At 64.9% G+C, this 112,606-nt stretch carries 104 protein-coding genes and 2 rRNA genes (1 of these 106 cut by a window edge); 57 read left to right on the plus strand and 49 right to left on the minus strand.

Annotated elements, in window-relative coordinates; translation table 11 throughout:
- Nucleotides 1-97, plus strand: a 5S ribosomal RNA gene (gene rrf, locus AC5P9W_RS10990); the annotation flags it as partial.
- 132 nt (nt 98-229) lie between these two features.
- Nucleotides 230-344, plus strand: a 5S ribosomal RNA gene (gene rrf, locus AC5P9W_RS10995).
- 237 nt (nt 345-581) lie between these two features.
- On the opposite strand, the gene AC5P9W_RS11000 is transcribed toward rrf (AC5P9W_RS10995), so the two are convergent.
- Both AC5P9W_RS11000 and AC5P9W_RS11005 read right to left on the minus strand, forming a co-directional pair.
- A complete protein-coding gene (locus AC5P9W_RS11000; protein ID WP_495219200.1) occupies nt 582-2,318 on the minus strand; it encodes a M28 family metallopeptidase in 1,737 nt (578 codons plus the stop codon).
- An 86-nt stretch (nt 2,319-2,404) separates the two neighbouring features.
- The gene (locus AC5P9W_RS11005; protein WP_111098425.1) at nt 2,405-3,067 is read right to left on the minus strand and encodes a DUF4097 family beta strand repeat-containing protein; all 663 of its coding nucleotides are present in this window, start codon (nt 3,065-3,067) and stop codon (nt 2,405-2,407) included.
- A gap of 95 nt (nt 3,068-3,162) precedes the next feature.
- On the opposite strand from AC5P9W_RS11005, the gene AC5P9W_RS11010 reads away from it, so the two are divergent.
- The 3 genes from AC5P9W_RS11010 to AC5P9W_RS11020 all read left to right on the plus strand — a co-directional run bounded on the left by AC5P9W_RS11010 (nt 3,163) and on the right by AC5P9W_RS11020 (nt 6,513).
- A complete protein-coding gene (locus tag AC5P9W_RS11010; protein ID WP_111098424.1) occupies nt 3,163-4,464 on the plus strand; it encodes a murein hydrolase activator EnvC family protein in 1,302 nt (433 codons plus the stop codon).
- A gap of 107 nt (nt 4,465-4,571) precedes the next feature.
- Entirely contained in the window at nt 4,572-6,020 is a 1,449-nt protein-coding gene (locus AC5P9W_RS11015; protein WP_457894716.1) for a S41 family peptidase, read from the plus strand.
- Between the two features lie 82 nt (nt 6,021-6,102).
- Complete coding sequence (locus AC5P9W_RS11020) at nt 6,103-6,513, plus strand: hypothetical protein (RefSeq protein WP_005414993.1); 411 nt, start codon at nt 6,103-6,105, stop codon at nt 6,511-6,513.
- 117 nt (nt 6,514-6,630) lie between these two features.
- Here the strand turns inward: AC5P9W_RS11020 and AC5P9W_RS11025 are convergent, their stop codons facing one another.
- Complete coding sequence (locus AC5P9W_RS11025) at nt 6,631-7,323, minus strand: rhomboid family intramembrane serine protease (RefSeq protein ID WP_019662230.1); 693 nt, start codon at nt 7,321-7,323, stop codon at nt 6,631-6,633.
- A gap of 229 nt (nt 7,324-7,552) precedes the next feature.
- On the opposite strand from AC5P9W_RS11025, the gene AC5P9W_RS11030 reads away from it, so the two are divergent.
- Nucleotides 7,553-8,980: an outer membrane protein transport protein gene (locus AC5P9W_RS11030; protein WP_021202924.1), complete on the plus strand. Its 1,428-nt coding sequence runs from the start codon at nt 7,553-7,555 to the stop codon at nt 8,978-8,980.
- Between the two features lie 134 nt (nt 8,981-9,114).
- Nucleotides 9,115-9,714: a nicotinamide riboside transporter PnuC gene (pnuC, locus tag AC5P9W_RS11035; protein WP_019662228.1), complete on the plus strand. Its 600-nt coding sequence runs from the start codon at nt 9,115-9,117 to the stop codon at nt 9,712-9,714.
- 115 nt (nt 9,715-9,829) lie between these two features.
- Here pnuC and putA read toward each other — a convergent pair whose 3' ends face one another.
- Nucleotides 9,830-13,048, minus strand: coding sequence for a bifunctional proline dehydrogenase/L-glutamate gamma-semialdehyde dehydrogenase PutA (putA, locus tag AC5P9W_RS11040; RefSeq protein WP_111102235.1), 3,219 nt, complete (start codon nt 13,046-13,048; stop codon nt 9,830-9,832).
- Nucleotides 13,049-13,322: 274 nt separating this feature from the next.
- Here putA and AC5P9W_RS11045 point away from each other — a divergent pair, with 274 nt between their 5' ends.
- Genes AC5P9W_RS11045 through AC5P9W_RS11070 form a run of 6 tightly spaced genes read left to right on the plus strand, consistent with a single transcriptional unit; the run spans nt 13,323 to nt 18,137 of the window.
- Nucleotides 13,323-13,799, plus strand: a complete 477-nt coding sequence (locus AC5P9W_RS11045; RefSeq protein ID WP_004153894.1) for a DUF2244 domain-containing protein — start codon at nt 13,323-13,325, stop codon at nt 13,797-13,799.
- 11 nt (nt 13,800-13,810) lie between these two features.
- Nucleotides 13,811-14,767 (plus strand): cytochrome c oxidase subunit II, encoded by a 957-nt coding sequence (gene coxB / locus AC5P9W_RS11050; protein WP_206621592.1) that lies wholly within the window; start codon nt 13,811-13,813, stop codon nt 14,765-14,767.
- A 59-nt stretch (nt 14,768-14,826) separates the two neighbouring features.
- Nucleotides 14,827-16,434 carry a cytochrome c oxidase subunit I gene (gene ctaD, locus AC5P9W_RS11055; protein ID WP_111102237.1) on the plus strand — a complete coding sequence of 536 codons (1,608 nt, stop codon included), beginning with the start codon at nt 14,827-14,829 and terminating at the stop codon, nt 16,432-16,434.
- A gap of 8 nt (nt 16,435-16,442) precedes the next feature.
- On the plus strand, nt 16,443-16,661 hold the full coding sequence (locus AC5P9W_RS11060) for a hypothetical protein (RefSeq protein ID WP_031269936.1): 219 nt from the start codon (nt 16,443-16,445) through the stop codon (nt 16,659-16,661).
- Nucleotides 16,658-17,248, plus strand: coding sequence for a cytochrome c oxidase assembly protein (locus AC5P9W_RS11065; protein ID WP_019662223.1), 591 nt, complete (start codon nt 16,658-16,660; stop codon nt 17,246-17,248). The genes AC5P9W_RS11060 and AC5P9W_RS11065 overlap by 4 nt, the downstream gene beginning before the upstream one ends.
- A gap of 13 nt (nt 17,249-17,261) precedes the next feature.
- Nucleotides 17,262-18,137 carry a cytochrome c oxidase subunit 3 gene (locus AC5P9W_RS11070; protein WP_005407793.1) on the plus strand — a complete coding sequence of 292 codons (876 nt, stop codon included), beginning with the start codon at nt 17,262-17,264 and terminating at the stop codon, nt 18,135-18,137.
- A 20-nt stretch (nt 18,138-18,157) separates the two neighbouring features.
- On the opposite strand, the gene AC5P9W_RS11075 is transcribed toward AC5P9W_RS11070, so the two are convergent.
- A complete protein-coding gene (locus AC5P9W_RS11075; RefSeq protein WP_021202930.1) occupies nt 18,158-18,376 on the minus strand; it encodes a twin transmembrane helix small protein in 219 nt (72 codons plus the stop codon).
- A 57-nt stretch (nt 18,377-18,433) separates the two neighbouring features.
- On the opposite strand from AC5P9W_RS11075, the gene AC5P9W_RS11080 reads away from it, so the two are divergent.
- The 5 genes from AC5P9W_RS11080 (at nt 18,434) to AC5P9W_RS11100 (ending at nt 22,846) form a co-directional block, all read left to right on the plus strand.
- A complete protein-coding gene (locus AC5P9W_RS11080) occupies nt 18,434-19,147 on the plus strand; it encodes an SURF1 family protein (RefSeq protein ID WP_111102239.1) in 714 nt (237 codons plus the stop codon).
- Nucleotides 19,148-19,255: 108 nt separating this feature from the next.
- On the plus strand, nt 19,256-19,825 hold the full coding sequence (locus tag AC5P9W_RS11085; RefSeq protein ID WP_031269939.1) for a redox-active disulfide-containing membrane protein: 570 nt from the start codon (nt 19,256-19,258) through the stop codon (nt 19,823-19,825).
- Between the two features lie 10 nt (nt 19,826-19,835).
- A complete protein-coding gene (locus AC5P9W_RS11090) occupies nt 19,836-20,999 on the plus strand; it encodes a COX15/CtaA family protein (protein ID WP_021202932.1) in 1,164 nt (387 codons plus the stop codon).
- 4 nt (nt 21,000-21,003) lie between these two features.
- Nucleotides 21,004-21,897, plus strand: a complete 894-nt coding sequence (gene cyoE, locus AC5P9W_RS11095; RefSeq protein ID WP_111098419.1) for a heme o synthase — start codon at nt 21,004-21,006, stop codon at nt 21,895-21,897.
- Nucleotides 21,898-22,039: 142 nt separating this feature from the next.
- Nucleotides 22,040-22,846 (plus strand): calcium-binding protein, encoded by an 807-nt coding sequence (locus AC5P9W_RS11100; protein WP_111098418.1) that lies wholly within the window; start codon nt 22,040-22,042, stop codon nt 22,844-22,846.
- A gap of 116 nt (nt 22,847-22,962) precedes the next feature.
- Here the strand turns inward: AC5P9W_RS11100 and AC5P9W_RS11105 are convergent, their stop codons facing one another.
- From AC5P9W_RS11105 to rpsU, 6 genes are all read right to left on the minus strand, one after another.
- Nucleotides 22,963-23,934, minus strand: a complete 972-nt coding sequence (locus AC5P9W_RS11105) for a bile acid:sodium symporter family protein (RefSeq protein WP_021202935.1) — start codon at nt 23,932-23,934, stop codon at nt 22,963-22,965.
- A 28-nt stretch (nt 23,935-23,962) separates the two neighbouring features.
- Nucleotides 23,963-24,463 (minus strand): protein tyrosine phosphatase family protein, encoded by a 501-nt coding sequence (locus tag AC5P9W_RS11110; protein ID WP_180832998.1) that lies wholly within the window; start codon nt 24,461-24,463, stop codon nt 23,963-23,965.
- A gap of 27 nt (nt 24,464-24,490) precedes the next feature.
- Entirely contained in the window at nt 24,491-26,230 is a 1,740-nt protein-coding gene (dnaG, locus tag AC5P9W_RS11115) for a DNA primase (protein ID WP_021202937.1), read from the minus strand.
- A gap of 61 nt (nt 26,231-26,291) precedes the next feature.
- The gene (locus tag AC5P9W_RS11120) at nt 26,292-27,212 is read right to left on the minus strand and encodes a YihY/virulence factor BrkB family protein (protein ID WP_019662215.1); all 921 of its coding nucleotides are present in this window, start codon (nt 27,210-27,212) and stop codon (nt 26,292-26,294) included.
- 105 nt (nt 27,213-27,317) lie between these two features.
- Nucleotides 27,318-27,761, minus strand: coding sequence for a GatB/YqeY domain-containing protein (locus AC5P9W_RS11125; RefSeq protein WP_021202938.1), 444 nt, complete (start codon nt 27,759-27,761; stop codon nt 27,318-27,320).
- Nucleotides 27,762-27,894: 133 nt separating this feature from the next.
- Nucleotides 27,895-28,110, minus strand: a complete 216-nt coding sequence (gene rpsU, locus AC5P9W_RS11130; protein ID WP_002808376.1) for a 30S ribosomal protein S21 — start codon at nt 28,108-28,110, stop codon at nt 27,895-27,897.
- A gap of 166 nt (nt 28,111-28,276) precedes the next feature.
- Between rpsU and tsaD the strand changes: the two genes are divergently transcribed.
- Nucleotides 28,277-29,302 carry a tRNA (adenosine(37)-N6)-threonylcarbamoyltransferase complex transferase subunit TsaD gene (gene tsaD / locus AC5P9W_RS11135; protein ID WP_206621593.1) on the plus strand — a complete coding sequence of 342 codons (1,026 nt, stop codon included), beginning with the start codon at nt 28,277-28,279 and terminating at the stop codon, nt 29,300-29,302.
- Between the two features lie 33 nt (nt 29,303-29,335).
- Here the strand turns inward: tsaD and AC5P9W_RS11140 are convergent, their stop codons facing one another.
- Nucleotides 29,336-30,001, minus strand: a complete 666-nt coding sequence (locus AC5P9W_RS11140) for a hypothetical protein (protein WP_495219207.1) — start codon at nt 29,999-30,001, stop codon at nt 29,336-29,338.
- Between the two features lie 357 nt (nt 30,002-30,358).
- Here AC5P9W_RS11140 and folB point away from each other — a divergent pair, with 357 nt between their 5' ends.
- From folB to AC5P9W_RS11160, 4 genes are all read left to right on the plus strand, one after another.
- Nucleotides 30,359-30,712 (plus strand): dihydroneopterin aldolase, encoded by a 354-nt coding sequence (gene folB / locus AC5P9W_RS11145; RefSeq protein WP_005407807.1) that lies wholly within the window; start codon nt 30,359-30,361, stop codon nt 30,710-30,712.
- A gap of 91 nt (nt 30,713-30,803) precedes the next feature.
- The gene (locus tag AC5P9W_RS11150; protein ID WP_495219209.1) at nt 30,804-32,075 is read left to right on the plus strand and encodes a mechanosensitive ion channel family protein; all 1,272 of its coding nucleotides are present in this window, start codon (nt 30,804-30,806) and stop codon (nt 32,073-32,075) included.
- A gap of 128 nt (nt 32,076-32,203) precedes the next feature.
- Nucleotides 32,204-34,378, plus strand: coding sequence for a glycoside hydrolase family 3 N-terminal domain-containing protein (locus AC5P9W_RS11155; RefSeq protein ID WP_111098415.1), 2,175 nt, complete (start codon nt 32,204-32,206; stop codon nt 34,376-34,378).
- A gap of 128 nt (nt 34,379-34,506) precedes the next feature.
- Nucleotides 34,507-35,064: a hypothetical protein gene (locus tag AC5P9W_RS11160; RefSeq protein ID WP_180832996.1), complete on the plus strand. Its 558-nt coding sequence runs from the start codon at nt 34,507-34,509 to the stop codon at nt 35,062-35,064.
- 115 nt (nt 35,065-35,179) lie between these two features.
- Here AC5P9W_RS11160 and AC5P9W_RS11165 read toward each other — a convergent pair whose 3' ends face one another.
- On the minus strand, nt 35,180-36,349 hold the full coding sequence (locus AC5P9W_RS11165; protein ID WP_180832995.1) for a PQQ-dependent sugar dehydrogenase: 1,170 nt from the start codon (nt 36,347-36,349) through the stop codon (nt 35,180-35,182).
- 168 nt (nt 36,350-36,517) lie between these two features.
- On the opposite strand from AC5P9W_RS11165, the gene yiaA reads away from it, so the two are divergent.
- Nucleotides 36,518-36,970 (plus strand): inner membrane protein YiaA, encoded by a 453-nt coding sequence (gene yiaA / locus AC5P9W_RS11170; protein WP_495219212.1) that lies wholly within the window; start codon nt 36,518-36,520, stop codon nt 36,968-36,970.
- A gap of 107 nt (nt 36,971-37,077) precedes the next feature.
- Here the strand turns inward: yiaA and AC5P9W_RS11175 are convergent, their stop codons facing one another.
- The 6 genes from AC5P9W_RS11175 to AC5P9W_RS11200 all read right to left on the minus strand — a co-directional run bounded on the left by AC5P9W_RS11175 (nt 37,078) and on the right by AC5P9W_RS11200 (nt 43,324).
- A complete protein-coding gene (locus AC5P9W_RS11175) occupies nt 37,078-37,401 on the minus strand; it encodes a hypothetical protein (protein WP_069139911.1) in 324 nt (107 codons plus the stop codon).
- 110 nt (nt 37,402-37,511) lie between these two features.
- On the minus strand, nt 37,512-38,813 hold the full coding sequence (locus tag AC5P9W_RS11180; RefSeq protein WP_495219214.1) for an APC family permease: 1,302 nt from the start codon (nt 38,811-38,813) through the stop codon (nt 37,512-37,514).
- On the minus strand, nt 38,810-39,571 hold the full coding sequence (locus tag AC5P9W_RS11185) for a L,D-transpeptidase family protein (protein ID WP_495219216.1): 762 nt from the start codon (nt 39,569-39,571) through the stop codon (nt 38,810-38,812). The genes AC5P9W_RS11180 and AC5P9W_RS11185 overlap by 4 nt, the downstream gene beginning before the upstream one ends.
- 15 nt (nt 39,572-39,586) lie before the next feature.
- On the minus strand, nt 39,587-40,435 hold the full coding sequence (locus tag AC5P9W_RS11190) for a MurR/RpiR family transcriptional regulator (protein ID WP_111102249.1): 849 nt from the start codon (nt 40,433-40,435) through the stop codon (nt 39,587-39,589).
- 358 nt (nt 40,436-40,793) lie between these two features.
- On the minus strand, nt 40,794-41,888 hold the full coding sequence (locus tag AC5P9W_RS11195; protein ID WP_005415027.1) for a dipeptide epimerase: 1,095 nt from the start codon (nt 41,886-41,888) through the stop codon (nt 40,794-40,796).
- The gene (locus tag AC5P9W_RS11200; RefSeq protein WP_478436167.1) at nt 41,885-43,324 is read right to left on the minus strand and encodes an SH3 domain-containing protein; all 1,440 of its coding nucleotides are present in this window, start codon (nt 43,322-43,324) and stop codon (nt 41,885-41,887) included. The genes AC5P9W_RS11195 and AC5P9W_RS11200 overlap by 4 nt, the downstream gene beginning before the upstream one ends.
- 132 nt (nt 43,325-43,456) lie before the next feature.
- On the opposite strand from AC5P9W_RS11200, the gene AC5P9W_RS11205 reads away from it, so the two are divergent.
- The 9 genes from AC5P9W_RS11205 (at nt 43,457) to hglS (ending at nt 54,367) form a co-directional block, all read left to right on the plus strand.
- Complete coding sequence (locus tag AC5P9W_RS11205) at nt 43,457-44,926, plus strand: transglutaminase-like domain-containing protein (RefSeq protein ID WP_495219219.1); 1,470 nt, start codon at nt 43,457-43,459, stop codon at nt 44,924-44,926.
- 51 nt (nt 44,927-44,977) lie between these two features.
- A complete protein-coding gene (locus AC5P9W_RS11210; RefSeq protein ID WP_021202951.1) occupies nt 44,978-48,001 on the plus strand; it encodes a TonB-dependent receptor in 3,024 nt (1,007 codons plus the stop codon).
- Nucleotides 48,002-48,056: 55 nt separating this feature from the next.
- Entirely contained in the window at nt 48,057-49,610 is a 1,554-nt protein-coding gene (locus tag AC5P9W_RS11215) for a serine hydrolase domain-containing protein (protein ID WP_197575890.1), read from the plus strand.
- Nucleotides 49,543-50,256 (plus strand): M15 family metallopeptidase, encoded by a 714-nt coding sequence (locus AC5P9W_RS11220; protein ID WP_495219222.1) that lies wholly within the window; start codon nt 49,543-49,545, stop codon nt 50,254-50,256. The genes AC5P9W_RS11215 and AC5P9W_RS11220 overlap by 68 nt, the downstream gene beginning before the upstream one ends.
- A gap of 210 nt (nt 50,257-50,466) precedes the next feature.
- Nucleotides 50,467-50,838: a hypothetical protein gene (locus AC5P9W_RS11225; RefSeq protein ID WP_049413267.1), complete on the plus strand. Its 372-nt coding sequence runs from the start codon at nt 50,467-50,469 to the stop codon at nt 50,836-50,838.
- Between the two features lie 232 nt (nt 50,839-51,070).
- Nucleotides 51,071-51,487, plus strand: coding sequence for an EF-hand domain-containing protein (locus tag AC5P9W_RS11230; protein ID WP_019662197.1), 417 nt, complete (start codon nt 51,071-51,073; stop codon nt 51,485-51,487).
- 84 nt (nt 51,488-51,571) lie between these two features.
- Complete coding sequence (locus AC5P9W_RS11235; protein ID WP_021202954.1) at nt 51,572-52,321, plus strand: HAD family hydrolase; 750 nt, start codon at nt 51,572-51,574, stop codon at nt 52,319-52,321.
- A 31-nt stretch (nt 52,322-52,352) separates the two neighbouring features.
- The gene (locus tag AC5P9W_RS11240) at nt 52,353-52,841 is read left to right on the plus strand and encodes a hypothetical protein (protein WP_459389753.1); all 489 of its coding nucleotides are present in this window, start codon (nt 52,353-52,355) and stop codon (nt 52,839-52,841) included.
- A gap of 164 nt (nt 52,842-53,005) precedes the next feature.
- Complete coding sequence (gene hglS, locus AC5P9W_RS11245) at nt 53,006-54,367, plus strand: 2-oxoadipate dioxygenase/decarboxylase HglS (RefSeq protein WP_483017505.1); 1,362 nt, start codon at nt 53,006-53,008, stop codon at nt 54,365-54,367.
- 136 nt (nt 54,368-54,503) lie between these two features.
- On the opposite strand, the gene scpC is transcribed toward hglS, so the two are convergent.
- Nucleotides 54,504-56,018 (minus strand): succinyl-CoA:acetate CoA-transferase ScpC, encoded by a 1,515-nt coding sequence (gene scpC, locus AC5P9W_RS11250; protein WP_206621601.1) that lies wholly within the window; start codon nt 56,016-56,018, stop codon nt 54,504-54,506.
- A 385-nt stretch (nt 56,019-56,403) separates the two neighbouring features.
- Here scpC and glnE point away from each other — a divergent pair, with 385 nt between their 5' ends.
- On the plus strand, nt 56,404-59,199 hold the full coding sequence (glnE, locus tag AC5P9W_RS11255) for a bifunctional [glutamate--ammonia ligase]-adenylyl-L-tyrosine phosphorylase/[glutamate--ammonia-ligase] adenylyltransferase (protein ID WP_495219224.1): 2,796 nt from the start codon (nt 56,404-56,406) through the stop codon (nt 59,197-59,199).
- Nucleotides 59,200-59,373: 174 nt separating this feature from the next.
- Here the strand turns inward: glnE and AC5P9W_RS11260 are convergent, their stop codons facing one another.
- The 6 genes from AC5P9W_RS11260 to AC5P9W_RS11285 all read right to left on the minus strand — a co-directional run bounded on the left by AC5P9W_RS11260 (nt 59,374) and on the right by AC5P9W_RS11285 (nt 63,397).
- Nucleotides 59,374-59,934, minus strand: a complete 561-nt coding sequence (locus AC5P9W_RS11260) for a queuosine precursor transporter (protein WP_019662191.1) — start codon at nt 59,932-59,934, stop codon at nt 59,374-59,376.
- 75 nt (nt 59,935-60,009) lie between these two features.
- On the minus strand, nt 60,010-60,522 hold the full coding sequence (locus AC5P9W_RS11265; protein WP_111098404.1) for a hypothetical protein: 513 nt from the start codon (nt 60,520-60,522) through the stop codon (nt 60,010-60,012).
- A gap of 33 nt (nt 60,523-60,555) precedes the next feature.
- A complete protein-coding gene (locus AC5P9W_RS11270; RefSeq protein ID WP_031269949.1) occupies nt 60,556-61,059 on the minus strand; it encodes a hypothetical protein in 504 nt (167 codons plus the stop codon).
- A gap of 19 nt (nt 61,060-61,078) precedes the next feature.
- Complete coding sequence (locus tag AC5P9W_RS11275; RefSeq protein WP_111102259.1) at nt 61,079-61,930, minus strand: DUF2145 domain-containing protein; 852 nt, start codon at nt 61,928-61,930, stop codon at nt 61,079-61,081.
- A 48-nt stretch (nt 61,931-61,978) separates the two neighbouring features.
- A complete protein-coding gene (locus tag AC5P9W_RS11280) occupies nt 61,979-62,209 on the minus strand; it encodes a hypothetical protein (protein ID WP_005415044.1) in 231 nt (76 codons plus the stop codon).
- 198 nt (nt 62,210-62,407) lie between these two features.
- Nucleotides 62,408-63,397, minus strand: a complete 990-nt coding sequence (locus AC5P9W_RS11285) for a mitochondrial fission ELM1 family protein (RefSeq protein ID WP_180832618.1) — start codon at nt 63,395-63,397, stop codon at nt 62,408-62,410.
- A gap of 126 nt (nt 63,398-63,523) precedes the next feature.
- Between AC5P9W_RS11285 and AC5P9W_RS11290 the strand changes: the two genes are divergently transcribed.
- Both AC5P9W_RS11290 and AC5P9W_RS11295 read left to right on the plus strand, forming a co-directional pair.
- Complete coding sequence (locus AC5P9W_RS11290; protein WP_005415046.1) at nt 63,524-64,114, plus strand: malonic semialdehyde reductase; 591 nt, start codon at nt 63,524-63,526, stop codon at nt 64,112-64,114.
- 86 nt (nt 64,115-64,200) lie between these two features.
- Nucleotides 64,201-64,908: a YceI family protein gene (locus tag AC5P9W_RS11295; protein WP_005415047.1), complete on the plus strand. Its 708-nt coding sequence runs from the start codon at nt 64,201-64,203 to the stop codon at nt 64,906-64,908.
- A 261-nt stretch (nt 64,909-65,169) separates the two neighbouring features.
- Here AC5P9W_RS11295 and AC5P9W_RS11300 read toward each other — a convergent pair whose 3' ends face one another.
- The 3 genes from AC5P9W_RS11300 to AC5P9W_RS11310 all read right to left on the minus strand — a co-directional run bounded on the left by AC5P9W_RS11300 (nt 65,170) and on the right by AC5P9W_RS11310 (nt 67,232).
- Nucleotides 65,170-65,571, minus strand: a complete 402-nt coding sequence (locus AC5P9W_RS11300; protein WP_164144161.1) for a hypothetical protein — start codon at nt 65,569-65,571, stop codon at nt 65,170-65,172.
- A 242-nt stretch (nt 65,572-65,813) separates the two neighbouring features.
- Nucleotides 65,814-66,611: a siderophore-interacting protein gene (locus tag AC5P9W_RS11305; RefSeq protein ID WP_180832617.1), complete on the minus strand. Its 798-nt coding sequence runs from the start codon at nt 66,609-66,611 to the stop codon at nt 65,814-65,816.
- Nucleotides 66,612-66,671: 60 nt separating this feature from the next.
- Complete coding sequence (locus tag AC5P9W_RS11310) at nt 66,672-67,232, minus strand: helix-turn-helix transcriptional regulator (RefSeq protein ID WP_197575688.1); 561 nt, start codon at nt 67,230-67,232, stop codon at nt 66,672-66,674.
- 566 nt (nt 67,233-67,798) lie between these two features.
- Between AC5P9W_RS11310 and aceE the strand changes: the two genes are divergently transcribed.
- The 4 genes from aceE to AC5P9W_RS11330 all read left to right on the plus strand — a co-directional run bounded on the left by aceE (nt 67,799) and on the right by AC5P9W_RS11330 (nt 73,335).
- The gene (gene aceE, locus AC5P9W_RS11315) at nt 67,799-70,486 is read left to right on the plus strand and encodes a pyruvate dehydrogenase (acetyl-transferring), homodimeric type (protein WP_197575689.1); all 2,688 of its coding nucleotides are present in this window, start codon (nt 67,799-67,801) and stop codon (nt 70,484-70,486) included.
- Between the two features lie 74 nt (nt 70,487-70,560).
- Complete coding sequence (locus tag AC5P9W_RS11320; RefSeq protein WP_138970215.1) at nt 70,561-71,952, plus strand: AAA family ATPase; 1,392 nt, start codon at nt 70,561-70,563, stop codon at nt 71,950-71,952.
- 499 nt (nt 71,953-72,451) lie between these two features.
- Nucleotides 72,452-72,883, plus strand: a complete 432-nt coding sequence (locus AC5P9W_RS11325) for a hypothetical protein (RefSeq protein WP_021202968.1) — start codon at nt 72,452-72,454, stop codon at nt 72,881-72,883.
- 14 nt (nt 72,884-72,897) lie between these two features.
- Nucleotides 72,898-73,335, plus strand: coding sequence for a very short patch repair endonuclease (locus tag AC5P9W_RS11330; RefSeq protein WP_021202969.1), 438 nt, complete (start codon nt 72,898-72,900; stop codon nt 73,333-73,335).
- 2 nt (nt 73,336-73,337) lie between these two features.
- Here the strand turns inward: AC5P9W_RS11330 and AC5P9W_RS11335 are convergent, their stop codons facing one another.
- From AC5P9W_RS11335 to AC5P9W_RS11375, 9 genes are all read right to left on the minus strand, one after another.
- Nucleotides 73,338-74,849 carry a DNA cytosine methyltransferase gene (locus AC5P9W_RS11335; protein WP_495219229.1) on the minus strand — a complete coding sequence of 504 codons (1,512 nt, stop codon included), beginning with the start codon at nt 74,847-74,849 and terminating at the stop codon, nt 73,338-73,340.
- 88 nt (nt 74,850-74,937) lie between these two features.
- Nucleotides 74,938-75,711 carry a DUF6339 family protein gene (locus AC5P9W_RS11340; protein WP_021202971.1) on the minus strand — a complete coding sequence of 258 codons (774 nt, stop codon included), beginning with the start codon at nt 75,709-75,711 and terminating at the stop codon, nt 74,938-74,940.
- A complete protein-coding gene (locus tag AC5P9W_RS11345) occupies nt 75,708-76,622 on the minus strand; it encodes a hypothetical protein (RefSeq protein WP_138970217.1) in 915 nt (304 codons plus the stop codon). Before AC5P9W_RS11345 ends, AC5P9W_RS11340 begins: the two co-directional genes overlap by 4 nt.
- A complete protein-coding gene (locus AC5P9W_RS11350; RefSeq protein WP_180832614.1) occupies nt 76,619-78,463 on the minus strand; it encodes a hypothetical protein in 1,845 nt (614 codons plus the stop codon). The genes AC5P9W_RS11345 and AC5P9W_RS11350 overlap by 4 nt, the downstream gene beginning before the upstream one ends.
- Entirely contained in the window at nt 78,460-79,497 is a 1,038-nt protein-coding gene (locus tag AC5P9W_RS11355) for a PD-(D/E)XK motif protein (RefSeq protein ID WP_080241936.1), read from the minus strand. Before AC5P9W_RS11355 ends, AC5P9W_RS11350 begins: the two co-directional genes overlap by 4 nt.
- Entirely contained in the window at nt 79,457-82,048 is a 2,592-nt protein-coding gene (locus AC5P9W_RS11360) for a Z1 domain-containing protein (protein ID WP_495219232.1), read from the minus strand. The genes AC5P9W_RS11355 and AC5P9W_RS11360 overlap by 41 nt, the downstream gene beginning before the upstream one ends.
- Nucleotides 82,049-82,803: 755 nt before the next feature.
- Entirely contained in the window at nt 82,804-83,166 is a 363-nt protein-coding gene (locus tag AC5P9W_RS11365; RefSeq protein ID WP_021202977.1) for a hypothetical protein, read from the minus strand.
- 100 nt (nt 83,167-83,266) lie between these two features.
- Nucleotides 83,267-83,635 carry a hypothetical protein gene (locus tag AC5P9W_RS11370; protein ID WP_021202978.1) on the minus strand — a complete coding sequence of 123 codons (369 nt, stop codon included), beginning with the start codon at nt 83,633-83,635 and terminating at the stop codon, nt 83,267-83,269.
- A 484-nt stretch (nt 83,636-84,119) separates the two neighbouring features.
- Nucleotides 84,120-84,335: a hypothetical protein gene (locus AC5P9W_RS11375; RefSeq protein WP_180832612.1), complete on the minus strand. Its 216-nt coding sequence runs from the start codon at nt 84,333-84,335 to the stop codon at nt 84,120-84,122.
- Nucleotides 84,336-84,533: 198 nt separating this feature from the next.
- Between AC5P9W_RS11375 and AC5P9W_RS11380 the strand changes: the two genes are divergently transcribed.
- The 4 genes from AC5P9W_RS11380 to AC5P9W_RS11395 all read left to right on the plus strand — a co-directional run bounded on the left by AC5P9W_RS11380 (nt 84,534) and on the right by AC5P9W_RS11395 (nt 90,291).
- Nucleotides 84,534-85,175: an imm11 family protein gene (locus tag AC5P9W_RS11380; protein ID WP_180832610.1), complete on the plus strand. Its 642-nt coding sequence runs from the start codon at nt 84,534-84,536 to the stop codon at nt 85,173-85,175.
- A 409-nt stretch (nt 85,176-85,584) separates the two neighbouring features.
- Nucleotides 85,585-86,223, plus strand: coding sequence for a DUF1629 domain-containing protein (locus AC5P9W_RS11385; RefSeq protein WP_180832607.1), 639 nt, complete (start codon nt 85,585-85,587; stop codon nt 86,221-86,223).
- 37 nt (nt 86,224-86,260) lie between these two features.
- On the plus strand, nt 86,261-89,608 hold the full coding sequence (locus AC5P9W_RS11390) for an XVIPCD domain-containing protein (RefSeq protein ID WP_180832606.1): 3,348 nt from the start codon (nt 86,261-86,263) through the stop codon (nt 89,606-89,608).
- Nucleotides 89,609-89,652: 44 nt separating this feature from the next.
- On the plus strand, nt 89,653-90,291 hold the full coding sequence (locus AC5P9W_RS11395; protein WP_180832604.1) for a hypothetical protein: 639 nt from the start codon (nt 89,653-89,655) through the stop codon (nt 90,289-90,291).
- Nucleotides 90,292-90,507: 216 nt separating this feature from the next.
- Here AC5P9W_RS11395 and AC5P9W_RS11400 read toward each other — a convergent pair whose 3' ends face one another.
- The 3 genes from AC5P9W_RS11400 to AC5P9W_RS11410 form a co-directional block, all read right to left on the minus strand.
- The gene (locus tag AC5P9W_RS11400; protein ID WP_197575691.1) at nt 90,508-91,377 is read right to left on the minus strand and encodes a hypothetical protein; all 870 of its coding nucleotides are present in this window, start codon (nt 91,375-91,377) and stop codon (nt 90,508-90,510) included.
- Nucleotides 91,378-91,575: 198 nt separating this feature from the next.
- Complete coding sequence (locus AC5P9W_RS11405) at nt 91,576-95,400, minus strand: XVIPCD domain-containing protein (protein ID WP_495219235.1); 3,825 nt, start codon at nt 95,398-95,400, stop codon at nt 91,576-91,578.
- A 10-nt stretch (nt 95,401-95,410) separates the two neighbouring features.
- Nucleotides 95,411-95,911, minus strand: coding sequence for a hypothetical protein (locus AC5P9W_RS11410; protein WP_049412203.1), 501 nt, complete (start codon nt 95,909-95,911; stop codon nt 95,411-95,413).
- Nucleotides 95,912-96,460: 549 nt separating this feature from the next.
- On the opposite strand from AC5P9W_RS11410, the gene AC5P9W_RS11415 reads away from it, so the two are divergent.
- The 6 genes from AC5P9W_RS11415 to AC5P9W_RS11440 all read left to right on the plus strand — a co-directional run bounded on the left by AC5P9W_RS11415 (nt 96,461) and on the right by AC5P9W_RS11440 (nt 102,188).
- Nucleotides 96,461-97,387 carry an XVIPCD domain-containing protein gene (locus AC5P9W_RS11415; RefSeq protein WP_197575693.1) on the plus strand — a complete coding sequence of 309 codons (927 nt, stop codon included), beginning with the start codon at nt 96,461-96,463 and terminating at the stop codon, nt 97,385-97,387.
- Entirely contained in the window at nt 97,384-98,019 is a 636-nt protein-coding gene (locus AC5P9W_RS11420) for a hypothetical protein (RefSeq protein ID WP_329859082.1), read from the plus strand. The genes AC5P9W_RS11415 and AC5P9W_RS11420 overlap by 4 nt, the downstream gene beginning before the upstream one ends.
- Nucleotides 98,020-98,022: 3 nt before the next feature.
- Nucleotides 98,023-99,033, plus strand: coding sequence for an XVIPCD domain-containing protein (locus tag AC5P9W_RS11425; RefSeq protein ID WP_197575694.1), 1,011 nt, complete (start codon nt 98,023-98,025; stop codon nt 99,031-99,033).
- A gap of 185 nt (nt 99,034-99,218) precedes the next feature.
- Complete coding sequence (locus AC5P9W_RS11430) at nt 99,219-100,364, plus strand: YncE family protein (RefSeq protein ID WP_197575695.1); 1,146 nt, start codon at nt 99,219-99,221, stop codon at nt 100,362-100,364.
- 143 nt (nt 100,365-100,507) lie between these two features.
- Nucleotides 100,508-101,083 (plus strand): hypothetical protein, encoded by a 576-nt coding sequence (locus tag AC5P9W_RS11435; RefSeq protein ID WP_019660872.1) that lies wholly within the window; start codon nt 100,508-100,510, stop codon nt 101,081-101,083.
- Nucleotides 101,084-101,123: 40 nt separating this feature from the next.
- Nucleotides 101,124-102,188, plus strand: a complete 1,065-nt coding sequence (locus tag AC5P9W_RS11440) for an XVIPCD domain-containing protein (RefSeq protein WP_031270804.1) — start codon at nt 101,124-101,126, stop codon at nt 102,186-102,188.
- A 63-nt stretch (nt 102,189-102,251) separates the two neighbouring features.
- On the opposite strand, the gene AC5P9W_RS11445 is transcribed toward AC5P9W_RS11440, so the two are convergent.
- Together AC5P9W_RS11445 and AC5P9W_RS11450 are read right to left on the minus strand one after the other, a co-directional pair.
- Nucleotides 102,252-102,668 carry an XVIPCD domain-containing protein gene (locus AC5P9W_RS11445; protein WP_019660874.1) on the minus strand — a complete coding sequence of 139 codons (417 nt, stop codon included), beginning with the start codon at nt 102,666-102,668 and terminating at the stop codon, nt 102,252-102,254.
- 75 nt (nt 102,669-102,743) lie between these two features.
- Nucleotides 102,744-103,223: a nuclear transport factor 2 family protein gene (locus AC5P9W_RS11450; protein WP_197575696.1), complete on the minus strand. Its 480-nt coding sequence runs from the start codon at nt 103,221-103,223 to the stop codon at nt 102,744-102,746.
- A 226-nt stretch (nt 103,224-103,449) separates the two neighbouring features.
- Here AC5P9W_RS11450 and AC5P9W_RS11455 point away from each other — a divergent pair, with 226 nt between their 5' ends.
- On the plus strand, nt 103,450-104,262 hold the full coding sequence (locus AC5P9W_RS11455; RefSeq protein ID WP_495219238.1) for an alpha/beta fold hydrolase: 813 nt from the start codon (nt 103,450-103,452) through the stop codon (nt 104,260-104,262).
- 9 nt (nt 104,263-104,271) lie between these two features.
- A complete protein-coding gene (locus AC5P9W_RS11460; protein ID WP_021204450.1) occupies nt 104,272-104,445 on the plus strand; it encodes a hypothetical protein in 174 nt (57 codons plus the stop codon).
- A gap of 91 nt (nt 104,446-104,536) precedes the next feature.
- Here the strand turns inward: AC5P9W_RS11460 and AC5P9W_RS11465 are convergent, their stop codons facing one another.
- Nucleotides 104,537-105,217, minus strand: a complete 681-nt coding sequence (locus AC5P9W_RS11465) for a hypothetical protein (RefSeq protein WP_495219240.1) — start codon at nt 105,215-105,217, stop codon at nt 104,537-104,539.
- Between the two features lie 133 nt (nt 105,218-105,350).
- Here AC5P9W_RS11465 and AC5P9W_RS11470 point away from each other — a divergent pair, with 133 nt between their 5' ends.
- Entirely contained in the window at nt 105,351-106,010 is a 660-nt protein-coding gene (locus AC5P9W_RS11470) for a hypothetical protein (protein WP_181451832.1), read from the plus strand.
- A gap of 70 nt (nt 106,011-106,080) precedes the next feature.
- On the plus strand, nt 106,081-107,049 hold the full coding sequence (locus tag AC5P9W_RS11475) for a polysaccharide deacetylase family protein (RefSeq protein ID WP_197575698.1): 969 nt from the start codon (nt 106,081-106,083) through the stop codon (nt 107,047-107,049).
- 3 nt (nt 107,050-107,052) lie between these two features.
- Here the strand turns inward: AC5P9W_RS11475 and AC5P9W_RS11480 are convergent, their stop codons facing one another.
- The 3 genes from AC5P9W_RS11480 to AC5P9W_RS11490 form a co-directional block, all read right to left on the minus strand.
- Nucleotides 107,053-107,895, minus strand: coding sequence for an MnmC family methyltransferase (locus tag AC5P9W_RS11480; protein WP_197575699.1), 843 nt, complete (start codon nt 107,893-107,895; stop codon nt 107,053-107,055).
- Nucleotides 107,896-108,081: 186 nt separating this feature from the next.
- Nucleotides 108,082-108,756, minus strand: coding sequence for a hypothetical protein (locus AC5P9W_RS11485; protein WP_134731146.1), 675 nt, complete (start codon nt 108,754-108,756; stop codon nt 108,082-108,084).
- A 127-nt stretch (nt 108,757-108,883) separates the two neighbouring features.
- A complete protein-coding gene (locus AC5P9W_RS11490) occupies nt 108,884-109,300 on the minus strand; it encodes a hypothetical protein (RefSeq protein ID WP_197575700.1) in 417 nt (138 codons plus the stop codon).
- Nucleotides 109,301-109,390: 90 nt separating this feature from the next.
- Between AC5P9W_RS11490 and AC5P9W_RS11495 the strand changes: the two genes are divergently transcribed.
- Complete coding sequence (locus tag AC5P9W_RS11495) at nt 109,391-109,675, plus strand: hypothetical protein (protein WP_134731144.1); 285 nt, start codon at nt 109,391-109,393, stop codon at nt 109,673-109,675.
- Nucleotides 109,676-109,762: 87 nt separating this feature from the next.
- Here AC5P9W_RS11495 and dmeF read toward each other — a convergent pair whose 3' ends face one another.
- Entirely contained in the window at nt 109,763-110,737 is a 975-nt protein-coding gene (gene dmeF, locus AC5P9W_RS11500) for a CDF family Co(II)/Ni(II) efflux transporter DmeF (RefSeq protein ID WP_197575942.1), read from the minus strand.
- Between the two features lie 48 nt (nt 110,738-110,785).
- On the opposite strand from dmeF, the gene AC5P9W_RS11505 reads away from it, so the two are divergent.
- A complete protein-coding gene (locus AC5P9W_RS11505) occupies nt 110,786-111,070 on the plus strand; it encodes a metal-sensing transcriptional repressor (protein WP_021204443.1) in 285 nt (94 codons plus the stop codon).
- Between the two features lie 95 nt (nt 111,071-111,165).
- On the opposite strand, the gene AC5P9W_RS11510 is transcribed toward AC5P9W_RS11505, so the two are convergent.
- Nucleotides 111,166-111,540, minus strand: coding sequence for a MerC family mercury resistance protein (locus AC5P9W_RS11510; RefSeq protein ID WP_197575943.1), 375 nt, complete (start codon nt 111,538-111,540; stop codon nt 111,166-111,168).
- Between the two features lie 69 nt (nt 111,541-111,609).
- Here AC5P9W_RS11510 and AC5P9W_RS11515 point away from each other — a divergent pair, with 69 nt between their 5' ends.
- Nucleotides 111,610-112,606, plus strand: partial view of a GTP-binding protein gene (locus AC5P9W_RS11515; RefSeq protein ID WP_495219241.1) — the 5' portion only. The gene runs 329 nt beyond the window's last position; 997 of the gene's 1,326 nt are visible here — the first part of the coding sequence; the start codon lies at nt 111,610-111,612; the stop codon falls past the right edge of the window.

A 112,606-nucleotide genomic window follows, 5' to 3' on the forward strand; every position in this document is an offset into this window, starting at 1 on the left:
GTGGAACCACCCGATCCCATCCCGAACTCGGAAGTGAAACGCAGCTGCGCCGATGGTAGTGTGGCTCAAGCCATGCGAGAGTAGGTCATCGCCAGGGTTTACACCCAAAACCCCGCTGCTCACGCAGCGGGGTTTTTCTTTATAAGTGAAGGCACTGCGTTTTCCGGGTTCCTTCCGCCCCAAGGGCAAGATCGCGAGCTGGCGCTGCAAGCGCTGCTGCAACCGTCTCCCTGGTGAAATTAGCGCTGTGGCACCACCCGATCCCATCCCGAACTCGGAAGTGAAACGCAGCTGCGCCGATGGTAGTGTGGCTCAAGCCATGCGAGAGTAGGTCATCGCCAGGGTTTACACCCAAAACCCCGCTGCTTACGCAGCGGGGTTTTTCTTTGTGCGTAGCAAACGCCGGTAGTGCCGGCCGCTGGCCGGCAACCCGATGGCGTTACATCGCCCGGTAGATTCATGCCATGCGTGGGTGAGATGGTCCCCACGGAAGGCGGTGCCAACCGAGGTTGGCACCCACCAATGGCAGAGCGTACAAAAAAGCGGCGCCCCGTGGGGCGCCGCTTTGACCTCAACGATGTTCAGTCGAGCATGGCTCGACCCTGCTTTGCAGCGGCCGCAGCCTTGTCCTTCATCATCGCGTCGCGGGCAGCCTTGAACGGGTTGCCTTCGTACCAGTTCGGCCAACGATCGCCACCGGCCAGTTCCTTGCCCACGCCGTACATCAACTGAAGGTCTTCGACGGTACCGTCCAGCTTCCAGGTGGCCGCGTCGAACTCGTCCTTCGGGCCGTGGTAACGGTTGGCGCCGTAGTCGGCTGCGGCCTTGCGGCCAGCGTCAACGCCGCCCTCGCGCAGGTCCTCGCCGCCATCGGCGTACAGGGCCGGCACGCCGGCTTTGGCGAAGTTGAAGTGGTCCGAGCGGAAGTAGAAGCCGCTCTGCACCGACGTCTCACCATGCAGCGTGCGGTCCTGGGCAGCGGCCAGCGGCTTGAGGATGTCCTCCAGCTCCGAACTGCCGAAGCCGGTGACGGTCACGTCCTTGGCACGGCCGGCCACTGACATCGCGTCGATGTTGATCACGCCAGCAATCTTGTCCAGCGGGAAAGTCGGATGGGCAACGTAGTACTTCGAACCCAGCAGGCCGGATTCTTCCAGGGTCACCGCCAGGAACACCACCGAGCGCTCCGGCTTCGGATCCTGGTGCGCCATGGCTTCGGCCACTTCGAGAATACCGGCGACGCCGGTCGCATTATCGACGGCGCCGTTGTAGATGTTGTCGCCGGTCTCGCCCTCATGCTTGCCCAGGTGATCCCAGTGCGCCATGTACAGCACCGCCTCGTCAGCGCGCTTGCTACCCGGCAGCACACCCACCACGTTGCGCGACTGCTTCTGTGCGATCTGGCTCTTCAGGTCGACCGCAGCGGTGGCCTTCAGCGGCACCGGCTTGAAACCGCGCTTGCTGGCATCCTTGTAGGCCTGCGCCAGGTCCAGGCCGGCTCCGGCAAACAGCGCCTTGGCCGCGTCGGCACTCAGCCAGCCCTGCACCGGAATACGGGCTTCCGGGTCATCCTTGGCCGGCAGGTCGTACTGCGGGCCAGCCCAGGAATTCTTCACCACGTCCCAGCCGTAGGACGCGCCGGCGGTGTCGTGCACGATCAGCGCGGCAGCGGCCCCCTTGCGGGCAGCCTCCTCGAACTTGTACGTCCAGCGGCCGTAGTAGGTCATGCGCTTGCCGTCGAACAGCTTCTCGTCGTCGACATGGAAGCCCGGATCGTTGACGAACATCACGACGGTCTTGCCCTTCCAGTCCTGGCCGGCGTAGTCGTTCCACTTCTGCTCCGGCGCATCGACGCCATAGCCGACGAACACCAGATCGCTGGCATCGACCTTCACCTCGGCCTGGCCGGTACGGGTGCCGACCACCATGTCGGTGCCGAACTTCAGTTCGGTGGTCTTGCCACCCTGGGTGATCTTCAGCACGGTCGATTCGTCGGCCGTGGTCTCGGTCATCGGTACATCCTGGAACCAGCTGTCGCCGTTGCCGGGCTGCAGGCCGATGCGCTGCATCTGGTCGCGGATGTAGTTGACCGTCAGTTCTTCGCCCTTGCTGCCCGGCGCGCGGCCTTCGAACTCATCCGAAGCCAGGGTCTTGACCATCTCGGCGAAGTCGCCGGCATTGATCTCCGGGGAGAACGCATGCGCAGCCGGCTTGGCAGCTGTGGTGTCGGTGGCCGGCGCGGGCGCCGGAGTGTCTTCGCCTTTGCAGGCACTGAGCGCGGCCGCAGCGGCCAGGCACAGGAGGAGTTTGCGGGGCATCGTCGATTCCTGGGTAACAAAGGGCGGCCGCGCGTCGTGCACGACCGGTGTCAGCGAGTATCACCGAACCCGAAGGCGCGGTGCGCTCAGTCCGCCGGAGCGGTTTCGGTGTCGAACGGGATCGGCTCGGCGCCGGTGACCGGGCCGATGCGCGCAGTGCGATGCACGTACAGCACCACCTCGCGTTCGAACTGCAGTGGACCCTTGACCACGGCATTCGGGCCGATGATCACACGCGGCTTGCGGCTGGCGGTCAGCGAGACACTGAAGTTCGGCTTGCGCACATGCACGCCGCCGTTGACCTGCGAACCGATACCGACGGTGATGTCACCGTTGACGGTCTCCACGTCCTTGCCGACGCGGCTTTCGACCAGGCCGATGCCACCATTGACGGTCTCGACACCGCCTTCGACCTGGCTGCCGCGATCGGTGAAGATGCTGCCGTTGACGGTGCTGACGCCGCCGCTGGCGATCACTTCGCGGCCCAGGCGTACGCCGCCGTTGACCGTTTCGATCTTGCCGGTGCGCGCGCCGTCGGCGACCTTGACCCCGCCGTTGACGGTGTCGATGCTGCCGGTCTCGACGCCTTCGCCGACGCGGATGCCGCCGTTGACGGTGTCCAGCTTGCCGTAGCGCTGGCCGGGTTCGGCGCTGATGCTGCCGTTGACCTTGCTGATGTTCTCCTGCGCACAGACCGGCCCGGTGGCCAGCAGTACGCCCAACAGCAACGGAATGGAAAGAACTTTCATGGCGACCTCGATGGATGTGCGGCTGGCAGGCCGCGTGCGGAGATGTCACCATTCCCCGGTAGCCCCCGCAACTGCCTGAAGTCACTGGAAAGCCCTTGCGCGACAACGTCTTCCCATCACGCCGACATCACATCGCCGCTGCCCGCGGCGGTCGCTGCCTGCTGCTGGGGCTGGCGTTTGCGCTGGCCCTGCCGCTGCCCAGCGGTGCGCAGACCACCCGCGAGACCGAGCGCAAGCTGCAGAAACTGCGCAGTGAGCTGAAGGGCGTGGCGCAGGAGCGACGGCAGATCGAGGGCCAGCGCGGGCAGGCGTCGCAGCAGCTGCGCGAGGCCGACGAGAAGGTGGCACGCACCGGCCGCGCGCTCGCGCAGACCGAAGCCGCGCTGCGCGAGCAGGCCCAGGCCCTGGCCGAAGCCGAGCAGCGCCGCAGTATCCTGCAGGGCAACCTCGCCCAGCAGCACCGCGAACTGGCCGGGCTGCTGCGTGCGGCCTATCAGCTGGGCAACCACGCACCGCTGAAACTACTGCTGTCGCAGGATACCGTGGCCGATGCGAATCGTGCCCTGGCCTACCATCGCTACCTGCAGCGCGAGCGTGCGCAGCGCATCACCACGCTGACAGCCGACCTGAAAGAGCTGGAAGCGCTGCAGGCGCAGATCGCCGAGCGCAAGCAGAAGCTGCAGGGGGCGCAGCAGGACCAGAAGCGGCAGGCAGCCGCGCTGGAAGCGGACCGCCGCGATCGCGCCAAGACCGTGGCCTCGCTGGACGAACGCTTCAAGGACCAGCGCGAGAAGGAACAGGCGCTGGGCCAGGACGCCAAGGCGCTGGAAACATTGCTGGCCAACCTGCGAGCGGCCGCTGCCCGTGCGGAGGCCGAGCGCCGCGCGGCTGCACGCCGTGCGGCAGCGGAGAAGGCCGCCGCCGAACGTGCTGCACGCCAAGCCGCCGCACAGGGCCGGCCGCCACCGCCACCGACCAAGGTGACGCCTGCGGTCGCATCGGCACCGGCGCCGAAGGTGGGCGGCCTGGGCTGGCCGTTGTCCGGCAACCTGCTGGCCCGCTATGGCGGCAAGCTGCCCGATGGCCGCACCAGCAGTGGCGTGCTGATCGGCGCACCGGCTGGCAGCACGGTCACCGCCGTGGCCGATGGCACCGTGGTGTTCTCCGACTGGATGACCGGCTACGGCATGATCCTGATCGTCGACCACGGCAACGGCTACATGAGCCTGTACGCGCACAACGACACCCTGCTGAAGGATGCCGGTGCGCGGGTCAGCCGCGGTGATGCAGTGGCCAAGGTCGGCAATTCGGGTGGCCAAGGTGTCACCGCGCTGTACTTCGAGCTGCGTCGTGGCGGGCAGCCGGTCAACCCGGACAGCTGGCTGCAGCGGCGCTGAACCCGGCTCGTTACGCACGGGCCGGATTCAACGGGAATTTAGCTGTGCTTCGCGCATAATCGGTGCATGTGCCTTGGGCACCATGCCACCGTCGACAGGAGTGATCCATGCGCGCAGCCCGTACCGCCACCCTCTTGCTGGCCCTGTTGCCAGCGCTGTCCTGGGCGCAGCAGACCGCGCCCGCCCCCAGCCCGGAAACCAGCGGGCAGGCAGCGAACAGCGAGGAGGCGGTGACCTCGAAGGTGCCGTTGGAGGACATCCGCCGTTTCGTGGCCGTGTACAACGCGGTGCGCGCCGCCTATGTCGACCCGGTCGATGACAAGAAGCTGATGCAGTCAGCCGTGCGTGGCCTGCTGCTCGACCTTGATCCGCACAGCACCTACTTCAACAAGGAAGACGCGCAGGCTTTCGACGAGCAGGCCAACGGTGCCTACGAGGGCATCGGCGTGGAGCTGCAGCAGCAGCCGGACAACGCCAGCATGAAGGTGATCGCGCCGATCGACGACACACCGGCAGCCAAGGCCGGCATCCTTGCCGGCGATCTGATCATCGCCATCGACGGCAAGCCGATCAGCGCCATCGATGCGAGTGAACCGCTGCGCGGCCCAGCCGGCAGCAAGGTGGTGCTGACCATCGTGCGCGAAGGCAAGCCGAAGCCGTTCGATGTCAGCCTCACCCGCCAGACCATCCGCGTGACCAGCGTGCGCAGCCGCCTGCTGGAACCCGGCTATGGCTACATCCGCCTGAGCACCTTCCAGGCCGATACCGGCTCGGACTTTCAGAAGCACGTGCAGCAGCTGCAGAAGCAGTCCGGTGGCCAGCTCAAGGGCCTGGTGCTGGATCTGCGCAGCAATCCGGGTGGCCTGCTGACGGCCGCCGTGCAGGTAGCCGACGATCTGCTCGACAAGGGCAACATCGTCAGCACCCGTGGCCGCATCAGCATCAGCGATGCCCGATTCGACGCGACCCCAGGCGACCTGCTGAAGGGTGCACCGGTGGTGGTACTGGCCGATGCCGGTTCGGCCAGTGCCTCGGAAGTGCTCGCCGGCGCGCTGCGCGACAACAAGCGCGCCCGAGTGGTTGGCAGCCGCACCTTTGGCAAGGGCTCGGTGCAGACCGTGTTGCCGCTGGACAACGGTGATTCGGTGAAGCTGACCACCGCGCGCTATTACACGCCCAGCGGCAAGTCGATCCAGGCCACCGGCATCGTACCGGATGTTGAGTTGAAGCCCGCCGCTACGTCGGCGGAGGATGCCCTGCCGGCCAGCCTGAGCGATTACAGCGAAGCCACCCTGCCAGGCCATCTGCGCGGCGACGACGAAGGCACCGAGGGCTACCACGCCGGTGCGGTGCTGCCGGGCGACGGCCCGATCAACGACGCGCTGGCCGAGCTGAAGAACCCCGGTTCGGTGGCTGCACGGTTGAAGGCCGAGGCCGAGAAGGCGGATGCCGCCAAGACCGCGAAGGCCGCTGCGGCGAAGCCGGAAGCGAAGGTCGAACCTAAGCTGGAAGCAAAGCCGGAAGCAAAGCCCGCACCGGCCCCGGCGAAGCCGTGAGGTAGCGCCGGGCCATGCCCGGCGGACGCCCCGTTCATCCGGAAGGCGGCGCAGCCGAGGTGTCGCCCGATAGAATCGATCCATGGATGATTCGAACCTCGCGACCACGATCAGCCAACTGCTTGGTCGCGATCCGCTGCCGATTGACCGTGCCACTGGCTTGCTGGAATCCTTGGCGAGTCGCCATGGAATTGATCCGTGCCTCGTCTATTGGTGGACCGGCAAAGCGTCGGCTGATCAGACGATCCTATACGACGGCAGCGATGAAGGCCTTTCCTGCTTGGCGAAACTGCTGGCGGAAGTGAACGGCGAAATCTGCTTGGTAGCGTCAGATGAGCGCGCATTGCCGTGGCCGATCTGGACTCTGCAGGCAAGTGAACTGATTCCTTTGCTCGGCGAGTTGCCGTTCTTTGAGTACTTCGTGGTGCTGGATGACGGCGCTACGCTGCTGTTCGATACCCACCACAACACGTTGGTGGTCAGTCGCGAGTGACGCATTCAGCATCATCGCGGACGGAGCAGATCCATATCGATGAAGGAGTCGAGCACGCTCGACGCTACGAACCGGCCGGTGAGCGTGGAGCCAGCCAGCGGCCGGCACTACCCGGCGTCAGAAGCCGTGGCGCTTGCGCAGGCGGCGGGCGATGGCCGCCCGCACGTAGACCCCGTACACCACGCCGAACACGAAGCCGCCGATGTGCGCCCACCAGGCCACCATGCCGAAGCTGGGGCCGATGTGGGCGAACACCACCTGCAGTGCCGCCCAGACGCCGATCAACAGATAGGCCGGCGCGCGCACGAACTCCAGGAACAGGCCGAGCGGGATCACCACGCCCAGCCGCGCGCCAGGGAACAGGGCCAGATACGCACCGATCAGGGCCGACACCGCGCCGCTGGCGCCGATGATGATCTGGTCCGGGCTGCCCATGGTGTAGATCGCGACCAGGTTCGACACTGCGCCGCCGACCAGGAACAGCAGCAGCAGCCGCCACGGCCCCAGCACCCGCTCGGCGGGCAGGCCGAAGATCAGCAGGAACACCAGGTTGCCCAGCAGATGTGACCAGTCGGCGTGCAGGAACAGGGCGGTGAACAGGCGCAGCACGCTGCCGTCCTGCAGGGTCGCCCACCAGTCCAGCGGGTGGGTCAGTCCGGTGGACAGGGCGCCCCAGTCCAGCCAGAGGCTGCCGCGGGCATCGTCCGGCCGCGAGATCGACCACAGGAACGCCAACCACAGTGCCGCAAACAGCACGGGCGTGGCCCAGCGCAGGGCCGCCTTCTTGCGGGACGGGAGGGAGACGAACATGGCACTAGCCTAGCGTGCGGGCGCTTGCGGCGGGGATTGTCCTGTTCAGCTTTCGAGACGAGAAAACCGACCGCACCGTTATTGTTTCATTAACGGCTCTGGGTAATACTCGCATACGGCGTCGTATGTCGGGAGGGGAATCCGGCGCGCTCCGATGGGTCCCAGGACCTGTCGGGCGCAGGCGCACTCAGAGCACCATCACCGCTTACCGGAGAGAGAGAGAACTACGATGCAAACCGCTTCCACCATTGCCCGACTGACCCTGCTGGCCGTCGGCGTTGCCGGTGCGCTGGCCGCCGCCGATGCCAATGCTGCCGCCTTCCAGCTGAAGGAAAACAGCGCCAAGGGCCTGGGCCGCGCGTTCGCCGGCTCCACCTCGACCGAAGGTGACGCCTCGGTCATCGCCACCAACCCGGCCTCCATGCGCCTGCTCGACGGCACCCTGGTCCAGGGCGACGTCAGCGCCATCAGCTTCGGCGCCAAGTTCCGCGGCCAGGGCCAGTACGGCAACGGCGCGCCGATTTCCGGTGGCAACGGCGGCGACGCCGGCATGATCGCCCCGGTTCCGGCCGCGTACTTCCACGTGCCGTTCGGCGAGAACGACAACATGCACTTCGGTGCATCGCTGACCGTGCCGTTCGGCTTCAAGACCGAATACGACCGCGACTGGGTCGGCCGCTACAATGGCGTCAAGACCGAGCTGCAGGCGATCGACCTGGGCGTGGCGTTCTCCTATGACGTCAACCCGTACCTGTCGTTCGGTGCTTCGGTGTTCGCTGAGCGCCTGAACGTCGACCTGACCAGCGCTGTCGACACCGGCACCGCGATCAACGCCACCGCCCAGCGCACCGCGGCGGCGCGTGTGCTGGCTGCAGGCGGCACCCCGGCCCAGGCTGCGGCGGCGTCGCAGGCGGCTGCACGCCAGGCCGCCCAGCTCGGCTTCTCGCCGGGCACCGCCGATGGCTACCTGCGCATCAAGGGCGACGAAGTGTCGGTCGGCTACACCCTGGGCATGACGGTTACCCCGGTGGAAGGCACCAACATCGCCTTCAGCTACCGCTCGAAGGTCGAGCACAAGATCACCGACGGCAAGGCCGACTTCACCATCCCGCAGAACGCTGCCGCCTTCCTGGCCACTGCCGCCCCGGGTACCTTCATCGACAGCAACGGCCGCGCCACCATCACCCTGCCGGCCAGCGCCACCATGGGCTTCACCCATCGCGTGAACGACCAGTGGCAGATCATGGCCGAGGTCACGCGCACGGCGTGGAGCAAGTTCGACCAGGTCACCGTCGACTATGACTCCAACCAGCCGGACAGCGTGCTGCCGTTCCACTACCGCGACACCACCTTCGCGTCGATCGGTACCGATTTCCGCGTGAACGACAAGCTGACCCTGCGTGGCGGCCTGGCCTACGACCAGACCCCGACCACCGACGCCCACCGTGACGTGCGCGTGCCGGACACCACCCGCAAGTGGCTGTCGCTGGGCCTGACCTATGCCGCTTCGGACAAGATGGAATACAGCGTGGGTTACACCCACCTGTTCACCAAGGATCCGAACATCACCTCGACCTCGGCCACTGCCAACACCGTGACCGGCAAGTACAAGGTGAGCGGCGACGTGCTGGCGGCGTCGATGCAGTACAAGTTCTGATTCGGGCGATTGCCTGAAGCAGTACGAGGAGAGCCCCGCGCAAGCGGGGCTTTCTTTTTGCGGAGGGTATCCACGCATGGCATGGATCTATTGGTCCGACGACGCAGGGCGCGGATCTACGCGACAATGGTGCGATGAACCTGTCCGACCCGAGCTTCCAGCTGGAGCTGGCCGCCAACATCGCCGTCGCCGGCTCGATCCTGTTGGCCGGCCGCAACAACGTGCACACCTGGTGGCTGGGCATCGTCGGCTGTGCATTGTTTGCTGCCGTGTTCGAACGCTCGCACCTGTACGCGGACATGGTGCTGCAGTTCTTCTTCATCGCCATCAGCGTGCTGGGCTGGTGGCAGTGGCTGCGCGGCGATCATGGTGCGCCGTTGCCGATTACTTCATTGCGGCCGCGTGCCTGGGCCTGGCTGGCGCCGCTGGCGGTAGTGGCCACCTTCGGCTACGGCTGGATGCTGACCCGACTGACCAATGCCTATGCGCCGTACATCGATTCGGCGGTACTGGTGTTGAGCGTGATCGCGCAGATCCTGATGATGCGGCGCAAGCTGGAGTCGTGGTGGGTCTGGCTGCTGGTAAACACCGTTGCAGTGCCGCTGTACTACAGCCGTGGCCTGCACCTGACCTCGATCCTGTACATCGGTTTCTGGGTCAATGCACTTGTTGCTCTCGGGCACTGGCGCAATCTGATGCGGGCCGAGGCCACGACGGCACCTGAATTCCTGTAGAGCCGAGCCCACGCTCGGCTGCGCCAGGAAAGCCGAGCGTGGGCTCGGCTCTACAGGCAAAGTACAAAAAACCCCGCTTTCGCGGGGTTTCTCGTTTGCCGCATCAACCGGGCGATCAGTCGCCCAGGGTCAGCAGCGAAGCGTTGCCGCCGGCGGCGGTGGTGTTCACCGTCACCGTCTTTTCGGTGGCAAAGCGCAGCAGGTAGTGCGGGCCGCCGGCCTTCGGGCCGGTGCCGGACAGGCCCTGGCCGCCGAACGGCTGCACGCCGACCACTGCACCGATCTGGTTGCGGTTGACGTACACGTTGCCGACATGGACGCCATTGCTGATGCGGTCAACGGTTTCGTCGATGCGCGAATGCACGCCCAGGGTCAGGCCGTAGCCAGTAGCGTTGATCTGGTCGATCACCGCGTCGAGCTGGTCGCCCTTCCAGCGGATCACGTGCAGGACCGGACCGAAGACTTCCTTCTGCAGCTGGCCCAGGTCCTTCAGTTCGTATGCGCGCGGCGCGAAGAAGGTGCCGTGCGCCGTTTCGGCGGACAGCTCGGCGGCGGCGATCAGGCGCGCTTCGCGGTCCATGCGCTCAGCGTGTTCCTGCAGGATCTTCAGCGCGTCGGCGTCGATCACCGGGCCGACGTCGGTAGACAGCAGGCCCGGGTTGCCGACCTTCAGTTCCTTCATCGCACCGGCCAGCATGGTCATCACCTTGTCGGCGATGTCGTCCTGCACGAACAGCACGCGCGCGGCCGAGCAACGCTGGCCGGCGGAGGTGAAGGCCGAACCGATCGCGTCCTTGACCAGCTGTTCCGGCAGCGCCGAGGAATCGGCGATGAAGGCGTTCTGGCCACCGGTCTCGGCGATCAGCACGCCGATGGCGGCGTCACGCGCGGCCATCGCACGGTTGATCGCACGGGCGGTCTCGGTGGAGCCGGTGAAGGCCACGCCGGCCACGCGCGGGTCGGCGGTCAGCGCTGCACCCACGGTGGCGCCGTCGCCCGGCAGGAACTGCACCACCTCGGCCGGCACGCCGGCATCGTGCAGCAGCTTCACCGCGTAGTAGCCGATCAGGTTGGTCTGCTCGGCCGGCTTGGCGATGACGCTGTTGCCGGCGGCCAGTGCGGCGGCGACCTGGCCCAGGAAGATCGCCAGCGGGAAGTTCCACGGGCTGATGCAGACGAACACGCCGCGGCCGTGCAGCTGCAGCTCGTTGGATTCACCGGTCGGGCTGGGCAGCTTCTCGGCGTGGCTGAACTGCTCGCGCGCCTGCTTGGCGTAGTAGCGCAGGAAATCCACGGCTTCGCGCACTTCGGCGATGCTGTCGGGCAGGCTCTTGCCGGCTTCCTTCACGCACAGCGCCATGAACTCCGGCATGCGCGCTTCCAGCTGGTCGGCGGCGTGCTCGAGGATGGCGGCGCGGCTGGCGGCCGGGGTGCGGTTCCAGGCCGGTTGTGCGGCCACGGCGTTGGCCAGGGCCTTCTGCACGGTGGCGGCATCGGCGGCCAGCCACTGGCCGACCACTTCGCGGGTGTCGGCCGGGTTGGTCACCGGCAGCGCGGCGCCGGCCGGGTTGGCACCCGGTACCAGCGGCGAGGCCTGCCACGGCTTCACGGCGGCGTTGAGCTGCTCGGCCAGGGCGCGCAGTTCGTTGTCGTTGGCGAGGTTGGCGCCCATGGAGTTCTTCCTGTCGTGGTTCTGGCTGCGCAGCAGGTCAACCGGCAGCGGGATCTTGGGATGCGGAATCGATTCGAACGAGGCGACCATCTCGACCGGATCGCGGATCAGGTCGGCGATCGGCACGCGCTCGTCGGTGATGCGGTTGACGAAGCTGGAGTTGGCACCGTTTTCCAGCAGGCGGCGCACCAGGTACGGCAGCAGGTCTTCGTGCGAACCGACCGGGGCGTACACGCGGCAGGGCAGGTTCAAGCGATCGGCCGGCACCACTTCGGCGTACAGGTCGTCGCCCATGCCGTGCAGCTTCTGGTGCTCGTACACGCCGCCGTTGGCGATGCTGCGCACGGCCGCGATGGTGTGCGCGTTGTGCGTGGCGAACATCGGGTAGATCGCATCCGCATGGGTGAACAGCCGCTTGGCGCAGGCCAGGTAGGACACATCGGTGTTCTGCTTACGGGTGAACACCGGGTAGCCCGGGTAGCCTTCGATCTGCGCGCGCTTGATCTCGGCATCCCAGTAGGCGCCCTTGACCAGGCGCACCTGCAGGCGGCGGCCGGCGCGGCGTGCCATGTCGGCCAGGTGGTCGATCGTGTACGGCGTGCGCTTCTGGTAGGCCTGCACGACCACGCCGAAGCCATCCCAGCCGGCCAGCGAGGCGTCGGAGAACACCTGCTCGATGATGTCCAGCGACAGTTCCAGGCGATCGGACTCTTCGGCGTCGACGGTGCAGCCGATGCCATAGCTCTTGGCCAGCTGCGCCAGTTCCAGCACGCCCGGCACCAGGTCTTTCAGCACGCGCTCGCGCTTGGCGTGCTCGTAGCGCGGGTACAGCGCCGACAGCTTGATCGAGATGCCCGGCGCGTTGTTGACGTCGCCATCCGGACGGCCGCCGCGTGCCTTGTGATCGCCCCCGATGGCGTGGATCGCACGACGGTAGTCTTCCAGGTAGCGCAGCGCGTCCTTCATGGTCAGCGCGCCTTCGCCCAGCATGTCGAACGAGTAGCGGTAGCTGGCGTTGTCGCCCTTGTGCGAGCGCGCCAGCGCTTCGCTGATGGTGCGGCCCATGACGAACTGGTGGCCCATGATCTTCATGGCCTGGCGCACGGCCAGGCGCACCACCGGCTCACCGACGCGGCCGACCAGGCGCTTGAATGCGCTGGGCGCATCGGCGCGCGTGGCGTCGTTCATCTGCACCAGCTTGCCGGTCAGCATCAGGCCCCAGGTGGAGGCATTGACCAGCACCGAGTCGCTGCCGCCCAGGTGCTTTTCCCAGTCGGCATCGGCCAGCTTGTCGCGGATCAGCTTGTCGGCGGTGTCCTGGTCCGGAATACGCAGCAGCGCTTCGGCCACGCACATCAGCAGCACGCCTTCCTCGCTGCCCAGGTCGTACTGGCGCATGAAGGCTTCGATCGCGCCCTGGTCCTTGGCACGCACGCGCACGCGGCCGACCAGGTCGGCGGCCAGCGCCTGCACCCTGGCCTGTTCCTCGGCGGGCAGGCGCGCCTGCGCCAGCAGCTCGCGGACGTGGCTGGCCTCGTCCTTCAACCAGGCATCGGTGATGGCCTGGCGGAACGGGTTGGGGGGCGCCGGCAGTTCCGGCGACAGCAGCGCGCCCGGACGCGGGGCGTCGTGGGCGGCAGGGGAGGAGGAAGGTGCGTTCATGCCGGTCCGGCCAGTGGAAAACTTGGCGATTTTAATCATTTTTGCGGCCTTCGGAAGTGCCACGCAGACACCTTCATGAAGGGCTGATAGCCACTAACGGTGGTGGATTCGGCGTGTTCAGCAAACCCGGCGATATTTGTGCTGAATTCGTCATCCGTGCCGCCGACCGCATGCTGTGTTGCAGCATCGGAAAAAGTGTGAATGCACCCTTGCTACCGGCGAGAGGGCGGGGCTACCATCGAGACGTTTCCCGCGGCAGGAACGCGGTTGCGACATGATCGAGGTGCTTCCAGCTCCGGATGGGTCAGGTACGCAGCTGCGGCTGCGTCCCCCACGGGCGCTCGATGCCCGGCAGTTCGTCCTGTTGTTCACCGTGTTGTCGGGTGCGATGTGGCTGGTGTCCGCCCTCGGGTGGTTGGCCGGCAATGCGTTCGCCCCCCTGTTCGCGCTGCTGTACAGCCTGGTGCTGGCGGCGGCGCTGCGTGCCTTGTGGCGCAGCGGTGAACGGCAGGAGGAGATCCGGGTAGTGCCGGCGTACGTGGAGGTCATCCCCGTACCCGGTGGATCGCCGGTGTTCCGGGCCCACCCCCATTGGGTGCGCCTGCTCACCGACGATGAGAGGGTCCGGCTGGCGTCCAGCGGCCGGCAGGTGGAGGTGGGGAGTTTCCTCGCGCCGGCCGAACGTCAGACGCTTGCAGAGACACTTGAAAGCTTGCTCGCCGCCAGCGATGGCGGCAACCGACGACGCTAAGGGTCTAGGCAATGAAGCAAAGCAGCAGGTGGGGCACGAAGTGCGTGAACGCGGTTGCCGCAGTGCTGGCGACCGGGGGACTGATGCCGGCGTTGGCCTGGGCCCAGGCGGCCGATCCGAAGCCGTGGCAGCTGAACATGGGCAAGGGGGTGACCCAGACCTCGCGCCTGGCCTGGGAATCGAACAACCTTTCGTTGATCATCTGCACGGTGATCGGCGTCATCGTGTTCGGCGCGATGGCCTACGCCATCTTCAAGTTCCGCAAATCCAAGGGCGCGGTCGCCGCCACCTTCAGCCATAACACCAAGGCCGAGATCATCTGGACGGTGATCCCGGTGATCATCCTGATCGTGATGGCCTGGCCGGCCACCGCCAACCTGATCAAGATGTACGACACCCGCGATGCCGAGATGACGGTGAAGGTCACCGGCTACCAGTGGATGTGGAAATACGAATACCTCGGCGAGAACGTCACCTTCACCAGCCGCCTGGACCGCGAGTCCGACCGCGTGCGGCAGAGTGGCATCGTGCCGACCCGCGAAAGCCATCCGCACTACCTGCTGGATGTCGACAACCGCCTGGTGCTGCCGGTCGATACCAAGGTGCGCTTCGTCATTACTTCCGATGATGTGATCCACGCCTGGTGGGTGCCGGCGCTGGGCTGGAAGCAGGACGCCATCCCCGGCTTCATCAACGAAGCCTGGACCCGCATCGAGCAGCCCGGTGTCTACCGCGGCCAGTGCGCCGAGCTGTGCGGCAAGGACCACGGCTTCATGCCGATCGTGGTCGAGGCGGTGTCCAAGGAGGACTTCAGGAAGTGGCTGGCGCAGCGCAAGCCGGCGCCGCCCGCCGAGCCCGCCACGCCTGCGGCACCTGCCGAACCGACTGCACCGGCGGGCGAGGCACCGGCTGCGCCTGCTGCTGCCGAAGCGGGCAGCGCGCCTGCCAGCGCGGCCAGCGGAGCGTGATGTAAAGCCCGCGGCCGCTCGCGGCCGTGGTGACAACCGATTCTGAGAGGTGTTTTGCAATGGCGCACTCGGCAGTTGGGCACGACGATCACCATCACCACCAGAGCTTCTTCGAGCGTTGGTTCTTCTCGACCAACCACAAGGACATCGGCACGCTGTACCTCGGTTTCAGCTTCATCATGTTCATCATCGGCGCGGCGATGAGCGTGGTGATCCGCGCCGAGCTGGCGCAGCCGGGCCTGCAGTTCGTCAAGCCCGAGTTCTTCAACCAGATGACCACCGTGCATGCGCTGGTGATGATCTTCGGTGGCGTGATGCCGGCCTTCGTCGGCCTGGCCAACTGGATGATCCCGCTGCAGATCGGCGCGCCGGACATGGCGCTGCCGCGCATGAACAACTGGTCGTTCTGGTTGCTGCCGGTGGCTTTCAGCCTGCTGCTGCTGACCCTGTTCCTACCCGGTGGTGCCCCGGCGGGTGGCTGGACGCTGTATCCGCCGCTGTCGCTGCAGGGCGGCTACAACGTGGCCTTCAGCGTGTTCGCCATCCACGTGGCCGGCATCAGTTCGATCATGGGTGCGATCAACATCATCGCCACTGTGCTGAACATGCGCGCGCCGGGCATCGACCTGCTGAAGATGCCGATCTTCTGCTGGGCCTGGCTGATCACCGCCTTCCTGCTGATCGCGGTGATGCCGGTGCTGGCCGGTGCGGTGACCATGCTGCTGACCGACAAGTTCTTCGGCACCAGCTTCTTCAATGCCGCCGGTGGCGGTGACCCGGTGATGTACCAGCACATCTTCTGGTTCTTCGGCCATCCCGAGGTCTACATCATGATCCTGCCCGCCTTCGGCGTGGTCAGCGAGATCATCCCGACCTTCAGCCGCAAGCCGCTCTTCGGCTACCAGGCGATGGTGTACGCCACCGCCGCGATCGCGTTCCTGTCGTTCATCGTCTGGGCCCACCACATGTTCACCGTGGGCATGCCGCTGGGCGGCGAGATCTACTTCATGTTCGCCACCATGCTGATCTCGATCCCGACCGGCGTGAAGGTGTTCAACTGGGTCAGCACCATGTGGCGTGGCTCGCTGACGTTCGAGGCACCGATGCTGTGGTCGGTGGCCTTCGTCATCCTGTTCACCATCGGTGGCTTCTCCGGCCTGATGCTGGCGATCGTCGCCGCCGACTTCCAGTACCACGACACCTACTTCGTGGTCGCCCACTTCCACTACGTGCTGGTGACCGGTGCGGTGTTCGCGCTGATCGCCGCGGTGTACTACTGGTGGCCGAAGTGGACCGGGCGGATGTACAGCGAGAAGTGGGCCAAGGTGCACTTCTGGTGGTCGATCGTATTCGTCAACCTGTTGTTCTTCCCGCAGCATTTCCTCGGCCTGGCCGGCATGCCGCGCCGCATTCCCGACTACAGCGTGGCGTTTGCCGACTGGAACCTGATCAGCTCGATCGGTGCGTTCGGCATGTTCGTCACCCCGTTCATGATGGCCGCGATCCTGCTGTCGTCGCTGCGCAGCGGTGAGAAGGCCGAAGCACGCAGCTGGGAAGGTGCACGCGGGCTGGAGTGGACGCTGCCGTCGCCGGCACCGGCGCACACCTTCACCACGCCGCCGACCATCCGCCCGGGGGATCTGGCGCATGACGACATCACGCATTGAGGTGGGGCATGCATAACGAGAGCCCACTGCAGACCTGTAGAGCCGAGTCATGCTCGGCTGGCGTGGAGCAGCCGAGCATGGCTCGGCTCTACAACAGCCCGGGCGACGCCCCGGAAAACGGCATCGAACAGCAGCGCCAGCGCGCCAGGCGCACGGCGATGTGGGTCGGCGCCATCGCGGTGCTGGTCTACGTCGGCTTCATCCTCAGCGGGGTGATCGGCCGATGAGCGAGGCGCCAGCCAGCACACCGTCTCGCAGTGCCGGGCTGCCGCGCCTGATCGGCGTGGCGGTGGCGGTGTTCCTGCTGACCTTCTCGCTGGTGCCGCTGTACCGCATTGCCTGCGAAAAGGTATTCGGCGTGCGCCTGGAACGCGGCCCGGGTGGTGAAGCCAGTACGGGTGCTGCAGCTGGCAAGCGCACCGTGCGGGTGGAGTTCGATGGCGGCGTCAATTCGCGCCTGCCGTGGTCGTTCCATCCCGAGCAGCTGACCATGGATGTGGTGCCCGGCGAACTCAACGAGGCGCTGTACTTCGCCCGCAACGACAGCCAGCAGGCGGTGGTCGGCAGTGCGGTGCCTTCGGTGGCGCCGGCGCGTGCCTCGGGCTTCTTCAGCAAGACCGAATGTTTCTGTTTCACCGCGCAGACGCTGCAGGCCGGCGAGAAGCGCGACATGCCGGTGCGTTTCATCGTCGATCCGGACCTGCCGCCGGAGATCAAGACGATCACCTTGTCCTACACCTTCTACCGCAACGACGCGCTGTCCGATCGGCTGGCCCCGGCCGCCACCTCGGACGGCGCGCACGCCGCACCCTGACCCGGATACCGACATGGCCCAGACACCGACCGACGCCAACGTGTACTTCGTCCCGGCCCAGAGCAAATGGCCGTTCGTGGGCTCCATCGCGATGATGGTGACCATGGTGGGCGTGGCCAGCTGGCTCAACGATGCCAGCTGGGGGCGCTGGACGTTCTACATCGGTATCGCGATGCTGGTGCTGACGTTGTTCTGGTGGTTCAGCGACGTGGTGCGCGAATCGCAGGCGGGCAACTACAACCACCAGGTCGATGGCTCGTTCCGGATGGGGATGATCTGGTTCATCTTCTCCGAAGTGATGTTCTTCGGCGCCTTCTTTGGCGCGCTGTTCTACACCCGCAACCTGGGCCTGTCGTGGCTGAGCGGCGAAGGCCGCGGGGTGATGACCAACGAGCTGCTCTGGCAGGGTTATTCCGCCGGCTGGCCGACCAACGGGCCGGCGGCGATCGGTGGCGCGTTCCAGACCATCCCGGCCTGGGGCCTGCCGCTGATCAACACGCTGATCCTGCTGACCTCCGGCGTGACCTTGACCATCGCCCACCACGCGCTGAAGGCCGGCAACCGCCGCCAGCTGCTGATCTGGCTGGGCCTGACCGTGGTGCTTGGCCTGGGCTTCCTGACCCTGCAGGCGGAGGAGTACATCCACGCTTACAAAGAACTGAACCTGACGCTCGGCTCGGGCATCTACGGTTCAACCTTTTTCATGCTGACCGGCTTCCACGGCGCGCACGTGCTGCTGGGCACGATCATGCTGATCGTGATGTGGCTGCGTTCGGCCAAGGGACACTTCACCCGCGACAACCATTTCGGTTTCGAAGCCGCCGCGTGGTACTGGCACTTCGTCGACGTGGTGTGGCTGATGCTGTTCCTGTTCGTCTACGTGCTTTGACCGCGCACGCATCGGTGGCCTCAGCCGCCGACGCCGTGCGGCTTGATCCAGCCCATGTAGATGCTCACGATCACCAGCAGGATCAACGCGACCGACACCCCGATGCGGCGTGTCAGTGCGTTGACCGTGCGCTTGGTCTGGCCGCGGTCGACCAGCAGGTAATACAGGCCGGCGCCCAGATTCCAGACGATGACGATCAGAAACGCGATTACCAGCAGGGTCTTCAGCGAATCACTCATGCGCGGCTCGAGGGCAGGGTGGATGTGCCTATCTGACCGCGTTTGCGCGGACTTGTCATGATGCGCCAGCACACGCGCGTGCTCGGATGGCTGCTGGCCGTGCTGGCAATGGCCGGTTTCACCGCATTGGGGCTGTGGCAGCTGCAGCGCATGCATGCCAAACAGGCAATGTTGGATGCACAGGGTCCAGCCGCAGCGCAGGTACTGTCGTTGGCGCAGGCGCTGGCAGCGCCCGGTGCGTTGCATGGCGTGGCCGACCACGGTCGCTTCCTGCCCGGCGTAGTGCTGCTGGACAACCAGACCCGGCACGGCCGTGCCGGCGTGAAGATCTACCGCCCGTTCCGCAGTGACGAGGGCAGTGTGTTGCTGGTCGATCTGGGATGGCGCGCGCTGCCGCCGGATCGCACGCTTCCGGAGGTGCCGTCGCCGCCTTCGCCGGTGGCCGTACGTGGGTTGCTGGCGCCGCCGCCGTCAGCAGGACTGGCACTGGGCCCGGCGTTCTCCACCACCGATGAAGCGGGCCGCTGGCTGGCCAGCCGGTTGCCGGCCGAAGGCCTGGCCCGCGCGCTGGGGGTACAGTCACTTCCCGATCGTGTACTGCGCCTGGACCCGGCGCTGCCCTTCGGCGACGAACGTGATCTGGACCTGCTGCCGAACACGCTGCCGCCGCAGCGCCACCTGGGCTACGCCGTGCAGTGGTTCGGCCTGGCCCTGACCGTGCTGGTGGTCGTGCTGGTACTGGAGTGGCGCAGGCGACGTGCTGCCCGGTAGTGCCGGCCGCTGGCCGGCAACCCCCGCATTCCTGGATGCCGGCCAGCGGCCGGCACTACCGCGGCGTCACACCCGCATCCCTCACCCAACCATGAGAAAATGCCCCGCATGAACACTGCTACGTCCCCGCAGGCGCGCGGTTCCGGCCGCCGGACCCTGGTGCTGCTGTTTGCCGTGTTCTTCGGGGCGATGGCGCTGGCCGCCGTGCTGCGCTTCTCTGGCTGGCAGCCCACCGGGCACCGCAATGCCGGCCAGCTGCTGAAGCCGCCGGTGGACCTGCGCCAGCAGGCGCCCACCCTGGCCAACGGCCAGCCGTACCCTTGGAACCCCGAAGCCCGTACCTGGCGCCTGCTGGTGGCACCGTCCGGCGCCTGCGACGCGCCGTGCGTCACTTTGTCGCAGGGACTGGGCAAGGTGTGGCAGCTGTTCGGCCATAACGCCGATAATGTCGAGATCCTGTGGCTGGGAACGCCACCGGCGTCGATCGCCTCGCTGCCCGCGCTGCGGCCGCTGGCTCCGTCGCCAGCCCTGCGCGCGGCGCTGCCCGGCGTCGATGATCCGGCTGGACTGCCGGTCTACGTGATCGATCCGAACGGCTTCGTGATCATGCGCCATGCCCCCGGTAGTGATCTGGGCGGCCTGCGCAAGGACATGGCCACGTTGCTGAAACTGAAGTGAGTCCCGTTTGATGAGCCTTTCCGCGCGTCCGGCGCTGCACCGCAATTTCCACCGCCTGGCGTGGTTCGCCATGATCATGACGGCGAGCACGATCATGTTCGGCGCGTTCGTACGCCTGTCCGATGCCGGCCTGAGCTGTCCGGACTGGCCGACCTGCTATGGCCAGGCCACCTGGCCGCAGCACGTGGAAGAGACCATCGGCCACCCGGCGGCGGAGATCCGCCCGCTGGAGACCCACAAGGCCTGGCGTGAGCAGGTGCACCGGTTCCTGGCCGGCGCACTGGGCATCGAGATCCTGACCCTGGCGCTGCTGGCCACGCGCAAGCGGCGATTCGGAAGCACGGCGGTGGTGACCGCCTGCGTGCTGGTGGCCGCCGGCATACCGCTGTACATGATGGGCTGGCATGGCACCGCCAGTACCTTGGCTCTGATCGGCGAGGCGATCCTGCTGATCGCCGCGCTGCGCTGGAGCAACATCGACCTGGCGCGCGCTGCACTGCTGACCCTTGCCGTGGTGATCTTCCAGGCCTTGCTGGGCATGTGGACGGTGACCCTGCTGCTCAAACCCATCGTGGTGATGGGCCATCTGCTGGGCGGCATGCTGATGTTCGCGCTGCTGGTGTGGATGGCCTGGCGCGCAACGCACATGCCGATCACCCTGGCCGAAGCACCGAAGCTGAAGTGGTTGCTGCGCATCGGCGTGGCGGTGCTGGTCACCCAGATCGCACTGGGCGGCTGGGTCAGTGCCAACTACGCGGCGCTGGCCTGCGGCGGCGGCAGCGCCTCGCTGGACAACTTCCCGCGCTGTGCCAACCAGTGGTGGCCGCAGCACAACTTCGTCGAAGGCTTCACCCTGTGGCGTGGCATCGGCGTGGACTACGAAGGCGGCGTGCTCGATGGCGCCTCGCGTATCGCCATCCAGATGGCCCATCGCCTGTTCGCCGTGGTGGTGGCCGTCTACCTGCTGTGGCTGGGCGTGCGCCTGTTCCGTTTGCCGAGCATGCGCGGCTGGGCCAGCGCGCTGATCGCGCTGCTGGTGCTGCAGGTCACCCTCGGCATCCTCAATGTGAAGCTGGCGCTGCCGCTGGAAGTGGCGGTGGCCCACAACGGCGTGGCCGTTGCCCTGTTGTTCGTGCTGGTCAGCCTGCTGGCCCGCCTGCGCGCCCCGGACTGACTCCATGTTTTCCAATTACCGCCAGTACTGGGACCTGACAAAGCCCAAGGTCGTTGCCCTGATCGTCTTCACCGCCCTGGTCGGCATGGTCCTGGCAATCCCGGGCGTGCCCACCTGGGAGCAGGTGCGCGCCGGCGTGCTCGGTTTCCTCGGCATCTGGCTGGCGGCCTCGGCCGCAGCCGCCATCAACCAGCTGCTGGACGCGCACATCGATGCGCAGATGGCGCGCACCTCGTGGCGTCCGCTGGTGGTGGGCAAGGTCAAGCCATGGCAGGTGCTGGTGTTTGCCGGCGTGCTGATCGTGCTGTCGATGACCATCCTGGTGCTGTGGGTGAACCTGATCACCGCCGTGCTGACCTTCGCCTCGCTGATCGGCTACGCGGTGATCTACACCGTGTACCTCAAGCGTGCGACCTCGCAGAACATCGTCATCGGTGGCCTGGCCGGCGCGATGCCGCCGATGCTGGGCTGGGCGGCGGTGACCGGCATGCAGGGCTCGTCGGACTGGGCGTACTCGTCGCTGCTGGTGCTGATCATCTTCATCTGGACCCCGCCGCACTTCTGGGCGCTGGCGATCTTCCGCCGCGAGGACTACGCCAAGGCGGAGATCCCGATGCTGCCGGTGACCCATGGCGTGGTGCATACCCGCAAGCAGATCATGGCGTATTCGGTGGTGCTGGCGCTGGTGTGCCTGTTGCCATACCTGGTGGGCATGAGCGGTGCGTTCTACCTGGGCGGCGCGATCGTGCTCAACGCGGTGTTCCTCTGGTACGCCTGGCGCATGCTCAACCCGCCGGATGAGCTGTTCTCGATGAAGATGTTCTATTACTCCATCGTCTACCTGATGGCGCTGTTCGCCTTCCTGCTGGTGGACCACTGGATCCTGCCCTGGTTGTAAAGCGCCACCTGTAGAGCCGAGCCCATGCTCGGCTGAGGGGTGGTTGGAAGAGCAGCCGAGCGTGGGCTCGGCTCTACACTTGATCTCTTCCAGCGGCGTCGCCATTACTGTTCCTGACCGCAAAGGAAAGGAAGGCGCAGGGATGCATTCGATCTTCCGTTGGACCGCTGCGCTGCTGCTGGCGCTGGGTGTGGCCCTCACCGCGCATGCCGATGACACCGCCGCGCAGATCCGCCAGCATGCCGGTGAGCACCGCCTGCTGGTACTGGGCGAATTCCACGGCACCCGCGAGACCCCATTGCTGGTACGCCAGCTGGTGGACGACTACAGCCGCAACGGCCCGGTCCTGCTGGCGCTGGAACTGCCACGCGCCGAGAACCCTGTGCTGCGCGGCTATCTGGAATCCGATGGCGGGGCCACGGCGCGCCGGCACCTGCGCGGCCGCGCGTTCTGGACCGTGCGCGATGACCAGCATGATGGTCGCCGCAGCCGTGACATGCTGGCGATGATCGAAGGCCTGCGTGTGCTGAAGGCGCAGGGGCGCGTGATAGAAGTGGTTGGCTATGACGTCAATGCCAGCAGTGGCGGCAACCAGGCGCGCGATGACTTCATGGCAGCCGAGTTGCGACGGCTCTATCGAGGGTTGCCAGACAATGCACGCATGCTGGTGCTGACCGGCAATGTCCACGCCATGCTGCGGCGGCCGGAAGGTATGCCGCCGGAAATGCAGAGGCGGCCGATGGCCTCCCAGCTGCGGGACCTGGATATCTACAGCGTGCGGTTGGGTGCGCAACGTGGTCAGACGTGGGGATGCGCGGGCGGTTGCATGGCGCGGCCACTTCGAGAGCAGGTTGCCACGGGGCCGCGGGTCGCTGCAGGGGCGGAACGGCCGTACGACCTGTGGGTATGGATGCCGGAACTGAGCGTCGGGACGCTGGTGGATCCGTAGCGTCAGGCAAGCCATCCACGCATGGCGTGGATCTACTCCGGATCACAGGTGTCAGCCGAGCGCGGGCTCGGCTCTACAGTAGATCCACGCCATGCGTGGATGTTCTCCCCATCGGGTCAGGGCTTGCGTCGCGCGTAGCGCTGCGCGATCACGCCGCAGACGATCAGCTGGATCTGGTGGTAGATCATCACCGGTAGCACGATCGCGCCGAGGCTGCCGCCGGCGAACAGCACCTTGGCGATTGGCACGCCGGTGGCCAGGCTCTTCTTCGAGCCGCAGAACACGATGGCGATCTCGTCCTCGCGGTTGAAACGCAGGCGACGCGCGATGAAGGTGATCAGCGGCATGGCGATGCCGAGCAGCACGGCAGCCACCACGGCCACGGCCAGCAACGAAAACAGCGGCGTCTTGCTCCACAACCCTTCGGTCACCGCTTCGCCGAACGCCGAATACACCACCAGCAGGATCGTGCCCTGGTCGGTGTAGCGCAGCAGCGCGCGCTGCTTCTCCACCCAGCCGGCAATCCACGGCCGCAGCAGGTGGCCGGCCACGAACGGCACCAGCAGCTGCAGCATGATGCCGCCGATCGCGTGCAGCGGGTCGTGCACGCCGCCGGAGGTGCCCGCCAGCGCGGTCAGCAGCAGCGGGGTCAGGAATACGCCGAGGATGCTCGACAACGAGGCGCTGCACACCGCTGCGGGCACGTTGCCATGCGCCATCGAGGTGAACGCGATGGACGACTGCACGGTGGAGGGCAGGGTGCACAGGAACAGCACGCCCAGGTACAGCTCCGGCGTCAGCAGCCAGCCCGACAGTGGCTTGAACATCAGCCCCAGCAGCGGGAACAGGAGGAAGGTGCAGGCCAGGATGGTCAGGTGCAGCCGCCAGTGCAGCATGCCGCCAATGATCGACTCGCGCGGCAGGCGTGCGCCATGCAGGAAGAACAACGCCGCGATGGCGACCGTGGTGACATCGTCCAGGACGATGGCGGCGGCGCCCTTCATCGGCAGCAGGGAGGCCAGGCCGACGGTGCACAGCAGGGCGAGGGTGAAGTTGTCCGGTCGCAGGCGCGACCACCAGCGGGTCATGGTGGGCAGAGTCCTTGGTGCGGAGGGTTCAGGGCGAGGTGACCGGCGTGGCCAGGCGTTGGCGGGTGGCGGCTTCCAGCGAGGTCAGGCCAGCACGCTGGCCCAGCTGCAGGGCCTGTTCGGGGCTGGCATGTTCGTAGCGTGCGTTGACCAGGCCGAGCACGGCGCCGGCGCGGTTGCCGGACGCACAGTGCAGCAGCACAGGCCCCTGGCTCTGCCGCAGGGCCTGGTGCACGGCGCGCACGTTGGCGGCATCGAGCCCGTCGGCACCGGCCACCGGAATGCGCACGTAGCGCAGGCCCAATGATTCGGCGAGGCGGGTTTCGTCGAAACCCCGGTCCTCGCCGGGCTGGCGCAGGTCGATCACGGTGCGCACCCCCTGCGCGGCAAGTTCGCCCAGTTGTGCGGCGGAGGGCTGGCCGCCGGCATACAGGCCCGGGCGGACTTCATTGAGCGGGCCATCTGCGGCCAGGGCCGCCAGTGGCGGGCAGAGCGACAACAACAGCAGGCAGGTCAGGCGCAGCAGCATGGTCCTCTCCGTGAAAACGTTCTGCCGCTACAGGCGCAGTCCGGCGCGCGCCTTCAGCAGCTCGCGCAGTTCGTACTTGTCAGTATCATCCAGGCCCTGCTGGCGCTGCTTTGCCAACAACTCCTCCAGGCGTTGCACCAGCAGCTGTTTCTCCAACTGGGCCACAGCATCGTGCAGTTCCTGGGTCCAGCTGGCCTCGGTGCCGGGCAGCGTCTGAGCGGCCAGCGTATGCAGCGACGCCTGTTCCTCGCGGCCGTCGAAGTGTTCCAGCAGGGCGCCGGTGCTGATGTCCGGGCGCTGTTCGACCAGCCCCAGCAGTTCCAGCAGCAGTTCCACACCGGGCAGGCGAAGGCCCTGGAAGTGGTGCTGGCCGCCCAGGGTCAGCGCCAGTGAGGGCTGCTGCAGCAGCACAGCGATCGCGCCTCGCACCAGGCTGCGCCTGGCCACCGGCTGGATCGCCCGCTGTGGCTGGCGTTGCGGCATCGGTGCGCGCACAGACGGTGCGTTGCCGCCGAGCCCGGTCAGCTGCGCCAGCTGCTGCTTCATCAGGTCGCCGAAGGCACCGTCGGGAATCTGCGCCAGCATCGGCTTTGCGCGTTCGGCCAGGCGCGCCTTGCCGTCCAGCGTGCCCAGGTTGATCTCGCGGGTCAGTTCATCGAAGAAGAACTGCGACAGCGGCGTGGCCTGCTTCAGGCGCTCGTTGAAGGCCTCGGCGCCTTCCTTGCGCACGATGGTGTCGGGGTCTTCGCCATCGGGCAGGAACAGGAAGAAGGCCTGGCGGCCATCCTTCATGCGCGGCAGCACCGACTCCAGCGCCTTCCAGCCGGCGCGGCGGCCGGCGGCATCGCCGTCGAAGCAGAAGAACACGTCCGGTGCGTTGCGGAACAGCAGCTCGGCGTGGTCCGGCGTGGTCGCCGTACCCAGCGTGGCCACCGCCTGGGTGACCCCGAACTGGAACAGCGAGACCACGTCCATGTAGCCCTCGACCACGATCAACCGCTCGATCTTCTGGTTGGCCTGGCGCACCTGCCACAGGCCGTACAGTTCGCGGCCCTTGTGGAAGAGCGCGGTTTCGGGCGAGTTGAGGTACTTGGGGCCGTCGTCCTTCTCGAACACGCGCCCGCCGAAGGCGATCACCCGGCCACGACGGTCGAAGATCGGGAACATCACCCGGTCGCGGAACTTGTCGTAGACGTGGCCGCGATCGTTCTTGGAGAACAGGCCGGCGCGGTCGAGCAGCTTCATGCGGCGCTCGTCCTTGCCCAGCGCATCGCGCAGGCCGCTGTAGCCATCCGGTGCGTAGCCGATCTGGAAGCGCGCGCGGTTCGCTTCGTCCACGCCACGGCTTTCCAGATACGCGCGTGCCTTCTCGCTGCCTTCCAGATTCTTCTGGAAGAACTTGGTGGCGGCGTCCAGCGCCGAGTACAGCTCGCGGCTGTCGTCCTGCTGCTGGGGGCTGCGCGGGTTTTCGTTGCGCGGTACTTCCATGCCGGCACGCTTGGCCAGCTCATCCACCGCGTCGAGGAACTCGAGGCGGTCGTAGTTCATCAGGAAGCTGATCGCGGTGCCGTGCGCGCCGCAGCCGAAGCAGTGATAGAACTGCTTGGTGGGCGAGACCGTGAACGACGCCGAGCGCTCGTCATGGAACGGGCAGCGTGCGGCGTATTCCTTGCCTTGGCGCTTCAACGGCACGCGGCTGCCCACCACCTCGACGATGTCGGTGCGGGCGAGCAGGTCGTCGATGAAAGCGTCGGGGATACGGGCCATGGGCAACAGGGCAGGGCGCGGTGCAGGACCACGCGACGGAACCGGGGGCGGTCGGCCTAGTTTACCCCCTGTCGGGCACCTGGCTGGCGGTTGCCGGATCGATGCCGGCTGCGGCCAGGTGATGGCGCGCGCGCAGGCGCTCATCGATCACCGCCGTCATCAGGGCGCCAACGAAGAACACGACGGTGGCGTAGTAGATCCAGACCAGCGAGATCACCAGCGCACCCATCGAGCCGTAGGCACTGCCGGGGGCCACGGTGGCGATGTAGACGCCGATGCCGTAGCGGCCCAGTGCGAACAACGCCGAGGTGATGGCACCGCCGATGAAGGCCTGGCGCCAAGCCACGCGGCGGTCGGGCAGGTAGTGGTACATGAAAGCGAACCCCACCGCGTACAGCAGCAGGCTGGTGACGTAACCCAGCGCGGGGAGGATCGAGGGCAGTTGCGCGAAGGCCACCTGCAGTACCGTGGTGGCAGTCATCGACAGGATCAGCAGGAAGCCCAGGGCCAGCACCACGCCGAACGAGAACACGCGCTTGCGCAGCCAGGCCTTGAGGCCCTCCAGGCGCTCGCCGCTGGTGCGGAAGATGAGGTTCAGTGCGTTCTGCAGCTGCGCGAACACGGCGGTGGCGCCCACGAACAGCAGCAGCGTGCTCCACAGCCCTGCCAACGAGCCGACGTCGGGCTGGTTGTCGGCGTTCTTCAGGACGGTCTCGGCCACGATCGCAGCACTGCTGCCGGCCACCGAGCTGATCTGGTCGACCAGCGCCTGCTGTGCCGGCGGGTACAGCGAAGCGGTCAACCACAGCAGCAGCACCAGCAGCGGTGCCATCGACAGCAGGGCGTAGAACGAGACGGAGGCTGCCTGGGTCAGCACGTCGACGTCGATGAAGCGCTTGGCCACCGCCATCGGAAAGCTGTCCTGCAGGCGCTTGAGATACTTGTGCAGGGACACGGGAACGTTGAGCTCGGGTTCAACCATGTGTGCGGTTGTAGCAGGCGACCGACGAAGGTGCGGTGAAACGGGTACATCAATTGGGGTCAGAGCCCTTTCGCGTTGCGAAAGGGATCCGACCCCGTTGCCGGATTACGCCAGCTGCTGCTTGACCAGCTTGGACACCAGGCCCATGTCGGCCTGGCCAGCGAGCTTGGGCTTCAGGGCGCCCATCAGCTTGCCCATGTCGGCCGGGCCGGAGGCGCCGGTCTCGGTGATGGCGGCCTGGATGGCGGCCACGATCTCGGCTTCGCCCATCTTGGCCGGCAGGTAGGCTTCGATGACCACGATCTCGGCGCGCTCGATCTCGGCGAGGTCTTCGCGGTTGGCGGCTTCGTACTGGCTGACCGAGTCCTTGCGCTGCTTGACCATCTTGTCGAGCACGGCGATCACGGCGGTGTCGTCCAGCTCGATGCGCTCGTCCACTTCGCGCTGCTTGATGGCGGCATTGATCAGGCGGATCACGCCCAGCTTGTGCTTCTCGCCCGCCTTCATGGCGGCCTTCATGTCTTCGGTGAGCTGCTGCTTCATGCTCATGAGGAACCTCGTGGTGGTAGGTGGGGCGGGGCGGATGCCCGAACCCGGAAACGCAAAAAGCCGGCGACGCTCGCGCGTGCCGGCTTCGGCTCCATCGCAACGGGCAGGCCCGCCGCAATGAAGATGCGTCCGATCAGTACAGGCGCTGACGCTTGGTGACGTCGCGCGACGAGCGGCGCAGCTGACGCTTCACAGCAGCGGCGGCCTTGCGCTTGCGCTCCTGGGTCGGCTTTTCGTAGAACTCGCGCTTGCGGGTTTCGGCCAGCACACCGGCCTTTTCGCAAGTGCGCTTGAAGCGGCGAAGAGCAAACTCGAAGGGCTCGTTCTCGCGGACTTTGACGCTGGGCATGGAATCTCCGGGACACAGTAGAACCGGGTCACGCCCGGCGAGCCGCACATTATAGCGGCGAATCGACAAACTGCAAGCGGCCAACCCTGAATACGGGCCGGCGGTTCGAAAGCAGTGAGATCTGCGCGCTCCCCGAGGGGACGGCAGGGGCGTCATAATAGCAGGCATGCGAGTCCTTGGCATCGAATCTTCCTGTGATGAGACCGGCGTGGCGGTGTATGACACCGACCTGGCCGGCAGCGCAGCCCTGCGCGCCCATGCGGTCTACAGCCAGATCGCCCTGCACGCCGAATACGGTGGCGTGGTGCCCGAGCTGGCCAGCCGCGACCACGTCCGCAAGCTGCTGCCGCTGGTGCGCCAGACCCTGGCCGACGCCGGTCTGGGTGTAGGCGATATCGATGGCGTCGCCTATACGGCCGGTCCCGGCCTGGTCGGCGCGCTGCTGGTGGGTGCGGGCGTGGCCCGATCACTGGCCTGGGCGCTGGAGGTCCCGGCCGTCGGCGTACACCATATGGAAGGGCACCTGCTGGCACCGCTGATGGAAGACGACCCGCCGCAGGCCCCGTTCGTTGCGCTGCTGGTGTCCGGTGGCCATACCCAGCTGGTGGCGGTGGATGCGATCGGCCAGTACCGGCTGCTGGGCGAAACCCTGGACGATGCGGCTGGCGAGGCCTTCGACAAGACCGCCAAGCTGATGGGCCTGCCGTACCCGGGCGGCCCGCAGCTGGCCAGGCTGGCCGAGCAGGGCACGCCGGGCGCGTACCGCTTCGCGCGGCCGATGACCGACCGCCCGGGGCTGGATTTCAGCTTCTCCGGCCTGAAGACCCAGGTCCTGATGGCCTGGCGAGACAGCGACCAGAGCGAGCAGACCCGCGCCCATATTGCCCGGGGCTTTGAGGACGCGGTGGTCGAGACCCTGTCGATCAAGTGCGAGCGCGCGCTGGAAGCGGCCGGGACGAACGTGATCGTGGTTGCCGGCGGTGTAGGTGCCAACAAGCGCCTGCGCGCCCGCCTGCAGCAGATGGCCGAGCGCCTCGGCGGCCGCGCCTGCTTCCCGCGGCCTGCACTGTGCACCGACAACGGCGCGATGATCGCCTTCGCTGGCGCGCTGCGGCTGCAGGCTGGCCAGCACAGCCCGCCGAAGGTGGATGTGACCCCGCGCTGGGACATGGCGACCCTGCCGGCGGTGTGAACCGATAGCGTCGGGCCATGCCCGGCGGATGCATTACCGATGCACTGCCAACGGCGACGCCGCCAGCACGGTTGTCGCCCGCTCATGGCGCTGCAGCCAGCCCAGGGTGTGTGGGCAGCGGGCATGGATCAGCCGCCCGATCGCGGCCAGGTCGGCACCGAGGTCGCGCTCGAGGATGGGCTCGTGATGGGCGATGCGGTTGCGCAGGTGGGGGATGCGGCCAATATCCGCGTGGATGGCTTTCCGGATGACACTGGGGTGGGCGCAAGGCGCATGGCGCAGGACTCCGCTGAGTGCCGGTATCCACAGCGTGGAATCGAAGCGACATGTGAATAGCTGCTGCCAGAACACCATAGGCAGGTTGGCGACGATTTCAGGTGTATCGCTTGCGCGACTGGCAAGTTGTTCCAGTGCCGTGCGTGGAGAAGTACTGGACGAAGTTGGCAGCCTGCGTCTGAAGGCATCATTCCAGGGCCAACGTGGACCGTGCTGCCGAACAAGAACCATTGCCGCGGCGTTGCGGGTGACCACCTCGCACAGATGGACCGGCATCATCAGTGCACTGCACAGCCGCATGTTCCAGAGGTAGAGGGATTCGGCCGTGACGTCGGGGCCGCAGGTCGATGCGATTCTCTCGTAAGTAGACAGACGCTCCGCTGACAACGCGCGCCGCAGTACATCGTATGGAGCCATCGTCATGTGCGGTGGTGAAGGAGGGATCGATGTTCGCGAGAGTGGGCGGCGGCGACCATCAGGGAACGTCCTTGTCCGCGCGGCTGATTTTCTGCGTTTTGCCTCGGACGAATACCTGACCTGTCCTGTCGGATTTGGCCTTGACCGGCGATCTGGTCCTTGCCTAATCTGCGTGCCTGCGCCACCGGGACTCGCGGCTGGATTCCAGCTCCCCCTGGGGACAAACGGTAGTACCAAAGGGCCCCGCTAGCAGGGCCCTTTGTTTTTTCCGGGCCGCCCCACGCCGGTGGCCCACCGCCCGTTCCGGGCAGGCTCACCGCCGTGCCGTTACCATGGCCGCCTGTATTCGTGCCGGTAAGCGCAATGGACAAGGTTTTCATCGAAGGGCTGACGATCGACGCCCTGATCGGTATCTACGATTGGGAACGACGGATCCGCCAGGACCTGGTGTTCGACCTGGAAATGGGTTTCGACAACCGTCGCCCCGCAGCCACCGATGACATCGCCCACACCCTGAACTACAAGGCGGTGAGCAAGCGCCTGGAACAGTTCGTGCGCGAGTCGGAGTTCGGCCTGGTCGAGACGCTGGCCGAGCGCTGCGCGCAGATCGTGCTGGACGAATTCGACGTGAAGTGGCTGCGCCTAAAGCTGAGCAAGCCGGGCGCAGTGCGCGGCGCGCGTGCGGTGGGCGTGATCATCGAACGCACGCGGGACTGACCCGGTCGTGCCGGCCGTTGGCCGACAACCCCGGTAGTGCCGGCCGCTGGCCAGCAACCTTGGCAACAACGAAACAGACAGGAGACAACTGATGGTGGATGCGGTGGTGGCGGTACAGTGGCTGGAACGGCTGCAGAACACACTGGAACCCTATCCCGGCGCCTACCTGGCGTTGATGATCTCGGCGCTGCTGATCGCGGCCGGCCTGGCCAACTGGGTGACCAAGCGCATCCTGCTGCGTGGCCTGCGGCGCCTGCTCAGCCGCCTCCCCGGCGCTGACACCGGCCGCGGCAGCCACCTGATGCGGGTGATCTCGCGCTTGTCCAACGTGGTGCCCAGCCAGGTGATCGCCTCGGGCATCCGCATCGTGCCGGACCTGCCGCCGGGCCTGGTCAGCTTCATCATCGGCGCCTGCCAGGCGTGGGCGATCCTGACCGTGGTGCTGGCCATCTCGCATGCGCTGGATGCGGCCAACGATTTGTACGAGCGCCGCCCCGATGCACGCAACAAGCCGATCAAGGGCTACCTGCAGGTCGCCAAGATCGTCCTCTTCGTGATCGCCGGCCTGTCGATCGTTGCCACCCTGGCGGGCGTCGACCTGCGCTATCTGGTCACCGGCCTGGGCGCGGCCACGGCGGTGCTGATGCTGATCTTCCAGGACACCATCCTGTCGCTGGTGGCCAGCGTGCAGATCAGCGGCGATGGCCGGGTGCGCATCGGCGACTGGATCGAGATGCCCAGCCAGAACGCCGACGGCGACGTCATCGACATCGCGCTGCACACCATCACCGTACAGAACTTCGACAAGACCATCACCACCATCCCGACCAAGAAGCTGGTGACCGAGTCGTTCAAGAACTGGCGCGGCATGCAGGAAGCCGGTGGCCGCCGGATCAAGCGCGCGCTGTACCTGGACCAGCACAGCGTCGGCTTCCTGGACGAGGGCGACCTGGCCTTCCTCGGCCAGTTCGCGCTGCTGCGCGACTACCTGCAGGAGAAGGAACAGGAACTGGGGCAGTGGAACGGGCGCCTGCGCGAGCAGGGCATGGCCGAGGTCAACAGCCGCCGGGTGACCAACCTGGGCACGTTCCGCGCGTATGTGGAGCGCTACCTGCGCAGCCATCCGGGCATCCATACCGACATGACCCTGCTGGTGCGGCAGCTGCAGCCGACCACCGAGGGCCTGCCGCTGGAGCTGTACTGCTTCACCCGCAGCACCGCCTGGGGCGAGTACGAGGCCGTGCAGTCGGACATCTTCGACCACCTGCTGGCGATCCTGCCAGCCTTCGGGCTGCGCGTGTTCCAGGCGTCCAGCGACGCCATGTTGATGGCCGGGCAGCGCCAGTTGGCCGGCTCGGAGTAAGCTGCGGTGGCCCCGGCGGAGCCATACGGACCCCGCTGGTGGCTGAAACTGAATGAAGAAACCTCTCGCCAAATGGCTCGGGATCGCTAGAATGCCGGGCTTGTAAACGTTTTCATCAAGGACTGCCGGTGGCCTCCGAACGCATCGAATCCCTCATTGCCCAGATGACCGTCGAGGAAAAGGTCGGCCAGCTGGGTGTCTTCGCGGACATGGTCCGCCCGTTCGCCCCGGACGTGAACCCGGAAGCCAACGTGCGCAATGCCGACCAGGTGCTGCAGCAGGTGCGCGAGGGCAAGGTCGGCTCGCTGTTCAATGGCGTGGGCGCCGAGCTGGGCCGTCGCATCCAGCAGGTCGCCACCGAGGAGAGCCGCCTGGGCATCCCGGTGATCCTGGCCGCCGACGTCATCCACGGCATGCGCACCGTGTTCCCGATTCCGCTGGGCGAGGCCGCCAGCTTCGAGCCGGACCTGGCCGAGCGCACCGCGCGCGCCACCGCCATCGAGGCCACGGCCGCTGGCCTGCACTGGACCTACGCCCCGGCCGTGGATATCGCCCGTGACCAGCGCTGGGGCCGTGGCGCCGAAGGGGCCGGTGAGGACGTGGTGCTGGGCTGTGCGTTCGCCGCCGCCCGCGTGCGCGGCTTCCAGGGCAGCGACCTGCGCGCCGCCGATTCGCTGCTGGCCACGCCGAAGCACTTCGCCGCCTACGGCGCGGTGATGGCCGGCATGGAATACAACATGGTGGACATCTCGCCGCAGACCCTGCGCGACGTGCACCTGCCACCGTTCAAGGCCGCCTTCGACGCCGGCGCGATCACCGTGATGTCCTCGTTCAATGACATCAACGGTGTGCCGGCCAGTGCCAACGCTGAACTGCTGACCGACATCCTGCGCGGCGAATGGAAGTTCCCGGGCGTGGTGATCTCCGACTACACCGCCGACATGGAGCTGGTCGCCCACGGCTATGCCGCCGACGATCGCGATGCCACCGCCAAGGCGTTCACCGCCGGCCTGGACCTGAGCATGCAGAGCGGCTTCTACGCCGAGCACCTGCCGGGCCTGGTCGAGAGCGGCGAGGTGCCCATGGCGGTGCTGGATGAGGGCGTGCGGCGCATCCTGTGGCTGAAGGAAACCATCGGCCTGTTCGACGACCCGTACCGTTCGCTTGACCCGGCACGCGAAGCCGATACCTCGTACCTCGACGCGCATGACGAACTGTCGCGCGACGCCGCGCGGCGTTCGATCGTGCTGCTGAACAACCGCGACAACGTGCTGCCGTTGCAGAAGACCGGGCAGAAGATCGCGCTGATCGGCCCGTTCGTGCAGGACCGCGAGAACATCGAAGGCTGCTGGACGCTGTTCGGCGACAAGCAGCGTTACGTGGACCTGGAGACCGGCGTGCGTGCCGCCATCGGCGACGAAGCGATGCTGGAAATCGTGCCGGGCTGCGAACTGGAAGCGGCCATTCCGGGCGGTACCGAAGCGGCGGTGGCTGCCGCGCTGCGCGCCGATGTGGTGGTGTTGGCGCTGGGCGAACCGCAGCGCTACAGCGGCGAAGCACAGTCGCGCGTGGAGATCACCCTGCCGCCGGCACAGCAGGCGCTGGCCGAGGCCGTGGCGATGACCGGCAAGCCGCTGGTGGTGCTGCTGCGCAATGGTCGCGCGCTGGCGCTGCAGGGCGCGGTGCGCAATGCACAGGCTGTGGCGGTGACCTGGTACCTGGGCACGCAGACCGGCCATGCCGTGGCCGATGTGCTGTTCGGCGACTACAGCCCGTCCGGCCGCCTGCCGGTCAGCTTCCCGCAGGTGTCCGGCCAGCAGCCGTACTTCTACAACCACCCGCGCACCGGTCGCCCGGAACTGCCAACGATGTCGGAGTTCAAGGCCCGCTGGCGCGAGATTCCGAACGAACCGCTGTACCCGTTCGGCCATGGCATCGGCTACACCACCTTCGCCTACGGCGTGCCGCAGCTGAGCACTGCACAGCTCGGCTGGGACGACACCCTGACCATCACCACCACGCTGACCAACACCGGCAGCGTTGCTGGCGAGGAAGTCGTGCAGCTGTACATCCACGACCGTGTGGCCAGCCGCGTGCGTCCGGTGCGCGAACTGAAGGACTTCCGCAAGGTGGCACTGCAGCCGGGCGAGTCGACCGACGTGGTGTTCACCCTGACCCGCGAGCAGCTGGCGTTTACCGGCCGCGACGGCGTGCTGCGTGCCGAGCCGGGCCTGTTCGACCTGTGGGTGTGCGCGTCCTCGGCGGCTGGCGAAGCGGTGCAGTTCGAACTGCTGAAGGCCTGATCAGAAAAAGGGGACGGAGGGGATTAAGTCGTTAGTGGCACAAACGACTTGATCCCCTCCGTCCCCTTTTTGTTGCCGTCACTGTGGCGGCGCTACCATCGGGCCTCCTGTTTCGATGGAGTGCGCGCATGCGCCGGATGGCCTACCTGATTCCCGCCCTGATGCTGGCCGCCTGTTCGCAGCCGGCGGCACCGCCGGCCGAGCCTGCGGCGGATGCGCCGCCGCCGATGGAGGCCAGCGCGGCAGCGACGCCTGCCGCTGAACCGACAGCGCCGGCTGCTGGACCCGCCGACTTAGCACCGCCCGCACCGGCAGCCGAGGCGCCCGCCGAGGATGCGCGTGCGCGCATCGAGTCGCTGCTTGGCGATGCCGCGCAGTTCGAGAAGGTCTTCAATGCGTTCAAGACCGCCGTGGTTGGCGGGGATCGCGCTGCGGTGGTCGAGGAAGTGCGATTCCCGTTGAACATCAGCGGCGGAAAGAAGATCTCCGGCCCCGGAGAGTTCCAGCGCAACTACGAGAAGATCATCACCCCGGAGGTGGTCAAGGCGGTGTCCGAGCAGGACTTCGGCAAGGTGTTCGTCAACCAGCAGGGCGTGATGATCGGCAGCGGCCAGGTGTGGTTGAACGGGCAGTGCCTGGACCAGGCCTGCACGAAGACCGAGGTGAAGGTCATCACCATCCAATGAACGCAGACGGCCCCGCGTGCGGGGCCGTTTGGCAGGGTAGTGCCGGCCGCTGGCCGGCACCCGCCGGATGCCGGAAGGATCCAGGTGCCGGCCAGCGGCCGGCACTACCGGGGCATCAGGTCTTCGGTGTGAGCTTCAGCAGGCGCGCCTTGCTGCCGTCTTCCAGCAGCCACAGGGCGCCATCCGGGCCCTGTTCCACTTCGCGGATGCGCTCGCCCATGTTGAAGCGTTCGGCTTCGCGCGCGCTGTCACCATCAAAGGCCACGCGCACCAGCGAGGTCGACGACAGCCCACCGATGAAGCCGCTGCCCTTCCACTGCGGGAACAGGTTGCCGCTGTAGATCACGAAGCCGGCCGGCGAGATCACCGGCGTCCAGGTCACCTTCGGCGCGGCGAATTCCGGGCGCGTGTCGTGGTCGGGAATCGGCCGGCCGTCGTAATGGTCACCATTGGAAACGATCGGGTAGCCGTAGTTGGCGCCGCGCACGATCAGGTTCAGTTCGTCGCCGCCGGCCGGGCCCATCTCGTGTGCCCACAGCTTGCCGTTCGCGTCGAAGGCCATGCCCAGAATGTTGCGGTGGCCCAGCGACCACACCTGCGCGGCAACGCCGCCCTGTGAGGCGAACGGGTTGTCGGCGGGCAGGCTGCCATCGTCGTTGAGACGGATGATCTTGCCGAGGTTGCCGCCCATGTCCTGGGCCGGATCGAACTTTTGCCGCTCGCTGGAGCTGATCCACAGCTTGCCGTCGGGGCCGAACGCGAGGCGATGCCCGTAGTGGCCCTCGCCGCTGACCTTGGGGCTCTGCCGCCAGATCACCTTCAGGTCCTTCAGCTGGCCACCGCCGTTGGCATCCAGTGGCAGCGTGGCCCGGGCCACGGCAGCACCGCGGGTGTCCAGCGTGCCTTCCTCGGCGTAGCTGAGGTAGATCACGTGATTACTCGCGAATTGCGGGTGCAGGATCACGTCACCGAAGCCGCCCTGGCCGCCGTAAGCGACCTTCGGAACGCCGGTGATCTCATGCTTCTGGCCGCTGGCCGGATCCAGGTGCTGCAGCTTGCCGCGCTTTTCGGTGACCAGCAGGCTGCCGTCGGGCAGGAAGGTCATCGCCCAGGGCTGGTCGAACCGGCTGATTTCGGTGGCAGTGAACGGGCGCTGGTCGGCAGTGGTGGAGGCTGCGGGCGCTGCGGTCTGGGCGCCGTTGGCGGCCGGGTCGGCGGCATTGCAGGCGGAGGTGGCAAGGATCGGCACCAGGCCGAGGGCGAGCAGCAGGGGCGTGCGGGTCATGGGTATCTCCAGTGCGGGGATGCGGATGGCCGGGCTGTCCCTTGTATACCACTGGCGCCGTGAGCGTCGTGGCCCGAAGGTCCTGCGACCCCTGTGCGAGCGCGGCGGGATCGTCTAGGGTGGGTACGCCCGGGCAAAGCGTGCCCGTCTGCCTGCCAAGGACCTGCAATGAACACTGCCATGCCCCACAAGCCCTCCACCGCCTTCATCGCCGCCTCATGGGTGGCCCTGCTGCTGGGTGCGGCGGCCTACCTGATCGGTCTGTTCAACGCCACGATGGCGCTCAACGAAAAGGGCTACTACCTGACCCTGCTGCTGTTCGGCCTGTTCGCGGCGGTGTCGCTGCAGAAGAGCGTGCGCGACCGCGTCGAAGGCATTGCGGTGAGTGGCCTGTACTACGCGCTGTGCTGGTTCGCGTTGCTGTCGGCGCTGATGCTGCTGCTGGTTGGCCTGTGGAATGCCACGCTGGCACCGAGCGAGAAGGGCTTCTACGGCATGGCGTATGCACTGTCGCTGTTCGGCGCGGTGGCCGTGCAGAAGAACACCCGCGACCTGATCGCCGCCGGTGGTGGCGGGAGCAAGCACGGCGCGATCGTGCCGTCGCTGCCGGAACAGGAGTGATCGATCCGGTGTAGAGCCGAGCCATGCTCGGCTCAGTCGAGCATGGCTCGACGTTACAGACGTGGTGCGAGAGCCGAGCGTAGGCCCGGCTCTACAGAAGCATGGCGCTATCGCTTCAACAGCGGGTCCGCCAGGTGCGCTTCGTCCCAGCCACGGCGCACGGCATTGCGTGCCTGCGCCCATTCCAGCCGGCTGCGGCCACGTTCATTGGCCCAGCGCGATTCCAGCTCGGCTTCGACCTGCTCGTAGGCGCGGATCATGTCCTGCGCACGCGCGGCGTGGCCGATGCGGTAGGCAGGCTCGTAGTCCTCGAAGAACAACTGGTCGTCGTAGTACGGCTCGGCCGTGTAGCGTTCGCGCCAGTAGTTGCTGACCGCGTCGCGCGGCGTGCTGTCGTCCGGTACGCGGCCGGGAATCTGGTACTCGGTCATGGAAGGCTCCGTTGTGGAGGAAGCCTGATCGTGCCTGCTTGGCGGTTAACGGCCCGGTCCGGCAGCGTGATAACCAGATCAATCCGCCGGGCATGGCCCGGCGCTACCGGTCATCCGGCGTCGGAATCCTTGCGCGGCAGCTTGTAGATCACCGCGCCGATGGCGAACGCCACCAGCGCAGCAGCGATGTTCTGCCAGCTGGCACTGGCGAACAGGGCCAGGCACAGCAGCAGCGCCAGCACCGGAATCAACGGCCCACCGGGCAGCTTCAACGCGCCCGGGCGGTCGGCGTAGCGCTTGGCCAGTACCAGTACCGCAGCGGCCGTTCCGATGTAGGCGAACAGGCGCGTGGTCATCGACAGCAGGGCCAGCTGCACGAACGAACCGGACAGGGCCAGGCCCAGCGCGATCAGGCCTTGGCACAGGATCGACGCGGCCGGCGTGTGGAAGCGCGGATGCACCCGCGCCAGGATCTTCGGCCCATAGCCATCGCGGGCCAGTGCGAACAGGAAGCGCGGGCCCATCATCATCGTGTTGCTGTTGGTGCCGAGGATGGAGATGGTGGCGCCGACCGTCAGGATCAGCGCCAGTGCTTCGCCGCCGAAGCCGGCAGCGGCATCGGCCAGCGGCGTGGCCGAGCTGGCCAGGCCGGCCAGCGTGCCCTGTGCCACCACCTGCACCGCGCCGTAGATGACGGTGACGGTGATGATCATGGTGATCAGCGCGAACGGAATATCGCGACGCGGATTGCGGTACTCGCCGGCGGCGGCCGGGATGTTCTCGAAGCCGGCATAGGCGTACAGCAGCAGCAAGGCGGCCTCGCCCATGCGCTGCAGGTCATGCGGGTCCGGATGCTGGCCGGAGAAGGCCAGCTGTGGGTCGATGTAGAACGCACCGATGGCCACGAACAGCAGCAGCGGCAGCATCTTGCCGATCACCAGCACCACGCCGGTACGCGCGGCCGAGCGCACGCCGATGATGTTGACGCCGGTCAGGAAGCCCAGCGACACCACGATCACCGCGATGCGCCCCATGCCGGCACCGGCCCACGGCCAGAAACGCGCGACGGCATCGGCCAGCGCGTTGCTGAGTGCGGCCGCCGAGCTGATGCGGGTCAGCCAGATCATCCAGCCGATCTCGAAACCGGCGAAGCGCCCGAACGCCTCGCGTGCATACAGGTAGCTGCCGCCGGGTTCATCGAAGTAGCTGGCGGCCTGCGCGTAGCACAGCACCAGCAAGGCCACGACGATGCCGGCGGCGACCACGCCCCACAGGCTGAAGGGGCCGAGCAGGGCGACGGTGGCGGCCGGCAGCAGGTAGATGCCGCTGCCGATCACATCGTTGATCGACAGGCCGACGATCTGCCAGCGGCTGACCGCGCGTTGCAGCTGCGGTTCGTCCTGTGCGCTCAATGGCCGTCTCCATTCAATGAAGGCAGCTCCCATTGCGCCTGCAGTCGCCTGTACTCGGCGCGCGGCAGCAGCACGAAACGCGGCGCGTCCTGCGGCCGCAGCCAGTCCAGCAGTGCCTGCATGCGTTCCTGCGGCATGGCCGTGCAGCCGGCGGTGGCCTCGCCGGGCTGGCGCCACAGATGGGCGAAGATGCAGCTGCCCTTGCCGGGCTGGTTGTCCGGGTTGTGGGCGATCACGAAGCCCTCCCGGTAGCGCACGTCGCCCTTGTTGTGCAGATCCAGCCGCATCGGCTCGGTGGAGCCCTTGACCGCTGCATTGCCGACCTTCTTTTCATCAACGATGCGGTTGTAGAACGGTGAACCGGGTACGTCCATGCAGTAGCTGCTGTCCAGCATCGGCTGGTAGGGCATGGCGGTACCCGGGCGGGTGACGGCATAGCCGAACGCACTGCCGAGCGCGAACACGCCCGCAGGGCTGCGGCCATCGCCTTCCTGCTTCTGCGGGCCGTCGGCCTGCGCCGGGTGCAGGCCCAGGCCCCAGGCACTGCCAGTGCGGCCGAGCGCCACCGGGAACGCCTGTCCATGCGCGTGCCAGCCCTTGCCATCGCGCACATAGGCCTGCAGCTGGCCCTCGGTGCTGTCCCAGCCATCGCTGGTAACCACGATCAGCTGGCGCGCACCATCCAGCGGCGCGGCGTGGACGGACACCGCCGTAGCAAGCAGCAGTGCAGCGGTAGCGAGACGGACCAGTGATTTCATCAACAGGTGCTCCGGTCAGGAATCCAGCAGGTGGTCGATCCGCTCCAGGTTCACCGCAAGCTGCTGCTGGCGGTCCGGATTGGTGTGGCAGAGCAGCACGAACAGGAAATCGAGCAGGGCGTGCATGGCGCTACGGTACAGCAGCTGCGCGACCTGCGGCGTGCGATCGTGCGCGCACACCACCAGCGCTGCGTCAGCATGCGCGCGCAGCGGGTTGGCGGTATGGCGGGTGATGGAAATCATCTTGCCACCCATGTCCTGGAACTGGCGCGACAGCTGCGATAGCTGCGGCAGGTTGCCGAATTCGGAGAACACCAGCAGCGCATCGCCCGGGCGCGCGGCCGACAGGTTGGCCAGCATCAGGATCGGGTCGGTATGGGGTACCACCAGCAGCCCGAGCAGCGACAGCCGCATGGCGAACTCGCGCGCGAACAGGCCGTCGTCACCCAGGCCGTACACGAACAGCTTGGGCGCACCGTCGAGCAGCTGCACGATGCGCTCGATCTCCGCGCGTGGATTGGCCTGGCGTGTTTCCTCCTCGGCCTGCGCCTTGCTGCGGCGCAGCGCCTCGCCCAGGCGCAGGTAGTCATCGCCGCTTTCGGGTTCGTCGGGCGCCTGCTGCGGATCGGCACCGGCGCGGGCGACGTCCTGGCCGATGGAGTACTTCAGGTCCGGGTAGCCCTTGAAGCCGAGCTTCTGGCTGAACTTCACCACGCTGGACTGGCTGATGCCGAGCGCACTGGCCAGCTGCTGTGACGAGTAGTCGCGCAGCAGGTGGGCGTTGTCGAGGATGAAGTCGGCGATGCGGCGCTCGATGGCCGACATCTGCCCGCGCTCGGTGCGGATCTTCAGCAGGGGCGGCATGCGGGGTGTCCGGGCATGTGTGGGCACGTTGCGGCTGGCAGCGTAGAGCGTGTCATGGAATGGGTCGAGCGGGTTCCAGCCTCGAAGAGGTTACGGAGCGCAGTTGTTGCTTTTGACGTTGAGTCCGCCTTCAAGCGAGCCGGGCACCGCAGGTCCGCCGAGGGCGAAGAGGCGCGGGTGTCTGAGCGTAGCGAGTTCCCGCGCCGTCCCTCGACGGGCCGAGGAGCGCAGGGAACCGGTGCGTAGCACCGGCTAGCGGCCGGCGGAGCGTTTCTTTTGGTTACTTTTCTTTTCGCGAAAAGAAAAGTAACGCGCGACCCAACGTCAGTGGCACGCAACGTCAGCCGCAAGGCAGAAATCACCCCAGCATCTCCAGCCCACGCACTTCGGTGATGCCCAACCCCGGCACGTCGCTGATGCTGATCTCCGATTCGTTGAAATGCACGCCGCCGCTGACCGGGTCGAACTGGCCCAGCGAGGGACCGTCGAGGTCAACCTTGGTGATCACATCACTCTTGGCCACGGCCAGGTGCACGGCTGCGGCCACGCTGATGCTCGACTCGATCATGCAGCCGATCATGCACGGCACGCCGTAGATGCCGGCGATGTCGGCGATGCGGATAGCGTTGGACAGGCCGCCGGTCTTCATCAGCTTGATGTTGATGATGTCGGCTGCGCGCTGCTGGATCAGGTCCATCACCTGGCTGGGGCTGAACACGCTTTCGTCGGCCATCACCGGCGTGTTGACGCGGTCGGTGACGTACTTCAGGCCACTGATGTCCGCGGCCTTCACCGGCTGCTCCAGCAGCTCCAGTACCACGCCGGCTTCCTCCAGCGTGCGCATCGCATGCACCGCCTGCTTGGCGGTCCAGCCCTGGTTGGCATCCAGGCGCAGCAGGGCGCGGCCTTCCACGGCGGCATGGATCGCCTTGACCCGTTCGATGTCCAGCCCGATGTCCTTGCCGACCTTGATCTTCAACGACTCGAAGCCGCGTTCGATCGCCGACAACGAATCGGCCACCATCTTGTCGATGTAGTCCACGCTGATGGTGATGTCAGTGGTGATCACCGGGTCGCCGCCGCCGAGCATCTGGTACAACGGCGCACCGTGCAGCTGCGCCCACAGGTCGTACAGCGCGATCTCCACCGCGGCCTTGGCGCTGGTGTTGCGCTCCATCGCGGTCTGCACCAGCGTGCACAGGTGGTTGAGGTTGACCACGTCCTGGCCGATCAGGCGCGGGGCGATGAAGTGGCGGATCGCTTCGATGATCGAGCCGTGCGTATCGCCGGTGATCACGGCGGTGGCCGGGGCTTCACCATAGCCGGTGTTGCCGCTGTCGGTGCGGATCAGCACCACCACGTCTTCCACGGTTTCCACCGTGCGCAGCGCGGTCTTGAACGGTGTCTTCAACGGCACGCGCAGCATGCCCAGTTCGATGGCGGTGATCTTCATTCGGGAGTCTTGGCCCGCAGGCGCTGGATGTTGGTGATGCGGTCGATGTAGCGGACGGTGTCGCTGGCCATCATCGGCTCCAGCGGCGTGACCGAAACACCATTGAGATGGGCCTGCACGCGCGTGCCGTCGGCACCGAACCAGCTGCCGCCCGCCGTATCGTGGATCACCCAGGTGCGGCCGTCGACGTGGCCGATGGCCATCATTACGTGGCCGGGGATGTAGACCAGATCGCCGACCTTCAGGTCGGTGACGGCACGGTCGCGCAGTGCCTTGCCGACCTTGTCGGTGAACGGCAGGCGATCCAGTGCCGGGCTGACCGCCTGTGCACTGGTATTGCGCGGCAGCAGCACGCCGAAGCTGCGGTAGATCTCGGAAACGAAACCGCTGCAGTCGCGCGTGTCGTAGTCGTGGCCCCAACCGTAGCGCTCGCCGAGGAACTTGAAGGCCTGCTGCAGCAGCAGGCGCGGGGTCATTGGCAGGTAGTCGGCGGCGGTGTCCTGCGAGCGCGGCAGCAGCGCTGGTACCAGCTTCAGGCGGCCATCGGCTTCGCGCACCGGCAACTGCACCACCCACGAGGCGTGGGCCTGCTGGCCGTTCACCGGTTCGGCGGCGGGCCAGTCGGCCAGCACCGGCAGGCGTATACCCATGTCCAGCTGCAGGCGCGACACGCGCGGCTCCTCCGGGGTATAGGCGGTCTGTGCGGTGGCGCCGGTGACGATCCGGTACGGTCCCTTCGCGCCATAACCTAGCACCGTGGCCTTGTCGCCGCCGGCGATGGCGTCGGCTTCGATCCACGCGCTGTAGCGCTCGCTGTGCACGAACAGCCAATGGCCATCGGTACTGCGATGGACCACGGCCACCTTGTCGCCGGGGAACAGTGCCGATTCCTGGAAGCGGTCGATGTCGGTGTCACCGGCAGTGCTGAAGACCCGCTCGCGGGTGGGGAAGGTACGCAGTGCCGCGCGCTTCACCACCAGCCCGTAGGCCGGTGCCACCTGGACGGGAATCGCATCGAGTCCGAGGTTGGCTTCGATCGCGCTGCGCAGCGCGTGTGCGATCGCCTGGCCCTTGTCGTTGTAGAGGGCGCGGGTGGGCCAGCTCGACAGCGCGGTGATGCTGGCGCGAACCGTCGCCGCATCAAGCTGGGCGGGCAGTGCGGCGATGTCCTGGATGTGGCTGTCCTGCGCCCGCATCCGCGCGTTCTGTGCTTCGATCTGCGCGCGATCCAGAATCGGCGCATCGGCGTTGTCCAGGCGCGCGGCCCAGTACTGCGGGGTCAGATAGGCCTCGTGCAGGCCGATCACATAGGGCAGCGGTGCGCCGGGATCGGGTGCCGGCGCGGTCTGTGCAAAGGCGGGCGCCGCCAGCAGGCACAGGGCCAGGGTCAAGCGGCGCGGCCAATGCCGGTGCCGTTCGCGGGAAGCCAGGATCATGCGGTGCACACCCTCCTCGAATGCTTGTTGGAATATTTATTCCTTTCGGCATGGAAAGCAAGAATAAATTATTGACCGGCATCCCGGCCCGTGTTACACAGCCATTACCACCCGCGCTGGGGAAGTGTCGCTGTGGATCCTGCCGTTCGCAAACCGCGTCTGCCTGCCGCCGGCCTGTGTGCCGTGCTGCTGCTGTGGGTGTCGGCCACGCAGGCGACGGATGGGCATAGCAGCCAGCAGCGGGCGCGCCACACGCAGGTGATCGACCTGATCGACAGCGGTCGCTTCAGCGATGCCGAAGCGCTGCTGGCAACGGCAGGCGATACCACCGAGGGGACCTTCCAGCGCGAGCGCATGCGCCGCATCCGCCTGGATTTTTCCCTCGACGAGGCCGCGGCCAAGGCGGCCGTGCGCCGCTGGATTCCCGATCTGACCGACGAGGAACTTGCGCGCTGGGACCAACTCGGCCTGATCGAGCATCTCGATATCGATGGCGAGCGTTGGTACTTCAAGCGCGCACCCTCGAACCTGTTCCTGCTCAGCGACGAAGCACGCGCGCGCCGCCGCACGGATGCACCGATGCCGCCTCCGGGCCCCAACGAAGTGCTCAACGCCCACCACGCAGGCGTGGTTGCCGCGGCCGAACAGAGTGGCCAGGCGTCGGTACTGCCGCAGCGCTACGAATTCACCCAGTCGCTCACGGTAAAGGCCGACGCCGTCCCGGCCGGCGAAACTGTACGGGCCTGGATTCCGTACCCGCGCGAAATCCCCGGGCAGCAGGAACAGGTGCAGTGGCTGGGCAGCACCCCGGGCAAGGCGTGGGTGGCACCGGCCAGTACCCTGCAGCGCACCGCCTACCTGGAAGCCAAGGCAGTGGCTGGGCAGCCGACGCGCTTCGAGATCCGCTACGCGGTCACGATCCTCGCCCGGCATACCGCGATCGACCCGGCCAAGGTACAGCTGACTCCGACCGACCCGGCACTGAAGCCCTATCTGGCCGAGCAGCTGCCGCATGTGCGTTTCACTCCCGCGCTGAAGCTGTTCTCCGACCAGGTACTGCAGGGCGAGACACGTCCGTATGAAGTGCTGCGCAAGCTGTTTGCTGCCGTGGATCGCATTCCCTGGGCCGGTGCGCGCGAATACTCCACGCTCAGCAACATCAGCGATTACGCGCTGCATGCCGGCCATGCCGACTGCGGCCAACAGACCCTGCTGCTGATCGCGCTGCTGCGCATGAACGGCATTCCCGCGCGCTGGCAGTCGGGCATGGTGTTCTCCGGCGATGGCAGCGGCTACAACAACCTGCATGACTGGGGGCAGGTCTACCTGGCGCCGTATGGCTGGCTGCCGATGGACGTGACCACCGGCGCGCTTGCCAGCGATGTGCCTGCACTGCGCGATTTCTACCTGGGTGGCCTCGACGGCTACCGCATCGCCTTCAACGACGATTTCGGCCAGCCCTTCGTGCCGGCCAAGCAGCACTTCCGCTCGGAAACGGTCGACTCGCAGCGCGGCGAGGCCGAGTGGGCAGGCGGCAACCTGTACTTCGACCAATGGAGCTACGACTTCCAGTGGCGGGTACTGCCAGCCAGGCAACGCTAGCGCGACACACCGCATTCCACACCATTCAATTCTTGCAGGAGAGAGCAGGGGATGAAGGCTTACAGCATCAAGCGGGCGGCGTTGTGCGTCGCCCTTGGGGCGTGTCTGGGCGTAGTGCTGCCCGGCATCGCGATGGCACAGAACGTGAGCGGCGCAGTTGCCGGCCGTGCAACCGCGGGCGACCAGGTGACCGTGGTCAGCAACAGTACGGGTCTGACCCGTACCGTCACCGTCGGCGCCGACGGCAGCTACCGCCTCGGCCAGCTGCCGGTAGGTGACTACCAGTTGCAGCTCAGCCGCGATGGCCAGAAGCTGGGCGATCAGATTGGTGTCAGTGTGGCAGTAGGCGGTACCACCACGGTCAACCTGGCCAGTGGCGGCGGCGTCACCAATCTCGATGCACTGCAGGTGGTCGGCACCCGCGTGGTCAACCGCGTGGATGTCTACTCCACCGAGACATCCTTCAACATCAACCGCCAGGAGATCTCGCGGCTGCCGGTGGCGCAGGACCTGTCTGCGGTCGCGCTGATGGCGCCGGGCGTGGTCGGCGGCAACTCGTCATTCGGCGGCCTGTCATTCGCTGGTTCATCGGTGGCCGAGAATGCGGTCTTCATCAATGGCCTGAATGTCACCGACATGTATACCCGTCGCGGCTTCAGCACCGCGCCGTTCGCCTTCTTCAAGGAGTTCCAGGTCAAGACCGGTGGCTACTCGGTCGAGTTCGGCCGCTCCACCGGTGGCGTGATCAATGCGGTGACCCGTTCGGGCAGCAACGAATTCGAGGGCGGTGTTGAAGTCACCGCCGAGCCCAGTGCGTGGCGCGCCAGTGGCGGCGATCATTTCCACCGCGACGGCACCCCGCATTCCTACGGCAGCCGCGACAACAACTCCTTCCTGAAGACCAACGTGTGGGGCTCCGGCCCGATCGTCAAGGACAAGCTGTTCCTGTTCGCGATGTACGAAGACCGCAGCGACAAGGGACACAACACCTCGTCCGATGGCAGTACCTGGTTCAAGAACGATTCCGGCAACGGCTTCTGGGGCACCAAGCTGGACTGGAACATCAACGACAACCACAGCCTGGCGCTGCTGGCGTTCTCGGATGAGGGCGATGTCACCAATGCGTCGTACGGTTACAACTGGAACGCCGACCAGCTCGGCGCCTGGGGCGGCGATTCGGTCACCGAGACCGGCGGCCGCAACTGGTCGGCCACCTACACCGGCCACTTCGGACAGAACTTCACCGCGCGCGCCATGGTCGGCCAGAACAACCAGCGTGCGTTCACCAATTCATCGCTGGATCAGGCCTGCAGCCCCGTGTTCACCGACAGTACCTACGGCCCGCGCCTGGGCAAGCTGCAGGGCCTGCGCGCAGGCTGCCACCCCACGGGCACGGCAGTGGCCGAGCGTGACGATACCCGTGACGTGGCGCGACTGGACTTCGAATGGCAGCTGGGTGACCACCTGCTGCGCTTCGGTGTCGACCGTGAGCTGATGACCACAAAGCAGTCCACCCGCTACCCCGGCCCGACCGAACTGAGCTACACCGCCTACGTGGCGCGCCCCGGCGATGAAGTCTGGGACGGTGCCAATGCCTACGTACCGGCTGGCGTTACCGAAATGCTGCGTGCGCGCAACCGCAAGTCGGGCGGCACGTTCGAGACCGAAGCCAATGCGCTGTACGTGGAAGACATCTGGAACATCACCCCGAACCTGATGCTGAACCTGGGCGTGCGCTGGGACCGTTTCGAGAACCGTACCGCCGCCGGCAAGGCGTTCATCAAGATGGATGACCTGATCGCACCTCGCGTCGGCTTCTCGTGGGACATGCGCGGTGATGGCAGCACCAAGCTGTTCGGCAACGCCGGCCGCTACTACCTGCCTGTCACCAACAACATCAACGTGAATTTCGCAGGTGGCCTGACCGACGAGTACAGCTACTACGTGCTCAATGGCTGGGAGCGGAAAACCTCGCCGACCGGCTCACCGTACATGGCACCGGTCGTCGGCCAGCAGATCGGGCCGACCGACACCCGCATGAACACCGGCGGTGCCGACCTGCGCCAGAGTGTGGATCGCGACCTCAAGGCGGTCTACCAGGACGAGTACATCCTGGGCTTCCAGAACATGATCAACCAGGCATGGTCGTGGGGCGTCAACGCCACCTATCGACGCATGACCCGTGCGCTGGACGACATCCGCATCAATTACACCCCATGCGGCCCGACCCCCAGCACGCTGTGGCCGATCGCCAACCCGGGCGAGAGCCTGACGATCTGGGGCGACAAGAGCATCGGCTGCGCCACCGAAGGCTGGATCACCATTGACACCGCCAACAGCGGCTATCGGAAGGGCGGCAGCGGCGAGGTGATCGGTTACTCCAAGCCCAAGCGCACCTACAAGGCACTGGAGTTCCAGATCGACCGTGCCTGGGACGAGAAGTGGATGTTCAACGCGTCCTACCTGTGGTCGAAGAGCGAGGGCAATTTCGAAGGCCCGGTGAATTCCGATACCAACTACGGCGACACCGGCATGGTCCAGTTCTGGGACCATCCGGCCACCAACGAGCGCTATGGCGTGCTGTTCAACGACTTCCGCCACCAGTTCAAGCTGCGTGCCGCTTACGCGCTGAACAAGCAATGGTCGTTCGGTACCACGCTGCAGGTGCAGTCCGGTGGCCCGATCACTGCCTACGGCGTGATGTGGCCAAACGATTCCATCGCCGGTGGCAGTACTTCCAGCGAGGGTAGCGGCGGTGGTACCGGCTGGCTGTGCGTGGCCAACTGTTCCGGCCCGTACAACCAGCGGCAGTTCGAGTACAGCCCACGCGGTGCGTTCGGTCGCCTGCCGTGGACCTGGACCATGGGCGCCAACGTGACCTGGCGTTTGCCGGTGGAGGGCATCGATCTCAGTGCACGGCTGTCTGTGTACAACCTGTTCAACAACCAGAAGACCATCAACGTGCACCAGCGCTATGAAGCGCAGCCCGGCCAGTACCGCGAAGCGACGTTCGCCACCGGGACGCGCTGGCAGGCCCCTCGCTATACACAGCTGGTGGTGACCTGGAACTTCTGAGGCCACGATCCGCGCCGCCCACCGTGACGGCGCGGGCAATGGAGGGGCTGCGCGCATGTACCACCTGCTGATCGTCGCGGCGGCACTGGCCGCACCGTCCGCTTCGCCGACCGATATCGCCTCCCTCGATGCCGACGTCGCCGCCGTGGTCCAGCACGAGCACCTGCCCGGGCTGGCCATGGCGGTGGTCGACAACGGGCAGGTGGTCTATCGCCACGCCGAAGGCGCGCGTGGCGACGGCGGCCGCATCGACCAGGACACGCTGTTCAAGATCGCCTCCAACAGCAAGGCGATGACCGCCGCGCTGCTGGCGCGGCTGGTGCAGCAGGGCAAGCTGCGCTGGGAGGATCCGGTGCAGCAATATCTGCCGGGCTTCCGCATGCACGATGCGTGGGTGGGCGAGCAGATGCAGGTGCGCGACCTGCTGATCCACAACAGCGGCCTGGGCCTGGGCGCCGGTGACCTGATGCTGTGGCCGGAACCGAACGCGTTCACCCGTGCGGACATCATCGCGGGGCTGGCGCACCTGAAACCGGTCAGCAGCTTCCGCAGCCGCTACGCCTACGACAACCTGATGTACGTGGTGGCCGGGGAAGTGGCGGCGGCAACGGGTGGCAAGCCGTACGACCAGCTGATGCGGGAGCAGGTGTTCGAACCACTGGGCATGACCCGCTGCCAGGTGGGGGCGTGGTCGGTGAAGCGCGTGGGCAACGTGGCGCAGCCGCATGCCTGGCGCGGTGATCGCAACGCGGTAGTGAACGCGGATGGAGCGATCAGCCCGGACCTGCCGTCGATGGCGGCCGGCGGCATCCGTTGTTCGCTGCGCGACATGACGCGCTGGATGCAGGTGCTGCTCGATCCCGCCCTGGCACCTGGCTGGTTGGACGCTGAGCAGCGCCGTACGCTGTGGACCCTGCACATGCCGATGGCGCTGGGTGAACGCCAGCGGCGTTGGGACAACGCGCATTTCTATGGCTACGGCTATGGCTGGCGGGTGTCGGACATGGATGGGCAGTGGAAGGTGGCGCACACCGGCACCCTGTCGGGCATGTACTCGTCGCTGGCGCTGTTGCCTGACCGCAAGGTGGGCGTGGTGATGCTGATCAACGGTGAAGGCGAGGATGCGCGCACCGCATTGATGCAGGCCGCACTGAAACGCTTCACCGCCCCCAATGATGCGCGCCCGGCGATGGAATACCTGGCCGAACTGAAGGCGGACCAGGCCGCTCGTGCGGCAACCGGGCACCAGCGGCCGCCGATGTCGGATGCGCGGCAGGCGTCGGCTTCCGATCTGCCGCGTTGGCAGGGACGCTACAGCGATCCCTGGCTGGGGCCCGCATCGCTGTGCCCAGGCAAGGACGGCCTGCGCTTCAGCGTGGACAAGTCGCCCCGCCTGCAGGGGGCCGTGCTGCAGCTGCAGGGGCGCTGGCTGCTGCGCTGGGATACGCTGGGTGACGATGCACAGGCGTGGCTGCGGCCGGGCGAGGGCCCGGCACCGACACTGGACCTGCGCGCCATCGATCCGGACATCGACTTCAGCTATGACTTCCAGGACCTGCATTTCACTCGTACTGGCGATTGCCCTGGCGGCGACCACCGGCGCCGCTGAGCCACCGCGCGTTTCACCGGCCACCGACGCGGCCAGCGCCGGACTGGTGGAGATCCGCACTTTGTCGCCGCGCATCGAGCTCGATATCCGCTATGCGGGTGCCAACAACTTCACCGGTGCGCGCGTGCCCGGCTACGAGGCGCCATCGTGCTATCTGCTGGCGCCGGTGGCAAAGGCACTGGCACAGGTGGAAAAGGACCTGCGCGCCGATGGCTTCGGCCTGCGCCTCTACGACTGCTACCGGCCGGTGCGTTCAGTGCAGGCGTTCATGGCCTGGGTGAACGATCCGCGCGAGCGCTCGCGCAAGGCGCAGCAGTACCCGGATCTGGACAAGCCACGCCTGCTGGCTGACGGCTACATCGCCGAGCGCTCCGGCCACAGCCGCGGTGCCACGGTGGATCTGGGCCTGCTGGATTGCCGCAGCGGTGCATGTGCGCCGTTGGACATGGGCACTGACTTCGACTTCTTCGGGCCACGTGCGCATACGCAGACGAGCGGGCTGAGTGAGACGCAGCAGGCGAACCGGCGGCAACTGGTGCAGGCAATGGCACGGCGTGGTTTCGTGAACTATCCGCAGGAGTGGTGGCACTACACGTTCCAGCCGGAACCGGATCCCGGTACCGCGTACGACGTTCCGGTACGGTAGGGGTAACGGCAGGGCACCGCCCAGTCTCTGACAGTTTCCCGCGCGGTCCGTTGTAGGGCCGAGCCCATGCTCGGCTGCTCTTTGTTCAATCGTCGAGATATTCGATTTGGATGGAGATTCATCCACGCATGGCGTGGATCTACTATGGCTGCCGGATTGGGTCCGGGGCAGATCCCTTACACTGGCCGCCTCTTCATCCCTGCCCACCCGATGAACCTTCCCCTGCACTTCGGCCTGCTCGGCACCCTGGAAGCGGGCGCCATTGCCCTGCTGGTCGGCCTGCTCGTGTACCTCCTGTGGTCGCAGCTGTGCCGCCTGCTGCGGTGGTCGATGGGGCATGCGATCGGCTGGTCCTGCGTCATCGCCGTGATCATCGCCGCCGGCATCGATGCATGGAAGCTGTTCTACATGGGCATCGTGCGGCTGGAATCGCCGCTGTACGCGCGCATCTTCCTGGCCACCATCCACGATCCCAACGAGCTCGGCAGCCGTGTGGTGCTGGAAATCGCCGGTGCGCTCGCCGGTGTTGCTCTTGCATGGGTGTTGTTCAGTTCGCGGTCATCGGAAAAAACCGTCGACTGACGCAGGTTTTTCGTTGCCTGCCGGTTAAATGCAGAGGCGCTGAATGCGCATCTTATGAGCCACTCACTTCACCCTAACCACCGCGCTAAAGCATGCGTGGAGGCCAGTGGTTAATCGCGCGTGTGGGCGCCGGTCGCGGCGCAAAATCGATTCAGAAACGCGGTGGCAGGGTAGGTGCCGTGCGGAATCAACACGCCGCGCAACACCACCCAATCGGTAGGAGACACCCCTGATGACTATTCGCAACCGCAAGCCCCTGATCGCCCTGATCGTCGCCGCCGGCAGCGTGCTGGCCATCCCGGCGATGGCCCAGTCGGCCAAGCAGCAGGCCGCGCAGGCACAGAACGAGGCCGCCCAGGCGCAGCAGGCAGCGGCACAGGCGGGCCAGGCGGCTGACCAGGCAACCAATGCGGCCGCAGCGGCCTCGGCCCAGGCCAACGGCGGTGGCCAGACCTGGGCCAGCATCGATACCGATGGCAACGGCACCATCAGCAAGACCGAGGCGCAGGTGAACGCCGGCCTGGCTCAGGTGTTCGACCAGGCCGATACCAACAAGGACGGTGAGCTGAGCGCCGATGAGTACAAGGCCTATGTGGCCGCCCAGCAGGCCGGCGCCGGCGGCGCAGCGCAGGGTGCGCAGGGCAGGTAAGACCTGTATCGGGGCGTATGGGAACCCGGGCGGCTTCGGCCGCCCGGGTTTTTTTCGTCACCACGGCCCCTGTATCCTTGCGCGATGAACACCTCCACGCCTGCGCCGTCGCGCGCCATCGGCCTGGTCGGTTTTGACGGTGACGATACGCTGTGGAAGAGCGAGGACTACTACCGCAAGGCCGAGCAGGATTACCTTGACCTGCTGTCGCGCTACGTCGACGTGCATGACACCCAGACCGCGCGCCACCTGCTGGAAGTGCAGCAGCGCCACCTGGGCACCTTCGGCTACGGCGTCAAGAGCATGACCCTGTCGATGATCGAAGCGGCCATCGACATCACCGGCCAGCGCATCGAGGCCAAGGACATCCAGCGCATCCTGGAGATCGGCCACGACACCCTGCGCCACCCGGTCGAGCTGATCGACGGTGTGCGCGAAGCGGTGGCGGCCATCGCCGAGCACTACCCGGTGGTGCTGATCACCAAGGGCGACCTGTTCCACCAGGAAGCGAAGATCAAGGTCGCCAACCTGGCCGAGCTCTTCCCGCGCATCGAGATCGTTTCCGAGAAGGACCCGGAGACCTACGCCCGCGTGCTGGCCGAATTCGACCTGCCGATGCAGCGCTTCGTGATGGTCGGCAACTCGCTGCGCTCGGACATCGAGCCGGTGGTGACGCTGGGTGGCTGGGGCGTGCATACCCCGTACGCAGTGACCTGGGCCCACGAGACCCAGCATGGCGTGGCCGACGACGAACCGCGCATGGTCACTGCCGATACCGCCCACGACTGGCCGGCCGCACTGGCGGCGATCGAGGCCAAGGCCGCTGCGGCCTGACAGGGCCGGTCGGCTGCGGCAGAATCGGGGCATGAACCACCGACTGCGCGCGCTGATGTTGTTCCTGCTGCTGGCGCCGGCCACCGTGCTGGCCCAGCAGACCGCCGAGCGTTCGGCCACCTATGAAGTGGACACCGGCGACAGCTGGGTCGACGCCCAGCTGCAGGACATCAACCACTACGCCGAACGCTACCCCGACGCCTTCCTCGACGAAGTGTCGCGCTATGCCGACGTGCCGCGCGGCTACATCAGCGCGCTGTTCACCACCCACGGCTGGCAGGCAGGAGACATTTATTTCGCCTGCTTCTGGGCCAAGGCCAGTGGCCAGACCTGCCGCGACAGCGTGCGTGCCTTCAGCCAGGACCCGGAGGGCGGCTGGGAGGCGGTGGTCAAGCGCATGCCCACCACGCCGGACAATCTGCACTACCGGGCTGTGCGCCATGCCATCGTGGCCAGCTACCAGCACTGGGACCGGCCGATCACCCTGGATGCCACGCTGAAGCGCCAGCTCAAGCGGTAGTGCCGGCCGCTGGCCGGCACCTGCACCATTCCAGGCATCCGGAGGTTGCCGGCCAGCGGCCGGCACTACCGGTTTCCTTATGTTGCTCTGCGTATCGCCGCCGCCGGGCGCTCCGGCGACAATACGGGTCCGAGCTGTTCCCCGTTCCCGTAATCGAGTGACTGATGAGCGCCTCTTTCGTTTCGCCTGATGTGATCCGCCGCCTGTTCGCGCAGGCCATGTCCCGCATGTACCGCACCGAAGTGCCGCTGTACGGCACGCTGGTGGAACTGGTGGAGCGGATCAACGCGCAGGTGCTTGCCCAGGACCCGGCGCTGGCCGCGCAGCTGCAGCGCAACGACGAGCGTGCGCGGCTGGATGAAGAGCGTCATGGCGCGATCCGCGTCGGCACCGCGCAGGAGCTGGCGACGCTGCGCCGCCTGTTCGCGGTGATGGGCATGTACCCCGTCGGCTACTACGACCTGTCGGTGGCCGGCGTGCCGGTGCACTCCACCGCGTTCCGCCCACTCACCGGCGCGGCGCTGGCACAGAATCCGTTCCGCGTGTTCACCTCGCTGCTGCGCCTGGAACTGATCGAAGATGAAGCGCTGCGTGCCGAGTCGGCGAAGATCCTGTCACGCCGCCGCATCTTTACCGACGGCGCACTGGCACTGATCGAGCAGGCCGAGCGTGACGGCGGCCTGTCGCAGGCCGATGCCGAGCGCTTCGTCGATGAAGCACTGGAAACCTTCCGCTGGCATGGTGACGCCACGGTCGACCTGCCGACCTACCGCGCGCTGCACAACGCGCACCGGCTGGTGGCCGACGTGGTCAGCTTCCGTGGCCCGCACATCAACCACCTGACCCCGCGCACGCTGGACATCGACGCGGCGCAGGCGGCAATGATCGAGCACGGCATGGCGGCCAAGGCGGTCATCGAAGGTCCGCCGCGCCGTGCCTGCCCGATCCTGCTGCGCCAGACCAGCTTCAAGGCCCTGGAAGAAGCCGTTCATTTCCCGGATGCCGAAGGTGGTGACGCCGGCACGCATACCGCGCGCTTCGGCGAGATCGAACAACGCGGCCTGGCGCTGACCCCGAAGGGCCGCGCGCTGTACGACCAACTGTTGTCGCAGGCCCGCGACGCCGGTGGCGAAGGCAGCACCGGCGGCGACTACGGCCAGCGCCTGCAGGCGGTGTTCGCCAGCTTCCCGGATGACCATGACACGCTGCGCCAGGAAGGCCTGGGGTATTACCGCTACCAGCTGACCGACGCCGGCCGCGCCGCGCCGGAGCGCGTGGCCGATCTGCCCGCTGAAGTGCTGGTGGCCGCCGGCCTGGCCACGGCTGACCCGATCGTCTACGAGGATTTCCTGCCGGTCAGCGCCGCAGGCATTTTCCAGTCGAACCTGGGTGGCGAAGAACAGCGCGCCTATGCCGCGCATGCCAACCGCGAGGCCTTCGAGCAGGCATTGGGCGTGGCGGTGAACGACGAGTTCGAGATCTACGAGCGGCTGCAGGCCGAGTCGCTGGCGGCGCTGCGCGGGTAAACCGCTTGCCGTGGAGCCGAGCGTGGGCTCGGCTCTACAGGGATTCTGCGGAGCGGCCCCTTTGTAGAGCCGGGCGCTGGCCGGCTGTTGGGGAAGCCGGCCAGCGGCCGGCTCTACCCGACGTCCGTAGCGGGCCTCAGCCCTTCATCGTTCCGGTATCCAGCCAGCGCTGGTGCCACGACAGCGCTTCCGGCAGCAGATGCGGGGTGTGCTTGCCGTAGCTCTCGCGGCTGGCACGGTCGAAGTAATCCTGCAGCTGCGGGCGGAAGTCCGGGTGCGCGCAGTTGTCGATCAGCACCTGCGCGCGCTTGCGCGGGGTCAGCCCGCGCAGGTCGGCCAGGCCCTGTTCGGTGACGATCACCGACACATCGTGCTCGGTGTGATCGACATGGCTGGCCATCGGCACGATCGCCGAGATGGTGCCGTTCTTGGCGGTGGACGGGCTCAGGAACGCTGACAGGAAACCATTGCGGGCAAAGTCACCCGAACCGCCGATGCCGTTCATGATGCGCGTGCCCATCACGTGCGTCGAATTGACGTTGCCGTAGATGTCCACCTCGATCATGCCGTTCATGCCGATGCAGCCCAGGCGGCGCACCAGTTCCGGATGGTTGGAGATTTCCTGCGTGCGCATGATGATGCGCTCGCGGTAGAAATCGATGTTCTCCTTGAACGTCTCATTCGCCTGCGGGCTCAGCGCGAAGCCGGTGCACGAGGCGTAGCTCAGCACGCCGTCGCGCAGCAGGTCGAGCATGCCGTCCTGGATCACTTCGGTGAACGCGGCCAGGTCGCGGAAACCGCTCTTGGCCAGGCCAGCCAGCACGGCGTTGGGGATGTTGCCCACGCCCGACTGCAGCGGCAGCAGGTTCGCCGGCAGGCGGCCCTTCTTCACCTCGTGCTTGAGGAACTCGATCAGGTGCGAAGCGATCTGTTCGCTGGTTGCATCGATCGGGCTGAACGGGCTGTTGCGGTCCGGGCCGTTGGTGCGCACCACGGCCACGATCTTGTCCGGGTCGCAGCGCAGCGCGGTGTCGCCGATGCGGTCGTTGGCGTTCACCAGCGGAATCGGCTTGCGGTGCGGCGGCAGCGCGGTGCCGTAGTAGATGTCGTGCATGCCGTCAACGCCGGCCGGCTGCCATTCGTTGACCTCGACGATCACCTTCCTGGCCAGGTCCAGCCAGGTCTTGTTGTTGCCGACCGAAGTGGAGGGCACCAGCGAACCGTCCTCGCGGATGGCCGAGACTTCGATCACGGCGGTGTCGATCTCGCCATAGAAACCGAACCACACGTGCTGGGCGACGTGGCTGAGGTGGATGTCGATGTAATCCAGCTTGCCCTCGTTGATGCGGTTGCGCGCGTCCGGGTCGCTCTGGAACGGCATGCGCATGGCGATGCCATCGGCCTTGGCCAGCGCGCCATCGAGTTCCGGCGCGGTCGACGCGCCGGTCATCAGCTTGATCTGGAAGGGATTGCCCTGGGCGTGCACCGCTTCGATGCGGCGGGCCAGTTCCACGGGAACGGCCTTGGGATACCCGGAGCCGGTAAAGCCGCTCATGGCCACGGTTTCACCGGGCTGGATCAGCGCGGCTGCGGCCTCGGCGGAGACCACGCGGTCACGGAGACGCGCGTTGGCGATGCGATCAACAGACATGACGACAGTGTTTCTGGGGGGAATCCCGATTATCGGCCATCCTCATCCGTACGGGGGGTTCTACCTTCGTGGAATGGCTTTTCCCCCAAGGGGCTCACCCATACCCATCGGTTCTGTTTTGCAGTGCAGCGTGCAAAGTGCTTTCGCAGCCCGCACGATGGCCCTGCATCCCGACGTGGGGGAGGGAGCAGAGCCCGCTGGCAGTTCGCTGCAAGCGGGCTTTTTTATTGCCTGTCGCCCAGTATGAATGCGCGGCCTCCATTATCGGTAGTGCCGGCCGCTGGCCGGCAACTGCAGCAACCTTCGGCAGGATCATGGGATCTGCCGGCCAGCGGCCGGCACTACCGGGTCCGTCGCGTCCCGACCGGGTCGATACAATCCGCCCATGACCCTCGCCCCCGCTGACCTGCCCGCCTCCCTGCAGCCCCTTGTCGACCGCGCCCTGGCGCGCCTGGCCCAGGTCCTGCCCGAGCCCGTTCCTGCCGAACTGCTGCCGCTGCTGACCCGACTGGCGGTGGCCAGCGACTTCGCGCTGGACACCCTGGTGCGGCAACCGGCGCTGCTGGCGCAGCTGGCTACCCCCGGCTGCCCGCCGATCCCACCACCGGTGCTCGATCCGCTGCAGCCCAGCGACTGGCCGGCGCAGATCCGGCGCTGGCGTACTGCCATGTCGACGCGGCTGATCTGGCGCGACCTGGCTGGGCTGGACGACGTGGCGCAGACGCTGGCTGGCGCCACCACCCTGGCCGAGGACTGCCTGCGGCTGGCGCTGGACGCGCTGCAGCAGGAATTCGCCCAACGCCACGGTGTGGTCCGCGATGGCGAAGGCGCCGCGCAGCAGCTGGTGGTGTTCGGCCTCGGCAAGCTGGGCGGCGGCGAGCTCAACTTCAGTTCCGATATCGATCTGGTCTACGCCTATCCGCACGGCGGCGAATCCGATGGCCCGCGCGCGCTGGCCGCCGAAGAGTATTTCGCCCGCCTCGGCCAGCGCCTGGCCAAGCTGCTGGACGAAACCACCGTCGATGGCTTCAGCCACCGTGTCGACCTGCGCCTGCGTCCGTTCGGCAGCGCCGGCCGCGTCGCGCTGTCCTTCGCGGCGATGGACCAGTATTTCCAGCGCGAGGGCCGCGACTGGGAACGCTACGCGTGGCTGAAGGCGCGCGCGGTGGCCGGCGACATCGCCGCCGGTGAAGCGTGGCTGCAGACCCTGCGCCCGTTCGTGTACCGCCGCTACCTCGATTTCACCGCGCTCGATGGCCTGCGCGAAATGAAGGCCGCGATCACCGCCGAGGTCGCGCGCCGCGAGTTGCACGAGGACATCAAGCGTGGCGCCGGTGGCATCCGCGAAATCGAATTCCTGTGCCAGGCACTGCAGCTGATCCGCGGTGGCCGTGAACCGGCACTGCGCGAGCGTCGCCTGCTGGTGGCGCTGGATGCACTGGTCGCTGCCGGACAGATCGCGCCCGAGGATGGCGCCGCACTGCGTGAGGCCTACCTGTTCCTGCGCCGGCTGGAGAACCGCCTGCAGATGCTGCGCGATGCGCAGACCCACGTGCTGCCCAGCGACGCGCTGGACCGCGCGCGCATCGCCGTCGGCCTCGGCTACCCGGACTGGGACGTGCTGCGCGCGGCATTGGCCGAACAGCAGCAGCGGGTCAGTACTGAATTCGCCGCGCTGCTGGCGCCGCGCAAGGGCCAGGCTGCGCCCGACGCGCTGGCCAACTACTGGCGCAGCCTGCCCGAGGGCAGCAACGCGCCGTTGCTGGCGGAAGCCGGTTTCCTCGATGCCAATGGCGCCGATCAGTCGCTGCGCGATTTCGCCCAGGGCACCGGCGTGAAGTCCCTGTCCGACGCCGCGCGTGCACGGCTGGATCGCGTACTGCCGGCGCTGCTGCATGCGGCCACGCGCTCGCCGCAACCCGATGCCGCGCTCAAGCGCGTGCTTGGCCTGCTGCAGGCGGTGCTGCGCCGGACCAGCTATCTCGCGCTGCTGGACGAACAACCGAGCGCGTTGGCGCGGCTGGTGGATGTGCTGGCGCGCAGCGCGCTGCTGGCCGAGCGGCTGGCCGCGTACCCGCTGCTGCTGGACGAACTGCTGGACGTGCGCGTGTCCGGACCGATGCCCGATGCGTCCGGCATGCTGGCCGAGTGCCAGCAGGTGCTGGCGGTGGAAGACCCCGAATCCGCACTGCGCTGGCTCAACGAGACGCGGCTGGCGCTCAGCTTCCGCATGGCGATGGCCACGCTGGATGGCCGCCAGGGTGCGGTGGACAGCACGCGGCAACTGGCCGAGCTGGCGCAGGCGGTGGTCACCACCGTGCTGGCGATGGCCGAGGCGGACATGCGCGCCGCGCACGGCGGGATTCCCGGTGGACGTTTCGCGATCATCGGCTACGGCAGCCTCGGCGGGCTTGAGCTGGGCTTCGGTTCCGACCTGGACCTGGTGTTCCTGCACGACAACCCGGCTGGCGTGGAGGCCAGCGATGGCGCACGTCCGCTGGAACCGGGGCGCTGGTATGCACGGCTGGCACAGAAGGTGATGGCGCTGCTTGGTGCGGTCACCGCCGCCGGGCGCCTGTACGACATCGACGTGCGCCTGCGCCCGGACGGTGGCAAGGGTTCACTGGTGTCTTCGTTGGCCAGCTACACCGAATACCAGCGCGAACGCGCGTGGACCTGGGAACACCAGGCCCTGGTGCGCGCACGCGGTGTGGCCGGTGATGCCAGCCTGCTGGCCGATTTCGAACAGGTGCGTGCACAGACACTGGGTCGTGAGCGCGATCCGGCCACGCTGTATGCCGATGTGCTGAAGATGCGCGGCCGCATGCGCACTGAACTGGACCGCAGCGATGCCGCGCGGCTGGACCTGAAACAGGGTGCCGGTGGCGTGGTGGACCTGGAGTTCCTGCTGCAGACCGGCGTGCTGGCGCGTAGTGCGCAGCATGCGGCGTTGCTGCAGCCACGCGACACGCCGTCGCTGATCGATGCGCTGGCGATTGCCGGTTTCCTGCCGGAAGACACTGCGCAAGCACTGCATGGCGCGCATGCCACGCTGCTCGACGTGGGCCTGGCCTGCACGCTGGACCGTCGCCCGCGACTGGCACCGACCACGCCCGCGATTGAAGACGCGTGTGCGGCGATTACGGCGGCGTGCAGAGCGGCGGCGTTGCCGTTCGGGTGATGGGTGCACCCATTAGAACAATTGCCCGGGGATGATCCGCTGTTGGTAGGTGCCGACCGTTGGTCGGCACAATCTGTCAGCGGTGATGAACTCTGATGGAGCGTGCCGACCAACGGTCGGCACCTACCGTGCTCATGTGCCATCCAAGGTTGGCACCTACCAGAGCATGTGCGTTCAGCTGGTGGCGCGCAGCGGCGCCATCTTCCACAGCAGCGCGCGGAACGGGGCCAGCAGGCACACGCCGATCGCCAGCTTCACTGCCAGGTCGCCGGCGGCCCAGCTCACCCACGGCAGCGCGGAGCCGGCAAACGCGATCGACCAGAAAATGGTGGTGTCCACCGTCGCGCTGCAGGTGGTGGCCACCATCGGTGCGCGCCACCAGCTGCCACGGCGCAGGCGGTCGAACACGGTGATGTCCAGCAGCTGGGCCACGATGAACGCCGAGCAGGAGGCAATGGCGATGCGCGGGGTGGCCACCCAGATCGACAACAACACCGCCACCGCGAAGCCGATCCACGCCACGCGGCGCGCCGGGCCCGGGCCGAAGCGGCGGTTGATCAGGTTGCTGACCAGGAACGCGACCGGATAACTGAAGGCACCCCAGGTCAGCCAATCGTTGATCGGGTACTGCACCAGCACGTTGGACAGCAGCACCACCGCGCCCATCGCCAGTACCGCCAGCACCAGGGCGCGCGGGGTCAGCGGGGCAAACAGAGGGGCAGGACGCACGGACATGGCGAGCCAGAGGGAGAAAGGGGATCACCCATTATCCGCCCCGGCCGTGGCAAAACCAAAAACGGTCGTTCAGCTTTACAGCGCTTCACTCATCACGTCACCGGCGGCGTAGGCGGTGGGGACGTAAGCCAGGGCCTGGCCCTGCGCGCTCTTCACGGTCCAGCCGGCACCTGCCTCGGTGGGCTCGAAATGCACCCGCTGGCCGACCACGAAGGCCGCCGTCTGGTCTTCATGTACGCGCGCCGGCCAGCGCAGGGTGGCGGTCTGATCGGCCTTGTCGGGCACCTGCAGCTGTACCTGGCGCTCGCCCTCCGGCGTGGTCTCCACCTTCTTCACCTCCATCGGCGGCAGCGGCACTGCCTTGGTGCGCGTGGCCCGGCCGTTGCGTTCGCTGGCCTTGAACGGCGCCTTGGACAGTTCGGACAGGCCCGCCGATGCAGCGAGCGGCACCGAGACCACGATCAGCGAGGTGATCAGCACGCTGGCCTCGCTGCTGTTCAACTGCGGCGCGGCGCCGGCATGGACGGTGGGCACCAGCAGCACGGAGAGCAGCAATGCAGAAGCGGGAACGCGCAGGCAACGGAACATGGAGACCTCCTGGTCAGGGGGGGAGACGGCGGCTCAGCGCCGGGTATCGAAGATATCGCGCGGGCCGGTGGCCTCGGGCAGGTACTCCAGCGGGCGGCCCTGGTTGTCCTTCAGCTGCCAGCCCTGGTCGTTGCCGGTTGGCTCGAAATTCACGGTCTGGCCCACGGTGAACTGCACGGCCGGGTCGCCGACGCCGCGCGGATACTGCATCGATGCGGTGTTCTGCGGATCGTTGGCATCACGCAGCAGCACTTCGCGGCGGCCATCCACGGTAGTGGAGATGGCACTCACCTCCATCTGCGGCAGCTTGATCTGCTGCGGGCGGGCCAGCGGCTGGCCGGCGTCGGCGGCATCCTGCGCTTCCTTGGCCGCTGCAGCGCGGGCCGAGGCCACCATCTGCGTGGACATTTCCAGGCTTGGTCCCTGCGGACCCGGGTCGTGGATGATCACGATGCGGCGTTCGGCGTGGGCGGCCGTGGACCAGGCCAGGCCGGTGACGATCACCATCGACAACACAGAGGTAAGCAGCGGACGCATGTCGTTCTCCTTGCGGGATTCAGGGCGTGGCGGCAGTGGCACCGGCCACCGGCACATGGGGGATCACCAGTTCCTGCTGCAGCTGGCTGCGCTGGTGCAGGAAGTCGAACACCGATTCCACCGTCACCACCGAATAGTTGCCGGAGATGCGTTCGCCGGCTGGATGGTCGGTGGTGGTGGCGTTGGCTACGAACAGGCGCGCACCCACGCGCTTGCCGAGGCCGATATGCAGCACGCTGGGCTGGTACTTCTGCTGGCGCAGCCACTGCTGTGCCTGTTCGCGCTTGACGATGGCCGGCGCGCCTTCGGCCTGCGCCATCGCCGCCGCCAGCACCTCCAGCACCCACTGGTTGGAGTTCTGGTAGTCGGTGGCGAACGGGTAGGCGACCACGTTGTACCTGGTTTCGTGCAGCGCCTTGGGCTGGATCGAGGGTGGCACCAGCATCGCGCGCAGCGCTGCACGCAAGGGGGCCGACGGCACGCCGATGCGCAGGTCGGTATGGCCGCCGCTCTCGCCGACGAAGTTGCCGAGGCCCTCGTGGTACAGCTGCGAGCTGTCGGTCTTGCAGCGGTTGAGCAGGTGCATCGCGCGCCAGCGGCCGTCGTCCTCGCGCAGCAGGAAGGCCAGGTGGCTGTGGCGCAGGCCGTAGCGGCTCAGGTCCTGGCCACCGCGCGCGGCCACCACCACGTCCACATCGGGCAGCGCGTCCAGGCGTTCGGCGGTGGTCCAGGCCACGTCCAGCATCGCCGCCTGCGACGCCACGCTCGGGTAGCGCTCGCGGCAGGCGGTGCTGTCGGCCCAGGCCGGTGCGGTCGCCAGTAGGCTGGCGATCAGCAGCGCGGCACGGGGCAGGCGGGCAAAACGATCCATGTCGGTACCTTCAGCGGCGGGCAGGCCCGCGCGCCGATCATACGCTGCTCAGCGCAGCGGGCGATCCACGCCCTTGCGCTGGAGTTCCCTGTCGCAGGCATCGCTGATCGGGGCGATCGGCAGCGGCGGGCGCTCGCCCGTCTTCGGATCGCGCAGCGCCGGCTGCTCGCGGTACGCGTCCAGCTGCTGCTGGCACTGATAGGAGATCGGGTCCAGCTCGGTGGGCGCGGTGGAGCAGGCAGCGAGCAGGGCCAGCGGCAGCAGGAGCAGGGTGCGCATGAAGACGTTCAGCGTGATGGGGGAAGCTGGACTCTAACCGCACAGTCGGATCGAAATGTTCAGAAAATGCCGGGCGATCGGGTAACGGCGGGCCATGCCACGTCGCGGGGCTTGGGCCGCTGCGCGGTAGAGTCGACTATCGCGCGCAGCGCGGGGTTTTCAGCGGTATCGCCAACAGCAGTCGACTAACAGTCGACTCTACAACTCCTTCGCTGTTTTCCCGGGCTCTTGCGAAAAGCCAAGCCGCGCTTTCACTTCCGCGGCCACCCGCGCAGTCTCGCGCAGTGGCTCGATGCGGTCGTACTGCCAGTCCAGCCAGTGCGGCTGCAGGCGCCCGCGCTCGCGCAGCTGCTGCTGGAAGCGGGCCAGCCGGCCCTGCGCGGTCTCGGCCAGCGCCACCATCACCGGCATGCGCGTGGCGCAGGCTTCAGAGAGCAGGTTCACCGAATCGGGCGAGACCACCACGCGGTTGGCCCAGCCGAGCAGGCCGCCATAGGGATTGGTACCGTCGCCACCATCGCCCCAGATCACGTGCGGCAGGTTGGCGAACTTCGCGCGCAGGATCTCGGCCAGGGCCGGCGGCGTGCGTCGCGAGGTGGTTGCCAGCAGGCTGCCGCCTTCATTGCGGATCTGCTCGGCCAGCGCCTGGAATACGCCGACCATCGCGGTCTCGTCCCACGGTGCCAGCGGCGTCGGCCCACCGACCAGCAGTGCGGTGCGCGGGCCGGGCAGGGTGCTGAAGCCGGCGAACGCGGCGCGGCCCCAGGCCAGCCAGTCGTCGTCCACCGGGTTGAGGCTGCCGAGCAGGGTGAGCACGTTGCTGCCACGCAGGGCATCGTGTTCGGGCACCACCACCACGTCCCAATGGCGGGCGCTGATGCGCGGGTCGAGGATCTGCACCACCTGGCTGCCGCGTGCGCGCAGCACGCGCAGGGCACCGGCGGCCTGGCGGCCACAGCCGATCGCCAGCGCCGGGGCCTCGGCAGCCAGTGTCGCGAAGGCCTCGCCATAGCCATTCACATCGCCGGGCAGGCGCCGCGGCGACAGCCAGCGCCAGGGTGCGCGCGGTTGCAGGAGCAGCGGTCGGTGGGTGCCCTGGCGCAGTGCCGAGGCCAGCGCGACCGCCTGGCGGACATTGCCCGCACGGCCGTCGGTGACCGTCCATGGCGCGCTCGATCGTTTCACCATTGGCATTAATTCGTTTCAGCCCTGCTGGGTGTTGCAACAGTCGCGACACTCTACACTGCGGCTCGTCGTTTCGCCCCGCGCCGCCCGCGGGCACTGACTTCCTTTCGCCGCCCTGGAGATCCACCGATGTCCCACGCGCTCGACGCCGCCGCCCTTGATCAGCTGTTCCGTACGGCCCGCACCCAGAACGCCTTCCTCGACAAGCCGGTCCCCGAGAGCCTGCTGAAGGAACTGTACGACCTGGTGAAGTGGGGCCCCACCGCGGCCAACACCACGCCGGCGCGCTTCGTCTTCGTCACCTCGAAGGAGGCCAAGGACAAGCTGGCCCCGGCGCTGTCCGAAGGCAACCTGGCCAAGACCATGGCTGCGCCGGTCACCGTCATCATCGGTTTCGACCTGGACTTCCACGAGAAGCTGCCGTACCTGTTCCCGCACACCGATGCCAAGGCCTGGTTCGATGGCCCGCAGGAAGGCCGCCACGAAGCCGCCATCCGCAACGGCAGCCTGCAGGGCGCCTACCTGATCCTGGCTGCGCGCGCGCTGGGCCTGGATGCCGGCCCGATGTCCGGCTTCGACCCGGCCAAGGTCGACGAAGCCTTCTTCGCCGGCACCTCCATCAAGTCGAATTTCCTGGTCAACCTGGGTTACGGTGATCCGGCGGGCCTGTTCCCGCGCCTGCCGCGCCTGTCGTTCGACGAAGCGGCGCGCATCGCGTAAGTCGCTGTATCGGTTTCGGGCCCGCTGTCCCGCGGCGGGCCATTGCTGCACCGTGTACCCACCCTACGATCCGGAGAGTTCCTCAGATGAGCGCCACCCGTAAACTGCTGCTGCCGCTGGCCCTGACCCTGGCCATCGCCGCCTGCTCCAAGCCGGCCGACACCGCTGCCCCGGCTGCCGATGCCGCCGCCCCGGCCACCACCGAGCAGGCCGCCACCCCGGCCGCCGATGCCGCTGCTGCCGCGCCGGCCGCCGAAGCGATCAAGATCGCCTCGGGCACCTACAAGCTGGACCCGAGCCACACCGACGTGCTGGCCCAGTGGAGCCACTTCGGCTTCTCCAACCCCAGCGCGCACTTCGGCAACGTTGAAGGCACCCTGGTGTACAACGCCGAAGACGTGACCAAGTCCACCGTGGAAGTGAAGCTGCCGCTGAGCGGCCTGAACAGCTTCACCGCCAAGTTCGACGAGCACCTGAAGAGCGCCGACTTCTTCGACGCCGCCAAGTTCGCCGATGCCACCTTCAAGAGCACCAAGGTGGAAGCGGCCGGCACCAACAAGCTGACCGTCACCGGCGACCTGACCATCAAGGGCATCACCAAGCCGGTCACCCTGGACGTCACCGTCAACGGCGGCGGCGAGCACCCGATGGCCAAGGTTCCGGCCGCCGGCTTCGATGCCACCACCACCCTGAAGCGCAGCGATTTCGGCGTCGGCGCCTACGCCCCGAACGTCAGCGATGAAGTGAAGATCCGCATCACCACCGAAGCCACCGGCGAAAAGCCGGCGGCCTGATGCACCCCACTCACTCGTCGTGAGAAGGCAGAAGGCCCGCTGAAAAGCGGGCCTTCTTTTTGCGAATGCGATCCGCGTCGATGGCGCCCGGAAACTCCGCACTGCGCGGAAAGCCGCTTTGGTAGAGTCGACTGTTAGTCGACTGCTCTCCGCGGGATGCCAAAACCCCGCGCTGCGCGCGCGAGTCGACTAACAGTCGACTCTACCGCTGGCCGGTTCCATCACGCGCTGGCCGGTTCCATCACATCGGGCGCGGCGCGCTCAGCGCAACGCGCCCAACCATGCCACGCACGCTTCGCTCGGGCTCTGCTTGGCCTTCACCGCCAGCCCGCTCACCCGCACGAACGTCTGCGCGGCCTGCGCCACCACCTGGCGGGCGATCAACGCCGCCTGCTTGGTGGCAGCCTGCTGCTTGCGTAGCTGCACGATATGCACCGAAGGCCGGCCCACCGGCGCGTATTTCTGGTCGCGGCGCAGCACATCGGCCACCTGCGCCACTTCGAACTCGGCCTGCAGGTAGCGGTGCTGTGCTTCCACCAGTTCGCGCAGCGGCGTGCGCAGTGCAACGGTGTCGGCGAAGGCGGCCAGCGCCGCGTCGCAGGCGGCGTCATCGGTGAAGCGGGTACGCAGCGCATCCACGCTGGCCAGGGTCAGCTTGGCCATGTGGGCCTCGTTGCTGCAGGAAAGGAGCGCGATTGTCGCATTGCTTGCCGGCTGATGCGTTGAATCGGGCGGCGGAATACCTGTAGAGCCGAGCCCACGCTCGGCTCATCGCGCGCAGCGCGAGGGTTCGCCGATCGCGGAACGAAGAGCAGCCGAGCATGGGCTCGGCTCTACACAGTCAAAGGCGTGCGGACCAACGGTCCGCACCCACCAAGCAGGGTCCGCACCCACCGGCTGCCCGGTCAATCGCCGTCGGTTTCGTCCGGATGCGCCTTCCAGTAGCCGGTGGAACGAATCCAGTCGCGCGGCACGCCCAGGTGGCCTTCGATGAACTTGCGCATCATCCGCGCGCGGCGCGATTCGGTGGCGATCCAGTAGAAGACATCGCCGTCCGGGGCCTCGAAGTCGGTCAGCATGTCTTCCAGCAGCGTACTGCTGGCCGCCGGGAAGCCGTTGCGCTCCAGCCAGTGGATGCGCACGTTCTCGTACTGCGGCAGGTCCTGGCGCTCGTCCTCGTCGCGCACTTCAATGAAGGCCTGCACCTCGGCACCGTCCGGCAGCACGTCCAGCCAACGGGCGATGGCCGGCAGCGCGGTTTCATCGCCGATCAGCACGTAGGCGTCGTAAGTGTCGGCCACCACGAACGAGCCGCGCGGACCGCCGATCACCAGCATGTCGCCCGGCTGTGCGCGTTCGGCCCATGGTCCGGCCACGCCCTGGTCGTGCAGCACGAAGTCGATGGCCAGCTCGCCGGCTTCGTGGTCCCACCAGCGCGGGGTGTAGTCGCGCGAGGGCGAAGGCACCTTGCCGTCCGGGTAGCTGCGGCCTTCGGCGGTCAGCACCGGCAGCACCATCTCGCCCGCAGCGTTGGGGAAGAACAGCTTGATGTGGTCGTCGGCGCCGGGCGAATCGAAGCCGGCCAGGTCGTCGCCACCCAGCACGATGCGGCGCATGTGCGGGGTGACCTCTTCGGTGCGCAGCACGGTCAGTTCACGGAAGCGCACATCCAGGCGCAGGCGCGTGTTGTTGTGTTCGGTCATGGGGGTTACCTGTAAAGGTGTCGCGCGGGGGCGCGCGGCGTAGGGGAGACCTGGCTGGCGTCAGTCTGGCTGGGTCGTTGAAATCGGTGGTTGCTCGCTACCGGCCGTACCGTTGAGCAGGGCCGAGGCCCGCGTCAGCAGCGCCGCCACTTCGTCCGCCTCACCCTCGGCCCAGCGGCCGTGGTGATGCACCAGCGCCCGCTTGAACTCGCGCAGGGCCGCGGCCAGCGTCGGCGGCAGCGAAGCCTTGGTGATCTCGCGGGCTCGGTCGAAGGCACGCCGCTGCGCCAGCCGCACCTGGGTGCGCTGCACCTTCAGCTCGAACTCGCCAGCGGCGGTGATGCGGAAGATCCGCTTGCCGTCCACTTCCTCGGCCTCGATCCAGCCGGCCTGCTCGAAGCTGGCCAGCAGCGGGTACATGGTGCCGGCGCTGGGCGTATAGGCCTGCATGAACTGGTTGCTGATCAGCTGCATCAGCTCGTAGCCATGGCGCGGCTGCTCGCCGATCAGAGCCAGCACCAGCAGGCGCAGGTCACCGCGGCTCAGCACGCGTGGCTGGCCGTTGCGGCGGGGCACCGCCGAATCGGTGGAACGGGCTCTAGGAGAGGGGCTTCGACTCATTTCGATATATCGGTAAACGAGTGTGCAAACGATATATCGATATGTCGAAAGCGACAACACTCGATCCGGCCACAAGCGGGTCTGTTTTGGGCCACGGCGGGCGGCGCGCGTAGAAACGGGGCGCCCTTCGCAGGGCGCCCCGGCAGCAACTGTGGAAGGGAGCGGGGCCTTGGGGCCAGCACTCGGTCTCTACCCTGCGGCCGCCAGCGGCGCACTTCCAGTGCCGGATGCGGCATGTTGCCGCTGGTTCAGTGCCCGGCGCCGGAAGCGGCCGACCCCGACACCAAACCTGCCCCAGAAGCGTCATCGGCAGCAGTAACACTGCGTCCTGCGCATGGACGCAGCGGGCCTGATGCGACAGCGGGGCGCCGGCCGCAAGAGGCCGTAGCGGCCGGAAACAGGGGCCTGTCCTGCTGCTGGACAGGGCGGGACATGCCTTGCGGACACTGGCCGCATGCATCCATACGCCTGCGTAGCCAAGTGACGAAAGCCCTTGGTGCGCTACACTTTGCGGTCTAGAAATCTATACAACAGTCGCGCGCGTGCGTGCGGTTATGGGAGCGCTAATGAACTGGTTGAACGAGGTGCTGAACAACGACCCGAATCCTGTGGAAACCCAGGAGTGGATCGAGTCGTTGAAGGCCGTTATTGATGTCGAGGGCTCCGAGCGCGCGCATCAGCTGCTGGAAGGCATGGTGGAACTGACCCGTCGTTCGGGCGCCTACCTGCCGTTCTCTCCCACCACCGAATACGTCAATACCATCGAACCGCAGTTCGAGGCCAAGAGCCCGGGCAATGCCGAGCTGGAATGGCGCATCCGTTCCATCATCCGCTGGAACGCGATGGCCACCGTGGTGCGCGCCAACCGCAAGCCGGGTGACCTGGGCGGCCACATCGCCTCGTTCGCGTCCGGCGCCACCCTGTACGACGTGGGCTTCAACCACTTCTGGCGCGCCCCGAGCGAAAACCACCCGGGCGACCTGCTGTTCATCCAGGGCCACAGCGCCCCGGGCATCTACGCACGTTCCTTCCTGGAAGGCCGCATCAGCGAAGAGCAGCTGGACAAGTTCCGCATGGAAGTGGACGGCGGTGGCCTGTCCTCGTACCCGCACCCGTGGCTGATGCCGGACTACTGGCAGACCCCGACCGTGTCGATGGGCCTGGGCCCGCTGGCCGCCATCTACCAGGCGCAGTTCATGCGCTACCTGGAAAACCGTGGCTTGATCGAGAAGTCCGACCGCAAGGTGTGGTGCTTCATCGGCGACGGCGAGAGCGACGAGCCGGAAACCCTGGGTGCCATCGCCCTGGCCGGCCGTGAAGGCCTGGACAACCTGATCTTCGTGGTGAACTGCAACCTGCAGCGCCTGGACGGCCCGGTGCGCGGCAACGGCAAGATCATCCAGGAACTGGAAGGCGTGTTCCGTGGCGGCGGCTGGAACGTCATCAAGCTGCTGTGGGGCGGTTACTGGGATGCCCTGCTGGCCAAGGACACCAATGGCGTCCTGAAGAAGCTGATGATGGAAACCGTCGACGGCGAATACCAGAACTGCAAGGCCTTCGGCGGCGCCTATACCCGCGAGCATTTCTTCGGCAAGTACCCGGAGACCGCCGCGATGGTCGCCGGCCTGAGCGACGACGACATCTGGCGCCTGAACCGTGGTGGCCACGACCCGCACAAGGTGTACGCCGCCTACCACCAGGCCGTGAACACCAAGGGCATGCCGACCGTCATCCTGGCCAAGACCGTGAAGGGTTACGGCATGGGCAGCGCCGGTGAAGCGCTGAACCCGACCCACCAGACCAAGAAGCTGGACGACGAAGCGGTGCGCCACTTCCGCGACCGCTTCAACATCCCGGTGACCGACGCGCAGCTGGCCAACGGCCAGGTGCCGTTCTACCACCCGGGCCCGGATTCGCCGGAAGTGCAGTACCTGCAGGAACGCCGTGCCGCCCTGGGCGGTTACCTGCCGCAGCGTCGCCGCAAGGCCGACAAGACCTTCGTGGCGCCGAAGCTGGAAAGCTACGAGCGCCTGCTGAAGAGCAGCGGCGAGCGCACCTACTCCACCACCATGGCGTTCGTGCAGAGCCTGAACATCACCCTGCGCGACAAGGAACTGGGCCCGCATATCGTGCCAATCGTGGCCGACGAAGCCCGTACCTTCGGCATGGAAGGCCTGTTCCGCCAGATCGGCATCTACGCGCCGTTCGGCCAGAAGTACAAGCCGGTGGACGCCGACCAGCTGATGTTCTACCGCGAAGACCAGAGCGGCCAGGTGCTGCAGCAGGGCATCAGCGAGCCGGGCGCCATCGCCTCGTGGATGGCCGCCGGTACCAGCTACTCGGTCAGCAACGTGCCGATGCTGCCGTTCTACATCTACTACTCGATGTTCGGCTTCCAGCGCGTGGGCGACCTGGCCTGGCAGGCGGCGGACATGCGTACCCGCGGCTTCCTGCTGGGCGGCACCGCCGGCCGCACCACGCTGAACGGTGAAGGCCTGCAGCACGAAGATGGCTTCAGCCACCTGGTGGCCGGTGGCATCCCGAACGTGCGCAGCTACGACCCGACCTTCGGCTACGAAGTGACGGTGATCCTGCAGCACGGCACCAAGCGCATGATGGAAGACCAGGTGGACGAGTACTACTACGTCACCCTGATGAACGAGAACTACAGCCACCCGGACATGCCGGAAGGCGCGGCCGAAGGCATCGTCAAGGGCATGTACCTGCTGACCGACGCCGGCAAGCCGAAGAAGGGCGAGCTGCGCGTGCAGCTGCTGGGCTCGGGCACCATCCTGCGCGAAGCCATTGCTGCCGCCGAGCTGCTGGACAAGGACTTCGGCGTGACTGCCGACATCTGGTCCTGCCCGAGCTTCAACGAACTGCGCCGCGATGGTTTCGACGTGGAACGTGCCAACCGCCTGCATCCGGAAGGTGAGCAGCGCAAGGCCTACGTGACCCAGCTGCTGGAAGGCCGCCAGGGCCCGGCGATTGCCGCTACCGACTACGTGCGTGCGTATGCGGACCAGATCCGTGCGTTCGTGCCGATGTCTTATACGGTGCTGGGTACGGATGGTTTCGGCCGTTCGGATACGCGTGCGAACCTGCGCCGGTTCTTTGAGGTGGACCGGTACTACATCGCGCATGCCGCGATTGCGGCGCTGGCGAAGGAAGGGAAGATGACCGCGAAGGATGTGGCCCGGGCGATCAAGCAGTACAAGATTGATCCGGAGAAGGCTAACCCTGTTGGGGTTTGATTGACGATCTGACTAGAGAGGAGGGCGGCCAATGAGTCGCCCTTCTTTTTGGCTAAAAGAAGGAGCTTTGCCAAGTGATCTACTCTTTTACGTATGAAGGGAAAATTTTCAATCTACTGCCTCTCAATGTGCGAACTGGGCAAGGGTGGAACATCTTCAACGCCCATTCCATGTCGCTTCTCATAGGTGCGAATGGGTCAGGAAAAACCGAGTTTCTATCCAGGTTGTGCGAAGCTATTCGCGACAAGAACGAATCTGACCTGGAAGCTGGTGTCGACCTAAGTAAATACGGGGTAATTTACTTCACGCCAGCTCCGGTTGCGCGCTCTAGATTTCCACGTTCCGGAAAGAGGTTCAAACTGCTTGAGGGGGCTGACAGAAAGTTCAAGGCAGATCCCAAAGTTGTAGCTACTCTGTCGCGTGAGTTTCGATTCTCAAATTCAATCGTGGCACGCCTCGCCGTGCCGATGGAGCGGGGGCTCGACGCACTCTTTGCTGCTGCAATGGAGTTTCCAACAGACTATAGTTCTGAGTTCGCAGAGCTTTTTGGTTCAAGATTCAAAGACTACGTAGAAAGGTCCCATCGTTGGCGATCGTACGACGGCGTAACTGACGAGGAGATCGATGCGCGTCAGCAAGATATGCTTGATGCTCAAAGCAGTCTTCGAACCACGATCCGGAACTATCTTCGAAAAGCTTATGGGCCTGATTATTCGAACGCTATTCTTGCCGCTATTGCGCACGGCTCTCTGCGCGGACGCAAGCGAATCGTGGTGGCTAGACGCTTCTGGAAGGCAACTTTGCGTGGAGGCCAAGATGTCGAAGATGTTCTTCCTGACTTCAAGAAGTTCATCGAGATATTCAAAAAACTAGGGCCTAAGGTTGCAAAAAGAGGCGTGGCAATAACTGATAAGCGGCGCAGTCACTTGGAACGCCAATTTGGAGAGATTCTTTCATTTGAGCTCTCTGGGCTTAGCTCGGGGGCTGAAGCGCTCGTGAGGCAGTTCTTCAAACTAAGCTCGGCTATTGGTGAGCTTCGTTCGAATGGGATTTCTAATCTAATTCTAATGATCGATGAGGGCGATGCGTTCCTTCATATTGCTTGGCAGCAACGATATGTTGACTATCTCAATAGATTTATCGGGAAAGAGATGGAGGGGTTTGACTCTGTACAGGTTGTGTTGGCATCTCACTCCCCTGTGTTGATGTCCGATTTTCCTAGAGACTTTCTGATTAATCTTGGGCAGGGGGATTTTGGATGTCAAAAGTCGTTCGGTGCGCCATTGGAATTAATCATAGAGAGCGCCGCGGGGGCGGGAACTGTAGGTACCTTTGCTGCAAGGAGCATGAAGGGGCTAGTTAAGAGGAAATTTTTGAGGCCGCGCGATCACTACTTGATTGATCAGTTGGATGATCCAATCGTGAAATCTTTTATCTCGAGGCGGCGCAGTGATAATATCAATTGATGATGCTTGGTCTGATTATGCTATCCGGCGGCACCAGGAATATGTTAGCGATCTCTTGGATGGTGAGTTTAGAGAAGATGTGCCTTGGGGTTGCCGGTATTTGAGTGAATTCGTAAGTAGAAATAAGCGTGCAATTTCTGTGGGTGACGTCTGCGAGATAAGAAGCTGCATTGATGATTTTCAGATTATCATGGCGAATCGATCAGAGTCCGTGGCTGAAAGAATTAATGCCAAAATTGAAAGTGTATTGAGCTATTCAGCATTCTGCAGGAAGCGACCAAGCGCTTGGGACGCTTATGCACTGTGTAAGGAATTCAAGTACGACATGTGTCCGTATTGTCAGCAATCGCTTGCAATGACAGTATTTCGAGATGGCTCTGGCGCCTTCAGGCCTACCTTGGATCATTTTTACCCGAAGTATAGGTTTCCTTTTTTGGCGCTATCTTTGTACAACTTGGTTCCCTCGTGCCAATCTTGCAATAGCTCGCTGAAGGGGGCGATGGATTTTTTCGATGTTGAACATCTCCATCCATATGGAAGCACGGAATCCATATTCTTTGAGATTGACATCGATAAGTACTTGAGAAGCAGAACTAAGGGGGCGAAGGGCTGGCGCGTGAATGTGTTTGGTCGTGGGGGCGCGGCTGCTTCTGAATCTATTTCGACTTTTGCAATTAAAGAGAGGTATGAAATGCTTGAGTCGCTCGTGGATAGATTTGTTGCCAGTACATATCTGAGATTCAGTATAAATGAGGTTAAGTACAGGGATCTTATCTCAAATGCGGATTTTCAATTGGAGCTTGATGAGCTTGTTGGTTTTTCTCCGTCGGCTTACAAGAATGAGTTTATGGGTAGGATGAAGCTGGATTTATACGAGCAGATCAGGGGTAGGCTTAATCAGTCTTTGGGTGCTGGAGTGGTCAATATTTAACTTCGGAATATCTCATGGTTGATGTGGTGCAGAAATCGAAGCGATCATTAATGATGTCTTCTATTCGAGGCAAGGACACCCGTCCGGAAATTCAGGTGAGAAAGTTCCTGCACGCATCAGGATTTCGATATCGGTTGCATGATCGCAGCTTGCCTGGCAAGCCTGACGTGGTTTTGCCTCGATATCGCGTCGTGATTCTAGTACATGGATGCTTTTGGCATCGCCATACTGGTTGCCGTTACGCAGCAACTCCGGCAACTCGGCCGGAGTTCTGGCTTGAAAAGCTCGAGGGCAATCGAGCTCGAGATAAACGAGTTCAGTGTGAGCTGCGTGCCTTAGGCTGGAGGGTTGCGATCGTTTGGGAATGCTTTCTCAAGAAATCCTCCAGTGATTCGCTCACGAGATTGAGTCGTTTCATAACCTCAAATTCGGATTTCGAGGAATTCTCCTAGATTCAGTTCTTTAGTACTGAGTAGACTACATCGGCGATCTGCCTAGCCATCCAAGGCGGGACAGCGTTGCCAACTTGACGGAACTGAGCCCCGCGCGAGCCTTCAAAGAAATAGTTGTCAGGGAAAGTCTGCAGTCTAGCAGCCTCGCGAACAGACAGGCTTCTCAACTGAGACGGGTCCGGATGAATGAAGTAATGGCCATCTTTCTGAAGGTGGCTCGTTACCGTGGAGCTCGACTCATCGCTGCGCTGGACCTTGAAGCGATCAACAAACTTCCCGCTTGTCCAGTTCTCATGGTCTGGATGCATGCCTTCAGGGAATTCGCCAGCACCACGTGGCGACCTGCCATGAATTTTCGTGAAAGCCGATGCATAGCCATAGCGAACGAGATCCATCCACATATGAGGGCGAACCTCATGATTCAGAATGTAGCCGAGTCGCTCGTCCAGCAACCACGGCTTGAGATGCTCTGGAACCTCATTCACTGTCGCCGTCCACGGCCTGGCCCTGCCGCCAGCGCCAGCATCCTGAGCAGGTACCAGTTTCGCTTGGCTGCGTAGTTCAGCTGAAACCTTCGCATCGTCAGACAATTCTGCCGCACGGAGCAGAATCTCCCTGGCGGCATCGGGCCAATTCTCGAAATCGACATTGGTGATTCCGCTTCTGAGATGAGGCATTCCGCCGATCACTTGGCCCACGCTGTATTTGGCCGGCGCGCGATTGATTTGGCGGAGCGATGAAACGTCAACGTCTTCCCGGACACCGAAAAGAACCACGCGGTGCCGCGCCTGAGGAACACCAAGCTCTTCGGCCCTCAGAATGTATCGGCGTCCATCGTCGTCGTCGAACAGACCACTCTGATCCGCTACCAAAGGGATAATTCGGTAGCGCGGGCCGTTCCGACCACCAGGAGCTCGAAGGTCCGCGAGAATGCGCGGGAACATCAGCTCACCGCCCACCTTCGAGGAGAGAATGCCCTTGACGTTCTCCATTACAAACGCAGCGGGTGAGTACTTCTTGATGATCTTCAAGTAGTGCTGGTAGAGGAAGTGGCGCGGATCTTCCTCTGCCTTGTAGCCCACCACGCCACGGTTTCTGGCGCGTCCGACCAAGGAGTACGCCTGGCAGGGCGGTCCACCAATCAGAACCCAAGGGTCTTCCTGCGACGCAACTTCGCGAATGCGGGCATGAAGCACCTTGTCGTCTTCGGGATCACCGAGCTTCAACTGCCTCGCCTCATGGCAGGCATTCTCCCACTCAGTCTGGGTCGCGTCCGTCCAAGGTTGGTCTACCCGTCCTGCCACGTAGTCGTAATAGCTATCCGGCACCTTGTGGGGTGCGAACTGGCGATAGAACGCGCGAAGTCGAAGCGTCTTGGCTGCATTGACCTCCATTTCGGCCGAAATGGCGATCTTGAACGGGCGCGACTTCGAAGAGCGGGAAGGGGTGTAAGCGGAGAACCCTTCGCCCAGCCCACCGGGGCCTGCGAAGATGTCGACGACTGGGATGTGCATGCCTTGCTTCACAATTATAAATAGGGGCGCAGATGCGCCCCTCTAACGCCGCCAGGATGTCATGCCCTGGGGCACTTTTCAATAAGAATCAGACTACTTCGACCACTTCGACCACTTGGGCCGCTGCGTCCTTGAATACGCTCGCAACCGTGTCAGCGAGCTCCTGATCTTCCAGTACGCCAAGATCAACGATCTGGTACCTGAGGCGCAGGAGCTTTATAGCGCAACGCATGATGTCTTCCATGTTCCCTTTGGACTCACTTGCTGCCGCTTGGGCCCAACCGTGGGCGATAGCTTTTGCAAGTACCCGGTTCCCGCCAATCAGTGGACGCTCAAAGATCGCTACATGGGCGTCCTCTGTCAGAGCTCTCAGCAGGCGCCACCGATCAACGCCCGCTTCGGGTCCCAAGTCAAGCGCTGACGCTCGCATGTAGAGCCGCTGCAGAGCATTACGTACCCCGCCGCTGAATCGCTCTTGAGACTTGCTCTCGAATCGCCAGCGCACAACGTCGGGCAGCAATACAGTGGTCAGATAGGCCCAGACGTCATCCCGCAACCCTTCGCCACTTGCTAGTGAGCCAAACGACGCAAGGGCAATGGCTGCGTCACGATCGAACTTGGCGCGCCCGGTCTGCCCCGACAAGGTGGGAAACCCACACCCCTCCGCAGTCTTGCGAATAGTCGCGGCGATCTCTTCAGCCACACGATGCTCTCTGACTCCCCCACTTGCTGCATAGCTCGATAGTGAGGCGTGGTCATTCAAAAAGGCTACGGCATCGTCGGACGAGTAATCCGTGCCGAGCTCCGCCACCAGGCGGCTGACGCCCAAACGGGACAATCTTGGGAGAAGAATGGTGGTCATGTGGTCTGCTCTCCAACATCGGCGGATGCAATCAGTGCAGCGTTGAATGCCCCAGGGTCACTCTCGAGCAATCGGACGATACCTGCCAGCCCGCCTTCGTTGGGGAACGCCTGACTGAGCCAGTGATTCGCCACCGCGCCAACCGAACCCTCCTCGAACGCTTCGAGATCCAAGTCCTTGCTGTTACGCAGGAGAATGGTCGAGCACATGTGTGAGGCGACGCCGCCAAGCACTGCCTGGATAGTTGCGCGATCACCCAACAGGAACTTCTCAAGGAATGTCTCCTCGTCAGAGTTGACATAGAGAACGACCTTCGAGGAAAAGTCGCCGGAAAGATCCTCTGGCCGCCATTCGACATACCAGGGAGCATGCTCATGCGGCTTGCCGGCGAAGGCAGCTCCGAAGCCAATGGCGGAGACCGGGAATCTGGAAGAGCCTCCGTCTTCGATCAGCACATCACAACTGCTCTCCCACAAGCGAGACCCTTTCAGCACTGGTGAAAGTGGCGTTGCTTCAGTGGACGGCGCGGTCAACGCAATCGTCAAACGCATGGCCAGCTGAGAGGACAGCGTGCTGCCTGGAACCGATACCTCCAGAAGGGCTGATGGGTTTTGCTTGGAGAGTGGGAGTGCCTGTGCATACTGAACTTGCCTAGGCAACTGCCCCTGTCCTGTTCCAATCAGAAGCTGTGCGGATGCCAGCCAATCTCCCTCTCCAAACTGAAGCGACTCGGACGCGGAATCCCAATCAATCTGAACACTCCCGCGTACGACCAAATCGCGGGCGTAGTCCCAGTCAGCCAGGACTTCCGGTGCAGGAAGAAGTGGAGCGTTGGGGTCTCCCACAAACCAGCCACTGAACTGGACCGCTTCATCCGGAATTCTTAGGTACGGATACGCGATTCTGCTCATGCCGCGTCCTCACTAAGTACTCGGACTGCGACAGTCACAGCAGCGCCCTTGACCATTCGAACAACCGCGGTAACCTCCCCGCTCAATAGCCCAACGTCGAGGATCTGACCCTTGCTGCTCAGGTCGTGTGCTTCCAGTGACACGCTGTGTAGTCGTGGAAGCAGATTCGAGGGTACGTCTTCTGCACTGATTCCATTGCCATCAGCGACCAGCTTCGGCTCGACGATGAGCGTCAGTGGTCCTTGGCTCCCGTCATTGGTCAAATCAACCCTGAACGTCGCAAGTGCTGCGCCGTCTTGAGCAAGAGAGAGTCCAATCATCTCGGGTGAAGATAGCCGGACGCCCTTCTTGGGTGATGGACCACCGCGCTTGGATGGTTCAGGTTTTCCAGCGCCGCGGGCGCTTGTGGGTGAGAGAAAGCGCCCCATTTGCCCGGCAGTTGCCGCGAGACTGGGGGACGCAGGGTCCGCTGATCTGCTGAGCGACTTGGTAGGCACAAATGTATCGGCATGGGCTCTGAGAGCCCGCATGCCGACTCGAACCATCGTCTGTTGCTTTCCTTTGGGAAGATTGTCCGGTGCCCAGTCATCGTGCGTTGGTGGCTCCGCCTGAGCAAAGGCTTCCTCCACCTCCGACTCAGCCGAGCAGACAAAAACCCCTGCCCACTCATGCAGGGAGTCCGGATAGGGGGCGCCGCGTAAGTACTTCACCACTAATTCGACAGGGCGCATCAAGGCAATGTGCGATGCACCTGCCAGGATGTCTTCACCATTGGAAGAAGCCAGTGGATGCCTCTGCGCCGCGACCCCCGGGGCGAATGCGAGCTTGCCCAATGCCTTTGCAGGACGCTGAGATCGAACGTCCTTCAATGAACCCGCATTGGAACGAATGTCGGCGAGTGCCCGGCAGAAGAGGTCCAGTGGCGGGAAAGCCTCAGGCGCTGGGACATCCAGCGGCTGGCCGTCAATCTCGATGCTGACCGTCAGGCGGCGGTCAGCCGCGGTCGTATCCGACATTCTTGGCCAGAAGTTCAGGAGTACACACGTAATCAGCTCACGACCCAGTTCCTGGGTGGAAGAGACTTCAAGCTCGGGATCTACGATAACGATAGAGGTCCCGCTATCAGCCTCGGATCGAGAGAACATCCCCAACTCGCCACTCAAGTCGAGTGCGTGCGCTCCGGTCGCGGGAGCCACGCTGTCGCTGCCCGCGGGCATGCCCCACCAGTGGCGCCCCGTGAAACGCCGAATGCCAGTTCCGACACTCGCGTCGAAAGCCTCTCCCAAGTGGCAGGCCATAAGACGGCGAACCGGCTTTCCCTCATTGAAAGTTTGGCTATCAACTAGGACAAGCGAGCACGAACTCATTGCGTAGAGCGAGCTCTTTCCATAACCGTAGGTGCCGCCACCTTGGTGGCTGTCTCGTGCTGCCCCAACGTTCTTGAGGAAGTTGACGAAGTTAGCCCGCTCGTCTCCCGACGGCGCGACATCGGCCTCTACAGGGCCAGAAAGGCCCACCGTACCAAAATCGGCTATCTCAAAAACCCAGAGTTCGGGCTTCTCCAAAGAGTCGCTGAGAATCTGCTTGGAAGGACCGCCGGCTGGCATCTGGGCCAACACTGAGTTCGACAGGGTGTTCCGCTCGGTGTCCCTCAACTTCCGCAGGCGAATACGTGCCTCAGGGGATCGTCCAGGCAGGGTTGCGTCAATTACGTTCTGCAGACTCTCGCGCACCAATGTCTGAAGCAGGTTGAGGTTGGGTCTCCCCAACAGTCGCTTGAAGCCTTCCCCCGCAAGGTTCCCATTCTTTGAGAAGGGTTCGCTGTATAGCTCAAGTTTCATGAGAAGACCGCCTCGTAGACGTGTTCATGCTGAGTGCTCGGTACCAATTGGTCCGCGGCTGAACCCAAATCAATCGTGTATTGGACATCGCCAACGCCGGCCGGAAGTTGTCCATGTGGCAGCAGGCTGGTGGTGAGCCTTGGGAAGTTGTCAGAGACTGAATAAAGCCTGATGGCCTCCAAGGTGGTGCGCAGAGCGTTCCACTCCGGAGCCCTGGAGTCCTGACAGCCCATCGATGCCAGACGACTGACAATGGCATCTTCCTTAACTCCCAATGCGATCAACTCTTTGCAGAGCTGTTCTACATAAACATTTCCGGCTGCAGCCCTCTCAAGCACTACGTGAGCTAACCAAAGCGGGGTGTCAGCGGGCGGAGAGAGCTGTTCGAGCCCATGGATGTGCACATTTGAGCTCTGCAGAAAGGCGGTGGACTTGACTTCCAACGCGCCGCCTGGACCTCGAAAGTCGTGTCGTTGACCCAAGGGACCGGTCCAGGAGTCAACTGCCTGCGCGCTTCGCCTTACACCCTCTCGAAGAACCACAAGCTCGCCGAGCAAGCCGAGCACCGTGCTCACGTCAACCGGAGCTTGAGGCTCCTCTGCCAGTAGAATTCGAAAATCTCTGATGCAGGACGCCACGGCGGCCAGCGGAGGTATGCCGTCTGCGATTCTAGAAATGATTTGCGTGCAGAGATCGCCGAAAAGACTCTCCAGTCGCCGCTCGCGAAGGCCAATGTCGACGTAGAGCGACCAGATGCCACTGAGCGAAAGTCGCGTGATAGATATATCAACGCTGGGTCCCCCAAGCTTTCGTACATCAGAGGCCGACACCCCAGCTGACACTGGAATCAGCAGTCTCGGAGCTGCGTCAGGTGTAAGTGCATAGCGAATGGCACCAAACCCGGAGTCAACCCCTGCGGCCACCGTTGCGACGTCCACTCCGTCTCTCCGCTGCGTGCTGCTGCGAAGCGAGAGCCAGTGTTCGTGGGCAGTCTCACGCATCCTGCGCCTGCTCTGTATTGCCTGCTTCCACATCCTCGAGCTGATCTGGCGTAGGGACGTTCAGTTCCACGCTGAAGTAACGACCGGTTCGGTCAATGCGCCCTGGGAATACGAATCCGAGGCCGATGAGGTCGCCCTTGGCGTTCAGTGCTACGCGATGATCGCCGGCCCTGCTCGGTTCAGAGACACTGTCTATCGGGTACACCAAGAGAAGGGGAGTATCGGGACGATAGCTCTTCAGCTTTTCCCATCCATCGGTCGACTGAGCATCAGAGTCCTCAACATCAGCGAGCACATCTTGTTTCGACATCAAAGCCTTGATGTCGGCATAGTCAGATGACTCGGGCAACCTGGAACGAATGACAGGTCCAATGTCACTCAGGCCACCCAAGTGGACTCGCCGCTCAGCCCTGCTGGAGCTCACAATCGCGACATTCCAGAACGGCATGCGACTGGCGGATCCATCAATGTAGGTCAGCAACATCTCTTTGGTGAGATTTAGCTGCTTGTCGCACATGCTGTAGTTGGCCAGGAACTTTCGAACTACAGTGCCGGGAACATCCATGAAGACGTTCTCCTTTATCCGCGAGTATTTCTCAGCAATCAGCTGGTCAACAAGGCTCGCCGCGGCGCTCCAGTTCCTGGAAACCACGTCCGAGTCAGTGTGATCAAAGCGAGTCGTTTGCTCGTGCTTTCCGTCGAAGCTGATGCTCGTCCTGATTGCATGCCGCATCTTCGCCGCTGACGTGATCGCGAGTCCGGGAATTGACCGAACCTTTACTGCGAAGTCCAGTGGCGAAACCTCTGCCGAACGATAGGTGGAAATTTCCTTTCGGATCTCCTCCTCTACCTGCGCCAGCGCTCGGAAGTTTGATATCAGGTCTTGGGTCGTCCAGAGACGCGGGAGATCCTCGTATCCCTTTCTGAACCCAAACCAGCGCCCCATCTGTAGCAACGTGTCGTACTGGCGAGAGGTGCGCAGGAAGAAAGACACTGAGAGTCCTTCAAGGGTAAGTCCGCGCGCCAGCACCGATCCGCCCACGACAATGTAGGTCTTCGCATCGCCAGTAAAGTCCAGGCGCTCGAGACTCTCGCCGTTCTCAACAACGAGTTCCAAGGCTTCCAGAACCTCCGGGAGGAGGGGCTTGAGTGTGCTGTCCAAGAGTGTTGGGTCGCTCTGATCACTCAGGGGGCTTCTGACAATCTCCTCTGAGAAAACTTGGCGCACCAAGTCTCCGACGGCTCCGGAGAGCGACTCAATAGAGCGACGATTGGCTGCCAGCCAGGCGCGAATGGCATCCGCCATGCTGTCGTGCTGTGCAATGTATGCGGAGGTGTGAACAAGCATCGTCATGTGCTCGCTCTGCTGCCCTCGCGCGCGGCGAACGGCGCAAGTGATCAGGAACCAGACGATTGCCTTCTGAAGCTGAGGCGTCACATCCGGCGTGAAAGTTTTGTGGCCGTTCTTTCCCTTAGGAACCAGCTGATCGACCTCTTCCGACGGTATGGATCGGAACATGTCTCGTCCGAAGTCGACAGCATCATCGTCGGCGGATGCGTCGGCCTCACCGAAGACCTCAAGTGTGCCGAAGTAACCCTTGGGACGAGGCAGTGCTGTAATGAAGTCCTCGGGATAGAGGTCGTCCAGTTTGTCTGCGCGAACCGGGAACGGATTGATGAATACATTTGCAAACGGCGTGGCGGTATAGCCGACGTACGAAACGCAAGGCAGCGCCGCTATCAGCCTTCGGATCGCTTCGTTGATCCGAGTCATCTCTTCATCATCGGCACCGGAATTCACGGATGCCTGATCGCACTCGTCATCGATCATCAGTGCCTTGAGCTTTCGCTTAATTGGCCGAGCCGTATTTGTCACAGTCTCGAGCAATTTCTCGAGGCGCGTAGACTCCTTTTTAATTACAGCCAGCTGAGCGCCACCCTTGTGCGGCATCACAAATTGACCGTTTGGAGGCCTGACAAAGTCGCCGCTGTCTTCCGCAGTGGTGTACTTCTGCCACAGGGTGCCGTGCCTGTTCACAACATCTGCTTCGATGCGGCGCTGAGTCTGTGCGCGAAGCTTGTTTGTGACGCCACCGAGAAGAATGATGAGGTTGTAACCAGCATCCACCGCCTTGGCGATGACCGCGGTCATGTTTGCAGTCTTTCCTGACTGGACATAGCCAACGACCAGTCCTCGACATCTGAACTCGTCCTCGGCTGGATTTGCTAGCAGAGAGACGATCTCGGAGGAGGAGTCATCCAGCGACTCGGACGCATCCTTCCACTTCTTGACTTCGCGGAGATAGTTCAGGAGCGCGGGCCAGTGCTTGTCATGTTCCGTCGGCCCGTTGTACCAAGTTGGCCGTGGCTTGATCAGCGAGTTCTTGCGCAGGATCTCTACGTTCTGGAACGACGAACGCACCAACTCGATAGCCGCCTGGAAGTTGGCATCCATCTGTTCAGGGAATGGGCCCATCACCGTTTCGAGGGCCTGGCGCGCCGCCGCCGCGGCTGCGTCCAAGGTGTCATAACTTGGGAGCTTCTCCCGGATAATCGTGGAGAGGGCTTCTACTTGTGTATTCAAGTCGGCATCCTGCGCATTCGTAAACTGGGGGCGGCGACAGGCATCGAGCCGAATGCGCCCCCTGCGACATCCATGCCCTTTGGGAGGGTCGTCAGACAGTGACCCTTGTCTCTGATTGTTTACGACAAGAACCGTCCATGCAACCACCATTTGGTCGCATTCGGCCTCAAATTCGGCTATCCCCACGGATCTTCAGCCTTCAGCCGAGCGTCGCCCCTTGGCGCGCACTGTAGGCTTGTGAACATCGACAGCCGGGCTTGTGACATGAGCCACCCAGGGCTTGTGTTGCCAGCCGAAGCAGCAAGCAACCCTCAGGTGGACGCCTTTACCTCATGGGCCAACCGAGCCTGTTGGTTTTGACCTTGGGGTGCCCGTACCTACGGTGCCAAGCAGATGGCCTGTGGTGCGTGATCGAGGGGATGCCGGTGCAGGCTCCTACCGCTGCAGCTGCACCCACTCGCTGGCCATCACCGTCAACGAAAGTACCGCCATCAGTAGCCCCTACATTTGCCGGTCGACCAGACGCTTCTCGGGCGCGCCGTTCTACCGCGTGAGCTCCTTAGCCAAGTCCAGTTCGGCTGGGGCGCGTAGGGGAGGCTAAGGTGCAATTGGCGTCAGCCAACTGCATGCGGACGACGAGAGTGTGCAGCACGAGATTAAGGTGCAGGGCACAGTGGTGGCGGCTAGTCGTATCATAATGCGGGCCTTGCAGAGGTGGTCCAGAGTGGTCTCCCATTCCGCTGTACTCACATTCGCTAGGCGCGCGCCCGCTCCGCCACAAACCGCCCACTCCAATGCGATAGCAGCGGCACAACGCAGGGAACATCAATTTCCCTATCCGCGTACAGCACAATAACAAGCTGCTCCAACGAGTTATCCACCAGCATCACGGGTATGCCGTCACAGCTGACCTCGAAGTATCGGTCTCCCGCGTAGCGCGCGTGCTGTACTAGGCCCCCGCGCACCAGTCGAACGGCTTCCTCGCGCATGACAGCAAATTCAGCGTCGGACACCTTCCGAAACGTCCGCAGTTCCAAGTCGGCCTTGGGTGCATGCCGGCTGGCGATCGCCGCAGACAGCGCCGCCAGCAGCACAGCGCCGTAGATCAGAAGCTTCATTTGACACTCTGCAGATAGCGGATGGACTAGAAAACGAATGGTCAACCGATGGCGCTCGGATGGCCAGCGGTCGAACGACAGGCGGCCAGATCCACCTGGGCTACTCCCGCACCTGCAACCGCTCAGCCACCTGCGCAGTCAACGCCACACACGCCATCTTCAACCCTTCCATCACCCGATCCCCGAGGTACTCCTCGGGCGCACCGTTCTGCCGGGTGCGCTCCGCAGCCAGCATCAGCTCCGCCACCACGCGCAGCCCGGCTAGCGCGCAATCCGCATCCGCCAGCTGAAGACACCGCCCAGGCAGTTGATGCCGTTCAGGCCAAGGCTGGCCATCCGCAGCCGCACCGGTTCCGATGCGGTGCAGCGTGGCGACGAAGGCGTTGGGATCGACGGACGGTTCGCGCTCGGGTTCGGCGTTGTCCGGATCGTACTGCGCGTGCAGGGAACGGAAGTCCGATGTGTTCATGGCAATGCTCCGTACAGGACAGATAGCAGCGCCACCAATAAAGGTGGCGGACGGTGCGGGCTCGAAAACCGGTAAATGCCAGACCGGCGGGTCCGAAGACCCCCACGCACCGCCCGCCATGGAACGCGAACGGATTGCCAGCCGACGCCACATAAAAGGTGACGTCGGCTGGCAAGCGCATACAGCTGGCATAAACACGGGTTTTCGAGTCCCGCGCCACCCTTTTCCGGTGGCATGCCAAGGTGTACTCGCATGGTTGCGAGATGCCAAGAAACCGTAGACCGCAGGGGCCGTAAATGCTGACGCTTACGGCATTGTTGCATGGCGCGCGCGCGGCAGAACCCTTGCGGTGCAGTGGTTTCGGCCGGTGTTAAGTTATCGCCCCAATGCGCATTGAAAAGCACGGTTTGCAGCTGTTCTGAATCCCAAAAGCGACACGTAGCCCACAGGGCCCATTCGCGCAGCGTGCCGATTGCGACACAACTTAACTTTGCAGCGCCACGCCCGGCCGTGGCCACAGCGCATCGTCGCGCTCCAGGTCGTAGTCGCTGCCGAACGCCAGTGCTGCTTCGCGTGGAGGAAGGTCCGCGTAGCAACTCAGCAGGTACTCATCCATGCCGGCATCGCGATGATCGATGGCGAACAGGTGGAAGAGCTCCTTGTCGAAGGCTTCCAGCCATGTCGGGTCGATCTTGGTCATGGGCGTCCTCCAGTTGAGGAGGGAGAATGGTCTGCCTCCGTTTCAAGGGATGCGATGAAGGGCAGAACCTGCTTCTCAGCCATCACAGGGTGGCATCAGCGGAAACCGTGAGGCTGTCGCATCTGCCTCGAAACGACCATGCCAAGAGGGGTAAACTCCATCAGCGACATCATTGAAGGGAATCCAAGGACGCAGGCGATGAAGCGAAGCCCCACCCAAGGCCCTCAAGCGGGTCAGTTCTACTTGTTCTCACCAGATCTGGAAAGCAGCCGTCCTTTCCGCGGCGCCGAGGTTGAGAACCTGTCGGTGCTGCTCGATCCACCGCGCATCATTCTGCGCCCGGACAACGGGGGGTTCCCAGCGCTTCGCGAGAAGCCACGCGTCGTCCTTGATGCTTCCAAGGGCCCTGAGCCACGTGACCTGGAGGGCGGCTTCAGCGGGTACTGGCTCGTCTCGGAACGGCTGTGGCAGGTGATGAAATCCGTGGATCCGCATGCGTTCGACTTTGTTGAGTGTGATGTTCGCCTGGCCGATGGCACACCTATGCCACGGCGTTTCCTGTGCGACGTGGTGCGTGAACTGGACGCGATAGACGAGGGGCATTCAAGGCTTGGTATCGAGATCGATGAGGACTTCGTCAACGGAAAGTTCTATTCGATTGCAGGCGGGGCGAGTCTGGCCATTCGCTCTGAGGTGGTGCGAGATGGGCATGTCTTCCTGACTCCATTCAGCACCTTCGTGATCGCGAGCCGCGAATTTGTTGATGCAGTTCACGCGGCGGGGATTCCGACGAGTCCTCGGGATAGCGGCATCTCCTTCGTGGACGCTGCGGCAGTCTGACCTTAGGGAGCAGACAACTGATGGCAGACCAGTTGCGACGTGTTGAACAGCCGCACGGTTCAGTCAGGCACGCCCGGCTGTAGCCGCCGCCCATCGTCCGGCTCCACGTCGTAGTTGCTGCCGAACACCAGGACTGCCTCGTGCGGTGGAAGGTCCGCATAGCAGCCCAGCGGGTGGTCGTCCAAGCCGACTTGGCTATTGTCGATGACGACCGAGTGAAGGGCTCCCATTGGACGGGTGATCTACGTGTAATGGATTTTCGCTGTCATCCGATACCGGCTGCTGCAGACCGGGTTACAGGAATTTTGCCCATTCAGCACGTATCTTTAGGATTGCCAGTATTTGCTCCGTGAGCGGCCCCCGGTAAGCTGTGTCCAGTGCAGGAATCAGAATGAGATGGAGATAGCGCATGGATTCAACCTCAGCTAATCGCCCCCGGAAGGGGGAGTTCTTTCTCCTTGAGGCCGGTGCAATCAGCGGCCCTGCATGCGGGGTCGTCTTCGAGAATCTGGATCGTCTGCTGTCTCCTCCCCGCATGATCCTGCTACCAGAGGAGGGGGGCATTCCACCACTCCGCGAAGTTCCGCGATTGGCTTTCAATCCCAGCATGGGCGCACCGCCGCGGGATCTGGAGCCGGGATTCAGCGGATACTGGCTGGTCTCGAAGCGACTGCACGACGTGATGATTTCCGTTGATCCTCACGCCTTCGCCTTTGCGGAAGTTGACTATCGGCTGGAAGATGGTAGCCAAGGCGACCGCCGCTACTTGTGCACTGTGATCCGGGTAATTGATGCGTTGGACGAAGGTGCTTCCAAGCTTTTTATTGATAACTCCGAAGATTTCATCAACGGGAAGTTCTACGACTTGGGTGGTGGTGCAAGTGTGACGTTTGATCGTGGCGCGCTCGGCCAGGCGCACGTCTTCAAGACACCTTATACAGCCTCTGTCTTTTGCGACCACGTGTTCAAAGACGCAGTGGAAAGCGCTGGCGTGGCTGCTGACAATGATGCCGATGGCATGTGGTTTATTGACGCTGCAGATATCTAGCCGCTTTGCAGCTGCTGAGCAGGAAGGAGCCTGATCGATGCCTCGCAATGGACCTCACTTTCAAGACCATCACGCCATCGAGCAGCGCACACTGGCGCGTAGTCCGCTGCTCAGGATGCTCGCCGACACCGGTCATTTTGATATCCACGCTCCGGAGAATCGGATTTTTCTCCCAGCTGATCCGGCGTTCGCTCAATCGCTGGGAATTACTCCGCACAGCGGTGGCCCTATCGCCGACTATCAGATTGGACTTCTGCAACGTTTGCGTCGCCTGGAGCAGACGCCCGACGGAATGGCCGCGTTCAACGGAGACGCTGCCGCACAGGCGCGGATTTCCGGGCGGGTAGAGGCGCTGCGGGACACGGTACGGGTTGGCCTGATCAATGGTGATCTCTACACCAACGCTCCCTATGGTCTGAAGCCTGACGATATTCGGCCACAAATTCAGAGCTTCTTCTTCAACGAAGCCCGTTATAGCCAGTTAAGCGCTCCCCAGCTTCAACAGCTTAGGAGCTTCACGCCGATCGATAGCGGCTGGGCGGGTGTTACTCATTCGGAGCATCGTGTAGTGACCACGCTCCGGCACATTCAGTCATCTCCCAATCCGTTAACACGTGGAGGTGGAGCGGAGTTGCAGCGTCAAGGCCTTTCGGAGGCAATCTCCGGCGCCTACCACGGTGGCAGGCTGAGCATATCCTCAGAGGGAGTCCTGATAGTTGAGAATGCTCTGGGTAAGGAAGCGGCAGACCCATTGCGCGTTCCGCAAGGCCAGCGAGGATTTGCAACTACCAGCATCCTCCTCGGCGAAGCCTCCACCAGCCAACTTATCCGCTCCGGCGGCCTGCTCGCATCCGGCGCCGACGCCGTCATCACCGCCCGCCGAACCTCGCAGCTGCTGGAAGAAGGCAACGGCACCGCCGCCCAGTCCGAGCTCACCCATGCCTTGGCGCGCAACGGCGGTGGCTGGGTCGGTGGCATGGCCACGGCATCGGTGATCGGCACGTCCAGCTTCGTCCCTGCGGCCATCGTCGCGGGTGATGCGCTGCTGATGAGCAAGGCGTTCGACAAGGGCGCCGATCTGCTCGACAACCGCGCCATCTACCAGCAGACCGACAAGGCCGATGTCACATGGCAGTTCGATGGCCGCAACTGGCAGCGTCAGGCGGTCATGGACAGCGCGGGCGACGGCCTGGGCAATCCGGCTGAGCGCAGTGTGGGTGCCAGTTACGAGAAGGCCCGCGAGCTGGGCGCATACGCCCACGTAAAAGCGGTAGAGCTGGCGCTGGGCAAGGCGCCGCCGCCGCAGGATCCTTTCAGCATCCCGGCGAAGGATGGCGAGAGCCGTCTGGACAACCCCAACTGGCACCGCGATGCGCAGACCGAACAGTGGACGCGGCAGGTCAAGATCGGCCTGACCGGCGCCAACGATCGGGGGGTGTATGAGACGCAGACCGCCAGCCCCGAACGCGCCAACGAGTTGAATCGTGAGGCGGTGCAACGCATCGAGAACAACATCGCCAACGGCAAGGCCGCGATTGCCGCCAGCTACCTGGAGACTTACGTCGCTACCCGCGCCAGCGACTTCGTGCCGCTGGTGCCGGAAGCGGTGGAGCAGGCGCGTGCCAGGCCCGACGCCATCCAGGGCTCGGACAACCAGCTTTACCAGCGCGATGACGCAGGACAATGGCACCACGCTGGCCAGATCGCGCAGGGCAACATGGCGCTGGAGTTGGAGCTGACCCGCACCATCCAGCAGCCGTCGCTCGATCAGTTCAACCAGACCATTGCCGCATTGGACGCGCGACCGTTGCCATCTGCGGCGGAAGTGAACCAGAACGAGCTGCGCCACAGCTACTACGCTGCGGGCATCGCGCTGACCCCGGCGTGGGAGCAGGCCATTGCCCTGGCCACGGCACGCACGCGCGAGCAGCACGGCATTGCGGGTCCCACGCTGCAGGAACTGGGGCCTGTAGCCGAAGGCAACGCGGGCGCGTCCCGGCCCATCACCCATTACCAGGTAGGCCAGGATGGCGTGGCGCGTGCCGTCGCGACTACCAGCACGCAGGAGCTGCAGGCCGCATGGAATGAGATGCGCGCGCGTGCCAATGAGCAGGCACCGTTGCCCGACTCGCCCGAGCTACGCATTGCAGCGCTGTCGGCGGGTGAGCAGGAGGTGTACCGGCAGGCACTGCAGGAGGCAAATCGGCTCGGTGCTGCGCAGGTAGATGTAGGACAGGTTGCACGAGCAGCCGCACAGCTGGCACATGGCGACAAGCCATCCGAGCAGGATGGGAACGTGGAAGTGCGGCCTGAAGAGCCGGCGACTGCGCAACCCATCGCGCCTGCGACGGTTGCGGCAGCGCCGCCAGCGGTAGCGGTCACGCCACCGCCTACGCCTGCGGCACAGGACAAGCCCGCGCCTCAGCGGCACGCCGAGCAGCGCGATCCGCCGCGGCGTGAGGCGGAGCCCCAACCTCAGCCCCATCCAAACAGCGAGGCGCCCACCGAGAACCGTACCGCCTCACAGACGCCGGAGCCCGCTGGGCCGATGCAGGCGCACCCGGTCGAATCCGAGCGTGCGACGCCACACTCTGCCGCGCCTCTGGCAGCGGCAACGCAGACGGTGCCCACGCAGCGCACAGAGCAGGCAGCGGAACCGGAGAAGATGGCCCCGATGCCTGCGGTTGCGCCCACTCCAAAGCAGGACATGGCAGTGCAGGAGGTGGAACCGGTGCCGTTCAAGGAGCCGCTGCCTGCTGAGCCTGCGCGCGATCCATGGCCTTTGGAGCAGGAAGCGGCACAACACGTGCCAGAGCCCGAGCTGGCTACATCGGATGACCTCCAGCCTGTCACTGCGGCTGTCAATGTTCCTGCCCAGCCCACAATAGCGCCAAGCCTTGAGCCAGCCGCGCCCGCACCGGATGAGGCATCGAGCCCGAACAGGGCGCTGCAGGACCCCACGCAGCCCGGCCACCCCGATCACGCGCTGTATCAGCAGATCCGCGAGGGCGTGGAAGCGCTGGACGCCAAGCACGGCCGCAGCTTCGATGAAGTCAGCGAACGCATGACGGCCAGCCTTCTGGTACTGGCCAAGGACAACGACCTGGAGCGGGTGGACCATGTGCTGGTGAGCAACGCTACGTGCGAACACCCGGCCGGGCACACGCTGTTCGTGGTGCAGGGTGAGCCCAGCAATCCGGCCCATCAGCGCGCTGCGATGCCGACGGAGCTGGCGGCGCGGACATCAGTTGAAGAGTCACTGCAACAGTTCGACTCTGTCAGCCGTGAAGCGCATCAGCGTGCGCTTGCGAATCAGATGGACCAGCAGCTGGAAGACCAGCGGGTGCAGCACGACATCCAGATTCGTGCGGCCAGCGGGGGATGATCAACGTGTGAGCTGCACTGGGCGACCTGCGAAAAGGACCGAAGATGAAGCCACAAGGAAAGCGCCGGATCTGCATGCTCGCTGGACTGCTCGTTCTTCTGGCTACGGGGTGCCGACCCGAGGCGGCTCGCGACGCAGGCTCGATAGCAGAGGCCCATCGTCCGGATCTGGTGCCGCTTGTGCGCGCCATGCCCACCTCGTCAATGGATGAACCATTGGCAGTGGAATTCGATGTGGATGTTCCCAGCAGGAATTCCTCTCCAACGCTCATGATCGGCATTCGGGTCAATCGTACGGACGACGTCCCGGCACTGGAGGCACTGATCGATGTTCAGGCATCCGGGCTCCAGGCCAACGTCTCCATGGCGCGCCTGGAATCGGGTGGATGGAAGGACGTGCCGTTGCTCCGGCTGGAGTCGATCATCGGGGAACCTGCCCGGACGATCCCCATCCCCGCCGATGGTCGAATAACCAGCGCGTGGCTGGACGATGCTGACGTACTGGCGCTGCAGAATGCTGGGCTGGAACGACCCGGTGATACCTACGCACAGCTGGCCTTCGCATGGGCACGCAATCCCTCGCCGGGCCGATACCGGGTTGAAGTGCAACTGCATTCGCCCTTGCCGCAGCTTGAGCCGTTCCACCCGGAACTGCTGGTTGCTTACCTGCGCAGGCCCAAATAAGGCAGCCTCGCCACCGCCGGCACGCTGAGTGTCACGGGTAAGTGAGCGCGACAATCTGCCGATAGAGGGGGATCGTACTTATCTGTCTCCCCCACCGAACTGGATCGCGTAGACGCAGGCTCATGATGGAGGAGAGCAGGGCCGAAGTGTCCTTGGCTGTGATGACCCTCGGCGGGTGCCTGTCTGGGTTGAAGCCGAGCGCCCGGATCTCAGCGTTTACGACTGAACGCGATAGCGGCTCAGAAGATCACGCACGCTGGTTTCCAGGCGCTGCCAGTCGCTCAGCATGACGCGTGCATAGTTCATCTCGATGGCGATGCTGTCGCCCACATCCACGATGGAATGGCGGCACATTGCGATCTGGCCTTCGCCGGCGCGTTCAAGTGTCTTTCCCTGAACGACAAGTCCGTCAGGAATGCGGTCTGCCGGGTCGCAGCTGATGAACGTTGTCAGTTGGCCCTCCGTCGAGCGGGTCACATACCAGTCTGGTTCCATTCCTGGGTTGTGCACGTAAGGCCTGTCCAGCGCAGCCTCTGACTCCTTTGCATAGGCTTCCATCAACGATGGGTCAGTCGCATAGGGCGTCAGACCCCAGCGTTCGGGTTGTGCAACGCGCAGCGCGAGGTTTTCTACCGGGTCCCTTCGCTCCAGCGATCCCGGCGCGCTGGTGGCTTCACTACTGGACCGACGTGCCAGATAGTTCTGGATGGGAACGCGATCGATGTATCTAAGCTCGACCAGCACCTGCCGCCGGCTGTCCTGCGTGCTGCGTACCGGGCGATCACCGGGGGGCGCTGCATCGAAATCCGGCCAGAACACCGTGAGCATGACGCCTCCATCGGCCAGGGGGCCCGTCTGGTTGTAGTAGAGGTTGGCCGGGAACATGAAGCGGTGCGGGCCAAGCCGAGCTTCCACTGGCTGCGTCGTGTAGGTCTGTCCGCCCACCCTACGTGGGCTGGTTGCGGTTTCGGACATGGGGGTTCCGTTCGGGTCCTTTTCCGTGGATGGGGCCTTCGCGCAGGCGGTGGTGCTCAACACGGCCACCAGGGCGAAGGAGGCAAGCCGGCAAGCCGGTGCTCTGCTCATGGGCGATTCCCTTGCATGATCGAAACGACTATAGAACGGTGGAATGGCAAGCTCCATTCGCAGCCGGGACCGCGGCCGCCGCGGGGTCATTACTGCATGCTGGCTCACATGTTCAGCAAGTCGCGATCGGCGCCCTCTCTTCCTCCATCTGCCCCCCATCCCCTCTATGCCATCAGCCAGCCAGGACCGTAGTACCCATTAACACGCGCTTGCTGCTCGCACCTGGATGTCCAGCTGTGCTCGCTCATCCTGCAGTTGCTGCTCCTGCTGATTGGCCAATGCGCGCTGCCGCGCCTCCCTGCTGACCGAATCGAACTGCAGCAGTGACTCCTCCACCGGCGTCTGCGCGGCCTCTGCCGTTGGCATGGAAGCGCGCAGATGGGCGGGGTCGTTCGCCTCGCCCTGCACCACGAAGAGGGTGTGGCCGGCGGGATGCGTTGCCGTGGCGTTGCTTACGAGCACATGATCAACGTGGGATAGATCATTGTCCTTGGCCAGAACCAGCAGGCTTGCCGTCATCCTCTCGCTCGTGGCATCGAAGCTTCGGCCGTGCTGGGCATCCAGCTCCGCTACGCCCTCGCGGATCTGCTGATAGAGCGGGTGATCGGGATGACCGGGCCGCATTGGATTGCTTTCCGTCAGAGCGGCCGACGGCGGCGCTACATGCTCAGGGAGGTCGAGCTCCTCATCTGAAGGGGAAGAGGGCGGCGCTGCCTGACGGGTAGCGTCTCCGCCAACGTCAGCCGTTCTGGGGCCTGCAGGTTCCGGCTCCGGATCGTCCTGGGCCGGTAGCGGCGGAACTGGGAGATCCAACGGGACTTCCTGCGCGGTCCTTGGGGCCTGCTCGCTCTCAGAAGGTTGCGGCAGTGGCTGCTCTGCTTTGTCTTGAGCTGTAGCGACGGCGGGCTGCACCGGCAGTGCATCCGCAAGCTTCTGCGGCTCAGCACCGCCCTGAAGCGTGGGATCCTCAGCCTTGTGCTCCTGCATGTGAACTGGCTGGGTTGAGCCTGCACCGGCCGCAGTAACTACGACCGAAGCATTCCGCGCTTCACGGGCCTCCTCCACAGTCGGTTCATGCTGCGAGGCACTTTGAGGGCCCCCTCTTGGTGCAGTCGGTGCCGGCTCCTCCTTCCGAGCGTTCTGCCGGGCGGCATCCTCCGCACGCTGCGACGAATCGGCTTGTCGTGCAAGGCGACTCTCTGCTGGCTGCTCACTCTCACGCGAGGGACGCGTACGCTCTGGCTCAACAATCGACGCCGAGGGCGCGGCGATGACAGGAGCGGGCGCCGGAGTGGGCTCGCTAGCGGGTTCAACGGCAGCACTGGTTGCCGCACCTCGTTGCAGGTCACGGTTGACCTTCAGTGCCTCACCCGGGTCAACCTGCACCCCTCGCGCCTCCAGCACGGCCGCAGACGCTGCCTGCTGCGCATCCACCGCCGCACTGCCTTGACGATTGGCCTCCTGCAGCGCTTGCCGGTGTGCGTCCTGCTCCTTTGCAGTCAACGCAGCAATGCGTAGCTCGGGCACGTCGGGTGTCGTCGCCTGATCTGCAGGCGCAGCGCCTTGGGCAGCCAGTGAAGCCTCAGGCCGAAGCTGCGACTGAGCCCGCGTAATGTCCTCAATGGTGGTGGTGCCGGTGAGCACCATCCGGTTTCCGCCGGCGTCACCGAACGTGGCGATGGCACTTTCTGCGCCGGGCGCGTGGGTACGGGGGTCTGGCATCAGTTCCAGCACCACGTCGCCTGTTCTGCCCTGCAGATTCAGCGTCTGCTCCACCGCGACGGCTGTAGCTGCAAGCTGCTGCTCGGTGCGCTCGATGCCATGGCGCGCGTATAGCGCATCCACCTGGCCGCGAATACCTTCGTGTGCAACCTGTGCGGTGTCCTTGAGCTGCCTGGCGATGTCGTACAGCCCGGCGATACCGTCATTCTGGCTTTGCCAGGTGATCTCCAGCTCGTCGCTCAGGTTCCGGTTGGCGGCGCTGTCAAAGATCACACCCTTGCTGACCCATTGGCCGTCCGCCTGCCGTGTATAGGCATTGCCATCACTCGCCTTCAACGTGTCGGCGCTGGCTTGCGCGTCCTGAACGGCACGGGGAATGGATGGATTGTTCGCGTCGCCGAAGTCGCTCCAACGTCCTTGCTCGTGAGCAACCATGTAGCGCGCAGCCATCGCGGCCTTGGTGTTTGACGCGTTCTGGGCGATGACCGTGCGCGACTGTTCATCCAGAGCCTGCGCCTGCTCTGCCGAGACTGGCAGGTGGCGGCTGTTGGGCACTCGACCATCCACCATTTCCTTGATTTCAAGTTCCCATTGTCCCGAGCTGGCATCGCGTACAAAGGCGCGATCGGTCTCGAAGGCGCCTCGTGCCGGCTCGGCCAAGCCATTGGCATTCAGCCGGTAGGGATTCTGTGGGGGGGGCGGATTCGACAAGCCCAACTCATACGAGGCCCGAGCCGCCTGCCAGTTCAACTGGCGCTCCAATGTGCCGGTGGCAACATAGCTGGTGCGGAAGGTGACGTCGTCACCCTGTGCCGTCTGCACCGGGCGGACTTCGACGCCGGTGCCCAGGTCGGTGCTCTGGACCTGCTGCTGTTCGCCGGCTCGCAGCCAGCGCCCATTGGGATCAGCGGGGTCGCGCGTCCAGGTGCGCCCCATCGGGTCAACCTGCGAGTAGATGCGTTCGATGTCCTTCTGCTCGGCCCAGCGTTCGCCAAGGTATGCACCGAGGACGCCGCCACCGATACCGGTTGCAATGGCGCCAGGGCCCGTCCACGAGCCCGAAGCGAGGCCGACACCGGCGCCGCCAAGAAAGCCCCCCACTGCACCGCCGACGTTGCGGCCGACGAAGTGTGCAGCGGTGGAATCTGCGCCTGCGGCATTGCCTTGCGAGTTCAGCTCAATCCACTTGTGCCCGGAGGTGGCGAAGTCGTGCGCAAGCAGTGCGACGCCCGCAACGCCGGCAACCTTGATAGCGGGGTTGATTCCGGCGTGCATGCCATGCGGTGCAACGTCGGCCACTGCTTCGGCAACCGTCGCCGCACGGGGAGGGCCGCGTGGAGCTCCTGGCTGCAGGGGCGCGTGCGATGGTGGTTCGGGAAGATCAGCGAACAGACGTGGCCCTGTGCCCAGGTTGGCATGCGCGGCGACCCAGTTCGCACGCGTGGTCGACATCTCGCTCAGGTTCAACGCGCTGTAATCGTGCAGCGGTCGTTCGAAGAGCGTCTTGCTGACAGCGTCATAGCCATCGATGGGTTTGAGATGCAGGCGCACCTGCGCAACATCGACGGGTTGCGCGCTGTTGGTGGTGGCATGCTGCGCGAGGCTGCGCTCAAGCGCCTGGTACTCGGCGGCGGACTGGCTTGCGAAGGCCAGCGGCTCAGGCCCGAAGGCACTTATGGGATAGCCGTTGATGCGGACGTTGGGGTGGTCGAGGGCGGTGGCTAGTTCGAACCTACTGAAACCGCGATCGGGAGGCGCCCCATCCACGAAAGCGATCAGCGGCTTGCCCGTAGCAATGGCGTTCTCGAAGAACTTTGGGCTGCCGGCGTTCCACATTATGTCTTGGAGCGCACCCACATAGTTCTTGTCGAAGGGAACGATCCCCTTTGACTCCATCACGCTTCTGAGGCCAGCTTCCATCGACTGGAGATCGGGGATGTGAGCTGGATTCTTGGCTAGCTGATCGACGAACTTTCCCCATGGGGTATCGCCAATTATTCCCGACTTTCCGTTGATATCCTTTGAGTACACCTCTGCATTGGTGTAGTTGGAGATTCTTGTGGTGTCCTTGCCCGAGAACGCGAGGTAATCCATCCCATCCGGAAGTCGCGGAGGGTGGGCCTGCATATTGCCGGTTACATACTGTTCGAAGCTGACGCTGGTGGTTGGGCCCGATCCCGGTGATTTCAGATAGGTGATGACATCGGAAATCTGCTGCGCAGTCAGGGCTTCTCCACTCCCGGCCTGGGTTGCGCCGCCGAGTGTGGTCTTCACAAAATCATCGAAGATGAATTTGCTCATGGCTTAGACCTCAGGCGCCGAATGCGGGGACTTCAACGCTGGCCAGCACGATGGAGCCGTCGGTCAACGTGACGACGTCTGCGGGTGCCGGAATCTGCGATTCCATCAGTGCCTGCGGACTGGTCACCGCGAGATAGCGTAGGGATTCATCGTTGTCAGTTCGGCCTGCGAATGAAAGTACGAACCCTTGTGCGAGCCCTTTGAGATAGGTGAAGTCGTCATCGGCGTTACCTAACGTCTGCTTGTATGCCAGCATGGCGTGGATGACCTGAGCATGCTTGAGGTCAAAGACGAAGCAGTGGACGGAGCGTCCTTCGTCCTGCGTAGTTTCATCCCACCCATCGAATCCAACTCCACCTACACGCGACTCTCCGCGATAGATGGCGAACTGATACTCGGTCCCGTGCCGACCGTCTGCCAGAACAGTCGGTCCAATTCTTGGGCGAGGGATCTCCGTTTCACTGATCGGATCGAGCGAGGAGTAAGGCTTGGCCTGGAATTGGAAGGGCATCTTAGTTCCTGCGTTTAGTGGGGCGGCTGCTGCTAGTGACCGATTGAGTGGATCGGTCGGCGTCCGCAAGAATAGGGAGGGCATCCGTAGCCAGAACAGCCCGGTCGCCTTTGATGCCGCGCGACGTCGGGCCGATGACCTTGCCAGCGATAGATCCATCACGGGATTCAAAAGCCCGCAGCATGTCGGATCGCTGCTTGAGGCGAGGGCGTGGGCCTTGCGCGTCTGCTTGGCTGATGGTTGGTTTCGAGCCAATCGCGACAGCGGGCCGAGCCTGAAAGCACGGCCCGCGTAATCGTTCATACAAGGGCAACAGTGTCGGCAGCCTCACGATGAGGTCCATGAGCAAATCCATTGCTTCACATGCGCCAACTATACGGCCCACTCCCGCCTTACTCCATACAACGATACATGGGCACCGCCGGAATGCACGCTGGTTCACACATTCAGCATGCCAGTCGTGGCCCCAACTTTGTCCTCCACCTACCCCCCATCCCACCTATGCCATCATCCGCCCAGGACCGCAGCACCCATCAAGGCTGAACAGGCATGGAGCAGGCAACACGCTACACGGTAACCCTTTATCTGGCCGCCCCCGGCACCCCGCTGAAGAGTGGGGGCATCTCGCCGCGCGGCCATATGTACCTGCAGGTGGCCGCGGGCGACGAGGCCCACAGTTACGGCTTCGCGCCGCCGCGCCAGGCGCCGGGCGAAACCCGCACCGGCGTGCAGTACGCACAGGTGCGCCACGACGATGCCGACGAGCATCTGGACCCGTACTACAGCCGCACCCTGGAAATCACCGAGGAGCATTACGGCTGCCTGCGTGATTTCGCCGAGGAACCGGCCGAGTTCGAATTCGATGTGGATCGCCCGGCCACCATCAACCGCTGCAGCGACTTCGTTTGGGCGGCCCTGCACTACGCCGGGCTGCATCCGCTGCCGGCGCCGCTGGATGGCAGCAGCAATCTGGGCGAGTTCGCGGTGCTGTTCAACCTGCCTGAGATCCAGTGCATCGCCGCGCCGTTCCCGGGCAGCGATCTGAATGCCGAAACCCACCACGCGATGCCCGAGCGCGAGGCCGAACATCATCGCCAGGGCGACCGCGCGATCGATGAACCGCCACCGACGCCGATCGAAGTGGCCGGCACGCTGCTGGACCCCTCACATCCGGACCATCGCCTGTTCTCGCAGCTGATCCAGAAAGTGGCCGAGCTGGATGCTGCGCATGGGCGCCCGTTCGATGCCGCCAGCCAACGCATCAGCGCCAGCCTGCTGGTGCTGGCCAAGCAGAACAATCTCTCGCGGGTGGACCACGTGCTGCTCAGCCGGCCGACAAAAAGCAGCCATGCCGCCGAGAGCATCTTCATCGTGCAGGGCGACCGCAACGACCCAGGGCACCGCCGCGCCAGCATCGCCACCGAGGTGGCGGCCAAGACCGATGTGGCCGATTCGCTGCGGTTGAAGGAGCAATGATGCGGCCACTGCGGCGGGGGCTGGTGGTACTGGCGGTGCTGGGCGCGCTGGCGGCGTGCAGTGCGTCACCAGCGCCTGAGGCTGCGCCGCCCCTGCTGACGCGCGCACAGGCTGATGCCCGCACGGTTGTGCCGCTCACGCGGGCCGTGCAGTTGCAGAAGGCCGGTCGGATTGCCGAGGTCACGTTTGATTTGCCGGCGCCCCAGAAGCCGGCCATTCCGATCCTGAACATCGGGTTGCGGCTGCAGGATACCGATGGGCGCTCGTTGCTGGACGCGTGGGAGAAGATCAGGCTGGGAAAGCCACCCACGCGATTGCGCCTGGAGCGGATTGATGGCGGCGCACCTGGTCCTGTACAGCTATGGCAGAGCACTCCTGACGGGCGCGACTCACAGAGAATTCCAGAAGATGAGGTTGTGCGATATCTGGCTGATACAAGCTTGGATGACAACGCACTGATCGAGGCCGGTTTGCACTCGGATGAGATGCTGTATCAGGTGCTTCAGTTCGCGCAGGTCGGTTGGCTGGAGCCGGGCCGGTATCGGTTGACTGTCGACCTGATGGAGGACCGCCCGCAGCTGGAAGGGCTCCAAGCCGAACTTATTGTTGGATATCAATCGCTAGGGAAGTAAGACATGAGCAAGGAAGCAGAGCGCTATACGGTCACGATTCATCTCGCCGCGCCCGGCACGCCGAGAGTCGATGTGGGCGACGCGGGCCAGAAGAGATTGTTGGATCCGTCATTTGCTGGGCACATGTTCCTTTCGCTGACGCGATCAAATGATCCGGTACCCGTGAGCAGGGGATTCACGATGGGGAACGAGCGTGCGAATCCCTCGCTGGGCAAAGTAGATGACACGGATCTGCGGGTCTACGACAAGCCCCGCTTCGAGCGCACTATCGAGATCAGCAAGGAGCAGTACGACCGCATCCTCGAGTTCTCGGCAGACCCGAAGAAGCACGGCTTCGACATGGATTACGACTTCTTCTCCAACGCCTGCACCGATTTCGCTTGGGGTGCCCTGAACCACGCTGGGCTGCGCCCGGTGGGGCTGGCCGGGGAGATCACCAACTATGAGGGCGCTACCAGGGTCCTGGACAACATCCGCGCCGTCAATGCCATTCCGCAGCAGGTGAAGGGCAGCGAGCTGGACAAGGTGCAGTGGAACCCGATGCCGAAGCAGACCTTCCGCGAGTGGATGTTCACCGAGAACGGCGAGCAGTGGCGCGGCAACAGTGCACTCGCGGCAAGCGGCACGCCCGCAGACCCGGCGCACGACGATCATGCCCGCCTCAACCAGATCCACCAGCAGGTGGCCGACCTCGGCGCTTTCGGTGCACGCAACGGCAATGTCAGTGCCAGCCTGCTCGCGCTGTCGAAGGAGCAGCAATTCTCGCGCGTGGACGAAGTGGTGCTGGGCGAGCAGCGCGGTGATACCGCACCGAAGCTGTTCATCGTGCAGGGTGACCGCAGTGACCCGGCACACCAGCGCGCCAGCATGCCGGCGGATTTGGCTGCGCAGGCACCGGTGGAGGCCTCGTTCGATCGCGTCGCGCAGTTGCAGCAGAACGAGCCGCAGCGAGACGCGCAGCGCCTGCAGGAGGAGCAGCAGCTTCAGCAGAGCCACGGCCCACGGATGGCATAGCCGCGGGCGCAGCATCGAGGTCGAGCGTCGGCCATGCCCGCGCCGGCGCACGTCACGCCCCCCACCTGCTACCATTCCCCCGCAACCCCAGCCAGCCCACCCCGCGCAGACAGATGCGGGGCGGGCCGTCGCAGTACGGCCCAGCGAGCCAGGACACCCTCCCGTGCCCATTCAAGGACGCTCGCATGTTCCGTACTCCTCTCTTCCGCTCGGCCGCCCTGGCCGTTGCCGTTTCGCTCAGCCTCGGCGCGCCCTCCGCATTCGCCGATAACGCACCCGCCGCCAGTGCCACCTCCGCCGTACAGCGCCAGGCCGTGGCCAAGGGTCTGTACGAGCTGGCCTACAGCCCGAAGCAGAACGCCGTGTTCGTGGCCTCCTCCGGCGGCTTCGGCGATGACGCCGGCCCGGCCCAGGTGCTGCGCCTGAACCCGGCCACGCTGGCCGTGGAAACCCGCATCCCGCTGGAGCGCAAGGCGTTCGGCGTGGTGCTGGATGACGCCCACGACCGCCTGTACGTGGGCAACACCGTGGACCTGTCGGTGACGGTGGTCGACACCGCGCAGAACAAGGCCGTGGGCACCATCCAGTTGATGGAAAAGAAGACCGGCAAGGACGGCAAGGCCGCCTACACCCACGACCTACGCGAGCTGGTGGTCGACAGCGCGTCCAACCGCCTGTACGTGACCGGCCACAGCAGCCAGCCGGACGTGAGCAGCGTGCTGTTCGTGATCGATACCACCACGCTGAAGGTGATCAACACCATCGACGGCCTGGGCAATGCCAAGGCGCCGGGCCTGGCGCTGGATGCGGCCAACAAGCGCGTCTACACCAGCAACCTGCTGGCCGAGCTGGTGGTGGTGGGCACTGATTCGAACAAGGTGGTGGCGCAGCACAGGATCGCCGCCGAGCAGCCGATGAACATCGCGCTGGATCCGGCCGGCAAGCGCCTGTTCGTGACCGACCAGGGCTCGGAATTCCTGCGGGGCTACCAGGCCAAGAGCAGTGGCCTGGTCAGCAAGCATCCGGGCCAGCGCGTGCTGGTGCTGGACCGCAGCACCGGCAAGGAGCTGGCCAGCATCCCGACCGATGCCGGCCCGCTGGGCATTCTGCTGGATGCACCGCGCAAGCGCCTGTACGTGACCAACCGCGAAGCCGGTACGGTGACCGCCTACAACAGTGACAGCTACCAGAAGGTGGCCACCTACACCGTGCCGACCCACCCGAACAGCCTGGCGCTGGATGCGAAGAACAACGTGCTGTTCGTGAGCATCAAGAACGGCGAGAAGGATGACAAGGGCGCTGACGAGAGCGTGGCGCGCATCCAGCTGTGATGCGCTGACGCTGGGCTCGCCCGGCAGCGTGCCGCATGAAGAAGGCAGGGTGCAGGCCCTGCCTTCTTCTTTGCCGGGTTGCAGTGCCGAGCGCCAACCCGCTAGGGTTGAACCCTAGGGCAGGGAGCCAAAGGATCTGAATCATGCTGGGTATCCACCGCTGGCTGCGCGCCGGCCTGATCTTCACGCTGGCGGGCGCACTCGGCGCCTGTAGCAGCCGCGTACCGGATGCGCCGGAGCCGCTGGATCTGGTCAAGCCGATCGACGTGGCCGGGTCCGGCCAAGCGGTGCGGTTCGAGTTCGAGACGAATGCCCGCAACTTCTATCCGGGTCGTCCCTATGTTCTGGATCTTGAAGTGCAGCGACATGGACCCGGGCCTGACAGTGAGCCTGACATGGACAATGTTCATGTTCCCTTTCAGCTGTCCCTGCAGCGCTGGGTCGCAGGTGCCTGGCAGGACGTTGCAACGTCTGATGTCTATCAGGCACGGGCGCGCAATCTGGGTGAGCCGCTCCCCGAATGGCATGAGTCGGCAGACTGGCGTTACGCGCAGCAGGTATCGATGGACGCCAGCCGATACAGGTTGAGCATCGTCACGCTGCCGATAGAAATGGGTGCCCGCTACCGCCTGGATGTGCGCACGGTGCAGCCCACCGCTGCGCTCCAGCATTACCCGGCGCAGCTGCGGGTTCATGCCGACCCACTCTCTGGAAAATAGACGTCATCCCACTGCTGGAAGGAACTGAAGGATTTTTCTTATGGATAAGCCGCGCTACACCGTAGAAATCGTCATTGCCGCACCTGGTACGCCGTTGGTGGACGAGAGAGGTGTACAGAAAGTTGTGGACGGGGTTCCGCAGACATCCGGGCCCGGACACATGTTCTACGTGCTCCATGGGCCGGACAAGACCACGCGGAGTTTCGGCTTCGCGCCTACGGAGCATGGAAGCATGAACGGGCCGGGCGAGGTCATGAAGACCGATGCGGTCGAGTACAGGAACCCGCATTACAGCCGCACGCTCGAGATCAGCGAGCAACAGTACAGAAAGCTTGAGGCCTTCGGTGCGCACCCGGATAAGTACGGCTTCGATCTTCAATACAAGGACGTGCGCAACAACTGCGTGGACTTCACCTGGGAAGCCTTGAACCACGCGGGCATCCAGCGGAAAAGCAGCATCGACGTGAACGCGTTGGGAGGTCCCGCTGGCCAGCTTCTTCCGGATGTTCGCATTCCTCTTGACATCAAGGGGGCGGGCAAGGACGCATTCCGACCGCTGCGCAACATCCACGGTGTGGACAGCATTGATCCGCCGTTTCCGGACAGCGAGCTCAACCAGAGGAAAACCAATCCCCTGCCGGAGCGCAGTCTCAAGCAACACATGCTGAGTGATGCCGAGGGCATGGGCGAACGAAGCGGTGATCGTCTGGCCTGGCACAGCAACGATCCGCTGCTTTCACAGATCCACCAGGGCGTGGCCCGGCTCGATGCAGAGCGGGGCCGCGACTTCGATGCCACCAGCGAGAACATCAGTGCCAGCCTGTACGCGCTGGCCAAAGCCAATGGCCTGACCCAGGTTGACCATGTGCTGTTGAGCGATCGCACCGCGCAGCCCGACGCTGCGCAGAACATCTTCATCGTGCAGGGCGAGCGCAACGATCCGGCACAGCTGCGCGCCAGCATGCCTACGGCGGTGGCTGCGCAGACACCGGCGGAAACTTCGTTCGAGCGTGCCGAGCAGCTGTCGCAGTCTGCACAGGTGCGTACGCAGGATGAGCTGCAGCAGCGCCAGGTGCAGGAGCAGTCCGGTCCGCGCATGGCCTAGCGCAGCAAGCGCCACGGCGAGCCGCCGTACTCGCGCTGGGCCGCCAGTAACGCTGGAGGCGGCTCAGCCCAGACGGTGTGCCGGGTTCTGCTGCTGCTCCTGCTCACGGGCCTGCTGTTCGGGCACTAGCCCCACGGCCGGCTGCTGCGGGGCCAACCCCAGCTTCTGCATCGACTGCTCCACCGGCGTCTGCGCCGCCACCGCGGTCGGCATCATCGCGCGCAGGTGCGCCGGATTGGCCGGGTCGCCCTGCACCACGAAGACGTTGTGCCCGGCCGGGTGCTGGGCCGTGGCGTTGCTGACCAGCACATGGTCGACCTGCTGCAGGCCCTGCTCGCGGGCCAGCACGGTCAGGCTGGCGGTCAGGCGCTCGCTGGTCTGGTCGAACGCACGGCCATGCTGGGCATCCAGAGCGGCCACGCCTTGGCGGACCTGCTGGTTGAGGCCGTAGTCGGGGTGGTTGGGGGTGAGTTCTGCCATGGCGATCGAACGGTAGCGGTGGGTCGGGGTGAACCCCTTCAGTATAAATCCGGCCGGTGAAGGGCGCCGGAAAGGTCAGTCCGCCGGCCGATGGTCGTAGCTGATCACCCGTTCGGCCAACCAGCGCCCGTCCACGCGGCGCCAGACCTGGATGAAGCGGGCCTGGCCGGTCCAGCGTTCCACGCCATCCTTGCCGCGTTCATGGAAGCGGTGGTTGCCGATTTCGAGCGCCCGCTCATCGTGCAGCGGGAAGACCTGCAGCGAAGATTCCACCAGCTCGCGGCGCAGCTGCCAGCCACCCTTGCGCGCGCTGCTGCACAGGGTGGCCACGCTGCGACGGAAGTCCTCGCGGCTGCTGGCCGACTTGCCGTCCTTGTCATGGAAGAACTCCATGTCCTCGGTCGTCATCGCGGCGGCCCTGTCGGCATTGCAGGCCTCGAAGGCGGCGGCGAACAGCTGGGTGTCGGCCTGGTGGATCTGCTCGCGCAGGGAGTCGGCGGGCGCTGGCGCGGCAACGAGGCCGGCGGCCAGCAAGGGCAGGGTGGGCAGCAGCATGGTGAGGCTCCAGGGAGGGTTCACGCAGGCTCGCATGGCGTTTGGGCCACTGCAGCCGGCGTCCGACGAAACGGCCCTTCCACGGAGTGAACGTCCGCATTGGCGGCCCGGCGCCAGCGTCGGGGCCGTGGCTGTGCAGGCGATGTCATGAGCGGCCGGGATTCCCTCACGGCCGCCACAGGGCACGGCCACTAGCCTGAACGCCTCCCTTTCCACAGGAGCGCCCATGCCTGCTTCCCGCATCCGCCTGCACGTTGAAGACACCGGGGGCCACGGCCGCCCGGTCATCCTGATCCACGGCTGGCCGCTTTCCGCCGATGCCTGGAAGACGCAGGTGACGATCCTGCGCGACGCCCAACACCGGGTGATCAGCTACGACCGGCGCGGCTTCGGCCGCTCCGACAAGCCGGCCGAAGGTTATGACTACGACACGCTGGCGGCGGACCTGGCGGGGTTGATCGAGGAACGTGACCTGCGCGACGTCACCCTGGTCGGCTTCTCGATGGGCGGCGGTGAGGTGGCGCGCTATGTGGCCAACCACGGGCAGGAGCGCCTGCACAGCGTGGTGTTTGCTGCCGCCGTGCCGCCGTACCTGCTGCGCAGTGATGACAATCCGGAAGGCCCGCTGACCCAGGACAAGGCTGACGAAATGCGCAGTGGTCTGGAGAAGGATCGCGAAGCGTTCTTCGACGGCTTCACCCGCGATTTCTTCAGCGCCAACGGCAAGCTGATGGTCACCGAGGAAGCGCGCCAGGCGGCGATTGCGCTGTGTCATCAGTCCGACCAGACGGCAGCGCTGGGCTGCATGAAAGCGTTTGCCACCACGGACTTCCGCGATGATCTGAAGAAGATCACAGTGCCCACCCTGATCCTGCACGGTGACAGCGATGCCATCGTTCCGTTTGAAGGCTCTGGCCAGCGCACGCACCGGGCCATTGCGGGCAGCGAAGTGGTGATCCTTGAAGGCGCGCCGCACGGCTGCAATACCAGCCATGCCGACCACTTCAATCTTGCCCTGCTGAACTTCCTGAAGCGGTAAGCTGTGGCCATGCGCGAACCGAAGATGCCACCGTGGAAGAAGCCCAACCCCAAGGGCCAGACCTCGCAGCCGCTGTCGCCTGCACAGAAGGAGGCGGCGCGGCAGCGGGCGGAAGAGAATGGACGGCGTTACCCGAATCTGGTGGACAACATGTGGGCCGCGAAGCTGCCGCGCGGATCGTGATCTGTAGAGTTGAGTAATGCTCGACTCCGCTCTGCATCCATTCACGCATGGCGTGGATCTACGGCAAAAGCAGCCGAGCGTGGGCTCGGCTCTACAGCTTGGCCAGCGGCTTCCAGCCGGGTTCCAGCCAGGGCGCGATCTTGTTCTGTCGAACCGTGACGGCCTCAGCCGGCAGCCCCGCCAAGCGCGCAAGCTCTGCACGCAGCAGCTCGGCATCCACCGGCACGGCCGTAGCCACCTGCAGCCGATCACCCTGATGTCTCACCTGTACCGGTAGCGTGGCACGCGCGTCCTGCTGGCCGCCGGTGCGCCCGATCGGGTAGCGCATTGTTACCGGCCGTGACAGCTGCGCCAGTGCGGGCTGCCACGCCTGCAGCACGAGGGGCTGCCCGGCAGCGGGAACATGTACTTCAGCAATCGTGGCTGGGTAGCCGGTGAGGCTATCGACCATGACCTGGAAGCGCGCGCCATCTGGTACGGCCAGCACGGCGGCGATCAATACGCACAGCGAAACGAATACCGCCGCCAGGATCCAGCTGCGCGGCGCGGTGGCCGGTCGAGTCGCGTTGCGCAGCACCGGTTTGCGCCGCAGCTTGCGCGCGTAGATACGCCGGTCCTTCCTGCGCGGGCTGCTGCTGTGCTCAGGCAGGTTCAAGGGAACGCGCGGAAGGCGCGCCACGCGGGCCTGGATCAGGCGCGAGAGCAGCATCCACGCGATCACGAACGCCAGCAGCGGGAGCAGGGTTCGCACCCACAGATACAGCGTGACCATCCACAACACCTCTACAGACGACCATCCATGCTCGTCTACATCCTACCGGGACCACGCGGTGGTTGTCGTATACGCCAGCCGACAGGCACAGGATGCTTGGTTAGGATGGTCCTTTGTTGTCATGGATGAACCGATGGTCTCTGCCGCTGCCCGCTTCTGTCGCATCTGTGGTCCCGGCCCGATCCTGCTGGCGCTGCAGGTGGTGGCGTTGCTGGCGGTAGGCCTTGCAGCCGGCTTCTTCCACTACCGTGTGGGACTGCTGCTGGAGCCGGTGGACGACGCATGCGGTGGGCCCGACGCGGCCGCACGCATACAGGTGGCCGAACAGCTGCTGGCGCGATCCACTGCGCTTGCACCGTGGCAACCGTTGCAGTGGATTCCGATGGCGGGCGTGGTGCTGGCGCTGCTGGGCGCGATGTCGATCAGCGTCTATCGGCTGGGGCGGTTGTCCGGACGGCTGCGGCGGGCCAACCGGGTCTTGATGATGCTGCATGGCGCGTTGCTGGTGCTGGCGGTGCGGGCATTGCATCTGTACGACATGGCATGGACCAGTGTGGCCAAGCTGGCGCCGACAACCTGCCTGATGGAACTGGGGGAACAGGGCAGTTTGCCGCTGGCACAGGCGCAGGAGGTGGTGTTCGAGATCCTCACCCACGAGCATGCCCCTCTGCTGCGGAATCCCGATGATCTGGCCCTGGTGCTGGTCGCAGTGATGCTGATGGCGATGGCTGCAGGATTCATGTTGTGGCGGGCGATCGTGCGCGAGCGGGAGGTGCAGTCGCCCAGCCCATAGCAGCTGCATGACCGACCAGGCGTTCTCAATCACGCTAAAGTCCGTACTTCGCCCCTGCAAGGAAGTGCTGATGCGTTGGTTGCTTCGCGCTGTACCGCTACTGCTCTGTTCGTTGGCGGTACACGCCGCTGAAGTAGATCGCCGGATTGCGGTGACCATCGACGACCTGCCCTGGGCGCGGGTGGATGAGATCGTTCCGCCGGACCTGCAGGCGCGGCATGAAGCGCTGATGGACCAGCTGCGCGAGGCAGGCGTGCCGGTGGTCGGCTTCGTCAACGAGAACAAGCTTGAGATCGACGGGCAGATGCAGCCGGCGCGGGTGCAGATGCTGCGTGACTGGCTGGACGCCGGCTACATGTTGGGCAACCACACCTACTCGCACATGGACCTGAACGCCAAGGGCGTGCCTGCGTTCCAGCGGGATTTCCTGCGTGGCGAGACGGTGCTGCGGCCGTTGCTGGCCGAGCGCGGGCTGAAGCCGCAGTGGATGCGTCACCCCTATCTGCGTGCGGGGCGCACGCCGGAAGACCGCGCGGAAATGGACGTGTTCTTCAAGCAGCTTGGCTACCGCGTGGCGCCGGTGACGGTGGACAACGGCGAGTGGGTGTGGGCGTTCGCCTATGCCAACGTGATGAACGAGCAGGCGGATTCGCCCGCGCGCGCGGCGACGCTGGCGCAGCTGCGCAAGGGCTACGTGCCGTACATGCTGAACAAGCTGGACTATTACGAGAAGCAGTCGCAGGCGCTACTGGGGTACGCGCTGCCGCAGGTGTGGCTGATGCACGCCAATGAGCTCAACGCGGCGACCTTTGCCGAACTGGTCGCGGCCACGAAGCGTCGCGGCTATCGCTTCATTTCACTGGACGAGGCGATGCGTGACCCGGCCTACGCGCGGGGTGCCGAGGGCTACAACGGCCGCTATGGCTCGAGCTGGCTGCACCGCTGGGCGATGGCGCAGAGCAAGTCGAAGGACTTCTACGCCGGCGAACCCGAGGTGCCGGCGTGGGTGATGAAGCTGGCCAAGGTCGACTCGGAGTGACGCTCAGCGCTTGACGGCCAGCACGCCGTCCAGCGCCAGTTCGGCCTTGAAACCCGCCTTTTCCAGGCGCTTGGCCACTTCACGCGGCACGTCGCGGCCGCTGGTCAGCTTGTTCGGCGCGCCGGTGTAATGGAACAGGCGGCCGCCCTTGCGGATGACGCGGGCGAGGTGGTCGTAGAACACCTGTGAATACAGTTCGCCGGCGATACCAAAACGCGGCGGGTCGTGCAGGATCGCATCGACACTGTTGCTGGCCACCTGTTCGATCTGCTGCGAGACGTCACCGTGGCTGAACTGCAGGCGGCCACCGGCGGCAGCCGAGTCTGGATCCGGCGACCACGGGTTGAGCGTGCGCAGCCACATCACATCGGCGTTCTTCTCGAACGAACAGATCTGGCCGACACCGGCCTCCAGCGCGCAGGCGGCGAAGTAGCCCAGGCCACCGCAGGTATCGAGGATGACCTTGCCGGCCGGGGCGACCAGCTCCACCTTGCGGCGCGCATCCTCGAACGGCGACAGCTTCGAGGTCGGCAGCATCTTGATGCCGTCGATCTCGAAGGTCGGTGCGCCCCATTCGGTCGGCACCAGCTTGATCAGCGAGCCGCTGTAGCGCGAGATCGGCGCGAAGTCCTCGCCATCCCAGTAGTACAGCGTGCGGTCCTTCAGCTTGCCCGGCCACGGGTAGGGCTGGCCCCGGAAGTGGAAGCCGTCGGCATCCAGCACCACGCTGTCCTGGCTGCGGCCGAGGTCGAGCGAGCCCTGCCATTCGGCAGCGCCCTTGTCATGGGCACGGCGCAGGGTGTCAGCGCTGTCGCGGGTCAGCAGGGGGCCGAAGTAATGGGGCACGGCGGGTACCGGGGCGTTTCGGGGGAGGGCATGGTACCGCAGGGCGCATGATGGGTTGAAAGAGTGATTTATGACCATGGTCGTTGAAAACAACGGTCTATGGGGCATGTGCAACTAATCTCAGTATGACGGGATGCCGCGACGCGGCCTTCAGTGAAAGGCTGAAGGCCGCCTAAGATCAGTTGCCTACTGAGCGAACTGAGTTCCGCGATTGGATGCGCATTGCCTTGGTATGCACACGTCCAGCGAGGTGCTCACGAATCGTGACTCCATTATGGTGCAGACGACGCCAATTCCCTCGCTGAGATAGAAGGGGGATGAATAATGACGTGTATCGCTAAAATAGCATCTGCCGTTGTCAATACCAATCTTAGCTGTTCGGGCTCCGGCAACGGAGCTCTCTGCATTCATCTGGCCTGTTGAATAATAGGACACGCCCACAGGAACACGTCCATTCGGCGCAGTTGCCGTAACCCAGTCAATACTCTTCGAACTCCATTTTGAGGTTGGATTCCCTGGGGTGTTTTCACGAGTGCATGCCCAGCCTGCTGCCGGCCCTTCAATCGTCCCCTCCCCTTGAGATGGTTCCATATCCATGGAAGCGCAGAAAGCTTGGTGGTAGAGCTTAGTCGCCTCCGACTGGTCGCTGTATCGATAGATCAGTCGTCCAAATCCATCAGGCTTCAGATGCTGATCAACTTGAATCTGCCCTCCATCGAAGTCTGGCCAAGTTGTACGGCGAACAATGATGATCTCTCCTTTGGCGCTGAGCTCCGTTCTGTCGACACTCAATGGTGTTTCTGCGAATGCAGGCGAGGCCGTGGCGATTGCCAGACACAGGATCAGTGTGCGATTACTCATCTGCGAGTCTCCGTTCTTCGGTTGCGGAGACACTAGGCTCAACAATGTTCAGTTTTCAGATTGTGACCCGCACCGTACTTGACCAGATTTCAAACTTTTCTTACTAGTTTGAATGTTGATCCATCGCTCAATCGCACTTCACCGCATACACCGGCCCAGCACCGATCAGCATCAGCGCCATGTAGTCACTATCACTGGCCTTGCCCTTCAACGTCGCGCCCTTGTTGAAGTGGAAGATGCCGAAGCCACCGGCCATGCGGATCAGCGCACTGTCGATCTGGTCGGCGTCGTCGCGGAAGTAGCGGCTGATCTCGCTGGAAGTGGCCTTGTGCAGGGCATTGGGTTCGCGCTGCCACTGCTCGCCGCGGCTGAAGGAGACGAAGTACTGGCCGCCTTCCCTGTCGATGCGGAAGTCGGCCGGCTTGCGCGCGCCGGTGGCGAAGCAGCCCTGCAATGGGTCGGCGGAGAAGGGACGCCGCGCATCGTCGCCGCAGGCAGTGAGCAGCAGGAGGGCACCGGGCAGCAGCAGGCGGAGCGCTCGCATGGGATGTCCCTACAGTGCAGGTGCGGCTAGTGTAGGCAGCACGCGGGCGTGGCCCGTACAGAAATTCGGCAAGGACACAGGGGTTTTCGGATGGCGCAGGGCAAGGCACCGTGGTGCGGCATGGCCAGTTGGGTGGGCATTGCAGTGGGTTGGGGGGCAGGCACCGTAGCGGCACAGGCGGCGGTCGCTGCGGGTGGCAATGGCATGGCCGCAGGGCTGGGCGTGGGCGTGCTGGGTGCGGCGCTGGTGGGCGGCGGCCTGGCCGTAGCCTCGCGCGTGCGCGGTGAGCGTTGGCCATGGATCGGCATCAGCGGTGCGGTGCTGAGCGCGCTGCCGCTGCTGATGTACCTGCTGCGGATGATGCTGAAGCTCTAGCGGTAGTGCCGGCCGCTGGCCGGCAACACCGGATTGTTTCCGGAGCCCATGAGGTTGCCGGCCAGCGGCCGGCACTACCCGCGTGGATCATGCGCTGCGGTGGATCTCCACCGTTACGTGCACCAGCTCTTCATGGATCGCCAGCGCGTTGCGCAGGGTATCGGCATCCAGCGTGGCGTCGCTGGTGACCACGGCGGCGCTGACCGCGTACTTGCCGCGACCCACCTGCCAGACGTGCAGGTCGGCCAGGCGCGCCGGCCACGGGCCCTGTTCGATCACTTCGCGTACTTCGGCCACCACCGGAGCGTCCATCTGCGCGTCGAGCAGGATGCGGCCGCTGTCGCGCAGCAGGCCCACCGCCCACACCGTCACCAGGATGGCGCCGACCAGGCCCATCACCGGGTCCAGCCAGGTCAGGCCCAGCAGCTTGCCGCCGAGCAGGGCGATGATGGCCAGCACCGAGGTGGCGGCGTCGGCCAGCACGTGCACATAGGCCGAGCGCAGATTGAGGTCGTGACCGTGCGCATGGCCGTGATCGTGGTGTTCGTGGTCATGCCCGTGATGATGGCCATGGTCATGCCCGTGGTGGTGATGCGCGTGGCCCGGGCTGTCGCGCAGCCACCATGCACAGAGCAGGTTCACGCCCAGGCCTACCGCAGCGATGGCGATGGCTTCGTTGTAGTGGATCGGTGCCGGTACCCACAGCCGCTCCAGCGACTGCACGGCCATCAACGCAGCCACGCCGAGCAGGGCGATGGCGCTGGTATAGCCGGCCAGAATCTCGATCTTCCAGGTGCCGAAGGCGAAGCGCGGGTCGTGCGCGTAGCGGCGTGCGCAGCGGTACGCAAACACCGAGAGCCCGAGCGCCAGCGCATGCGAACTCATGTGCCAGCCGTCGGCGAGCACGGCCATGGAGTTGAACCACCAGCCGCCGACGATCTCCACGACCATCATGCTGACGGTGAGCCACAGGGCGCGGCGGGTATTGCGTTCGGCCAGCGGGTTGCCGTCGTCGAAGCGGTGTTCGTGGCGGCGGGCGGCAGCGAGGGCGTCCAGGTGCATGGGGACCAGAGGTGGAGTGGATACCCTCATAGGGTATATGATGCCGGCATGGCCCATGTACACAAGCATCGAAAGCAGTTGCTGACCCGGGTGCGCCGCATCGGCGGCCAGGTGGCAGCGTTGGAGCAGGCGCTGGACAGGCCGGAGGGTGAGGCCGGCGACTGTGCGGACGTGCTGGTGCAGGTCGCCGCCGTGCGCGGTGCCGCCCACAGCCTGCTGATGGAGCTGCTGCACGAGCACCTGCAGGAACACGTGGTGGGCGCCGAAGACCCGCAGCAGCGGGCGGCCGAGGCCGAGGTGCTGGTCGAGCTGCTGCGCCGCTACGGCAAATAGGCCGAGGGGCGGTAGAGTCGACTGTCAGTCGACTGCTCTTCGTACAACCAACGAAAAACCCCGCGCTTCGCGCGATAGTCGACTAACAGTCGACTCTACCCCCCGTGGCGGTGCCGCGCGTTCCAGATGTGCGTGGCGGCCAGCAGCAGGCTGCCGGTGACCGTCATCGGTGTTTCCCAGTCGTGCGAGGGCAGCGCAAGCGCGCCGGCCAGCAGCAGGCCGAGCCCGGCGCCGGCGGTGGCCCAGGCCAGCACGGGGAGGCGACGGCGACGCTCGGCCCGCCACAGCGCGTAGCCGATCAGCGGCAGGGCGATGGCCACGAACAGCAAGTGCACCCATTCCGCCTCGGCCCACGCGCCGAACAGCGGTAACGCGGCGGCCAGCAGCGGCAGCGCCAGGCAGTGCAGCAGGCACAGGCTGGACAGGGCGACAGCGCCGGCATCGAGCAGGGCGGCAGACGGCGACTTCATCGGGGGAGGCTCCTTGCGCGACAGATGTTATACAGTAACATTTCCGTTCCGCAGCCAACCCGCCCCGACATGAACACTGTTTCCCGCGCCGACCGTCGCCTTCCGGTCACCGTGCTGTCCGGCTTCCTGGGGGCCGGCAAGACCACCCTGCTCAACCAGATCCTGCGCAACCGCGCGGGCCTGCGTGTGGCGGTCATCGTCAACGACATGAGCGAGGTCAACATCGACGCGCAGCTGGTGCGCGAGGGTGGGGCCGAACTGCGCCGCACCGAGGAGACGCTGGTGGAATTCAGCAATGGCTGCATCTGCTGCACGCTGCGCGATGACCTGCTGCAGGAATGCCGGCGCCTGGCCGACGCCGGCCGCTACGACTACCTGCTGATCGAGTCGACCGGCATCGGCGAGCCGATGCCGGTGGCAGCCACCTTCGCCGTACGCGACGAGCATGGCTTCAGCCTGAGCGACATCGCGCGACTGGACACGATGGTGACGGTGGTGGATGGCAGCGCGTTCCTCGCCGACTTCGGCTCGACGCTGCGCCTGGCCGAGCGTGGCCAGCAGGCCGGGCCGGATGATGATCGCGGCGTGGTCGACCTGCTGTGTGAGCAGGTCGAGTTCGCCGATGTGATCGTGGTCAGCAAGGTCGATCAGACGGAAGATGACTTGCTGCAGGACACGCTGGCCGTGCTGCGCGGCCTGAACCGCGACGCGAAGCTGCTGCTGTCCCGCTTCGGTGACGTGCCACTGGCCGAGCTGCTGGACACCGGCCGCTTCGACTACGAGCGTGCGCAACGTGCGCCGGGCTGGGTGAAGGAACTGCGTGGCGAGCATACGCCGGAGACCGAAGAGTACGGCATCGGCAGCTTCGTCTACCGCTCGCGGCGACCGTTCCATCCCGCCCGCTTCGCCCGCGCGCTGCAGTCGGGCATGCCTGGCGTGATCCGCAGCAAGGGCTGGTTCTGGCTGGCCAACCGCATGGACTGGGTGGGCGAACTGAACACCGTGGGCGCAGCGACGCGCACGCAGGCGGCGGGGTTCTGGTACGCCGCGCGTGATCGCGTGCGCG

This window comes from Stenotrophomonas sp. YJH_SMC_33 (assembly GCF_059372295.1).

Bases quoted from the DNA above. Each gene is read 5' to 3' on its own strand.
- AC5P9W_RS11000 (WP_495219200.1), bottom strand. From the start codon at position 2,318: ATGCCCCGCAAACTCCTCCTGTGCCTGGCCGCTGCGGCCGCGCTCAGT.
- AC5P9W_RS11005 (WP_111098425.1), bottom strand. From the start codon at position 3,067: ATGAAAGTTCTTTCCATTCCGTTGCTGTTGGGCGTACTGCTGGCCACC.
- AC5P9W_RS11015 (WP_457894716.1), top strand. From the start codon at position 4,572: ATGCGCGCAGCCCGTACCGCCACCCTCTTGCTGGCCCTGTTGCCAGCG.
- AC5P9W_RS11020 (WP_005414993.1), top strand. From the start codon at position 6,103: ATGGATGATTCGAACCTCGCGACCACGATCAGCCAACTGCTTGGTCGC.
- AC5P9W_RS11025 (WP_019662230.1), bottom strand. From the start codon at position 7,323: ATGTTCGTCTCCCTCCCGTCCCGCAAGAAGGCGGCCCTGCGCTGGGCC.
- AC5P9W_RS11030 (WP_021202924.1), top strand. From the start codon at position 7,553: ATGCAAACCGCTTCCACCATTGCCCGACTGACCCTGCTGGCCGTCGGC.
- pnuC (WP_019662228.1), top strand. From the start codon at position 9,115: ATGAACCTGTCCGACCCGAGCTTCCAGCTGGAGCTGGCCGCCAACATC.
- putA (WP_111102235.1), bottom strand. From the start codon at position 13,048: ATGAACGCACCTTCCTCCTCCCCTGCCGCCCACGACGCCCCGCGTCCG.
- AC5P9W_RS11045 (WP_004153894.1), top strand. From the start codon at position 13,323: ATGATCGAGGTGCTTCCAGCTCCGGATGGGTCAGGTACGCAGCTGCGG.
- coxB (WP_206621592.1), top strand. From the start codon at position 13,811: ATGAAGCAAAGCAGCAGGTGGGGCACGAAGTGCGTGAACGCGGTTGCC.
- ctaD (WP_111102237.1), top strand. From the start codon at position 14,827: ATGGCGCACTCGGCAGTTGGGCACGACGATCACCATCACCACCAGAGC.
- AC5P9W_RS11060 (WP_031269936.1), top strand. From the start codon at position 16,443: ATGCATAACGAGAGCCCACTGCAGACCTGTAGAGCCGAGTCATGCTCG.
- AC5P9W_RS11065 (WP_019662223.1), top strand. From the start codon at position 16,658: ATGAGCGAGGCGCCAGCCAGCACACCGTCTCGCAGTGCCGGGCTGCCG.
- AC5P9W_RS11070 (WP_005407793.1), top strand. From the start codon at position 17,262: ATGGCCCAGACACCGACCGACGCCAACGTGTACTTCGTCCCGGCCCAG.
- AC5P9W_RS11075 (WP_021202930.1), bottom strand. From the start codon at position 18,376: ATGAGTGATTCGCTGAAGACCCTGCTGGTAATCGCGTTTCTGATCGTC.
- AC5P9W_RS11080 (WP_111102239.1), top strand. From the start codon at position 18,434: ATGATGCGCCAGCACACGCGCGTGCTCGGATGGCTGCTGGCCGTGCTG.
- AC5P9W_RS11085 (WP_031269939.1), top strand. From the start codon at position 19,256: ATGAACACTGCTACGTCCCCGCAGGCGCGCGGTTCCGGCCGCCGGACC.
- AC5P9W_RS11090 (WP_021202932.1), top strand. From the start codon at position 19,836: ATGAGCCTTTCCGCGCGTCCGGCGCTGCACCGCAATTTCCACCGCCTG.
- cyoE (WP_111098419.1), top strand. From the start codon at position 21,004: ATGTTTTCCAATTACCGCCAGTACTGGGACCTGACAAAGCCCAAGGTC.
- AC5P9W_RS11100 (WP_111098418.1), top strand. From the start codon at position 22,040: ATGCATTCGATCTTCCGTTGGACCGCTGCGCTGCTGCTGGCGCTGGGT.
- AC5P9W_RS11105 (WP_021202935.1), bottom strand. From the start codon at position 23,934: ATGACCCGCTGGTGGTCGCGCCTGCGACCGGACAACTTCACCCTCGCC.
- AC5P9W_RS11110 (WP_180832998.1), bottom strand. From the start codon at position 24,463: ATGCTGCTGCGCCTGACCTGCCTGCTGTTGTTGTCGCTCTGCCCGCCA.
- dnaG (WP_021202937.1), bottom strand. From the start codon at position 26,230: ATGGCCCGTATCCCCGACGCTTTCATCGACGACCTGCTCGCCCGCACC.
- AC5P9W_RS11120 (WP_019662215.1), bottom strand. From the start codon at position 27,212: ATGGTTGAACCCGAGCTCAACGTTCCCGTGTCCCTGCACAAGTATCTC.
- AC5P9W_RS11125 (WP_021202938.1), bottom strand. From the start codon at position 27,761: ATGAGCATGAAGCAGCAGCTCACCGAAGACATGAAGGCCGCCATGAAG.
- rpsU (WP_002808376.1), bottom strand. From the start codon at position 28,110: ATGCCCAGCGTCAAAGTCCGCGAGAACGAGCCCTTCGAGTTTGCTCTT.
- tsaD (WP_206621593.1), top strand. From the start codon at position 28,277: ATGCGAGTCCTTGGCATCGAATCTTCCTGTGATGAGACCGGCGTGGCG.
- AC5P9W_RS11140 (WP_495219207.1), bottom strand. From the start codon at position 30,001: ATGACGATGGCTCCATACGATGTACTGCGGCGCGCGTTGTCAGCGGAG.
- folB (WP_005407807.1), top strand. From the start codon at position 30,359: ATGGACAAGGTTTTCATCGAAGGGCTGACGATCGACGCCCTGATCGGT.
- AC5P9W_RS11150 (WP_495219209.1), top strand. From the start codon at position 30,804: ATGGTGGATGCGGTGGTGGCGGTACAGTGGCTGGAACGGCTGCAGAAC.
- AC5P9W_RS11160 (WP_180832996.1), top strand. From the start codon at position 34,507: ATGCGCCGGATGGCCTACCTGATTCCCGCCCTGATGCTGGCCGCCTGT.
- AC5P9W_RS11165 (WP_180832995.1), bottom strand. From the start codon at position 36,349: ATGACCCGCACGCCCCTGCTGCTCGCCCTCGGCCTGGTGCCGATCCTT.
- yiaA (WP_495219212.1), top strand. From the start codon at position 36,518: ATGAACACTGCCATGCCCCACAAGCCCTCCACCGCCTTCATCGCCGCC.
- AC5P9W_RS11175 (WP_069139911.1), bottom strand. From the start codon at position 37,401: ATGACCGAGTACCAGATTCCCGGCCGCGTACCGGACGACAGCACGCCG.
- AC5P9W_RS11185 (WP_495219216.1), bottom strand. From the start codon at position 39,571: ATGAAATCACTGGTCCGTCTCGCTACCGCTGCACTGCTGCTTGCTACG.
- AC5P9W_RS11190 (WP_111102249.1), bottom strand. From the start codon at position 40,435: ATGCCGCCCCTGCTGAAGATCCGCACCGAGCGCGGGCAGATGTCGGCC.
- AC5P9W_RS11195 (WP_005415027.1), bottom strand. From the start codon at position 41,888: ATGAAGATCACCGCCATCGAACTGGGCATGCTGCGCGTGCCGTTGAAG.
- AC5P9W_RS11200 (WP_478436167.1), bottom strand. From the start codon at position 43,324: ATGATCCTGGCTTCCCGCGAACGGCACCGGCATTGGCCGCGCCGCTTG.
- AC5P9W_RS11210 (WP_021202951.1), top strand. From the start codon at position 44,978: ATGAAGGCTTACAGCATCAAGCGGGCGGCGTTGTGCGTCGCCCTTGGG.
- AC5P9W_RS11215 (WP_197575890.1), top strand. From the start codon at position 48,057: ATGTACCACCTGCTGATCGTCGCGGCGGCACTGGCCGCACCGTCCGCT.
- AC5P9W_RS11220 (WP_495219222.1), top strand. From the start codon at position 49,543: ATGACTTCCAGGACCTGCATTTCACTCGTACTGGCGATTGCCCTGGCG.
- AC5P9W_RS11225 (WP_049413267.1), top strand. From the start codon at position 50,467: ATGAACCTTCCCCTGCACTTCGGCCTGCTCGGCACCCTGGAAGCGGGC.
- AC5P9W_RS11230 (WP_019662197.1), top strand. From the start codon at position 51,071: ATGACTATTCGCAACCGCAAGCCCCTGATCGCCCTGATCGTCGCCGCC.
- AC5P9W_RS11235 (WP_021202954.1), top strand. From the start codon at position 51,572: ATGAACACCTCCACGCCTGCGCCGTCGCGCGCCATCGGCCTGGTCGGT.
- AC5P9W_RS11240 (WP_459389753.1), top strand. From the start codon at position 52,353: ATGAACCACCGACTGCGCGCGCTGATGTTGTTCCTGCTGCTGGCGCCG.
- hglS (WP_483017505.1), top strand. From the start codon at position 53,006: ATGAGCGCCTCTTTCGTTTCGCCTGATGTGATCCGCCGCCTGTTCGCG.
- scpC (WP_206621601.1), bottom strand. From the start codon at position 56,018: ATGTCTGTTGATCGCATCGCCAACGCGCGTCTCCGTGACCGCGTGGTC.
- glnE (WP_495219224.1), top strand. From the start codon at position 56,404: ATGACCCTCGCCCCCGCTGACCTGCCCGCCTCCCTGCAGCCCCTTGTC.
- AC5P9W_RS11260 (WP_019662191.1), bottom strand. From the start codon at position 59,934: ATGTCCGTGCGTCCTGCCCCTCTGTTTGCCCCGCTGACCCCGCGCGCC.
- AC5P9W_RS11265 (WP_111098404.1), bottom strand. From the start codon at position 60,522: ATGTTCCGTTGCCTGCGCGTTCCCGCTTCTGCATTGCTGCTCTCCGTG.
- AC5P9W_RS11270 (WP_031269949.1), bottom strand. From the start codon at position 61,059: ATGCGTCCGCTGCTTACCTCTGTGTTGTCGATGGTGATCGTCACCGGC.
- AC5P9W_RS11275 (WP_111102259.1), bottom strand. From the start codon at position 61,930: ATGGATCGTTTTGCCCGCCTGCCCCGTGCCGCGCTGCTGATCGCCAGC.
- AC5P9W_RS11280 (WP_005415044.1), bottom strand. From the start codon at position 62,209: ATGCGCACCCTGCTCCTGCTGCCGCTGGCCCTGCTCGCTGCCTGCTCC.
- AC5P9W_RS11285 (WP_180832618.1), bottom strand. From the start codon at position 63,397: ATGGTGAAACGATCGAGCGCGCCATGGACGGTCACCGACGGCCGTGCG.
- AC5P9W_RS11290 (WP_005415046.1), top strand. From the start codon at position 63,524: ATGTCCCACGCGCTCGACGCCGCCGCCCTTGATCAGCTGTTCCGTACG.
- AC5P9W_RS11295 (WP_005415047.1), top strand. From the start codon at position 64,201: ATGAGCGCCACCCGTAAACTGCTGCTGCCGCTGGCCCTGACCCTGGCC.
- AC5P9W_RS11300 (WP_164144161.1), bottom strand. From the start codon at position 65,571: ATGGCCAAGCTGACCCTGGCCAGCGTGGATGCGCTGCGTACCCGCTTC.
- AC5P9W_RS11305 (WP_180832617.1), bottom strand. From the start codon at position 66,611: ATGACCGAACACAACAACACGCGCCTGCGCCTGGATGTGCGCTTCCGT.
- AC5P9W_RS11310 (WP_197575688.1), bottom strand. From the start codon at position 67,232: ATGAGTCGAAGCCCCTCTCCTAGAGCCCGTTCCACCGATTCGGCGGTG.
- aceE (WP_197575689.1), top strand. From the start codon at position 67,799: ATGAACTGGTTGAACGAGGTGCTGAACAACGACCCGAATCCTGTGGAA.
- AC5P9W_RS11325 (WP_021202968.1), top strand. From the start codon at position 72,452: ATGGATTTTTTCGATGTTGAACATCTCCATCCATATGGAAGCACGGAA.
- AC5P9W_RS11330 (WP_021202969.1), top strand. From the start codon at position 72,898: ATGGTTGATGTGGTGCAGAAATCGAAGCGATCATTAATGATGTCTTCT.
- AC5P9W_RS11335 (WP_495219229.1), bottom strand. From the start codon at position 74,849: ATGCACATCCCAGTCGTCGACATCTTCGCAGGCCCCGGTGGGCTGGGC.
- AC5P9W_RS11340 (WP_021202971.1), bottom strand. From the start codon at position 75,711: ATGACCACCATTCTTCTCCCAAGATTGTCCCGTTTGGGCGTCAGCCGC.
- AC5P9W_RS11345 (WP_138970217.1), bottom strand. From the start codon at position 76,622: ATGAGCAGAATCGCGTATCCGTACCTAAGAATTCCGGATGAAGCGGTC.
- AC5P9W_RS11350 (WP_180832614.1), bottom strand. From the start codon at position 78,463: ATGAAACTTGAGCTATACAGCGAACCCTTCTCAAAGAATGGGAACCTT.
- AC5P9W_RS11355 (WP_080241936.1), bottom strand. From the start codon at position 79,497: ATGTGGAAGCAGGCAATACAGAGCAGGCGCAGGATGCGTGAGACTGCC.
- AC5P9W_RS11365 (WP_021202977.1), bottom strand. From the start codon at position 83,166: ATGAAGCTTCTGATCTACGGCGCTGTGCTGCTGGCGGCGCTGTCTGCG.
- AC5P9W_RS11370 (WP_021202978.1), bottom strand. From the start codon at position 83,635: ATGAACACATCGGACTTCCGTTCCCTGCACGCGCAGTACGATCCGGAC.
- AC5P9W_RS11375 (WP_180832612.1), bottom strand. From the start codon at position 84,335: ATGACCAAGATCGACCCGACATGGCTGGAAGCCTTCGACAAGGAGCTC.
- AC5P9W_RS11380 (WP_180832610.1), top strand. From the start codon at position 84,534: ATGAAGCGAAGCCCCACCCAAGGCCCTCAAGCGGGTCAGTTCTACTTG.
- AC5P9W_RS11385 (WP_180832607.1), top strand. From the start codon at position 85,585: ATGGATTCAACCTCAGCTAATCGCCCCCGGAAGGGGGAGTTCTTTCTC.
- AC5P9W_RS11390 (WP_180832606.1), top strand. From the start codon at position 86,261: ATGCCTCGCAATGGACCTCACTTTCAAGACCATCACGCCATCGAGCAG.
- AC5P9W_RS11395 (WP_180832604.1), top strand. From the start codon at position 89,653: ATGAAGCCACAAGGAAAGCGCCGGATCTGCATGCTCGCTGGACTGCTC.
- AC5P9W_RS11400 (WP_197575691.1), bottom strand. From the start codon at position 91,377: ATGAGCAGAGCACCGGCTTGCCGGCTTGCCTCCTTCGCCCTGGTGGCC.
- AC5P9W_RS11405 (WP_495219235.1), bottom strand. From the start codon at position 95,400: ATGAGCAAATTCATCTTCGATGATTTTGTGAAGACCACACTCGGCGGC.
- AC5P9W_RS11410 (WP_049412203.1), bottom strand. From the start codon at position 95,911: ATGCCCTTCCAATTCCAGGCCAAGCCTTACTCCTCGCTCGATCCGATC.
- AC5P9W_RS11415 (WP_197575693.1), top strand. From the start codon at position 96,461: ATGGAGCAGGCAACACGCTACACGGTAACCCTTTATCTGGCCGCCCCC.
- AC5P9W_RS11420 (WP_329859082.1), top strand. From the start codon at position 97,384: ATGATGCGGCCACTGCGGCGGGGGCTGGTGGTACTGGCGGTGCTGGGC.
- AC5P9W_RS11425 (WP_197575694.1), top strand. From the start codon at position 98,023: ATGAGCAAGGAAGCAGAGCGCTATACGGTCACGATTCATCTCGCCGCG.
- AC5P9W_RS11430 (WP_197575695.1), top strand. From the start codon at position 99,219: ATGTTCCGTACTCCTCTCTTCCGCTCGGCCGCCCTGGCCGTTGCCGTT.
- AC5P9W_RS11435 (WP_019660872.1), top strand. From the start codon at position 100,508: ATGCTGGGTATCCACCGCTGGCTGCGCGCCGGCCTGATCTTCACGCTG.
- AC5P9W_RS11440 (WP_031270804.1), top strand. From the start codon at position 101,124: ATGGATAAGCCGCGCTACACCGTAGAAATCGTCATTGCCGCACCTGGT.
- AC5P9W_RS11445 (WP_019660874.1), bottom strand. From the start codon at position 102,668: ATGGCAGAACTCACCCCCAACCACCCCGACTACGGCCTCAACCAGCAG.
- AC5P9W_RS11450 (WP_197575696.1), bottom strand. From the start codon at position 103,223: ATGCTGCTGCCCACCCTGCCCTTGCTGGCCGCCGGCCTCGTTGCCGCG.
- AC5P9W_RS11455 (WP_495219238.1), top strand. From the start codon at position 103,450: ATGCCTGCTTCCCGCATCCGCCTGCACGTTGAAGACACCGGGGGCCAC.
- AC5P9W_RS11460 (WP_021204450.1), top strand. From the start codon at position 104,272: ATGCGCGAACCGAAGATGCCACCGTGGAAGAAGCCCAACCCCAAGGGC.
- AC5P9W_RS11465 (WP_495219240.1), bottom strand. From the start codon at position 105,217: ATGGTCACGCTGTATCTGTGGGTGCGAACCCTGCTCCCGCTGCTGGCG.
- AC5P9W_RS11470 (WP_181451832.1), top strand. From the start codon at position 105,351: ATGGTCTCTGCCGCTGCCCGCTTCTGTCGCATCTGTGGTCCCGGCCCG.
- AC5P9W_RS11475 (WP_197575698.1), top strand. From the start codon at position 106,081: ATGCGTTGGTTGCTTCGCGCTGTACCGCTACTGCTCTGTTCGTTGGCG.
- AC5P9W_RS11485 (WP_134731146.1), bottom strand. From the start codon at position 108,756: ATGAGTAATCGCACACTGATCCTGTGTCTGGCAATCGCCACGGCCTCG.
- AC5P9W_RS11490 (WP_197575700.1), bottom strand. From the start codon at position 109,300: ATGCGAGCGCTCCGCCTGCTGCTGCCCGGTGCCCTCCTGCTGCTCACT.
- AC5P9W_RS11495 (WP_134731144.1), top strand. From the start codon at position 109,391: ATGGCGCAGGGCAAGGCACCGTGGTGCGGCATGGCCAGTTGGGTGGGC.
- dmeF (WP_197575942.1), bottom strand. From the start codon at position 110,737: ATGCACCTGGACGCCCTCGCTGCCGCCCGCCGCCACGAACACCGCTTC.
- AC5P9W_RS11505 (WP_021204443.1), top strand. From the start codon at position 110,786: ATGGCCCATGTACACAAGCATCGAAAGCAGTTGCTGACCCGGGTGCGC.
- AC5P9W_RS11510 (WP_197575943.1), bottom strand. From the start codon at position 111,540: ATGAAGTCGCCGTCTGCCGCCCTGCTCGATGCCGGCGCTGTCGCCCTG.